Annotated in this window: 100 protein-coding genes, 3 tRNA genes and 1 riboswitch (2 of these 104 only partly in view); of the genes, 32 read left to right on the top strand and 71 right to left on the bottom strand. The window is 24.4% G+C overall.

Annotated elements, in window-relative coordinates:
• Positions 1 to 1,036: the 5' portion of a M24 family metallopeptidase gene (locus ACZ5EC_RS02425; protein ID WP_464303372.1), read on the bottom strand. It extends 122 nt beyond the left edge of the window; the window shows 1,036 of its 1,158 coding nt (coding positions 1-1,036); it begins with the start codon at positions 1,034 to 1,036; its stop codon lies off the left edge, out of view.
• Positions 1,037 to 1,118: 82 nt separating this feature from the next.
• Positions 1,119 to 2,192 carry an IS110 family RNA-guided transposase gene (locus ACZ5EC_RS02420; protein WP_464301764.1) on the bottom strand — a complete coding sequence of 358 codons (1,074 nt, stop codon included), beginning with the start codon at positions 2,190 to 2,192 and terminating at the stop codon, positions 1,119 to 1,121.
• A gap of 842 nt (positions 2,193 to 3,034) precedes the next feature.
• Here ACZ5EC_RS02420 and ACZ5EC_RS02415 point away from each other — a divergent pair.
• Complete coding sequence (locus tag ACZ5EC_RS02415; protein ID WP_464303371.1) at positions 3,035 to 5,767, top strand: helicase C-terminal domain-containing protein; 2,733 nt, start codon at positions 3,035 to 3,037, stop codon at positions 5,765 to 5,767.
• Positions 5,768 to 5,869: 102 nt separating this feature from the next.
• On the opposite strand, the gene ACZ5EC_RS02410 is transcribed toward ACZ5EC_RS02415, so the two are convergent.
• Positions 5,870 to 6,874, bottom strand: a complete 1,005-nt coding sequence (locus ACZ5EC_RS02410) for an ABC transporter substrate-binding protein (RefSeq protein ID WP_464303370.1) — start codon at positions 6,872 to 6,874, stop codon at positions 5,870 to 5,872.
• Positions 6,875 to 6,950: 76 nt separating this feature from the next.
• On the bottom strand, positions 6,951 to 8,582 hold the full coding sequence (locus tag ACZ5EC_RS02405) for an ATP-binding cassette domain-containing protein (RefSeq protein ID WP_464303369.1): 1,632 nt from the start codon (positions 8,580 to 8,582) through the stop codon (positions 6,951 to 6,953).
• A 156-nt stretch (positions 8,583 to 8,738) separates the two neighbouring features.
• A riboswitch (FMN riboswitch) is annotated at positions 8,739 to 8,859 on the bottom strand.
• A gap of 425 nt (positions 8,860 to 9,284) precedes the next feature.
• Here ACZ5EC_RS02405 and ACZ5EC_RS02400 point away from each other — a divergent pair.
• Together ACZ5EC_RS02400 and ACZ5EC_RS02395 are read left to right on the top strand one after the other, a co-directional pair.
• Positions 9,285 to 9,953, top strand: a complete 669-nt coding sequence (locus tag ACZ5EC_RS02400; protein WP_464303368.1) for a Type 1 glutamine amidotransferase-like domain-containing protein — start codon at positions 9,285 to 9,287, stop codon at positions 9,951 to 9,953.
• A gap of 37 nt (positions 9,954 to 9,990) precedes the next feature.
• Positions 9,991 to 10,761 (top strand): hypothetical protein, encoded by a 771-nt coding sequence (locus tag ACZ5EC_RS02395; RefSeq protein WP_464303367.1) that lies wholly within the window; start codon positions 9,991 to 9,993, stop codon positions 10,759 to 10,761.
• 74 nt (positions 10,762 to 10,835) lie between these two features.
• On the opposite strand, the gene ACZ5EC_RS02390 is transcribed toward ACZ5EC_RS02395, so the two are convergent.
• The 6 genes from ACZ5EC_RS02390 to ACZ5EC_RS02365 form a co-directional block, all read right to left on the bottom strand.
• Entirely contained in the window at positions 10,836 to 11,369 is a 534-nt protein-coding gene (locus tag ACZ5EC_RS02390; RefSeq protein ID WP_464303366.1) for a 2-oxoacid:acceptor oxidoreductase family protein, read from the bottom strand.
• A complete protein-coding gene (locus ACZ5EC_RS02385) occupies positions 11,369 to 12,121 on the bottom strand; it encodes a thiamine pyrophosphate-dependent enzyme (RefSeq protein WP_464303365.1) in 753 nt (250 codons plus the stop codon). Before ACZ5EC_RS02385 ends, ACZ5EC_RS02390 begins: the two co-directional genes overlap by 1 nt.
• 31 nt (positions 12,122 to 12,152) lie before the next feature.
• Positions 12,153 to 13,226 carry a 3-methyl-2-oxobutanoate dehydrogenase subunit VorB gene (locus ACZ5EC_RS02380; RefSeq protein WP_464303364.1) on the bottom strand — a complete coding sequence of 358 codons (1,074 nt, stop codon included), beginning with the start codon at positions 13,224 to 13,226 and terminating at the stop codon, positions 12,153 to 12,155.
• A gap of 10 nt (positions 13,227 to 13,236) precedes the next feature.
• A complete protein-coding gene (locus ACZ5EC_RS02375) occupies positions 13,237 to 13,476 on the bottom strand; it encodes a 4Fe-4S dicluster domain-containing protein (protein ID WP_464303363.1) in 240 nt (79 codons plus the stop codon).
• Entirely contained in the window at positions 13,476 to 14,162 is a 687-nt protein-coding gene (locus ACZ5EC_RS02370; RefSeq protein ID WP_464304148.1) for a nucleotide-binding protein, read from the bottom strand. The genes ACZ5EC_RS02375 and ACZ5EC_RS02370 overlap by 1 nt, the downstream gene beginning before the upstream one ends.
• Before the next feature lie 408 nt (positions 14,163 to 14,570).
• Positions 14,571 to 15,677, bottom strand: a complete 1,107-nt coding sequence (locus ACZ5EC_RS02365) for a DUF362 domain-containing protein (protein ID WP_464303362.1) — start codon at positions 15,675 to 15,677, stop codon at positions 14,571 to 14,573.
• A 169-nt stretch (positions 15,678 to 15,846) separates the two neighbouring features.
• Here ACZ5EC_RS02365 and ACZ5EC_RS02360 point away from each other — a divergent pair, with 169 nt between their 5' ends.
• On the top strand, positions 15,847 to 17,082 hold the full coding sequence (locus ACZ5EC_RS02360) for a dicarboxylate/amino acid:cation symporter (protein WP_464303361.1): 1,236 nt from the start codon (positions 15,847 to 15,849) through the stop codon (positions 17,080 to 17,082).
• A 396-nt stretch (positions 17,083 to 17,478) separates the two neighbouring features.
• On the opposite strand, the gene kamA is transcribed toward ACZ5EC_RS02360, so the two are convergent.
• The 3 genes from kamA to ACZ5EC_RS02345 form a co-directional block, all read right to left on the bottom strand.
• Positions 17,479 to 18,753, bottom strand: a complete 1,275-nt coding sequence (kamA, locus tag ACZ5EC_RS02355) for a lysine 2,3-aminomutase (protein ID WP_464303360.1) — start codon at positions 18,751 to 18,753, stop codon at positions 17,479 to 17,481.
• A gap of 51 nt (positions 18,754 to 18,804) precedes the next feature.
• Complete coding sequence (locus ACZ5EC_RS02350; RefSeq protein WP_464303359.1) at positions 18,805 to 20,106, bottom strand: adenylosuccinate synthase; 1,302 nt, start codon at positions 20,104 to 20,106, stop codon at positions 18,805 to 18,807.
• A gap of 71 nt (positions 20,107 to 20,177) precedes the next feature.
• Positions 20,178 to 21,767 carry a transglutaminase-like domain-containing protein gene (locus ACZ5EC_RS02345; protein ID WP_464303358.1) on the bottom strand — a complete coding sequence of 530 codons (1,590 nt, stop codon included), beginning with the start codon at positions 21,765 to 21,767 and terminating at the stop codon, positions 20,178 to 20,180.
• A 152-nt stretch (positions 21,768 to 21,919) separates the two neighbouring features.
• Here ACZ5EC_RS02345 and ACZ5EC_RS02340 point away from each other — a divergent pair, with 152 nt between their 5' ends.
• Together ACZ5EC_RS02340 and ACZ5EC_RS02335 are read left to right on the top strand one after the other, a co-directional pair.
• Positions 21,920 to 22,480, top strand: coding sequence for a hypothetical protein (locus ACZ5EC_RS02340; RefSeq protein ID WP_464303357.1), 561 nt, complete (start codon positions 21,920 to 21,922; stop codon positions 22,478 to 22,480).
• A 518-nt stretch (positions 22,481 to 22,998) separates the two neighbouring features.
• Positions 22,999 to 24,117, top strand: a complete 1,119-nt coding sequence (locus ACZ5EC_RS02335; protein WP_464303356.1) for a UDP-N-acetylglucosamine--N-acetylmuramyl-(pentapeptide) pyrophosphoryl-undecaprenol N-acetylglucosamine transferase — start codon at positions 22,999 to 23,001, stop codon at positions 24,115 to 24,117.
• Positions 24,118 to 24,132: 15 nt separating this feature from the next.
• Here ACZ5EC_RS02335 and mltG read toward each other — a convergent pair whose 3' ends face one another.
• Both mltG and thpR read right to left on the bottom strand, forming a co-directional pair.
• On the bottom strand, positions 24,133 to 25,128 hold the full coding sequence (gene mltG, locus ACZ5EC_RS02330) for an endolytic transglycosylase MltG (RefSeq protein WP_464303355.1): 996 nt from the start codon (positions 25,126 to 25,128) through the stop codon (positions 24,133 to 24,135).
• 83 nt (positions 25,129 to 25,211) lie between these two features.
• Positions 25,212 to 25,739: an RNA 2',3'-cyclic phosphodiesterase gene (gene thpR / locus ACZ5EC_RS02325; protein ID WP_464303354.1), complete on the bottom strand. Its 528-nt coding sequence runs from the start codon at positions 25,737 to 25,739 to the stop codon at positions 25,212 to 25,214.
• A gap of 374 nt (positions 25,740 to 26,113) precedes the next feature.
• On the opposite strand from thpR, the gene ACZ5EC_RS02320 reads away from it, so the two are divergent.
• Together ACZ5EC_RS02320 and ACZ5EC_RS02315 are read left to right on the top strand one after the other, a co-directional pair.
• Entirely contained in the window at positions 26,114 to 26,920 is an 807-nt protein-coding gene (locus ACZ5EC_RS02320) for an SDR family oxidoreductase (RefSeq protein ID WP_464303353.1), read from the top strand.
• 67 nt (positions 26,921 to 26,987) lie between these two features.
• Positions 26,988 to 28,415 carry an L-serine ammonia-lyase gene (locus tag ACZ5EC_RS02315; protein ID WP_464303352.1) on the top strand — a complete coding sequence of 476 codons (1,428 nt, stop codon included), beginning with the start codon at positions 26,988 to 26,990 and terminating at the stop codon, positions 28,413 to 28,415.
• Between the two features lie 64 nt (positions 28,416 to 28,479).
• On the opposite strand, the gene ACZ5EC_RS02310 is transcribed toward ACZ5EC_RS02315, so the two are convergent.
• The 4 genes from ACZ5EC_RS02310 to ACZ5EC_RS02295 form a co-directional block, all read right to left on the bottom strand.
• Positions 28,480 to 28,884, bottom strand: coding sequence for a PAS domain-containing protein (locus ACZ5EC_RS02310; RefSeq protein WP_464303351.1), 405 nt, complete (start codon positions 28,882 to 28,884; stop codon positions 28,480 to 28,482).
• A gap of 48 nt (positions 28,885 to 28,932) precedes the next feature.
• Entirely contained in the window at positions 28,933 to 29,721 is a 789-nt protein-coding gene (locus tag ACZ5EC_RS02305) for a DUF438 domain-containing protein (protein WP_464303350.1), read from the bottom strand.
• Between the two features lie 242 nt (positions 29,722 to 29,963).
• Positions 29,964 to 30,509 (bottom strand): DUF1858 domain-containing protein, encoded by a 546-nt coding sequence (locus ACZ5EC_RS02300; protein ID WP_464303349.1) that lies wholly within the window; start codon positions 30,507 to 30,509, stop codon positions 29,964 to 29,966.
• On the bottom strand, positions 30,487 to 30,975 hold the full coding sequence (locus tag ACZ5EC_RS02295; protein WP_464303348.1) for an RrF2 family transcriptional regulator: 489 nt from the start codon (positions 30,973 to 30,975) through the stop codon (positions 30,487 to 30,489). The genes ACZ5EC_RS02300 and ACZ5EC_RS02295 overlap by 23 nt, the downstream gene beginning before the upstream one ends.
• Positions 30,976 to 31,327: 352 nt before the next feature.
• Here ACZ5EC_RS02295 and ACZ5EC_RS02290 point away from each other — a divergent pair, with 352 nt between their 5' ends.
• Positions 31,328 to 31,540, top strand: coding sequence for a nitroreductase family protein (locus ACZ5EC_RS02290; RefSeq protein WP_464303347.1), 213 nt, complete (start codon positions 31,328 to 31,330; stop codon positions 31,538 to 31,540).
• A gap of 16 nt (positions 31,541 to 31,556) precedes the next feature.
• Here the strand turns inward: ACZ5EC_RS02290 and ACZ5EC_RS02285 are convergent, their stop codons facing one another.
• The gene (locus ACZ5EC_RS02285; protein ID WP_464303346.1) at positions 31,557 to 33,410 is read right to left on the bottom strand and encodes an ATP-binding protein; all 1,854 of its coding nucleotides are present in this window, start codon (positions 33,408 to 33,410) and stop codon (positions 31,557 to 31,559) included.
• Between the two features lie 4 nt (positions 33,411 to 33,414).
• Complete coding sequence (locus ACZ5EC_RS02280; protein ID WP_464303345.1) at positions 33,415 to 34,419, bottom strand: NAD(P)-dependent oxidoreductase; 1,005 nt, start codon at positions 34,417 to 34,419, stop codon at positions 33,415 to 33,417.
• Positions 34,420 to 34,976: 557 nt separating this feature from the next.
• Between ACZ5EC_RS02280 and ACZ5EC_RS02275 the strand changes: the two genes are divergently transcribed.
• The 4 genes from ACZ5EC_RS02275 (at position 34,977) to ACZ5EC_RS02260 (ending at position 41,015) form a co-directional block, all read left to right on the top strand.
• On the top strand, positions 34,977 to 35,456 hold the full coding sequence (locus ACZ5EC_RS02275) for a hypothetical protein (protein WP_464303344.1): 480 nt from the start codon (positions 34,977 to 34,979) through the stop codon (positions 35,454 to 35,456).
• 272 nt (positions 35,457 to 35,728) lie between these two features.
• Positions 35,729 to 37,378: a glutamate formimidoyltransferase gene (gene ftcD / locus ACZ5EC_RS02270; RefSeq protein ID WP_464303343.1), complete on the top strand. Its 1,650-nt coding sequence runs from the start codon at positions 35,729 to 35,731 to the stop codon at positions 37,376 to 37,378.
• A 397-nt stretch (positions 37,379 to 37,775) separates the two neighbouring features.
• A complete protein-coding gene (locus tag ACZ5EC_RS02265; RefSeq protein ID WP_464303342.1) occupies positions 37,776 to 40,022 on the top strand; it encodes a methyl-accepting chemotaxis protein in 2,247 nt (748 codons plus the stop codon).
• 216 nt (positions 40,023 to 40,238) lie between these two features.
• Positions 40,239 to 41,015, top strand: a complete 777-nt coding sequence (locus ACZ5EC_RS02260; RefSeq protein ID WP_464303341.1) for a hypothetical protein — start codon at positions 40,239 to 40,241, stop codon at positions 41,013 to 41,015.
• Between the two features lie 37 nt (positions 41,016 to 41,052).
• Here ACZ5EC_RS02260 and ACZ5EC_RS02255 read toward each other — a convergent pair whose 3' ends face one another.
• The 11 genes from ACZ5EC_RS02255 to ACZ5EC_RS02205 all read right to left on the bottom strand — a co-directional run bounded on the left by ACZ5EC_RS02255 (position 41,053) and on the right by ACZ5EC_RS02205 (position 56,434).
• On the bottom strand, positions 41,053 to 43,116 hold the full coding sequence (locus ACZ5EC_RS02255) for a methyl-accepting chemotaxis protein (protein WP_464303340.1): 2,064 nt from the start codon (positions 43,114 to 43,116) through the stop codon (positions 41,053 to 41,055).
• A 436-nt stretch (positions 43,117 to 43,552) separates the two neighbouring features.
• Positions 43,553 to 46,132 carry an ATP-dependent Clp protease ATP-binding subunit gene (locus ACZ5EC_RS02250; protein ID WP_464303339.1) on the bottom strand — a complete coding sequence of 860 codons (2,580 nt, stop codon included), beginning with the start codon at positions 46,130 to 46,132 and terminating at the stop codon, positions 43,553 to 43,555.
• Between the two features lie 340 nt (positions 46,133 to 46,472).
• Positions 46,473 to 47,120 (bottom strand): hypothetical protein, encoded by a 648-nt coding sequence (locus ACZ5EC_RS02245; protein ID WP_464303338.1) that lies wholly within the window; start codon positions 47,118 to 47,120, stop codon positions 46,473 to 46,475.
• A gap of 468 nt (positions 47,121 to 47,588) precedes the next feature.
• Positions 47,589 to 48,833 carry a lysophospholipid acyltransferase family protein gene (locus tag ACZ5EC_RS02240; RefSeq protein ID WP_464303337.1) on the bottom strand — a complete coding sequence of 415 codons (1,245 nt, stop codon included), beginning with the start codon at positions 48,831 to 48,833 and terminating at the stop codon, positions 47,589 to 47,591.
• A gap of 96 nt (positions 48,834 to 48,929) precedes the next feature.
• A complete protein-coding gene (locus ACZ5EC_RS02235) occupies positions 48,930 to 50,111 on the bottom strand; it encodes a TrmH family RNA methyltransferase (RefSeq protein WP_464303336.1) in 1,182 nt (393 codons plus the stop codon).
• Positions 50,112 to 50,113: 2 nt separating this feature from the next.
• Positions 50,114 to 50,284 carry a 4Fe-4S binding protein gene (locus ACZ5EC_RS02230; RefSeq protein WP_464303335.1) on the bottom strand — a complete coding sequence of 57 codons (171 nt, stop codon included), beginning with the start codon at positions 50,282 to 50,284 and terminating at the stop codon, positions 50,114 to 50,116.
• A gap of 157 nt (positions 50,285 to 50,441) precedes the next feature.
• A complete protein-coding gene (oraE, locus tag ACZ5EC_RS02225) occupies positions 50,442 to 52,631 on the bottom strand; it encodes a D-ornithine 4,5-aminomutase subunit OraE (protein ID WP_464303334.1) in 2,190 nt (729 codons plus the stop codon).
• Between the two features lie 170 nt (positions 52,632 to 52,801).
• Positions 52,802 to 53,158 carry an ornithine aminomutase subunit alpha gene (locus tag ACZ5EC_RS02220; RefSeq protein WP_464303333.1) on the bottom strand — a complete coding sequence of 119 codons (357 nt, stop codon included), beginning with the start codon at positions 53,156 to 53,158 and terminating at the stop codon, positions 52,802 to 52,804.
• Positions 53,158 to 54,606, bottom strand: coding sequence for a 2-amino-4-oxopentanoate thiolase subunit OrtB (gene ortB, locus ACZ5EC_RS02215; protein ID WP_464303332.1), 1,449 nt, complete (start codon positions 54,604 to 54,606; stop codon positions 53,158 to 53,160). The genes ACZ5EC_RS02220 and ortB overlap by 1 nt, the downstream gene beginning before the upstream one ends.
• Complete coding sequence (gene ortA / locus ACZ5EC_RS02210; RefSeq protein WP_464303331.1) at positions 54,599 to 54,907, bottom strand: 2-amino-4-oxopentanoate thiolase subunit OrtA; 309 nt, start codon at positions 54,905 to 54,907, stop codon at positions 54,599 to 54,601. Before ortA ends, ortB begins: the two co-directional genes overlap by 8 nt.
• Before the next feature lie 324 nt (positions 54,908 to 55,231).
• Complete coding sequence (locus ACZ5EC_RS02205) at positions 55,232 to 56,434, bottom strand: 6-phosphofructokinase (protein ID WP_464303330.1); 1,203 nt, start codon at positions 56,432 to 56,434, stop codon at positions 55,232 to 55,234.
• 540 nt (positions 56,435 to 56,974) lie between these two features.
• On the opposite strand from ACZ5EC_RS02205, the gene ACZ5EC_RS02200 reads away from it, so the two are divergent.
• On the top strand, positions 56,975 to 57,697 hold the full coding sequence (locus tag ACZ5EC_RS02200) for an Rpn family recombination-promoting nuclease/putative transposase (RefSeq protein WP_464303329.1): 723 nt from the start codon (positions 56,975 to 56,977) through the stop codon (positions 57,695 to 57,697).
• A 17-nt stretch (positions 57,698 to 57,714) separates the two neighbouring features.
• Positions 57,715 to 57,975, top strand: a complete 261-nt coding sequence (locus ACZ5EC_RS02195; protein WP_464303328.1) for a hypothetical protein — start codon at positions 57,715 to 57,717, stop codon at positions 57,973 to 57,975.
• A 333-nt stretch (positions 57,976 to 58,308) separates the two neighbouring features.
• On the opposite strand, the gene ACZ5EC_RS02190 is transcribed toward ACZ5EC_RS02195, so the two are convergent.
• The 4 genes from ACZ5EC_RS02190 to ACZ5EC_RS02175 all read right to left on the bottom strand — a co-directional run bounded on the left by ACZ5EC_RS02190 (position 58,309) and on the right by ACZ5EC_RS02175 (position 61,002).
• Positions 58,309 to 58,382 (bottom strand) — tRNA-Ile (locus ACZ5EC_RS02190).
• Positions 58,383 to 58,388: 6 nt separating this feature from the next.
• Positions 58,389 to 58,462: transfer RNA gene (locus ACZ5EC_RS02185), tRNA-Asp, on the bottom strand.
• A gap of 166 nt (positions 58,463 to 58,628) precedes the next feature.
• On the bottom strand, positions 58,629 to 59,765 hold the full coding sequence (locus ACZ5EC_RS02180; RefSeq protein ID WP_464303327.1) for a hypothetical protein: 1,137 nt from the start codon (positions 59,763 to 59,765) through the stop codon (positions 58,629 to 58,631).
• Positions 59,766 to 59,787: 22 nt separating this feature from the next.
• A complete protein-coding gene (locus tag ACZ5EC_RS02175; RefSeq protein WP_464303326.1) occupies positions 59,788 to 61,002 on the bottom strand; it encodes a pyridoxal phosphate-dependent aminotransferase in 1,215 nt (404 codons plus the stop codon).
• Positions 61,003 to 61,106: 104 nt separating this feature from the next.
• Here ACZ5EC_RS02175 and ACZ5EC_RS02170 point away from each other — a divergent pair, with 104 nt between their 5' ends.
• From ACZ5EC_RS02170 to ACZ5EC_RS02140, 7 genes are all read left to right on the top strand, one after another.
• Positions 61,107 to 61,697, top strand: coding sequence for a ComEA family DNA-binding protein (locus tag ACZ5EC_RS02170; RefSeq protein WP_464303325.1), 591 nt, complete (start codon positions 61,107 to 61,109; stop codon positions 61,695 to 61,697).
• A gap of 24 nt (positions 61,698 to 61,721) precedes the next feature.
• On the top strand, positions 61,722 to 62,504 hold the full coding sequence (locus ACZ5EC_RS02165; RefSeq protein WP_464303324.1) for a hypothetical protein: 783 nt from the start codon (positions 61,722 to 61,724) through the stop codon (positions 62,502 to 62,504).
• A gap of 82 nt (positions 62,505 to 62,586) precedes the next feature.
• Positions 62,587 to 63,708, top strand: coding sequence for a hypothetical protein (locus ACZ5EC_RS02160; RefSeq protein ID WP_464303323.1), 1,122 nt, complete (start codon positions 62,587 to 62,589; stop codon positions 63,706 to 63,708).
• A 131-nt stretch (positions 63,709 to 63,839) separates the two neighbouring features.
• Positions 63,840 to 64,325, top strand: a complete 486-nt coding sequence (locus ACZ5EC_RS02155) for an adenosine-specific kinase (RefSeq protein ID WP_464303322.1) — start codon at positions 63,840 to 63,842, stop codon at positions 64,323 to 64,325.
• A 10-nt stretch (positions 64,326 to 64,335) separates the two neighbouring features.
• Positions 64,336 to 64,848, top strand: a complete 513-nt coding sequence (locus tag ACZ5EC_RS02150; protein ID WP_464303321.1) for a GrpB family protein — start codon at positions 64,336 to 64,338, stop codon at positions 64,846 to 64,848.
• A 91-nt stretch (positions 64,849 to 64,939) separates the two neighbouring features.
• The gene (locus ACZ5EC_RS02145; protein ID WP_464303320.1) at positions 64,940 to 66,217 is read left to right on the top strand and encodes a lipid-A-disaccharide synthase; all 1,278 of its coding nucleotides are present in this window, start codon (positions 64,940 to 64,942) and stop codon (positions 66,215 to 66,217) included.
• Between the two features lie 3 nt (positions 66,218 to 66,220).
• Positions 66,221 to 66,922 (top strand): class I SAM-dependent DNA methyltransferase, encoded by a 702-nt coding sequence (locus ACZ5EC_RS02140; protein ID WP_464303319.1) that lies wholly within the window; start codon positions 66,221 to 66,223, stop codon positions 66,920 to 66,922.
• 88 nt (positions 66,923 to 67,010) lie between these two features.
• On the opposite strand, the gene ACZ5EC_RS02135 is transcribed toward ACZ5EC_RS02140, so the two are convergent.
• On the bottom strand, positions 67,011 to 67,772 hold the full coding sequence (locus tag ACZ5EC_RS02135; RefSeq protein ID WP_464303318.1) for a slipin family protein: 762 nt from the start codon (positions 67,770 to 67,772) through the stop codon (positions 67,011 to 67,013).
• A gap of 155 nt (positions 67,773 to 67,927) precedes the next feature.
• Entirely contained in the window at positions 67,928 to 69,583 is a 1,656-nt protein-coding gene (locus ACZ5EC_RS02130) for a hypothetical protein (protein ID WP_464303317.1), read from the bottom strand.
• A gap of 205 nt (positions 69,584 to 69,788) precedes the next feature.
• Here ACZ5EC_RS02130 and ACZ5EC_RS02125 point away from each other — a divergent pair, with 205 nt between their 5' ends.
• Entirely contained in the window at positions 69,789 to 71,231 is a 1,443-nt protein-coding gene (locus tag ACZ5EC_RS02125; protein WP_464303316.1) for a hypothetical protein, read from the top strand.
• Here ACZ5EC_RS02125 and ACZ5EC_RS02120 read toward each other — a convergent pair.
• The 3 genes from ACZ5EC_RS02120 to ACZ5EC_RS02110 form a co-directional block, all read right to left on the bottom strand.
• Positions 71,228 to 72,127, bottom strand: coding sequence for a tetratricopeptide repeat protein (locus tag ACZ5EC_RS02120; protein WP_464303315.1), 900 nt, complete (start codon positions 72,125 to 72,127; stop codon positions 71,228 to 71,230). The genes ACZ5EC_RS02125 and ACZ5EC_RS02120 overlap by 4 nt on opposite strands.
• A gap of 35 nt (positions 72,128 to 72,162) precedes the next feature.
• A complete protein-coding gene (locus ACZ5EC_RS02115; RefSeq protein WP_464303314.1) occupies positions 72,163 to 73,116 on the bottom strand; it encodes an MlaD family protein in 954 nt (317 codons plus the stop codon).
• An 81-nt stretch (positions 73,117 to 73,197) separates the two neighbouring features.
• Complete coding sequence (locus ACZ5EC_RS02110; RefSeq protein ID WP_464303313.1) at positions 73,198 to 73,914, bottom strand: ABC transporter ATP-binding protein; 717 nt, start codon at positions 73,912 to 73,914, stop codon at positions 73,198 to 73,200.
• Positions 73,915 to 74,420: 506 nt separating this feature from the next.
• Here ACZ5EC_RS02110 and ACZ5EC_RS02105 point away from each other — a divergent pair.
• Positions 74,421 to 75,764: an FAD-dependent oxidoreductase gene (locus ACZ5EC_RS02105; RefSeq protein WP_464303312.1), complete on the top strand. Its 1,344-nt coding sequence runs from the start codon at positions 74,421 to 74,423 to the stop codon at positions 75,762 to 75,764.
• A 102-nt stretch (positions 75,765 to 75,866) separates the two neighbouring features.
• Here the strand turns inward: ACZ5EC_RS02105 and ACZ5EC_RS02100 are convergent, their stop codons facing one another.
• From ACZ5EC_RS02100 to ACZ5EC_RS01985, 24 genes are all read right to left on the bottom strand, one after another.
• Positions 75,867 to 76,649, bottom strand: a complete 783-nt coding sequence (locus tag ACZ5EC_RS02100; RefSeq protein WP_464303311.1) for an MlaE family ABC transporter permease — start codon at positions 76,647 to 76,649, stop codon at positions 75,867 to 75,869.
• A 65-nt stretch (positions 76,650 to 76,714) separates the two neighbouring features.
• The gene (locus ACZ5EC_RS02095) at positions 76,715 to 78,352 is read right to left on the bottom strand and encodes a phosphoenolpyruvate carboxykinase (RefSeq protein ID WP_464303310.1); all 1,638 of its coding nucleotides are present in this window, start codon (positions 78,350 to 78,352) and stop codon (positions 76,715 to 76,717) included.
• Between the two features lie 83 nt (positions 78,353 to 78,435).
• Positions 78,436 to 79,509: an IS110 family RNA-guided transposase gene (locus ACZ5EC_RS02090; RefSeq protein ID WP_464301764.1), complete on the bottom strand. Its 1,074-nt coding sequence runs from the start codon at positions 79,507 to 79,509 to the stop codon at positions 78,436 to 78,438.
• 531 nt (positions 79,510 to 80,040) lie between these two features.
• Positions 80,041 to 80,124: transfer RNA gene (locus ACZ5EC_RS02085), tRNA-Leu, on the bottom strand.
• Positions 80,125 to 80,425: 301 nt separating this feature from the next.
• Complete coding sequence (locus ACZ5EC_RS02080; protein ID WP_464303309.1) at positions 80,426 to 81,232, bottom strand: phosphorylase family protein; 807 nt, start codon at positions 81,230 to 81,232, stop codon at positions 80,426 to 80,428.
• Between the two features lie 21 nt (positions 81,233 to 81,253).
• Positions 81,254 to 81,754: a hypothetical protein gene (locus tag ACZ5EC_RS02075; RefSeq protein WP_464303308.1), complete on the bottom strand. Its 501-nt coding sequence runs from the start codon at positions 81,752 to 81,754 to the stop codon at positions 81,254 to 81,256.
• Between the two features lie 230 nt (positions 81,755 to 81,984).
• A complete protein-coding gene (locus ACZ5EC_RS02070; RefSeq protein ID WP_464303307.1) occupies positions 81,985 to 82,686 on the bottom strand; it encodes a cytochrome c biogenesis CcdA family protein in 702 nt (233 codons plus the stop codon).
• A 325-nt stretch (positions 82,687 to 83,011) separates the two neighbouring features.
• A complete protein-coding gene (locus tag ACZ5EC_RS02065; RefSeq protein ID WP_464303306.1) occupies positions 83,012 to 83,509 on the bottom strand; it encodes a thioredoxin family protein in 498 nt (165 codons plus the stop codon).
• A gap of 127 nt (positions 83,510 to 83,636) precedes the next feature.
• Positions 83,637 to 85,304 carry an IS1182 family transposase gene (locus ACZ5EC_RS02060; protein WP_464303085.1) on the bottom strand — a complete coding sequence of 556 codons (1,668 nt, stop codon included), beginning with the start codon at positions 85,302 to 85,304 and terminating at the stop codon, positions 83,637 to 83,639.
• A gap of 79 nt (positions 85,305 to 85,383) precedes the next feature.
• Positions 85,384 to 86,058: an amino acid ABC transporter permease gene (locus ACZ5EC_RS02055; protein WP_464303305.1), complete on the bottom strand. Its 675-nt coding sequence runs from the start codon at positions 86,056 to 86,058 to the stop codon at positions 85,384 to 85,386.
• Between the two features lie 2 nt (positions 86,059 to 86,060).
• Positions 86,061 to 86,804, bottom strand: a complete 744-nt coding sequence (locus tag ACZ5EC_RS02050; protein ID WP_464303304.1) for an amino acid ABC transporter ATP-binding protein — start codon at positions 86,802 to 86,804, stop codon at positions 86,061 to 86,063.
• An 8-nt stretch (positions 86,805 to 86,812) separates the two neighbouring features.
• Complete coding sequence (locus tag ACZ5EC_RS02045; protein ID WP_464303303.1) at positions 86,813 to 87,484, bottom strand: amino acid ABC transporter permease; 672 nt, start codon at positions 87,482 to 87,484, stop codon at positions 86,813 to 86,815.
• A gap of 116 nt (positions 87,485 to 87,600) precedes the next feature.
• On the bottom strand, positions 87,601 to 88,365 hold the full coding sequence (locus ACZ5EC_RS02040; protein ID WP_464303302.1) for a basic amino acid ABC transporter substrate-binding protein: 765 nt from the start codon (positions 88,363 to 88,365) through the stop codon (positions 87,601 to 87,603).
• Positions 88,366 to 88,807: 442 nt separating this feature from the next.
• Positions 88,808 to 90,523 carry an alpha-glucosidase gene (locus ACZ5EC_RS02035; protein ID WP_464303301.1) on the bottom strand — a complete coding sequence of 572 codons (1,716 nt, stop codon included), beginning with the start codon at positions 90,521 to 90,523 and terminating at the stop codon, positions 88,808 to 88,810.
• 155 nt (positions 90,524 to 90,678) lie between these two features.
• Positions 90,679 to 91,998 carry an ABC transporter substrate-binding protein gene (locus ACZ5EC_RS02030; RefSeq protein WP_464303300.1) on the bottom strand — a complete coding sequence of 440 codons (1,320 nt, stop codon included), beginning with the start codon at positions 91,996 to 91,998 and terminating at the stop codon, positions 90,679 to 90,681.
• A 29-nt stretch (positions 91,999 to 92,027) separates the two neighbouring features.
• A complete protein-coding gene (locus ACZ5EC_RS02025; protein ID WP_464303299.1) occupies positions 92,028 to 92,918 on the bottom strand; it encodes a carbohydrate ABC transporter permease in 891 nt (296 codons plus the stop codon).
• Positions 92,919 to 92,954: 36 nt separating this feature from the next.
• On the bottom strand, positions 92,955 to 94,055 hold the full coding sequence (locus ACZ5EC_RS02020; RefSeq protein ID WP_464303298.1) for a carbohydrate ABC transporter permease: 1,101 nt from the start codon (positions 94,053 to 94,055) through the stop codon (positions 92,955 to 92,957).
• 24 nt (positions 94,056 to 94,079) lie between these two features.
• A complete protein-coding gene (locus tag ACZ5EC_RS02015) occupies positions 94,080 to 95,183 on the bottom strand; it encodes an ABC transporter ATP-binding protein (protein ID WP_464303297.1) in 1,104 nt (367 codons plus the stop codon).
• Between the two features lie 169 nt (positions 95,184 to 95,352).
• Complete coding sequence (locus ACZ5EC_RS02010) at positions 95,353 to 96,375, bottom strand: LacI family DNA-binding transcriptional regulator (RefSeq protein ID WP_464303296.1); 1,023 nt, start codon at positions 96,373 to 96,375, stop codon at positions 95,353 to 95,355.
• Between the two features lie 391 nt (positions 96,376 to 96,766).
• Positions 96,767 to 97,321 (bottom strand): hypothetical protein, encoded by a 555-nt coding sequence (locus ACZ5EC_RS02005; protein ID WP_464303295.1) that lies wholly within the window; start codon positions 97,319 to 97,321, stop codon positions 96,767 to 96,769.
• 193 nt (positions 97,322 to 97,514) lie between these two features.
• The gene (locus ACZ5EC_RS02000) at positions 97,515 to 98,567 is read right to left on the bottom strand and encodes a flavodoxin-dependent (E)-4-hydroxy-3-methylbut-2-enyl-diphosphate synthase (protein ID WP_464303294.1); all 1,053 of its coding nucleotides are present in this window, start codon (positions 98,565 to 98,567) and stop codon (positions 97,515 to 97,517) included.
• A gap of 131 nt (positions 98,568 to 98,698) precedes the next feature.
• Positions 98,699 to 99,694 carry a 2-phosphosulfolactate phosphatase gene (locus tag ACZ5EC_RS01995; protein ID WP_464303293.1) on the bottom strand — a complete coding sequence of 332 codons (996 nt, stop codon included), beginning with the start codon at positions 99,692 to 99,694 and terminating at the stop codon, positions 98,699 to 98,701.
• Positions 99,695 to 99,948: 254 nt separating this feature from the next.
• Entirely contained in the window at positions 99,949 to 100,446 is a 498-nt protein-coding gene (locus ACZ5EC_RS01990) for a deoxycytidylate deaminase (protein ID WP_464303292.1), read from the bottom strand.
• Between the two features lie 198 nt (positions 100,447 to 100,644).
• Positions 100,645 to 101,511, bottom strand: a complete 867-nt coding sequence (locus tag ACZ5EC_RS01985) for a VIT1/CCC1 transporter family protein (protein WP_464303291.1) — start codon at positions 101,509 to 101,511, stop codon at positions 100,645 to 100,647.
• Positions 101,512 to 101,974: 463 nt separating this feature from the next.
• Between ACZ5EC_RS01985 and ACZ5EC_RS01980 the strand changes: the two genes are divergently transcribed.
• From ACZ5EC_RS01980 to ACZ5EC_RS01955, 6 genes are all read left to right on the top strand, one after another.
• On the top strand, positions 101,975 to 102,928 hold the full coding sequence (locus ACZ5EC_RS01980) for an RnfABCDGE type electron transport complex subunit D (RefSeq protein ID WP_464303290.1): 954 nt from the start codon (positions 101,975 to 101,977) through the stop codon (positions 102,926 to 102,928).
• Entirely contained in the window at positions 102,921 to 103,571 is a 651-nt protein-coding gene (locus ACZ5EC_RS01975; protein ID WP_464303289.1) for an FMN-binding protein, read from the top strand. Before ACZ5EC_RS01980 ends, ACZ5EC_RS01975 begins: the two co-directional genes overlap by 8 nt.
• Positions 103,572 to 103,616: 45 nt before the next feature.
• Positions 103,617 to 104,219 carry an NADH:ubiquinone reductase (Na(+)-transporting) subunit D gene (locus tag ACZ5EC_RS01970; RefSeq protein WP_464303288.1) on the top strand — a complete coding sequence of 201 codons (603 nt, stop codon included), beginning with the start codon at positions 103,617 to 103,619 and terminating at the stop codon, positions 104,217 to 104,219.
• 143 nt (positions 104,220 to 104,362) lie between these two features.
• Positions 104,363 to 104,956 (top strand): Rnf-Nqr domain containing protein, encoded by a 594-nt coding sequence (locus tag ACZ5EC_RS01965; RefSeq protein WP_464303287.1) that lies wholly within the window; start codon positions 104,363 to 104,365, stop codon positions 104,954 to 104,956.
• A 34-nt stretch (positions 104,957 to 104,990) separates the two neighbouring features.
• Positions 104,991 to 106,100 (top strand): FAD-binding oxidoreductase, encoded by a 1,110-nt coding sequence (locus ACZ5EC_RS01960; RefSeq protein ID WP_464303286.1) that lies wholly within the window; start codon positions 104,991 to 104,993, stop codon positions 106,098 to 106,100.
• A 33-nt stretch (positions 106,101 to 106,133) separates the two neighbouring features.
• The gene (locus ACZ5EC_RS01955) at positions 106,134 to 106,604 is read left to right on the top strand and encodes a hypothetical protein (protein ID WP_464303285.1); all 471 of its coding nucleotides are present in this window, start codon (positions 106,134 to 106,136) and stop codon (positions 106,602 to 106,604) included.
• Between the two features lie 52 nt (positions 106,605 to 106,656).
• On the opposite strand, the gene flgB is transcribed toward ACZ5EC_RS01955, so the two are convergent.
• Entirely contained in the window at positions 106,657 to 107,073 is a 417-nt protein-coding gene (flgB, locus tag ACZ5EC_RS01950; RefSeq protein ID WP_464303284.1) for a flagellar basal body rod protein FlgB, read from the bottom strand.
• Between the two features lie 240 nt (positions 107,074 to 107,313).
• Between flgB and ACZ5EC_RS01945 the strand changes: the two genes are divergently transcribed.
• Positions 107,314 to 108,528, top strand: coding sequence for a tetratricopeptide repeat protein (locus tag ACZ5EC_RS01945; protein WP_464303283.1), 1,215 nt, complete (start codon positions 107,314 to 107,316; stop codon positions 108,526 to 108,528).
• A gap of 112 nt (positions 108,529 to 108,640) precedes the next feature.
• Here ACZ5EC_RS01945 and ACZ5EC_RS01940 read toward each other — a convergent pair whose 3' ends face one another.
• Positions 108,641 to 109,285: a class II aldolase/adducin family protein gene (locus tag ACZ5EC_RS01940; protein WP_464303282.1), complete on the bottom strand. Its 645-nt coding sequence runs from the start codon at positions 109,283 to 109,285 to the stop codon at positions 108,641 to 108,643.
• A gap of 39 nt (positions 109,286 to 109,324) precedes the next feature.
• Positions 109,325 to 110,254, bottom strand: coding sequence for a GAF domain-containing protein (locus ACZ5EC_RS01935; RefSeq protein ID WP_464303281.1), 930 nt, complete (start codon positions 110,252 to 110,254; stop codon positions 109,325 to 109,327).
• A gap of 231 nt (positions 110,255 to 110,485) precedes the next feature.
• Between ACZ5EC_RS01935 and lexA the strand changes: the two genes are divergently transcribed.
• Entirely contained in the window at positions 110,486 to 111,139 is a 654-nt protein-coding gene (gene lexA, locus ACZ5EC_RS01930; protein WP_464303280.1) for a transcriptional repressor LexA, read from the top strand.
• Between the two features lie 124 nt (positions 111,140 to 111,263).
• Here lexA and ACZ5EC_RS01925 read toward each other — a convergent pair whose 3' ends face one another.
• The 3 genes from ACZ5EC_RS01925 to ACZ5EC_RS01915 all read right to left on the bottom strand — a co-directional run.
• Positions 111,264 to 112,622 carry a tetratricopeptide repeat protein gene (locus ACZ5EC_RS01925; protein ID WP_464303279.1) on the bottom strand — a complete coding sequence of 453 codons (1,359 nt, stop codon included), beginning with the start codon at positions 112,620 to 112,622 and terminating at the stop codon, positions 111,264 to 111,266.
• A gap of 105 nt (positions 112,623 to 112,727) precedes the next feature.
• Positions 112,728 to 113,879, bottom strand: coding sequence for an NAD(P)/FAD-dependent oxidoreductase (locus ACZ5EC_RS01920; RefSeq protein WP_464303278.1), 1,152 nt, complete (start codon positions 113,877 to 113,879; stop codon positions 112,728 to 112,730).
• A gap of 107 nt (positions 113,880 to 113,986) precedes the next feature.
• Positions 113,987 to 115,343, bottom strand: the 3' portion of a protein-coding gene (locus ACZ5EC_RS01915) for an FAD-dependent oxidoreductase (RefSeq protein ID WP_464303277.1). It continues 812 nt past the right edge of the window; 1,357 of the gene's 2,169 nt are visible here — the last part of the coding sequence; its start codon lies off the right edge, out of view — the gene reads right to left on this strand; the stop codon is at positions 113,987 to 113,989.

Here is a 115,343-nt window from a genome sequence, read left to right as displayed (position 1 = left end):
CTGGCTCAATTGTAAATGTCATACCTGGTTTTAATTCAACAGGTTTCCAATTTTTTAATAATCTTTCGTCTGTAGGTTTTTCAGATATCCTTGGAAATTCATGAACATCTAATCCTATGCCATGACCAAGAGTATGAGGCATACTAAATCCAGCATTTTTTAAAATTGAAACAGCAACATGAGATACTTCATAATTATATTTACTTTTTTCAATTGCAGCAATAGCTTCATCATGTGCTTTTATAACAATATCCACAACCTTTTTCTCAATATCAGTTAAAGGTCCAAATCCCATAGGAATAGTCACATCAGAAATATATCCTTCATAAAGTATACCAAAATCAATAAGTGCAAGCCCTCTATAATTTAAAGGTTGATTTGATGTAGCAGGAAAAGCATGTATACCCCATGACCTTTTTGAATTTGCAGTTAAAAATTCAAAACTCTCTTTTTCTGCACCTAATTTTTTTGCTTCTTTTAATAAAAAGAAAGCAAGATCATATTCTTTGATATCTTTTGTACTTTCAACAAAAGGTCCAATTTTATCTATTAGAATATTTGTTAATTCTGTTACTTTTTTAATTAATTTGATCTCTTTATCATTTTTAATTACTCTGAATTCATTAATTAGATCAATTATAGAATCCTCTTTTTTAGTAATAAAATCAATATCTAAAGTTTGAGTAATTGTCTTTTGAAATGCAACTGAAACAGATTCTGGAAATTCCAGCCTTATTTTACCATTAATTTTTTCCATCTCTTTAAATTTTTCAATAAACTTAAAAGTGTTATAGTCAAGCATAGGAAATACATAATCAACCTCTGCATGTTTTTTAGCTAGAATATCATCCCATGGATTTAAATATACTTTTCCTGACTTTGAAACAATTAGATTAGCATCCATTGGATGGCCTGAAATATATTTTACAGCTTTATTTCTAAGCCCTTCATTATCCATTAAAAAAATACCATCAAGGTTATTTTTATTAATATAATCAATAAGTCTTTTAAAATTTTTATTTTCAATAATCCGCATTATTCCTCCTATAAAAATCAATATTAAATATCAAAAAATCTGCTAATTTATATAAACGAGGTAAAACCTCAAATCATTGCTTTCAGGCAACGGAATAATCTTTATTTAACAATATATCATTTGATTTTACTGGATCATATTCACAACCATTTTTTAATAATGTCCATACCAATTTACTTAACTTTCTTGAAGTTGCTATTATTGCTTTTCCACTTCCTTTTATTTTTTTCATATTTCTATAAGATTTCATATATCTATTTTCTCTTTCTCTTTTTACCCTTATCATACCCATTGTCATCTGTACAAATGCTGTTCTCAATTCTTGTGAACCTCTTTTAGTTATATTCCCATATCTTTCTTTGTCTGCTGAATTTTGTACCCATGGTACCAATCCACAATAAGAAGAAAGCTTTTTATATGAACTAAATTTATTTATGTCATCTATGTAAGCCCTTAAAGTAATTGAAGTTATCAATCCACATCCTGGTATTGTCCTTAGTATTCTTACTGCTTCATCTTTTTCTGTCATCTTTGAAAGCTCTTTCTCTATTTCTGATATTAAACTTTCTATACTATTTATTGTTTTTATTATCCCTGATACTATACTTTTTTTTATTGGGTCCGATATTTGTTCTATAATTTTTACCCTTCCTGTTTTTGTGTTAAGCTGTCCATTCTTTGTTCCTATACCCATTTCTAACATTATTCCATGTATTTGATTCTTTAAACTTACATTGGTCTTTTTTAATACTGACCTATGCTTTAATAAATCTCTTAAATTTTTACTATCTTCTTTACATAAATTTACTTCTGGTATCATATCTTTTGATAAAAATTCTGCTAATGTCCTTGCATCATGTTTATCTGTTTTGTTTATTGATTCATTTATTACTTTAAACTTTAAGGTATTTACTACATGTACTTTAAATCCATAATTTTCCATTTCTCTTTTGAAATATCTTGTATTTCCTGTAGATTCTACTGCTATTTCAATTTCTTCTGGTTGGGATAATTTCTTTAACAATCTTACAAATTCCATATATCCTTCTTTTTTTGTAGAAAATTTCCAATTAATATCTGCAATCCTTTGTTCTAAATTTTTTATACATACCGTCATTTGATGCTTGTGTAAATCAACTCCAACTGATAGTTTCATCTGCCTCCTCCAATTATTTTTTTTTAATTGAAAGCAGATTCTTTACGATATTTATTACAGAGAATAATCCATTCTCCTATTCAATCTGGATTGTTAAAATCCGATTATTATGTTGATTCGGCTGTAGGCTCTTCATTCTCCTAAACGGTCTTTTTGACCAAATTAAATGTCGAACCTAAGCCTATCTGCTTTCAGGTTTATTTTCGTTGCCTGAAAGCAGTTTCTTTATCCCCTGCTATTGATTTTTATCACATCTCCTAAAATAAAAAAATATATTTGTGATATATAGAGAATACTGTTAATTAAAAAAAAATCAAGAATTGTTAATATGAAGACATGTAATTGATTTTTTTTGTAAGGAATATATTTTTATTTAAAAATAATTTTAACAAAATAAAATTATGTTATTACATCTAAATATTGGATAAATTAATGAGAAATATATTATATTAAATATTGTTTAAATTAGATAGAGATTAAAAAATAATTTAAATTAAACTTACTAAAAAAAATTAATAAAAAGTAAAAAACTTTACAGATAATCCAGATAACTAATTTATAAAAAGAAATATATTATACAACTAATAGAAAAAATATATTTAGTAAAAAAAAATTGTATAGATAATATAAATAACAATTTTGTTAAAAAAATATTGAAAAGTTAATATATATAACAAATTTATCAAAATAAAAAAGATTATATAAGTGAAATTAGTTATAATGCTAGAATTATAACTAATTTATATATTTTTATTGACATAATCAAAAGGAAAAATTATTAATGTTTATAAACTAATATAAACTACAATAAATTAATAAAATTTATAATTTTATAAAAATTTATGAAAGAAAACAATTTAAACCAGATATTTACATTTTCTGTTACAGAATTATCTCAAATTTCAAAAAATAAATATGAGATTTCTTCAGAAGGTTCTCTTACAGGAATAGAATCTCATAAAAATTTTTTCAAAGATTATTATATAAAAGCAAATGATATAAAAATTGATGAACTTGAAATTGAAAAAAATATAAAATTAAATTTTAAAATCTCAAAACATGATTCTATTTTTAAATCATTTAATTTAAATAATAATATTAATAGTATTAATATTGATTCAAATAATATTGAAAGCTTAAATCAACAAAATAACAATAATCTATATTCAAATATCCAGATTAGTGGAAAAATAGATTGTATTGACCATAAAAATAGAAAAATTATTGAACTGAAAACCATAAATTTAAGAAAATTTTTTAATTATCTTGTTTTAAAAAATGAAATAAATTTAGTTAACAAACTTAAAACAAAAACCATCCTTGAAAAGAAACATATTGAAATAGATATTAGTAGTTATAATAAAAATAACAATAATAATAATAACAGTAATAATAATAATAATAATTACACAATTGACTATGTAAAAATACTTGAAACTTATTTATTAAAAAAAGAAAATGGTTTTAATTTAAAAAATAATGATTTTCTAATAAATTTTAAATTTCAACTTTTTCTTTATGGGTACATTTTTCATAAAATAAATAAATATAAAAAAATATACAAACTTGAATTAATACTTTTTGACCCAACAATAAATAAAATGATTTCTATAATATATAAGCCTGATTATAGAAAAATTTTACCTTATTTAAAGAAAAGAATATCATTTTTATATAAAATAAAAGAATTTGAACAAACAAAATTTTATAAAAAGTTAAAATTTGCATATTCAAAAAAAAATAAAATTCAAACTTATATTTTAAAAAATCTAATAAATAATAAAAATAAGTATCAGTTTATTGAAGCACCATTTGGAATAGGAAAAACAACAATAACTTTATACTCAATATTAAAAAAATATGGAAGCAATGTTCCAAAAATAATTTATTTAACTTCAAAAAATATTCAAAAGCAACAAATTTATAAAGAAGGTAGAAAATACAATTTAAACTGTTTAATAATTCAAAGCATAGAATCAACTTGTCTACTCCATCTACCCTACTGTATTCATTCACAATGTAAATATTTTCAAAATGATATTTCTAATATTGATATTTTTGAATTTAATAAATTAATAAATAATAATCCAAATGATGAAGGCAATTTTAATAATAACTCAAATACAATAAATAGCCATTATGGAAATAACAATAATTTTTTAAATTTGAATGCAAACTCAAATTTCTGTATTGTACCTTATACAAATTTTTATTATAAATACTATGATTTGATTATTGCTGATTATAACTTTCTCTTTTATAATAATCTAAGTTCAATAAATACAATCTCCAGCAATGGATTTATAATCGTTATAGATGAATTTCATTCTTTTTTAAAAAGAGTTAAAGATTTTTTTACAATTAAATTAAATCAAAAGGAGATTGAAAAAACAATATCATCAATTTATTCCTACTTTCCTGATTTTCCTCAAAATTTATTAAATACTCTTTTTAAAAATAATTTCTTCACTTTTGATGCTGAATACAATAGTTTTGATGAAGAAAATTTCAATATTGATTTTGAAACCCTGACAGATTCTTTAAATAAAGCATTTTATTTTTTTACAAACTTTGTGGATGATAATCTTATTAACATTTATAAAAAGAATATACTTCCATTATTAAGAAAAATTGAAACAATAACCTTATTATCAAAATTTGAATTTAAAAGTGCAACATACACAAATCTTAATAAAGTTATAACATATAAAAAATTAAAAAACCTTTTTAACTATCTAACTAAATCAGCTAAAACTATCATTGGAGTTTCCGCAACCTTGAGCCCTAAAAATCAAATCTTTGAGATTGCTGATGAAAATGAAATTGATATAATTTCCTTAAATGAAAAAAAAGAGATAAAAGTAATAATTAAAAAGGGGATTGAAACAACTCATAAAAAAAGAAAATATTATTATACAAAAATAACAGATTTTATAATTAATAATTCACAAAATAATGGTACCTATCTAATTTTTTTACCTTCATATAAATTTATTTCAGAAATAAGTATCTTTTTTTACGGTTTAGATATAAATAAAATAATTTTCAATAATAAAGAAAAAAATTACAGTGATATAAATAGTATTGAAGATAACATTGAAAATTTAGTTAAAAATAGATTTGAAATTAATAGTGATTACAAAGAAAATAACAAAGATACATTAAAACCTGAATTTATTAGAAAAAAAATTAAAAATGATAAAAGAAATTATATCTTTATTCCATATAATTCTATTTTTTCTGAAGGTATTAATTTTAACATGCCAATCACTTCTATTTTTTGTGTTGGCCTTCCATATGCTGTTCCTGAGGAAAAATACATTACTCATTATTATATTTTAAAAGAAGATGATAAAAACCCATTTGAAATATTATCTCTTTTCCCTGCTATAAATGAGATATTACAGGTATCTGGAAGAATTGGAAGAAAATACCAGAAAAATAATTTTAGTAAAAATAGTGCAAATTTAAATGATGAAGAACAAACTATTTATTTCATAGGAAATGATTTTTCAAAACAACCTGTTTATGAAAATATAGAAAATTACTATAAAAACATATATATAGAAGAATAAATTTCAAAGTGATACTTAAATTTTAACATATTTATAAAGTTAATAGTCTAAATTAGCAAAATAAGCAAATATTATCTTTTATCATAAATTAATAAAACATTATTAATAAATATCGTCTTTGATTATTTTATTTACATCGTATACTTTTTTAATCAAATTAAGATAGTATAAGGTTTCAATTGATTTTTGATATTTTCCTCTGTCAATATAACCATAACTGCCTGGAGATTTAAAAAGTTTTAATGTAGATTTCAATACTTCTTTTAAAAATACTTCTGAAGAAGGGCTTACACCACCAATATATGCCTTTGAGATTTGAAAAGCTTCTTCTTGATATCTGGATGTATAGGACATAGCTTTAGCTGTAGCTTTAATAAACGCTCTAAGAAGGTCAATTTTTTCACCAATAATATCGTCTGAAGTAATAAAAGATGCTCCAACAATATCTGAAAAATCTGCTACATTCCATTGATTTATATCAACACCTCTTAATCTCAACTGAATTGGTTCATTGTTGTAAAAACAAACAACTGCATCAACCTGTTTTGATAATAATGCAGGAATCTGATTATATCCAATCTTTTGAATTTCAACTTTGTTTAAAAGTTTATATTTATTTAAAAACAAAAGCAAACCAATATATGTTGTACCAAAATAATCAGGTACACCTATCTTTTTCCCTTTTAAATCATTTAAAGTTGGAATAACATCTTTTCTGGAAACTATTGATACAGGATATTTTTGATAATATTGAAAAATTGCTTTTAATTTCATCCCTTTATCACCAGCAACAATTAATTGATCTGAATCTGAAAGACCAATATCAATTTTTTTAGAAAGCAATAATGAAAATATATCAATGCCAAAACCATATTGAATTTTAAGATCTATTCCCTCATCCTTGTAAAAACCTTTTTCAATGCCCACATATAAAGGTGCAAACTGGATATGTGGAATATAACCAATAGCAAGTTTTAAAATTTTCAATCCATTTTTATTATTAGTTTTATCCTGACTATAAACATTTGAAACAGGAACTAAAAATAAAATTGCAATAATTAGCAGTAAAATAAACATAGTTTTGAAGTTAAATTTTACATTTTTCATAAATCTTCTCCTGATTTTTTTGTTTTATTATTTATTCTTATACTTTTGCTTATTTTTTCTTTTACCTTTAATTATTTTATGATTTTCTTCTTCTTACTAAAATTTCTATTAAACTAACAAGGCTATAATAAGTTAAGCCCAATATAATTAACCAGATTAATCCTACAAACATAAGTTCAATATCAAAATTTGCTTTTGCTATTCTAACAAGGGAACCAAGTCCTGTTGATCCAGAAATAAATTCACCAACTACTGCTCCAATTACTGAAAGAGTAATAGAAACTTTAATACCACTAACAATAATTGGAAAAGATTCTGGAAATTCTATTTTGCTGAATCTTTTTATAGCAGAAGTTTTATAAAATGATAAAAACTCTTTTAATTTTTCAGAAGTAATATTTATTGCAGATATTGTATTAATTAACATAGGGAAAAATATTACAATAACAGATACAATTATCTTAGGTGTATAACCAAATCCAAACCATAAAACAAGGAATGGTGCTAAAGCAACAGAAGGAATAGTATTTGCAGCAATTAAATACGGCATCAGCAGGTTTGAAAGTATTTTTGATTTTGCAATTAAATATCCCAACAATATAGAAAAAACAAACGCTATTACAAAACCAACAAATGACTCATATAATGTTGTAGAAACATGTATTAAAATACTACCATTTTTCAAAGTTAAAAAGAATCTGCTTAATATTGCATGGGGATAAGGGAAAAAATAATCAGGTACATTAAAATATTTTTTAATTATAGTTAATAAAAAATAAATAATTATAAGTTCAACAGGTATCAAAATAGCATTCACATTACTTTTATAAAATAATTTTTTTCTCTTTTGTTTATCTTTAAAATTTTTAACTAAAGTTTGTAGTCTTGATGTAGTTTTATCATTTTTATTTTTTATAATATTTTTTGTCACCCATAAATTTTTAACTTCTTTTCTGATTTTCCTTGAGATATTCAGCTGTTCATTATTTAAGATATAATTTTCATTATAATCTTTATTTTCATTTATTTTGACTATATCAATAACTTCAGATGGTGACCCTGAAAGAACATATATTTTATCTGATAAAAAACATGCTTCTTCTATTGAATGTGTTACAAGAACAAATGTAACATTTTTTTCTATTTTTATTTTTTTTGTTAAAAGATTTAATTTTTCCCTTGTAATTACATCAACCTGTGAAAATGGTTCATCTAAAATAACCAGTTCAGGATTTGTAATTAAAGCTCTTGCAATTTCAACTCTTTTTTTCATTCCACCAGAAAGTTCATCTGGATAATATTTTTCATAACCTTTTAAACCAACTAAATCAAGAACTTTATAAGCTCTATCAATAATTTCTTTATCAATTTTTTTATTTTTTAATTGAAGAGGAAATATTACATTGTTTAAAGTGTTTTTCCAGGATAGTAAGCTATCATGTTGAAATACAAAGGATATATTTTTTGCATTAACTTCTAATTTTCCTCTATAATCTTTATAAATTCCTGCAATTATATTTAGCAATGTTGTTTTTCCACAACCAGAGGGACCTATGAATGAAACAAATTCATTTTTTTTAACATCAAAGGATACATCTTTTAAAATTTGTTTATCAATTTCATAGCAAAAGGATAAATTGGAAGCTTTTATTACAAAATCACTAATTGTAGAATATAAATTGTTGTTTCCCAAATATTTTTCTTTCATAAAATTTCCTGTTTTTATAAAATCATAAATTATTTTAATTTATTTCTTTTTCTAAAACTTATTATAAAATAATTGATTGATTTCTTCGAGAAAAATAATTGGGAGAATAATTTTTTGAAATGTACAAAACAAAAAGACTTTTAAAAAATAAAGAAAACATTTCTTCTCCCATCCAGACTTTAACTGTCGGTACTGGAATTCCACCAGTTCCACCTGATAGTCAGGGTTGCGGACTATAACCGCCGGTAGGGATTTTCACCCATCCTCGAAGAAACTTCTTTTAAAAAAGTTAAGTTTTTTTAAAATAATTGTCAAGGAATAATTTTTTATTTAGTTTCAATTAACACTTATTCATTTATTAGCAATATATGTTCTATTCAAAAATATTTTTAATAAAGAATTATCAGAAAAAGAAGAAATTAAAAACAAATCAGTATATCAAATAATTATAATTTATTAAGCTTGAGTTTAACGAAAAATGATTAATTTGATTTTAAAACATTAGATTTACTTTCATTTTTATCTTTTGCTTTTTTACTTATACTAAGGATTATATCTTCACTATCACCCCTAACCACTTGACAGAAACAATTATAAAGTTTAATATTTAACCATAAAATAAAGAAATAATAAAATAGAAAATGTTTCATGCCTTATATTGTCTTTTACTTTACTCTTTTCAATCAAGAAGAGGAGAAAACTATGAAAAAATTAGTTTTACATAGTGACCAGATCCCTGGAAAAACTCAAGTTGATGAGGTTTTTTTAAATTTTTTTGAAAATAAAAAACCAAAAATTGCATATATTCCATCGAAATCTGATCTAACAAGAAAATATTTCAATAAAAAAGTTGAGTGGTATAAACAATTTGGTATAAATGATTTTCTCTATTTTGATATTGACCAGGAATACAATGAGGAAAAAATTCCTGAATTAATTTCCTGTGATGCAATTTTTCTTTCTGGAGGAAACACATATTACTTTCTCAATTCAATGAAAAATCGCAATTTTTTACCAGTTCTAAAAAATTATGTAAAAAAAGGTGGTATTCTGATTGGTGTCTCTGCAGGCAGTATTATAATGTCCAAAACCATTGCCATATCGTCAGTTGCAGATGATATGGCTGATGAACAGAATTTAGTTGGTTTAAAAGATTTTTCAGCTCTTGGGTTAATTAATTTTGAATTTTATCCTCATTTTGATATTAATAATGTTGAAATTACTAAAAAATTAAAAGAATATTCCAGGACAAGTAATTCAATTATCTATGCATGCAAAGATGGTGATGGAATAATTGTTAATGGTGAGGATATACAATTTTTTGGTGAAGTAATAAAAATACAAAATGGAGATATTACAACGGTTAGATAAAATTTAAGTCATTGCTGAAAAAATAAAGGATATAAGAATGATTGTTCAAAAATCAGATATTAATGCATTTGGATATCTGATAACTTTCACTTTAATATTATATTCTATAGGATTTGTTTACAGAAACATTATTCCAAAACCTGGATTAATCATGAGATTAATTATACTATTATCAGGTTTTTTGGTAATGTATTTGATTGCAAGACTTTTCTATGGAAATCCTTTTGGTAAAATCAAGCCATTAGCATCTTATTCAGAAAGTTTAATACACATACTAATCCTGATGGTACCTCTTTATACCTACTCAGTCTTTGCTATGTTTATCCTTGGTATGAGAAGATTTTATTTAATAGAAAAACCTGGATTTGTTGATACATGGAACTATTTTCTTCCCCTATACGCAATATTATTCTGGTTAATTAGTGGTGTAATGGTAGCCTATTTCTACCATGCTGTCTCATACGAGTTGTTTGGTAAAAGCAATAGACTTGTAAGTATATTATCTGCAACGATACTTTTTGCCTTAAATTACAATCAGCCATTCCTTACTGGTTTATGGAATATTGAAGACATAATATTTTTCGGACTAGTATTTGCATACTCTTACTCCATTAAAAAGAATCCATTAGCTTTATTATCAGTATATCTATTATCAGAAGTTCCATTATGGTGGTGTATCTTAATACCATTCGGTAAAAATGTATTTGCACTTTATTTCATTATAAGATTTATTCTATCTTTTATTGCACTTTTAATTTTTGCATATAAAGAATTAAAGATAAAAAAAGATAGCACACAAAAAAAATAACATATTCTGATTTTATCAAAAAAGTTTTTAAAAGCATAAAAAAACCACCCTTGAAAAAGGGTGGCTTTTAATCATTATATTGCATTATATCCTGCATCTAATGCTTTTAAGTTAATATCTACAAGTTTTGCTTTTTTCCCTGTTAATACTTCTTTTATAACATTTTTAAATGTTTCCATTGAAACACAATTTGTTGCTTTAATAATAGCTCCAGCCATTACCATATTGGCAACCTTAATGTTACCAAGCTCATTTGCAATATCATTAGCAGGAACTTTATAAACTTTTACATCTTTTTTCTTTGGTTCAATATCAATAATAGATGAATTTAAAAAGAGTTTACCATCTTTAACTAAAGTTGATTCAAATTTTTCAAGAGAAGGTCTATTCATAGCAACTACCATTGTTGATTCAACAACAATTGGTGAACCTACAGGGTCATCAGAAATTATAATATTAACATTAGCAGTACCACCTCTCATTTCAGGGCCATAAGATGGAAGCCAGGAAACATTTTTCCCTTCTTCCATACCTGCTTCAGATAATAATTTACCTAAAAGTAATACTCCCTGTCCACCGAAACCTGCAATAATTATTTCTTCATGCATTATTCGCCTCCTTTTTTATAAGGGTCTTTAAAATTTCCTAAAGGATAATATGGAATCATATTATCTTTAACCCATTGTAATGCTTGAACAGGAGTCATACCCCAGTTTGTTGGACAGGTAGATAGAATTTCAACCATAGAAAAACCTAATCCATCAATTTGAGTTTGAAAAGCTTTCTTAATGGCAGCTTTAGCTTTTCTAATATTTGGAATATCTATTAATGTAACTCTTTCAATAAAAGCAGCACCAGGAATTGTTGCTAACATTTCAGAAACTCTATATGGAGCACCACAGTGGTTAGGGTCTCTACCATAAGGAGAAGTAGTAGTTTTTTGTCCAACTAAAGTTGTAGGTGCCATTTGACCACCTGTCATACCATAAACAGCATTATTAATAAATATTACTGTAATTTTTTCACCTCTATGCGCAGCGTGAACAATATCACCAGTTCCAATTGAAGCTAAGTCACCATCACCCTGATATGTAAAAACAACAGTGTCAGGCCCATTAACTCTTTTAATACCAGTTGCTACAGCAGGAGCTCTACCATGAGCAGCTTCATGCATATCACAATTAAAAAATTCATAAGCAAATACTGAACAACCTACAGGGGCTACACCAATAGTTCTATCTAATACATTTAACTCTACAAGAGTTTCCGCTACAAGTTTGTGAGCTATACCATGGGTACAACCCGGACAATATGTTAATTCTGTATCTGTTAATCCTTTTGATTTTGTATAAACTATCATTTAAACCTCCTTAATTTAAAGGAAACATTTTTTATTTTTTCCCTAAAACTTCTTTAACTTTATCAATAATTTCATATGGAGTTGGAATAACTCCAGCTGTTCTACCATAGAAATGTACAGGTTTTAAACCATTAACTGATAATTGAACATCTTCAACCATTTGACCAAGACTCATCTCAACAGACATAAAAGCTTTTACTTTAGGATCTTTAGCTTTTTCATTAATAACTTTCTTTGGATATGGCCATAAAGTTATAGGTCTTATTAAACCTGTTTTGATTCCTTCTCTTTCCAGCATTGAGATAGCTTTTTTAACTACTCTTGACATTGTACCATAAGAAACAAATACAAGTTCAGCATCATCTAATTTGTATTCTTCCCATCTTGTTTCTTTTTCTTCAGCTTTTTTGTATTTAGCAGCTAATTCAAGATTTAATTTTTCAAGATCTTCTTCTTTAATTGCTAAAGAATTAATAATTCTTCTTTTTCCATTAGGTGAATTTCTTAAACCTGTTGTAGCCCAATCTTTAGGTGGTAAATCTTTTTTAGGTCTATCTTTGAACTCAACTGGTTCCATCATCTGACCTATCATACCATCACCAAGAACAAGTACAGGATTTCTATAAAGATCAGCTAAATCAAATGCATCATACATAAGATCAACTGCTTCCTGAATAGAAGCTGGAGCTAAAACTATAAGTTTAAAATCTCCATGAGCCATACCTTTTGTAACCTGAAAATAATCAGATTGTGCTGGAGCAATATTTCCAAGACCAGGACCTCCTCTTACCATGTCAACTATAACACATGGTAATTGAGCACCAGCAATATATGAAATACCTTCTGCTTTCAATGCAATACCTGGAGAAGAAGAGGAAGTCATTACTCTTGCACCAGATCCTGCAGCACCATAAACCATATTAATAGCAGCAAATTCAGCTTCTGCCTGTAAGAAAACACCGCCTCTTTTTGGTAATTCCCTTGACATATATTCAGGAATTTCATTCTGAGGGGTTATAGGGTATCCGAAGAAAAATTTACATCCAGCTCTAATAGCAGCTTCTGCAACTGCTTCATTTCCTTTCATTAATATCTTTTTTCCCATCATAACCTCCTTAATTAACCTTTTCTGGAATAATTTTTTCAACAGTAATTACAGAATCAGGACAAATCATTGCACAAAAACCACAGGCAATACATTTATCCATATCTGATACAGTAGCTGGATGATAACCTTTTGAGTTCAAATTCTGTTTATCCATAATAACAATATTAACAGGACAAACAGTTGTACAAAGTTCACACCCTTTACATCTTTCAACATCAAAAGTAACTTTTCCTTTTGGTTTTGCCATCATATCCTCCATTTTTGATTTTTATTGTTGGCTCGATTATCTAGCCATTCAGGCCTTAAAGTGATATCAATTGGAAAGATTTCTCCTTCCAGATTTAAAGACTTAACTTCATCTAATACTTCATTCCATACAACATTATATGCAATAGGTACTTTTTTAATTTCAGAAAGTTCTTTACATAATTTGTATCCCAACTCAATATCTTTACTAGAAGTCTGGTAAATAAGATGTGTAGCATTAACAATTTTATTAATTTTCAATTTGGAAGCAATTTCCATCTTTTCGTAATATTCTAAAATCCCTTCCATATCTAATGTATATGGTCTATTAGCATTTACAATATAAAAAAGGTCATAGCCAGATTCTTTAAGATAAGGGTTATATGTTCCTAAAATCCTGGCTCCAGGGATATCTCCCCCTAGATCTATTATTGCTTCCACTTCTGGATTATCAAATATAGTGTAAATTTTTGCAGGTAAAGCAGGAACATCATGTGCAGTATTTTTTGCAGTAGGTCCAAGAACTTCTATATCATATTTATTAAGAAATTCCTGAATACCTCTTGAAGTAAAATATGGATTAACAACATCAAGATCAACCAATTTAACTTTTTTACCTTTTTGTGAAAGTTTAATTGCATAATTTACAGCAAATTCAGTCTTTCCGACTCCATATGCACCTGTGATTATGCGAATTCTTGAATCATCTAGAATTGAAATAGCGGTCCTCCCTTAAATTATTATATTAGAGGAAAACCTAATATAAATAGGAATTTAAACTATTTATAAAAAATTACAAAAGAGCTTACTTAATATTATTAGTTTTTCCCAATTAAAATATATGAAATATAATTTTTTTGTAAAGGAAATTTTAAAAAAATTTTATATTTAAATTAAGAAAAAAGTAAAAAAAACTGTTAAAAAAATGAGCTCATTAAAATAAAATAATAAAAAACATTTATTCCCATTTTATCTTAAAAATAATAAAACCTTTAACTATGGGTTATACTAAAATTATTTTAAAACCTTAATGCATAAAAAGAAGGCTATATTAAACAAAATATTCACTTAATATTGAATTAAAATAATATAAACTTAAAATATTTGCCTTTTAATAACAATTGCTTCATAAGGGCAATTTTCCTGACAACAAAAGCATCTAATACAATTTTTATAATTAAATTCAGGGTATTCACCCTTTTTCCATGAAATTGTTTTAGGTTGTGAAGGACATGATTCAAAACAAATTCCACATTTTTTACATTTATCCTTGATAACAACTGGAACAGGTGAAAATATTTTATTAATAATATTTGTTAAAAATGTGAGATTGAACATATTCTGTTTATAAACTGTTATTTTTTGAAATTTATTATTTACCTCAATTTCATCTCCATAAATATTATATTTAGTAATATCAAGTGGCATATGCTCTCTTGCTGCATATTCTCTTATAATATGTACATTATATGAATTATATCCAACTGTTGTTACAGCAATTAAATCTACTAAAAAGGAATTCTCTGACATAATCATATATCCTAAATGTATAGGGTGTCCACCTCTAGGACCATTTCCTTCCTGGGCTAAAATCCCATCCATAATTGAAAAATAAGGTTTTATAAGTTTATTAAGGTCAATAATCATATTAGAAAACATGGAAGCATCAGGCTTTCTTGCATGCCACAATGCTTTCTCCTTACCAGGAATTAAACCGAAAATATTTTTTAAACTACCAGTAAAAACAGTTAAAGCATGATTTTTTAACTTTGGTAGATTTACAATTTTATCAATTTTATTAAGATCTTTAGCAATTAAAAATGATTTTACAAATCTTCCTTCTGGATTTTTGACTTTTATCCCTTCTTCAAATCTTAAAAATTCTATCCCTAATCTATTACATACATCTAAAATTCCTGCAACTTTAGCAGATTGTATAGATTTTGAAATTGAAGGAGAATCACCAGCATAAACTATACAACCTTTTTTTTTGAAATATTCAGCTACAGCTTCAAAAAAAACTGGATGTGTAGTTGTTGCTTTTTCTGGTGGATCTGGAGCTAATAAATTAGGTTTTAATAAAATTTTTTCCCCTTTTTTAAAAAATTTTTCAAATCCCCCAATTAATTTAAATCCTTCATTTAATTTTTTTAATAATAAATTTTTATCATACTCAAGATTTTTAAAAAAAATTGCATCCACATGCTACTCCTGAAATATTATTATAATTTTCAAATTTTTCTTAATGGCTTTCTAAATATATTTAAATATATCTAAATATATCTTGTTATTTTAAATAATCAAAAATATTTTAAATAACTTGATTTAGTAAAATTTTATTGTTTAATTTCTAAAAAAAAGGAGGGAAGTTTTGAAAATATGGATTAAATCTCTTGCTGCAATTGCTTTAGGAATATTAGTTGGATTTCTACTTCCCCGGATAGAAGTACTGCAAACAATTTTTAATTTTTTAGAATCATTTTCAATAAAAGCTTTAATTTTTATTACAAAACCATTACTGTTTTTTACAATAATTGTTGGATTTTATAAATTAAAAGATAGCCAACATGCTTTTAAAATTTTTCCTTTTTTTTCCCTTATTACATTTGGATTCGGAATATTTGCAATTATCCAATCGTTTATTTTAGGATATATTTTAAAACCTGGTATTGGATTAAAAGTTTTTAATACTACTGTAAATCTTGATACCTTAAAAAACATACCAAATATTTATGATTCTTTATTAAATTTTTTTCCTTCATCTTTTAATAATGTAATATCTGGAAATATAGCCAGGTTGTTTCCTACTTTTTTAATTGCTATGTTTATTGGCCTTACAATAGTTTATGCTGTCAAACGTGGTCAAATCTTCTATTCATTTGCTCAATCTGTTGAAGAAATTCTTGAATATATTTCTCTTTACTTTGTAGAGATTTTTACCTATTTTATGTTTTTTATTGCTGCAAAACTATTTGTTCAATTAAGATTTACTGCAAACTTTATTTATTTGATTAAATATTTAATTATTTTTGTTTTTGCACTAATAATTCAAAGTTATTTATTACCAACTTTCATAATTGGAATTATTAATAAAAAGAATCCAGCTATTTTTTTTAAATCAATATCTGGTGCTCAATTAACAGCCCTAGGAACTGGTTCCACTATTGCAAATTACCCTTCAATTTATTTCCATTCTAATAAAAATCTTGGAATACCTAAAGAATATTCATCTTCTCTTTCTTCACTTGGAGTAATATTTAATATTGATGGAATAGCAATTTTTACAACATTATCATTTTTCTTTTTATATCAGATATTTAACATTCCTTTTTCTCCTATAGAATTAATTATTATTTTATTATACTTATTACTAGCTTTCTTTATAAAAGATGGCTTTGTTAATCCCGAAATACCTATTTTATTATATCTACTTTCAAAAGCGGAAATTATTCCACTTGAAGCATATGCTCTTATCTTTTTAGGTTTTTTTATTTTTAAAAGGTTATCTGCTTTTATTACTACTACTTCAATTCTGACAATAAATTTTTTAATATCTGATAAATTTTTTAATAAAGCAGAAATTAAACCTCATCATGATCAAATATAGTTTTTTTTATTAATTATTGTTAATTAATAAATAGTATAAATACAATATTATAAAAATATAAGAAATATAAGAATGTAATAAATGAAAATATGAAGATATAAAAAAATAAAAATATGAATAAGCATAGTAAAACTTATTAAACAAAATAATTAAAATAAAAAAAGTTGTCTCAAAACTTATGAGGCAACTTTATTTTTATTGAAAAATAATATGAATTAGAAATATAAATTAAAAACATAAAAAAGAGGCTGTCCTTGAAGTTACAGGACAACTCCACATATTATTATTAATGATTAATAATTAATTATTTTTAAATAATAATATTTTTTATTATCAAATTATTATCAAACTCAATTTGTTTAAATAAATAAATTATATAAATATTCATTTTTCCATTTAGTTATCATTGTCTTTTTCAATATCTCCTTCATTATAAACTTTTCTTCTTCTATTATTTTCAGGAATTATTGAAACTCTTTTCCCTTTTAATAAAGAAACAATCCCTTCTGTTGATTTATAAATATCTTTTACATATTTATCTTTGTTTGGTAATGGCTTTTCAACATAATCAGGTTCAATATATGTGGAGAAATACCCTTCATAATTTCTCAAAACAATTTTATTATATCCTTGAGAAACAATATAAGTTGGCATGACAGGAATCTTTCCTCCACCGCCTGGAGCATCAATAACATAAGTAGGAACTGCCATTCCAGTTGTATGACCTCTTAAATTTTCAATAATTTCAATCCCTTTTGAAACTCTAGTTCTGAAATGTTCTAATCCCTGAGATAAATCGCATTGGTAGATATAATAGGGTTTAACTCTGATTGTTAACAGTAATTGCATTAATCTTTTCATAATATCCACATTATCATTAATCCCTCTTAATAAAACAGTTTGATTTCCTAAAGGTATTCCTGCATCCGCTAGCATTTCACAAGCTTTTTTTGATTCTTCTGTTATCTCTTTTGGATGATTAAAATGAGTATTAATATATAATGGGTGATATTTTTTTAACATATCTGTTAATTGTTTTGTAATTCTCATTGGTAAAACAACAGGAACCCTTGTACCAATCCTTATGATTTCAACATGTTTTATATCCCTTATTCTTTTAATAATAGATTCCAACCTATTATCAGATAATGTTAATGGATCACCTCCTGAAATAAGAACATCTCTAACCTCAGGATGATTTTTTATATAATCTATCGCTGTTTGTATTAGAGGTTCTGGTGCAGCCCTATCTGTTTGACCAGCCATTCTTCTTCTTGTACAATGCCTACAATACATAGAACATTGGTCAGTTACCAGAAATAATACTCTATCAGGGTACCTATGAGTTATTAATGGCACAGGGGAATCAACATCCTCATGTAAAGGATCTTTCATATCATATTTTGAGATCATTGTTTCATGAACAGAAGGAACAGCCTGTAAAAAAACAGGGTCATTAATATAATCAATAGGGTCAATTAAAGAAAGATAATAAGGGGTAATTGCCATTCTTAAAATTTTTAAAAACCCTTTTATCTCTTCAGATTTTTTCTTATCCCATTTAAAGATTTCACCTAATATAAAAGGATCAGTTACCCTGTTTGTTATCTGCCATTTCCAATCATACCATTTTTCATCTGGTATGTCTTTCCAGTACTCGTTTTTTATCATCTTTTTCCCTCCAGAATAAAACTATTTATAACCTTAAAACTATTTATAACCTTAATGTGAAAACATTATTCCTCTATCTAAAAATTCATTTTTTTCAGGACCTGTTGAAATTAAACTAATTTTAATTTTAGTAAATTTTTCTATGTAATCTATAAAATTTTTAAATGAATCGCTATTTAAATCTCTAAATCCTTTAAATTCTTTATAAACAGGATCAAAATATTCTAAATGTGACACAGGGAAAAAATTATTATATTCCTTATATAATCTATCAATAATCATTAGTTCATCATCACTTACATTTTGTAATTTATCTTTACTTTTTATTTTATAATCAATACAAATATAAATTTTTTCAAAATCATATAAAATATCTGCTTTTGATAGTATAAGATCAGTTACCCCATTAATTTTTGCATAATAATTAACTTGCGTTAAATCTAACCACCCACACCTCCTTGGACGCCCTGTAGTAGCACCAAACTCATTACCTTTTTCTCTTAATAATTGACCAGTGGTATCATTTAATTCAGTAGGAAATGGGCCATTACCAACTCTTGTAAGATAAGCTTTAAACAGTCCAAAGACTTTTCTTATTGATTTATAACTAACACCCGCACCTGAAATAATAGATGAAACTATTGTATTTGATGAAGTTACATAAGGGTATGTTCCAAAATCAATATCAAGACCAGACCCTTGTGCACCTTCAAATAAAATCTTCTTCCCATTTTCAAGTTGCTGATTTAAATATAATTCAGTAACTTTTATATATTGTTCTAACCTATCTCTATAACTATTAATAAATTCGATATTTTCAATATATTCTTTATCACTCTTATTAAGACCGAGTGATTGTAAATAATTATCAATTCTATTTTTAAATTCAGGAATATATAATTCAAATAATTTAAGGCCAGTCCTATTAATTTTTGATGAATATGTTGGACCTATCCCTCTTTTAGTAGTTCCAATGTTATTTTTTTTATCTTTAATTGAATCAATTTTTTTATTTATTGGAAGAACTAAAATAGCTTTATCTGAAATAAAAATTCTACTTTCTGTATTAACTCCCAAATTTTTAAGATCTTCTAATTCTTTAAAAAATACCTCAGGGTCAAATGTAACTCCATTACCAATAATCCCAATAGTTTTGGGATTTAATAATGAAGAAGGTATTAAATGGAAAACTACCTTTTTCCCTTGATAAATTACAGTATGTCCTGCATTAGCTCCACCTTGAAATCGTACAATAATATCATATTTATCAGATAATAGATTAATAATTTTTGCTTTACCTTCATCTCCCCACTGTAAACCTAACAATACATCACAATATCCATTTTGCTTCAAAGGTTTTTCCTTAATAATTATTTTTTTTATAAGTTATACTCTTTTTATAATAAAGTTTAAAAATTATAATCTTATTTATAATAAAGTTTAAAAATAGTATTAAAGTTTGTTTTTTTATAAATATTTTTGTATTTGTAAATCATTGAAGAAATATATTTACCTCCCATATAATTCATTGCATAGTATGATACATTTAAACTGGAAGAAAGAGGTACAACTCTAAAAAAATACTTCCCTGGTTTTAATTTTAATTCAGGAAAAATAAATGAAACATATAAACCTTTAAAAGAATTTTCTCCATAACTAATTGATGAAGATGTTTTAATATATGATTTACCAATTACATCACCAACTTTACCATCTACATTTTTATAAATATATACAGCTAATTTTCCACTACCACTATACTTAATGAATGGAATAGATATTTTTTCTAAAGTGATTTCTTTATCCAAAATAAGTGGTTGATAAAATCTACTAGGGACTAATGGTAGTTCAATAAAATTAGTTTTATTTCTATAATCAATAATGTTATCTTTTGATTTATCTGTTTTTTTATATTTAATATATGAAATTACTTCATTTATATCATCTAAATTAATAGGATCCAAATTATATTGTTTTAAAATTTCAGGATAGAAACAAATTGTTTTATTATTATCTTCATTTAAAGATTCCATTTTATAATCAATAGACTCTTCTGAAGGGCTAAATTCAACATTATCAATTATTTGAGGCGATTCAGCATCAGTTTCAAAAGTGAAATAGTTTGTATTTACAAAGTTTAAAGACGATCCAAGTTTTATAAAATTTACAAAAGAAGATGCAAAATATTTAAATGGATCAAAATACAACCATCCCTTCGAAGGAAAATAGATTTCTAAAAAACTATAGATCCCTTTTTCAAATTTTAAACTTAATCCCTTAAAACTGGTGATACTGGCAGGCAAACTATAACCTATAGAAGCTTTAACTGGAATGTTAGCTGCTCTTAAAAGTGCAACAATTAAATTTAAAATTCCCTCACGGCTCCCTTCTCTATTAATGAGCACTGACAAAGCATCATAATTTTTGTGATCAGGATTAAATTCAATATTTGACTTAACCCAATTAAAAATATTATGAATAACCTTTACTTCAAGATTTTCATTTTCACTTAATTTTCTTGCAAGATATTTTATCTCATATTTATCTGTTTGAGTAAATTCAGTTGGTTTTAAAAATGTTATTACATCCTGTGAAGATGAAGATAAATCTATTGGAAAAGTATCATTAAAACTATCAAAATTAGCAAAAGATGTTATTAAACCATTAAATTGAAGTTCAATTGTAATAGCTTTCATCCCTTCCCATCTAACATGCATTATCTTGTTACCAAAATCGTCTGTATAAATCTCCTGTTTCTTAGGTTTTCTAGGAGATAATCTAATATAAAAACTTGTATCTGATATTGTTTGTGAGCTATTATAATTTTCAAAATTTTGAGGTAAATACATTTTTAGATCGAGGTATGTTGCTTTGCCTAATTGAATAATCGATTTACTACTATATAAATTAAAACTTATCCTTGTTTTTGAATCTGAAGTAAGATAAACTATCGAGTTATTAAAAACTACTACAATTATTAAAATTATAAGAATAAATACAAGTTTTTTCTTCATTATGTTGCCTGCTTTTTTTTAACTTTTATCATATTGAGTTTTAAAATCAATATCAATTGGTGATGTAAAATTCTATATATTTATACTTTTGTTATAATTTGTGAAGTTAAGATTTAATAATAAAAGAAAAATGTTCCGATTAATATAAAGATATGAGTAATTTTAAAAGAAAATATTATTTTTTAATAATTTTATTAATTTTATTATTTATCACTTTTTTTAATATATCTAATATATATTCCCAAACAAAGTTAAAAATTTTAAGTAAAGAAAGAGTTAACTTTCAAAAGGCTTATAAATTTAAGAACAACTATTATATTATAGAATATTTTTTTAACGATAATCTTGAATATATTGTCTCAAAATACTACATTGAACAATTTTTACTTCCAGTTTTTATAAATAAAGGGTTTAAAGAAATAAGTATTAGTGATGTTGTTAAAATACCTCAATTACGTATGGAAAATATGATGCCACAAAATGTAAATTTTAAAATATTTAAAGAACTTTATTATGATATTATTGATATTGGTTCATTAAGTTATAATTATCAAATCCTGGTTGTTTTTTCTAAAAAATTTGGAAACAATTATCTATTAAGGTTATTTGAATTTAAATTATTTAATATTGAGCATAACCCACCAAACTTCATATCAGGTGGTGTTTACCTTGAAGTAACAAATACTGAATTTAAAATTCTAAAAGAATTTTAAATTTCTGAATAGTTTCATATAACTAATAAAATAACAAATTATCTTCTTATCTGTTTTAAATTTATTTTAAAGTTATTTTAAAGTTATTTCAAAATATATTTATTTAGTTAGTTATTTACCATTTCAATTTTCGAGTTTTATAATTTTGGCAAATTTATATTATTTTTAAAATTCATTCAATACTTAATTTTTTATTGAAATCTCTTTATAAATCCAAAGAATATATTGTTATGGAAATTTTTTAAAATTTATGTATCTTTCTTTAAAAAAGTTTATTTATTATTTTATAATAATTATAAGTTTAATTTCTTTTATATAGCAATTTAAAAAGTTTACTTTGTTATATATATTTAAACTAAAAATATTAATTTTATTTTTATAACAATTTAAATTAAAAAATTTAATTTATTTTTTATATTTAATCTGGTTTTTATACAATTTAAATTAAAAAATTTAATCTTGTTTTATAACAATTTAATACTTAAAAAACTACATCTAAAAATCAAAAGGTAGTAAATATGGTAAAATTAAGACATAAAAACAATAAAATCTGCTTTGTAGGTGGTGGTACAGGAGGGCATGTTATTCCCGCAACTGTTGTTGCAAATAAATTTATTGAAAATAATTATAATATATTCTGGATTGGTTCAAAAAAAAAGAAAGAACTTGAAAGTAACATTTTAAAATCTAATCTAACAAATTATGAAAAATGGAAAAAATATTTTATCCCTTCTGGTAAATTTAGAAGAAGTAAAAATATAATTTTAAGTCTTTTAAACTTAAAAAATATTATTGATATATTCAATATTATCATTGGATTTGTATACTCTTTTTTCATACTCCTGAAAGAAAAGCCAATAGCTATTTTTTCCAAAGGGGGATTTGTGTCTGTACCAGTTCTCTTAGCAGGATATCTTCTAAAAATTAATTGTTACACTCATGAATCAGACTACACACAAGGTTTAGCCAACAGAATAAATGCAAAATTTTCTAAAAAAGTTTTTTATTCATTTCCTGATTCAATTAAAAACAATGAAAGCTCTAAATATATCTATTCTTCAAATCCTATTAGAAAAGATTTTTATGAAATAAAAAAAGTTAATTTAAATGTTCAATATGGATTTACATTAGAAAAACCAATTTTATTTATAATGGGAGGTTCTTTAGGAGCTAATAGAATAAACAATTTTGTTTTTAATAACATAAATTTTTTAAAAAAATATTTTAATATTATTCATCAAACTGGAAAAAACAATATTAAACTTGAAAAAGATTTATCCTATTATCCAATAGAGTTTATAAACGAGGGCATTAATATAATTCTTCAAAATTCCTATCTTATTATATCAAGAGCAGGAGCTAATTCTGTTTTTGAAATCATGGCATCTAAAACACCAGCTATTTTTATCCCTTTACAAATAGCTACAAGAGGTGAACAGATTTTAAATGCAAAATATTTTGAAAAAAGAAACATGTGTATTTCAATTGATGAAAACAATCTTGAAAAAGAACTTAAAAATGCAATTGAAAAATATCTGGATAATGAATTTTATAATATGGTAAAAAACAATTTAGAAAAAATTAAATTCCCACATGCAGAGGATATAATTTTTAATATTATAAAAAATTCTATCTAATATTATGAGTTTAATTTATTTTCTGGTTTCTCTTTTTACCAAATTCTTATAATAAATATGTTGTTCAAAAGTTTCTGAAAAATAATGTGTGCCATCAAATTTTGCAACATAGTATAAGTATTTTGTATTTTCCGGGAAAAATGCTGCTTTTATAGATTGTAAAGATGGATTACAAATCGGTGTTGGTGGTAAACCTTTATGGATATAAGTATTAAAAGGGGATTTAACCTTTAAATCATCAAGATCTAATCTTTTCTTATGTTCCCCAATTGCATATTCCACTGTTGGACATAAACCTAAATACATTCTTGCTTTAAGCCTATTATAAATAACAGATGCAATTATCGGTCTTTCAAAATCAACCATAGCTTCTTTCTCAACAAGTGAAGCTATAATAATTTTATTATAAAAATCTTTTTTAGAATAGTTTTTTATATCAATTATTTCTGAAACTTTCTTGAAAAAATAGTCAACAAATATTTTTACAACATCTTCATTTGAAAGATCCGAATTAAATATATATGTTTCAGGGAAGATAAATCCTTCAAGAGTCTCTTTATATATTGGGTAATTTTTAAGAAATTGTTTATCAGTTGCAATATTTAAAAATTGCTTTTTAGTCATTATTCCTTTTTTCTCAAGTAAACTTGCTATCTCTTTTAAATTTAAACCAGGAGGGATTGTTAGCTTGTATTTAATTGAATCACCATTTTTAATCTTTGATAATATTTCTACTAAGTTGCTGTTGTTTTCAAATTTGTAAACACCATTTTTAGCAATATAATCTCTATTAGCTAAAAAATAGGGATAATATGTAAAAATAATATTATGAACTATACCAATTTTATGCAATTCATTAATTACATTTTTTAATCCCCAGCCTCTTTTTACTTCAAATTCAATATCACCTTTTATTTTATAAAAATACAAATTATAATAAATATAAGTTCCTAATACAGATACTGAAAATATAATTATAATTATAAATAAAATTAAAATCTTTTTAAACATTAAAAACTCCACTTCTTAACATAAATTAATTTTAAGATAGTAAATATATAAATATTTTGATAAGAAAATAATATATTTATATATTAAAATATATGCAAAACATTATAAATAGGTCCATCCTTTTTTAAAATCGATCTATATAATTTCAACTTAGAAAGTTTAATTGAATACTTAACATCTTCAAGTTCAAACATTTTAATTGGGAATTTTATCCTTCCCAATGTAATATGAGGTTTAAAATCCCTTATCTCCCTTTTGAAACCTAATTTTTCTAAACTTTTATCAATTTCAAAAAAATTATTAATAAGTTTTTCATTGTCATTTAATATTGCGACTAAAACCCTGGTTCTATTAATAGAAGGAAATCCGGATATTCTTTCAACATTCAAATAGTCATCAATATCAACAATCTTTTTATAAGTTTTTAAGTTTTCAATATTCTCAACAATATCTTCTGGAACATCATATTCACCTAAAAATTTTAATGTTAAATGGATATTTCCAGGTTTAACCCATCTAATATTTTTAAATTTTTTTTTGTATATTTTAGTTTTAGACAATAAATATTCTTTTGCTTCATTATCAATATCATAAGCTAAAAATAATCTCATATTGTAACCTTAAATATAAATTTGTTATCTGTAAATCAAAATTAATTTATTTTATTTTTTTTTAAAGAAAAAAAATTTACAATAATAGTTTTTTGATTAATATAAATCTTAAATTAAAACAGATTTTCTATTAACTAAACTTATCAAAAATTATTGATTAAAATTTTATAAAAAAGATTTATTAAAAATTAATTGAAACAAAAAATTATATGTATAAATTTTTTATATTATAAAATTATTAAAACAAAAAATACATATAAATTTTTATATTACAAAATAATTTAAAAAAAAAATAACTAAAATAAGAAAAACAATAAATATTGCAAAATTAACTAAAAATATATTATTTATAAAACATTAAAAGGGGTCTAAAAATGGCTAAATTTAATTTACAAAACAAAGTTGTTATTATTACAGGGGCTTCATCTGGTATTGGAAAAGCACTAGCAATTAATCTTGCTAATAAAAAAGCAAAAGTTGTTTTAGCAGCTAGAAGTCTGGAAAAACTTGAATCAATTTCTAAAATGATTGAAAATCAGGGAGGAGAATCATTACCAATAAAAACCGATGTTTCAAAAAAAGAGGATTGTAAAAATTTAATTGAAGAAACAATAAGCAAATTTGGAAAAATCGATGTTCTAATAAATAATGCGGGAATAACAATGTTTTCAAAATTTGAAAATATAAAAGATCCTGACATATTTAGAAAAATTATGGATGTTAACTATTTTGGAAGTGTTTATTGTACTTTTTATGCGCTTCCTTATTTGAAAAAATCAAAAGGGATGATCATTACTATATCAAGTTTGACTGGAAAAGGGGGAGTACCTACAAGAACTGGATATTCAGCTTCAAAACATGCTCTTGTAGGGTTTTTTGATTCATTAAGAATTGAACTAATGGAATATAATGTTTCTGTAATGCTTGTATTTCCAGGATTTGTTAAATCAAATATCAGAGAAAATGCTTTAAATCAGGATGGTAAAATTGCTGGTAAAAGTCATATTAATGAAGAAAAAGCAATGAGTGCAGAAAAATGTGCAGAAATTATAGTAAAGGGGATTGAGAAAAAGAAAAGGGAAATTGTAATGACATTAAAAGGGAAACTGGGAGTATGGTTAAAATTAATTTACCCATCACTGGTTGATAGAATAGCTAAAAAAACAATTGAAAAATCATAAATTAATATATTGCAAAATAATATCAATGTACTAAAAACTGATTGTAATAAAATTGCAAGGAAGTAATGTGTTACCATCAATTTTTGAGATATTTAAAATAGGAATTGGCCCAAGTTCTTCACATACCTTAGGTGCATTAAATTGTGCTAAATCTTTTGTAAAAGAAATTACCCCTATTATCAATGGAATTTATAATAAATATAAGCAAAATAAACAAAATGAAATTTACAAAATTAACAAATTTTTTTCTATTAAAATTACACTGTATGGAAGTTTTGCTTTAACCGGCAAAGGACATCTTACTCATTATGCAGCTGTTGCTGGTCTTACAAATTATAAAATAAATATTAAACATACTATAAAAGATATATTTTTTGAAACAAAAAATAAAAAATTTATAAAATTAAAAAATATAAAAATTTCATTTGATCCAGAAAACGATATAATCTGGAACAAAGATATTACAAAAATAACTCATCCTAATACTATTGAATTTACCCTTTATAAAAATAATACCCCAATTTTTTCTTCAACTTATATATCTATTGGTGGTGGAAATATTAGAAAAATTGAAAACAACAAACTTTTAAAATTAAATTTAGAAAAAATAGATATAAAAGGAAATCCAGCATACAACAAAATTGATAAATTTAATCAAATTATTGAATATTGTAAAAACAATAAAATTAATATTATAGATTTTTTCTATTCATTACATGAAAAAGTTTATAATTTTAAATCACATATTATTAAAAAAAGATTAAATGAAATGTGGCAAATAATGCAAAATGTTATTGAGAAAGGATTAAATACTGAAGGGATACTTCCTGGTTCACTATTACTGGAAAGAAGAGCAAAAAAATTGTATTATAATTTTATTAAATCAATCAGAAGTTCAATAATTCTTTCAAATACAATTACATTAGCAAATATTTATGCTATTGCTGTTGCAGAGGAAAATGCTTCAGGAAGTGTTATTGTTACAGCTCCAACCTGTGGTTCTGCAGGTGTTTTACCTGCTGTATTAAAAACTTTAAAAGAAAGGTATTTTCTTAATGATAAAAAAATAATTGAAGCTTTAATTGTAGCTGGAATAGTTGGATCTGTAATATTTAAAAATGGATCAATATCTGGAGCAGAAGTAGGATGTCAGGGTGAAATAGGAACAGCCAGTAGTATGACAGCTGCAGCAACAACTTATATTTTAGGAGGATCATTGCACCAAATTGAATATGCAGCTGAAATTGCACTTGAACATCATCTTGGTTTAACCTGTGATCCTGTTGATGGTCTTGTACAAATTCCATGTATTGAACGGAATGCTGTTGGTGCTGTAACTGCATTAAATGCTGCAAATATTGCTCTTTTAAGCAATGAAAAACATCATATAAGTTTCGATAATGCAATTAATGCTATGAAAGAAACTGGTCTTGATATGAACAATAAATATAAAGAAACATCTTTAGGTGGCCTTGCAAAAGTTTTTAAATGTTAAAAAAGGGAAACTAAAATAAAAATTAAAGTTTCCCTTTTATATATTTTCATCAAATTATTTTAACTTATTTTTTATCGATATCCAGTAACCTTTTTTCTCCCTCAAGTTTTTTAAGTTCAGTAATATCCTGTAAAACTTCTAAAGTTCCAAGATATTTCCCGTTATTATCATAAACTGGATAATAGTTAATATAAATAAATTTTCCATGATGTTCAAACCAGAAAGGAGCTTCATCCATTGTTTTGTTTTTAAAACCATCAAGGATAAAATTTACTTTATCCACACTTTGAGGTGGATGACATTTTTGAACTTTCCTTCCTAAATCCATTTTAGTTCTTGGAAATACTCTTCCTTTTTTAGGTGTATTAAAATACTTTACAGTATCTTGTGCATCAACAAATGAGATATCAATATTTAAACTATCAAGCATAGCTTCAACAACTTCAACTGGTAAATCTTTTAAATTCATTATAATTCCTCCGTTTAAAAATTATTTTTTATTTTAGCAAATTATTTATTACTCTCCAATTTTGTCTTCAAAATAGCCAAGATTATCACATTCTTCTTTAATATCGTTCCATTCTTCATCAGTAATTACTTCTAAAGCAATAGAATATAAAATATTTTGTTCTTTTTGAGTATGAAATCCAAATTGTTCCAATAAACTTATTGCATTTCCATATAGTAATTTCACAAATATATCCCATTTTTCATCTCTTGACTGGACAAGCTTCAACATCTTCTTTTTTAAATTTTTCATATCAGTATGTTCCATCCACATAATTGCTGGAGGTTGTTCAACTCCATGTCTTTCTAGAATTGGAAACAATGTGTTTTCCTGTCTTACATTATGGTTTTCAGCTTCAAGTAGCTTTTTAATTATAATCTCAATCTCTTTTAATTCTTCTTTTCCTTCATCATAAGAAGATTTTTTAGATACCTTTTTAACTAATTCAACAAGTTCATTCATCAATTTTAAAATAACCTTATGATCTCTTTGAAAAGAAGCAATAGGATGATCTTCAGGAACTTTAAGATCAGGATTCTCTATTTGATCTTTGAACAATTCCATATGAATGTCACATACATTAGATAGTTCTTCAATTGGGAGACCTTCATTAACTAATTCCTGTTCTACCTGAGCAATGAGCAAAGGATCAACATCTTTTATAATATCCTTAAATTCTTCTTTTAATTTATTAAGTTTTGTTTTATCAATTTCAGATTTTAAATTTTTTAATATGACTTTTAATTTTTCTTTATTTTTTGCATTATTAATAGAACTAACATCTAAATTTTTTCTCATTCAAAACTCCTGTATTTATTTTTTTATATTTATTATATATTTTTATTTATTATCTTTTATTTCTTTTATTGTCTTACCTATTTTATTTCTTTTATTATTGTTACTGTTTTTATTTTATTGTTTATCGCTTATTTTGAAATATTATATTTATCCAATTTAAAAATATATTATTTTTATCTATTTAAATTATCTTTGATATTGTTTTAAACAATCATTTAAAATTATAACTACTTAAAAAGTTTCTAATTTTTATAAAAATAAACATGAAACTCATCTTCTTTTATTTTTTCTGTATAATGTTCTATTCCAGATTTTGCTAAATAACTGATAACAGGTAATGGTTCAAATGTTTGTATTAATATAAAACCTTCTCCTGTTTTAAGTTTTTTTGCTTCATTTGTTATCTCAGGAAAAGGATCATGTCCCAGATTTCTAACATCCAGTATTTTAAAATTATCTTTTTTATCCATCCATAAAGGTTTTTCATTATTATTTTCTAAAGATTTTTTTAAAAAATTATCTTTCATATTAACAATCCTGGATTTTTCATAATTAAAATACTCCTCTTCCTTCCCTATTGTTTCATTTAATTTATATAACATTTCTTTAAGATAGACTTTTCCAATTGATGCAGCCTTTTCAACTGTTGTAAACTTTGCAACAGTATTAAAGATAAGAGGATTTTCAAGTTTTTTAAATTTTGGAGAAATTTCTATCAAAGTGTCCTTGATTTCAGGATATTTCTTTACAATATTATAAATAATATCATTTTCTTTTATAAAACTCATAATTATCACCTTCTTTTAAATTTGTATCTTTTTTATAAAATATATTATTTTCATCATTTCTTAAATTAATCTTATCAATATTGGAAGCATTTATATTTTTCAAATAATTTCTAAATTCTATATAAAATTTAGAAATAACAGGATTAAAAATACACTTTGTAAAAGGGCATTTTTTTCTTCCCATTGGGCAGTTTTTTATTACTAATTTACCATCAAAAAGTTCATAAACATCAAGCATTGTAATATTACTTAAGTTACCATTTATTGTATACCCACCCTTTGGACCTCTTATTGCATTAACCCATCCAGCTTTTTGCAATCTTTGCATTATTTTTGAGACATGATTTTCAGATGCTCCTAAAATTGAAGATATTTCTTTTACCCGTAAAGGGTTATCCCTGTTTTTATATAAAACTGTAAGACTATACATTCCTAATAATGCTGCTTCTGAAATATTTACTAACATAATTATCTTTTCTTATTATATATTCTCTTTCTTTAACTTATAATTTTTTTTATTATTTTTTCTATATTATATGATTTTATAAAATAATATTTTTATTAATTTTTAATTTTATTTTTTTAATAAAGAAAATAAAACATTTTATTTAATTATTATGGTATTTAAATACCTAAATACAATTTAATACTTTTCTTTTATATTGTCAATATTTTTTTTTAAAAAATTTATTTTAATTATTGTTTTTAATTATATAGCATAATTAATGCACATTGTTATTTGACTAAAACAACAAATTAACATTGATTAATAATAACTACATTTTAAATTTAATTAAATTAATAAAAATGGAGTTCATATGGAAGTTAGCAAAGCTATTGAAGAAAGAGTATCAGGAACCTGTTGGTTAGGTGCATTTTATCAAGATCAAGTTAAAAAACTATTAAATATTCCTGATAACATAAATGTTGTTGCAATAACCCCCCTTGGGTATCCTGATTCAGAAGCAACAAAATATCCTACATCAAGAAAATCGCTAGATGAAATTGTTTGTTATAACAAATATTGTTAATAAATACTAAATTTATTTAATCTTTATTATATAATGGAATAAATAATCTAAAAGAAGTCCATTTATTTTCATAAGATTCAACTTCAATATATCCATTATATCTTTCAATACCGGATTTAATACCGATTAAACCAAGATTATCACCTTTTCTTTCTTTTCTTATTTTTTTACCTAAAAATATTTTATAAATATCATTTTCACTAATACCATACCCATTATCTTTAACATCAATTACAACATATTCACCTTTTAAATATGATTTTATTTCTATTTTTTTAATTTCATTATTTATTAAAGCTTTTGAAGCATTATTAATTAATTCATATAAATATTGAGACAAATCTGCATAAGGAATATTTATAAAATACTTTTTTTTCTCAATATTTAATTCAAATTTAATATCTTTAAATATCTCAGAAAATTCAATATATTTAATTTCCTTTTTTAAAAATTCATTAACTTCAAGTTTTTTATCATTACTTTGATTTTTTTCTATTATTCTATGATAATTTATTTTAATTATTTTGTTAAATATATCAATTCTATCATGAATTTTTGAAATCAATTCCTCTATTTCTTCAAATTCTCTTTTTATTTTATCATTAAATAAATTTAAATCATAATCTTTATTGTTTTTAATTTCATTTTTTAATTTTGATATTTTGAATTTTGAAAGTTGATTTAAGCTATCTACACTTGTTACCATATTATTTAAATTATGAAACATCACTCTAATTTCTTTTATAGTCATATTTTTTAAATTATTAAAAGATAAAATATCATTTATTTTTTCATTATAAATATTAATAAAAGAAAAAAATAATTTTTTTTCATTTCTTAAATATTCATAAAATGTATTAATATCATTGGAACCAAATTTCATGTCTATTATTTTTTTTATAAATTGGAAATATTTCCTTTTACCCCAATTTATTTCAAATCTGGAAAAAGGGAAATTAAACAATTCATCTTTTTTTAAATAAACTATTTTATTAACAATTAAATCGTTTTCAACTTTATATATGTAGTAATTATTTTTTTCATACAATTTATTTTTTTCATAATAATCTTTGATTTCAAAATCATCTAAATAACTACTTATATGAATTTTTCTAGCAATAAGTATATCTTTAAAATATAAATCTCCTGAATTTTTAAAATGGAGATCTGGTTTTAAAAATCTATAAATCATATTAACAATGTTCTCTAGCTTCATCTGGTTATAAATCATTTTATATGATGAATATGTAAATCCATTAATAATTGGTATTAAGATAAGAATTCCAATAAAATAATGAGGCGCTACTCCTGGTGAGATTATATTACAATCATTATTATAATAAAAGTTGAAAATAGCTTTATTTTTAATTATATTTTTCATCTCTAAAAAAGTATAATCATTATTTAAATTATTATACTTCTGAATTCTCTTAAATAATTTTTTTATACTCAAAGTCGTAGCAAGAATCTTCATTAATAATACTGTTGAGTCATCCATTATAAATTTACCAACATTAACCCATTCGTAAATTGTTAATTTAGGAAAAAGATTATGAGCATTATAAATAAAATTAGCAAGATCTACAAATCTAATCCAATTTTGAGGCATTTTTATAAAATCTTTTGTATAATTTAATCCCTCTAACAATCTGTTTTCAATAAATTCATAAATTTCTTCTTCATATTTACTTTTAATTATTTCAATTTCTTTAAATCCTAATTTAGAATAGTTTTTTTGAAAATATTTAATCATATTGTTTATATGCTTACAATTAGAATTAAAATATAAAGCTTTACCAAAAGGGTTTAAATTTAATTCAGTCAAAATGTCATTAAATTTTTTTTTTGATTTAGTACTATAAAATGCCATTTTTCTAGTTTAAATTATTAATTTTTTCTAGAGCTAAATATAAACTTTGAGTCCCGAGTTTTCTGTGTCCTAAAGCTTTTAAAGATACATAAAGTTGATGAACAAGTGCAAGACCAGGTAACGCTAACTCCATTCGTCTTGCTTCATCCAGGGCAATCTCCATATCTTTAACAAAATGTTCCACAAAAAAACCAGGGTTAAAATCCCTTTTTAAAATTCTTGGAGCATAATTATCTAAAGTCCAGCAACCTGCTGCACCTTTTGAAATTGATTGTAAAACTGTTTCCATATCAAGACCTGCTTTATGACCATATATTAAGGCTTCACAAACTCCAATCATTGTTCCAGCTATTGTTATCTGGTTTGTCATTTTTGTGTGTTGACCTTTTCCTGCAGGACCCTGATAAACAATATTTTTCCCCAATATATTAAAAAGCGGTAAAATTGTATCAAAAATTTCTTTATCTCCACCAACCATAATTGATAAGGTAGCTTTTTTAGCACCAACATCTCCACCAGAAACAGGTGCATCAAGTGAATAACTATTAAACTTTCTACTTTCACTATAAATTTTTTCAGCTAAAGAAGGTTTTGTGGTGCTCATATCAATAAAAATTTTATTTATTTCTTGATTTAAGATATTTTTATTTTCATTAGTGTTTTCTTTTTTTTCTGTAATTTCATTATTAAAATTTTTTCCATTCTTTTTCAATTCAAATATTTTAAAAATACCTTTATCCCCAAAATAAACTTCTTCAACATCTTTTGGATAACTTACAATTGAAAAAATAATATCCGAATTTAATGCAACTTCCATTGAAGAAGAAAACCATTTAGCTCCTTTTGAAATTAAATTTTGAGCTTTAGATTTTGTTCTTGTAAATACATTTAAAGTATATCCATTATCAATTAAATGTTCACACATAGGATTCCCCATTACACCAGTTCCAATCCAGCCAATCTTAATTGTTTTTTCTCCTATCATTTTATCAATCTCTTTTAAATTCATAATTTCCTCCATATTTATATAAAAAAATTATAAAAAATATTTTTTCATAATTTTCAATATTTTTTTAATAATGTTTAAATTACAAATAAATTTTATACTAGTTTTACATTTTTTAATATGAACTATTTTAAGTTGTTAGTAATTTAAATATTAAATTATTTTTTATTTTTGTAAATTCTTTTTCTATTTACATAGAAAAATTATCAATTAAAATGTTAATATAAAATATTTTGTATTGGTTAATTATAGTTTTTCAAATTACATTTTAAATAAGAAAAATTATAACAATATTATTTTTAAAGACTAACAAGATATATGATTTTAAGGAAAACCAAATTAATAAAAAAACTTTAATTTATTTATTGTTATTAAAGCAAATATTAAGTTAATTTTAATAAAATTATTTTTAACCAGTACCAGTAAAATTAATAATATAATATTATACAAAAAATAATTATATAAAAAGAATAGGATATAAAAATTTAATTTATTATTTACTATGAAAATATATTATCAAAGATATATAATCAAATCATTCACATTAAATGGAGAAAAAAATGAATAAATTTAAATTATCAAAAAAAGGTAAAGAACTTCTTGAATTTACAATTGAACATATAGAATCTGTTTTAACAAAATTTAATTTTTTAAGGACACAGGTAATTTATCCTGGTAAAACTGATGAATTTTTTTCTATTGAACTTTCAAAAATTTTTGATCAAATTATTGCAGAATTTAATTTAAAAAATCCATTTAATGATAAAAATTCTGAATATTTTGCCTTTTTAAAAGAAACAGCATTGAAGATATTAAAGATGAAAGTTGAAAGTGATTCTCCTGACTCCTATGCATTTTGTTATCAAACTGAAGATAATAAAATAATTATAATAATAAGAGATCCTGGTAGTTTTGGAATAACAAAATTTGTTTTTGATATTGAAAAAAACAAAAACAATTCTAAAAAATTAATACTTAAAGAAAATATTAAAATGCCTTCAAACGCTTATACAAACCCTCTATTTAATCTTGAAATATAAACTTTTTTCCTTTTCTTCCCTGGTGCAATCTTATTTCTTTTTATACCTTTATTTATATGCAATTTCATCTTTATGTTTTTTAATAATTATAGAAATTACTAAAAATATTATTTAACTATTTACCAAACTTTTATTGAAATTATCTCTTTTTATATTATAAGTTTTCTAAACTAATTATATTAGTTTTTAATTGTTATTATAAAACAATTCAAAATTTAATATTTAATTATACTTTTAAGTTAAAAACTAAATAAAAAAATTAGGAGTTCAAAATGAAATTAGTTGAATGTGTTCCAAATTTTTCTGAAGGAAAAGATAAAAATATAATTCAAAAGATAGCTGCAACCATTGAACAAACTGATGGAGTTAATTTACTTGATGTCGACCCTGGAGAAGATACAAATAGAACTGTTTTTACTTTTGTAGGTGAACCTGATAAGATTTTAGAAGCAGCATTTAATGCAATAAAAGTTGGCACTACACTTATTGATATGAAAAAACATAAAGGTGCTCATCCAAGAATTGGAGCTTGCGATGTTTGTCCATTTATTCCAGTATCTGAAGTAACAATGGAAGAATGTGTAGAACTAGCTAAAAAACTTGGACAAAGGGTTGGAAAAGAATTAGGAATCCCTGTTTATCTTTATGAAAATGCAGCTTCTAAAGAAGAAAGAAAAAATCTTGCTAATATCAGAGTAGGAGAATATGAAGGACTGGAAAATAAACTAAAAGATCCTGAATGGAAACCTGATTTTGGACCAGACAAATTTAATGAAAAAATAGCTAAAACTGGTGCAACAGTTATAGGTGCTAGAGAATTTTTGATTGCATATAACATCAATTTAAATTCAAAAGATAAAAAATTAGCAACCAAAATTGCAAAAGAAATTAGAGAGAAAGGGAAAATTGTAAAAGATAAAGATGGAAATAAAGTACAGGTACCAGGAAAACTTAAATATTGTAAAGCTATTGGTTGGTATGTTGATGATTATAAAAGGGCTCAAATTTCTATTAACCTTACAAACTTTAAAATTACAAATATGCATCATGCTTTTGAAGCAGCAATTGAAGAAGCACAAAAATTAGGAGTTAGAATAACAGGTTCTGAAATTGTAGGACTGGTTCCATTACAGGCAATAATTGAAGCAGGTAAATTTTATCTAAAAAAACAGGGAGGATCAACTGCTGTTTCTGAAAAAGAATTAATTGACATTGCTATTTATTCACTTGGATTAAACGATGTTACAAAATTTGATCCCGATAAAAAAATTATTGAATATAGAATTAAGAATACAAACAATCTTACAAATCTTACTATTGAAGACTTTATGGATGAACTCGCTTCTAATTCTCCTGCACCAGGGGGTGGTTCAGTAGCAGCATTATCAGCTGCAATATCTTCCTCTTTAGTTTCTATGGTAGCAAATTTAACTTATAAGAAAAAAAATTATAAGGATTTCTGGGATGAAGCCGAAGAAATTGGAATTAAAGCTCAATCATTAAAGAAACAATTTTTGAATTTAATTAATAAAGATACTGAAGTATTCAATAATTATATGGCAGCTTTTAAAATGCCAAAAAAAACTGAAGAGGATAAAGAAAAGAGAAAAATTTCTATTGAAAAAGCTATAAAAAATGCTGCTTTATCACCATTAGAAATGATGGAACTTTCAGAACAACTTTTACCTCTAATAAAAAGGATTGCAGAAATTGGAAACAAAAATGCTATTTCTGATGCAGCAGTGTCTGCTTTAATGTTAATTGCTGCTCTTCAAGGTGCTTATTTAAATATTTTAATTAACTTTTCATCTATTACTGATGAAAATTTTAAAAATGAAATTAAAAATAGATATTCAAAATTTTATCCACAAATTCTTGAAGAGCTTACACAGATTGTTAAAGAAATTGAAAGAAAACTATAATTAAGCATGTCAGTAAAATAATAATTTATACTAAATTTACTTTTAATTTTAAAAATACAATAATTTTAAATAATAAATAATAATTCCAGATGGATAAGCATAGTTATCCATCTGGTTTTTTATAAAAAATTATTTATAAAAAAGTAAGTTTATCCTTTTTATTTTTTTTTAAATTTAAACCAAAATTAGTTATAATTTTATAATTATAACTAATTTATATAGTATTGCTAATATAATCCTTTAAAAATTTTTAAATTTTTAGCACATATAATTTTATTTATTCATTTATAAATTACTTTCAAAAAAATTTAGTATTTCTTTTGACAAACTTATTTCTATGAATTAAAATATAAATATAATTTAAAACTATTAATATCTTCTCTTGAAGGAGTATAAAATGAAATTAAGAAACAAATTATTAATTTTTGCTGTAGGGATACCTATGATAATATTAATTGCTTTTAACTTTTATTTAATAAAGACATTTAAAGATAATTTAACAAACCAGATAATAAATTATGAAACTCTTGATTTACAAAGAATTGATGAAAAAATTACTTCTTTTTTTAAAGAAAAAGCTCGTGCAGTTATTGATCTTTCTCAATCAGAAGAAGCAAAGCTCATTGTGACAAAAGCCAATACAAGAGATGAAAAAAAATATCTTTCAACTCCTGAATTTCAACCTTATATAAAAACAATTAAAAACATGGTTAATTTTGATAAAGATATTCAGTACATATATGTTGGGTCTCCTATTACTAAAACTGTTTATTCTTGCCTGGAATTAGGAATCCCTTCTGACTATGATGCAACAAAAAGACCATGGTATGTTGGTGCTGTTAAAAATGATGGACTTTATTTTACAGAACCATATATAAGTGCTGATAAAACAAAAGCTTTAGTAATTTCAATCAGTTACCCTATTAAAGATGATACCGGAAAAATTATAGGTGTTTCAGCTATGGATATGACAGCTGATTTTATCAAATCTTATTTTAAAAATTATAAAGTTGGAAAAACTGGATATATTTTTCTTACAAATAACAATGGGAAATTTATAATTTATCCTGATGATGAATATATTAATAAAGGTTTAAATATTAAAAATGCAAAAGATGGTATTCAAAATATAGCCAATGACTTTATATCAAAAACCACTGGATATAATAGAGTAAAAATAAATGGTAAAGATAAAATTGTGTTTTACAAAAACCTTTCAATAGCAGGATTAAAAATTGGGTTAGTTTTAGACTGGAAAGAAGCAACGACTCAATCAAACAAAATAATTATATTTAGTATTTCTCTAATTACAATTTCACTTATTCTTACAATAATTATATTAAGTATATTAATTAACAATATTGTAGTTAAACCTGTAAATCACTTAAAAAGAAGACTTGAAGAGATTTCCTCTGGAGAAGCAGATCTAACTCAACATTTAAAATTTAAAACTAAAGATGAATTTGAAGAAGTTGCAAATAATTTCAATAAATTCATTGATAAATTATCTTCTATTGTAGTTACAATAAAAAAACAAGCTGAAAATTTAAGGGTAAATGGTCAGGATTTAAATGTAAATATGACAGAAACTGCATCAGCAGTAAATGAAATAACTTCTAATTTGCAAAACACTCTTAATCAAGTTGAAGTACAAAAACAAAGTGTAAATGAATCAAAAGACGTAATAGACAAATTTACTTTAAATATTAGTAATTTAAATAAAGCTGTTGAAGAACAGGCTTCAAGTATTGCTGAATCATCATCTTCTATTGAAGAAATGGTTTCAAATATACAATCAGTAACTAAAAATGCTGAAATTGCAGGTGATTATGTTGAAAAACTTGACAAAACTTCTGTAACAGGAAAGGATAAACTAAACATTGTAGTCAAAAAAATAACAAACATATCAAATGAATCTGAAAAATTATTGGATGCTAATAAAATGATATCATCAATTTCTGAAAAAACAAATTTATTAGCCATGAATGCTGCAATTGAAGCTGCTCATGCTGGTGAGGCAGGAAGAGGATTTGCTGTTGTAGCTGATGAAATTAGAAAACTTGCTGAACTTTCTGCTGAGCAGTCTAAACAAATAGAATTTAACCTTAAAAAGATCAAAGAATCTATTGATGAAGTTGCAGTATCAGCAACAGATGCTCAAAACACATTTAATGATATGATGCAACTTGTTCAAAGTGTAAATTCTGTTGTAGAAGAAGTTAAGGAAGCTATGATTGAACAAAGCAAAGGAAGTCAACAAATTCTTGAAGCCCTAAATCATATGAATTCTACAACATCAGATGTAAAACAAACATCAATTGATTTAAAAGAAGGTAATGAAGTTGTTGATCAAGCAATACAAAAACTTACTAATATAAGTACAGAAGTTAAAAATAATATTGATGAAATAACTCTTGGGGCAAATGAAATTAATGCTTCTGTTGCAAATATATCAAAAATAAGTCTTGAAACCAAAAAATATATAGATACTGTTGCTGATGTTGTACAATCCTTTATAATAGAAGAAAGCAAAATTCAAGAAATTAAAACCACTTCTTCTCAAGAAGAATCAAAACTTATAGAAAAAACTACTGATAATTCAGTTGAAGAAAATGAAGTATTACCAGGAGAAGAAAAAGAATAGTATTTTAGTTGAAAAAGAAATTTTTAGTTGCTATTTATTATTAATTTTTTAACATTATTTAGGTATACATTTTATTTATTGTTATTTTATATTGCATTTTTATAATTATTATAAATTAAATGATATTAATTAAAATTGTATTAGTTTGTATTAATAGTTTACATTAATATTTGAACTAAAAAAGGTATAATAAAAATACTATATAATTAGAATAATATGTTTAACTTAACTTTAATAGAAATTACCGGATATATTGCTTCAATAATTGTTGCATTATCTTTAATGTCAAGGTCAGTTATTAAATTAAGAATATTAAATATTATTGGAGCAATTCTTTTTACATTTTATGGTATTATTATTAATTCTTTTCCTATAGCTTCTGTTAATGGTTTTATCGTTTTAATTGATATTTATTATATAATTGATTACTTTACAAAAAAAGAGAAATTTCAATTCTATTTTGCAGATTATAAAAATAATTTTGCTAAAAAATTTATTGATGCTTTTTTTGAATTATATGGAAAGGATATCAAATCTTTTTTCCCTGATTTTGATTTTAAAATAAAACCATATCATAAAATACTTTTATTTTTTAGAAACCTTAAACCTGCTGGGCTTTTAATACTACGACCTTCTAATTATGAAAATTATAATCACCAGGAAGATTATAAATTATCAATTAATATTTCAAAATCAGCAAAAAACATGAATTTGAATAAAGATAAATCTGATAGTGATAAAATTTTAGATAAAAATAAAAATAATAAATATGAAATTAATGAATATGAAATAAGACTTGACTATGTAACCCCAGAATATAGAGATTTTAAAATTGGAAAATACCTTTTTCTTGAAAATCGAAATATATTCTCAAAAATCAATGCAAAGAAAATTTTTATAAAAACTTATAATCCTGCTCATATTAGATATCTAAAAAAAATGAAATTTAAATCTACAAATAACAAAAAAACTGTGTGGGAAAAAATTTTCTAGATTAATTTATTTTTAAAAGCTTCATTAATAAAACATTTTATTTTTTTTCATGATATTCTACAAGGTTAGTTTTATTTTTATAACTTTTCTCTATTTTAAATTTATTCACATTTTGAATTAAATCTTCTATTTGCAAGGTATTTTTATCTCCAAACTTTTTAATATCCAGAATAATGCTATTAATAAAATCAACTTCCCTATTAATCTTTTCAATTTCATCATTAGTTTTCTTATTAGTTTCAATTAATTTGTTTAAAATTTTACCAGTTTCTTCACTTTCATTTACCATTCCATTAGATTCTATTTCAACTTTTTTTGTCATTTCCATCATATTTTTTAATGCATCTAATATCTGTTTGCTTCCTTCACTTTGCTCTTTCATTGCTAACTTAATATTTGTGATACTATTCAAAACTGCATCTATCATATTATATATTTCATCAAAAGCTTTAATAGATACTTTTGAAGAATCAACTACAATATTAATTAAATTTTTTATCTCTTTTAAATTTTTGTCAATATCTTTAGTTTGATTTGATGATGTTTCTGATAGCTTTCTTATCTCATCAGCAACAACAGAAAATCCTCTACCAGAATCACCTGCATGAGCAGCCTCAATTGCTGCATTCATTGCAAGCAGATTTGTTTTAGATGCAATAGTTGAAATTACTTTATTGGCTTCAATTAATGATTCTGAACTTCTAAAAATCTCATTAATAAGTTTATCTACATTGGATAACTTTTCTTTTCCTTCAACAGAATTATTTTTAAGATTTTCTACTACATTAACAGTTTGGTCTATATTTTCAAAAACAGAATTTATATTCTGTACCATCTGCTCAATTGCAGCAGACGATTCAGTAATATTAGCTGATTGATTTTGAATTACATTGTTTAATTTTATTATTTTTTGAATAAATTTGTTTGTATTTGAATAAGTTTGTTTTATAATCTCATTTTGATTTTCAATACTTTTCATGGTATTTTTTAAAGTATTAGTTATATCATTTGTTGATTTTTTGGAATCATCCATCTTTTGAATTAAAAACTTATTTGAATCTCTTAATTTTTCAGATATCTTAATTATTTTAAAAATTAAATTTTTTAAATTTGTTACAGTATGATTTAAAGAATTAACAAGAAGTCCAATTTCATCTCTGCTTTTTTTTATTTTTATCTCTTCTCTGAAATCACCATTAGATAATGTTTTTAAAAAATTGGAAAGAGAAATTACAGGTGAAATTATTCCATTTATACTTTTTAATAATAAAAAAGCAATTATAATTGAGAATAACAAAGCTATAATACCAAGATATATTTTCATTTCATAAGAAACTTTTTTTAAATGTTTTTTATGAGTTTCACTAATTTGTGTTAATAAAAGATTTATATCACCACTTAATTTCTCTAAAGATTTTTTATTTTTATTAATACTTTCATTAAGTTGAATAATTTTTTCAAAATCTCTTTTAAATGAATTAGCTAAATTAATTATCTTAGAATTATTCAATTTATCAATTTCAATTAAAATTTCTTTAAAATTTTGATTAAACAAATCTATATATTTTTGTTTATTATATAGTAAATACTCTTTTCCAATATCTTCTAAAACATAAAGATTTTCAATAATTTTCATTTTAATATTAGAATTGAATTTAACATTTTTCACACTCTCTATTAAGTTTTGAAAATCTTTATCAAGTATTTTAGTTCTACCTGAATTACTTTCAAACCCTATATCATAATAAGTATTATAAATAACTAAAATAACACTATAATAGTCCATTAATTTCACTGCAATTTTTTTGTAATTATCTTTTAATTCTTTTGTATTGGTATTTTTTATCAAAAGAATTAAAATATTTTTCATCTTTTGATAATTTTCATTGTTTTTGCTTATAAATGTTTTATCTGGATTTTGATAAAAATTATAAAGTTCTTTATTATTAAAATTCAATGTTGATACAAATTCAGACAAATTAAATAAGTTGTTATTAATTAGATTATATCTTTCTATAATCAATAAAATAGAATAAATAGATAAACAAATTAAAAGTAATATTATAAAAATCACTAAGAACATCTTATTTCTTAATTTCATTTTATACCTCTTTTCAAATGGATAAGATTACTTTTTATAATAATCAAACCAATATTTATTTAGTTATTATATTTAATTAAATTATTTTTTAAAAAATATAAATTAAATAACTTATAATATTGCATTATAATAAACTTTTTAATAATTAGTATTACAAAAAATACAGAGTTAATTTTAGAATTAAAAAAGATAAATAAAAATTAATTAACTTTGAAAGTAAAACTTATTAATAATAATTATAGGATAATACTTGAATCACATACTCTACAAACTGAATTTAATTTATAAATAAAAATTAAATTGTCAATTTTTTTTCTAAATATTGTTATTAGTATTAAATTACAAAACAAATTTAAAAAACTTAATTTTTTTATTTTAATTTACACAACATAATTAGGAATGCTTAAATACAATATTTAATAAAAAAAAGGGGATATTATCCCCTTTTTACTTTAAATGTAAATTCATTTTTTTCATTAACATCTACTACGATCACATCTTTTTCTACTACATCCCCTTTTAAAATCATTTTAGCAAGGTTGTTTTCAATTTTAGATTGAATATATCTTTTCAATGGTCTTGCACCATACTCTTTAACAAAACCTTCCTTAACAATTTTTTCAATTGCTTTTGTTGTTAATTCTATTTTATTTTGTTTATCTTTTAATCTATTATTTAATAAATTTATTTGAATATTTACAATATCTTTTGCAACTTTAGAATCTAATTTATTAAAAATCAATATTTCATCAATCCTATTCAAAAATTCCGGTCTAAAATACTGTAATAATAATTCATGTAATTTCCCTTCAATTTCTTTTATATTACCTTGATGGTTTAAAATAATATCACTACCAATATTTGAAGTCATTATAATAATTGTATTTTTAAAATTTATTACTCTTCCATGGGAATCTGTTAATCTCCCATCATCAAGAATTTGTAAAAGAAGGTGAAATACATCAGGATGAGCTTTTTCTATTTCATCTAATAAAATTACAGAATAAGGATTCCTTCTTACAGATTCAGTTAAACTTCCACCTTCATCATATCCAACATAACCTGGAGGTGCTCCAATAATTTTAGAAATAGAATGTTTTTCCATATATTCACTCATGTCAAGTCGAATCAAAGACTTTTCTGAATCAAACAGAAATTTTGCTAAAGTTTTTGCAGTTTCAGTTTTTCCAACACCTGTTGGTCCTAAAAATAAAAATGACCCAATTGGTTTTGTTAAATCCGATAAACCTGCTTTGTTTCTTCTTATAGCTTCAGCTAATACTGCTAAAGCATGATCCTGTCCAACTACATACTTTTTCAATTCTTTTTCTATATTTAAAAGTTTATTTCTTTCTGATTCCATAAGCTTTGTAACAGGAATTCCTGTCCAGGAAGAAACAATCAATGCAATATCATCTTCATCAACTTCTTTTTTCAAAAATTCCTGACTCTTTTTAGATTTTTCAATTAACTGCTCTAATTGTTTTTCTAATTCTGGTATTTTACCATATCTGATTTCTGCTACTTTATCAAAATTTCCATTTCTCTGAGCAATTTCTGCTTCTTTTTTTAAACTTTCTATTTGTTCTTTTAATTTTGAAATATTAGCTACAACATTTTTCTCTTGATTCCAATTTTCTTTTAAATTATTAATCTCTCCTTTTACTTTTTCTATTAATGATTCAACTTTTTGTAATCTCTGTTTTGATTGCTCATCTGTTTCCTTAACCAATGCTTGTTTTTCAATCTCAAGTCTAATTAAATCTCTTTGTTTTTTATCAATTATTTCAGGTACTGATTCAAGTTGTACTCTTAATCTTGATGCTGCTTCATCAATTAGATCAATTGCTTTATCTGGTAAAAATCTATCAGTAATGTATCTCTCAGATAGTGTTGCAGCAGCAACTACAGCCTTATCAGTTATTCTTATACCATGATGAAGTTCATATCGTTCTTTAATTCCCCTTAAAATTGCAATTGTATCCTGTACATCAGGTTCTTTTACAATTAGAGGTTGAAACCTTCTTTCAAGAGCAGCATCCTTTTCAATATATTTCCTGTATTCATCTAAAGTTGTTGCACCTATACAATGCAATTGCCCTCTAGCTAAAGCAGGTTTTAACATATTAGCAGCGTCAACTGTTCCTTCAGCTTTTCCAGCTCCAATTAAAAGGTGTATTTCATCAATAAACAAAATTATATTACCTTCCGCTTTTTCAACAGCTTTTAATAATTTCTTCATTCGCTCTTCAAATTCACCTCTAAATTTTGTACCAGCAAGCATTCCAGAAATATCCAGAGATAAAATTTTTTTCCCTTTTAAAGATTGTGGAACATCCCCATCAGCAATTCTCTGAGCAACTCCTTCAACAATAGCAGTTTTACCAACTCCTGGTTCTCCTATTAACACTGGATTGTTTTTTGTTCTTCTGGATAATATTTGTATTATTCTTCTAATCTCTTCTTCTCTACCAATTACTGGATCCAATTTTTTATCATATGCTAGTTTTGTAAGATCAATTGTAAAACTTTCCAGTACTTTTAAATTTCTATCTGAATCCATTGTATCAATTTTTTCTCCATTTCTCACTTTTCTATAATAACTACTTAATTCATTATAGGTAATTCCTGCATTATTAAGAAGCTGTTTAACTTGATATCCATCTTTAGCAATACCATATAACAAATGTTCAATTGCAACATAAGAATCACCTAATTTTTTTGCTTCATTATCAGCTATAGCAAATACTTTTTGTAAACTTGCTGATGGAACAACTTGATTTGAACCACTTACCTTTGGAAAAGTATCCAATATTTTTAAAACTTGATCTTTAAAAAAATTTAGATCAATACCTTTTTGTTTTAAGTAATCTTTAAAAAGATTGTCCTCACTTTCCAGAATTCCAAAAAGGATATGAGCTTCGTTAACTTCTGGGTTTCCCCTCAAGACTGCTTCATTAAATCCATTATTAATTGCATCAATTGCAAGTTGTGTCATTCTATCAAAATTTAACATTTATACCTCCATTTTGATATTTTTTTTAATTTCTCCTTAATAGTATAGCAAATATTATGCCAATTAAATTATATGATACTACTCCCATATATTAAAATTTTAACATAAGAATAAATTATTTATAAGTGGTAAATCACATTTTTAAATAACTTTATCCTTTATTAACTGAATAATTTTAGAGTGAAGATTTAATTTCAAAAAAATATTAAAAAATAGATATTTTTAACACATTAATAAATATTATTAAGAAGATTTTCTATTCAATTATTGGTTAACTAAACTGAAAGAAAACAATCCTTACATAAAGGATATATTGTATGTTTAAAGATAATATCACCTATTATATATTATTGAAATAAAAATATAAACCTGCTTGTGGAAAGTAATATATTTGTCCTTTATAAATGCCTTGTGCAATTACATTGAATTGATACCCTATGTTAATCCCAATCCCACCACCTTTTAATAATGGGAATTTAAGGATTATTTTCGGGATTACAAAAAATGTATTGCTATTATCATAATTCATTAAGTCACATATAAAAATTCCATATCCTATTTTACAAATAAAGTCCAATTCCAGATTATTAATATTTGTAATTTTGGTATTAAAAAAAATTCCAAAATGATAATCTAAAACAGTTTCCTGAAATTCAGGAAATGTCCATATTCCAGCTTTATCTAAAGGAAAAGATATTGGAAATAATAAAATCCAAAACAATGCTTCAAAAGAACTTAATATTGTAGTTATTCCAGACATTAAATCTGCATATAAGCCAAGTCGTAAAAAAGAATTTAATTGATACAGGAATACAAAATCCATATTAAATAAAATACTTTTAAGTGATTCTTGAGATAAATTTGAAAGAATGGGGATTACTAAATTTACAGAAATAGGATAATCTATTTCATTTGCTTTCATTTCATTAGACAAAAATACTGTTGAAAATAAAATCAGGAAAAAAATGATAATATATTTTGTTAACATTTTTATTCTCCTTTTACCAAATATTTAGATAAAAAGAAAATATTCATACAAATCTATTATAATTTATAATTCAAATAAGTCAATAACTATTATTAATATATGATTGCTTTTAGACTTATTTAATAATATATATTGATGTTTATATCTATAATTATTTGTTTTTTCAATAATTTATTATAATTTATTTTAGTTTTTGATTTAGATTATTGTTATATTTTTGATTTAAATTTAAATAGTAAAAATATACCATTAAATAAATTGAATATTATAAAAAAGTGTATGAGATTTATTAATTGTTATTAAATATAAATGAGAAATATTATTTACTATAATGTAATGGTAAAAAGCAAGAAAATATAAACGAGTATTATATTTACACTTGTATATTTTTTATACACTCATAAAGGGGTTTCTTTTAAAACAAATTTATTATTAAAACTATATTCAAATTGTATAAGTATAAAATTTTTAGTACATATCTGGAGTTTTAATATTATTAAGTTCTTTTAATATCTTTATAGATTTTACCCATTTGTAAGCAGAAATCCTTTTATTTAAAAAATGAAATCTATGTAATTTATTATTATAATAAAATTCAAATTTAGTACTTCTTTGAACATTTTCACCATAAATCCTATCTAAATTAAAATGAAAATTTTTCATCCTCATTGTACTAAAAATAATTCCTTCTTCATTTAAAATCAAGTTTCCAACATTTACTTTTTGCAAAGGTTTAGCTTTTTTACTGGTAAACATAATTACATTTTTATCTATTAATAATATTTTGTTTTTATGCTTATTTTTTAGTTTAGACTTAAAATACTCTTTTAAATATTTTATTTGCCATTCATTCCAATATTGAGGATTTTCAAATTTTTTAGTATTAAAGTCATTATGTTTTGAGATAAATTTCAAATATCCTTCTTCTGTATATTTTGTTTTTAAATTACAATTTTTACAATAAAAAATATTTTTTTCACTCTCTAAAGTACTGATATTTTTACAGGATGGACAAACAAATAAAAGTAGTTCTAAATATTCAGCAAGGTCTTTTCCTTTATATTTTATCTTATTCTCTTTTTGAAAATCATAATCATTAGAATTAAGATCTTTTGATATAATTTTGTGTATTTTTTCTACAGAATATGATTTACTTTCATCCTTTGTAAGAGAAATTTTATAACTAATAATCATTTTCCCTTTTCTTGTTTTTTTTGCCCATCGAGGAAAAGATAAATACCCACCTTTAACAATAACAGTTACTACAGGTATTTTTAAAAGTTTTATCAATTTTGAAGTAGATTTAATAATAGGCAAAGGTTTTCCATCCCAAGTCCTTGCTCCTTCAGGAAATATCCCTATAACTTCCCCTCTTTCCTTAAGTCTAACCAAAGTTTTCACTGTTTCTAAATCTGATACAAATTTAGTTTTCGGAATTGCACCTAATATTTTCATTACAATATTGAGCCAGAATCTTCTAAAATTTTCATCAGAAGCAACAAAATAAATAGGAGGTTTAATAAATATAGAAACTAAAAATGGGTCCCAATAATTTGTATGATTACCTAAAACAATAAAAGGAGGTTTTAAATTTTTAATAGCTTCATAATCCCCTTCTATATTAAACATTTTAAAAAGAATTGGTTGTAATGTATATCTTAATAATTTATGAAACCATTTCCATACTTTTATTTTAGTTTTATTTTTTTTCATAAATCCTTTACTCTTGTATTTATTTGTGTTTATTTAGAAACATTTTTAATTAAAAACAAAAAAATCAAATTAAGAAAAAATTAATTATTCATAATATTATAATTGATTAAAAAGTATATAATAAAAATACTCAATAATTGATACAGATATAGATAAGTTAAGTGATTCTACTTCATTTTCAATAGGTATTTTAACAAAAATATCAATATAATTTTTGAATTTTTCAGTAATTCCTTTTCCCTCATTACCAAAACAAAATATAACTTTTCTTAATAAACTTTTAGCATTAAAATTTTCTTTTTCTTTTAAATCAAAAACATGATTATTATTTCCCTTTGGATTTATTTTGTAATTATTATTAAAATCACCCTGTCTCAATAACTCATTAATAGAAATATTAGAATGTGAAGACAATCCTATAAGCGTATATCCCATAGTTTTAAAAAGTTCTAAATTATTATAGTTTATAGAATTTATGGAGTTAAGAGAAAATATATTTCCTGCTGATCCTCTAATAACTTTTGGGGAAAATTGAAAAACTGTATCACCAATTAATAAAATATTTTTAAATCCAAAAGCAACAGATGTTCTAATGATTGTCCCTAAATTTCCTGGATCCTGTATATTTTCTAGCAATATAAATTTTTGATCAGATTCCAGATTTAATAAATAATCATTTTTATTTTTAATCAGTAAAGAATTAATAGAATAAAAATTACTAAACTTTTCTGGTAAAACTCCAACACCAATAAATGGATAAGGTGTTTTTGTGGAAGAAATTTTGGAAAGTATCTCCTGATCAACTGAAATAATTCTATTTTTTTGATAATTCAATTTTTTTAATATTTTTAAAAAATTTATACAACTAATATTATAATTCTCATTATTCTTTCTATTAATTAAAATATTATCCAATGCTTTATCAATGATATTACTTAGATCAAATTTAGTTTCCTGATGTAAAAAAGAGTTCTTTAAGTTAATAAAACTTTCTGTATTATACTTACTTTTATCTACAAAAAGGATAAGGATCAATACATTATTTTTTAAAGCTTCTTCAATAACATTTTTTCCTTCTAACAAAACAAAAAAAGAGTTATTTAAACTATTGCTAATTCTTTCTATATTATTATATTTATAAGTTTTATCTTGATTATAAATTGTATTAATATTATTATTGATTAATTTAGATTTTAATGAACTATATTCTTTTCTTTGTTCTTTAAAACATAAATTTATAAATTTGATTAACTTTTGAATGTTTGAATATTCTAACAAATTTACTCCATCTTTATAGCATTAAAGGGACATGCCATGATGCATATCCCACAATTCTTACATTTATTTTGATCTATATCAACAAATCCGTCTTTTAAAATAATTGCTTTTAAACTACAAGCCCTAATACACATTTTACAATTTCTACATAGATCTTTATCAATATAAACCATCTCAAATAATTCCTATTTTTATTTATTTTAAGAAAAGTAAAATTAATAACTTATAATTCAAATAATATAAAGTTTAATTTAAAAAATATAAAAATTAAATTAAATAATATAAAGTTTTATTTAAATAACATAAAATTAAAATAAATGATTCAAATATCTATTTTAAACCTTTAAGTTTTTTTACAATAAAATTAGCTACATCAATACCATGTGTTCCTCTACCAAAACCTGCATCCATACCATTTTCGACTGCCATCTGATTGTTTACCTGAGTCCCGCCAGCAATTAATATAATTTTATCTCTTACCCCTTTTTCTCTACAAACTTGATCCAATTTTCTCATATTTATTTTATGTATCTCTCCATGTGTAATAATAGTAGAAGCTAATATTGCACATGCACCTGTTTCAATTGCTGCATCAACAAGCTTTTCAACTGGTACAGAAGTTCCAAGGTAATAACACTTAAAACCCCATTTTTCAATACCACCATGTTTAATATCAAGAATTTCCTGTAATCCAACTGAATGTTCATCTTCTCCAACTGTTGCACCAACAACTTTTAACTCATTTTTCTTTACAAATTCTTCAATCTCATCATCAGATAAATACTTTTCTTTTTCAGGAATTTTTATATCTTGAAGTTTAACATAATGAGGGATTCTTCCTTTAACCAGGAATAATGTACCTTCAGCTGGATGTAATACTCTTTTATGAATTATTTCTGGATTTTCTAAAGTCATTTTTTTTGCAATTTCTAAAGCTGCAATTTCAGCTGCTTCTTCAAAAGTAGGGATAACCATTTCAACAGTAACAATACCATCCCCATGCCATTCTACTTCTGGTCTGATAATCCCTTTTTCCTCATCCTCAAAATATTTTTTCATTCTCTTTTCAACATTATCTTCTGGATCAAGTTCATCGATATATGAAATTTTCTCAGGTTTACATAAAGTACACCCATCAATAGCATCACATGGTTTGTTTAAATCTTCAGGTATATTGTTAATCCCAAAATGAGAACAAACTGGTGCAAAATAATCACTTTCTCTTTCAACAATTGTACCAGCTGCTACTCCACCATCTTTGTCTCTAACTATACCATCACCATTTCTTTCTGGATAATTACCAGAATCAACAAAATAACCTCTTGAAACAGCTTCAAAATATCCACCAATTTCAACTATCTCTTCTAAAAATAGAACAGCTCTTTCTTTTAATTCTCTAACAATATCACCTAATGGTCCATCCATATCAAGTTTTACAAGTTTTTTTATTCCATCAAGTGCATTAAAAACCTGTTTTGTACCGTCTACAGCCCTGATATTGTTTTGATGCCATGGAACATTTCTACCTTCATCAGGTGTAATGGTAGATTGTAAATCCGAAGAAGTTAACGCTGAAATAAGAGTATCTATAACATGGGTTATTTGAGCTTCATCTGTATCTGATTCAACATATCTGGTATTTTGTTGTGCTCTAAATTTATAATCAGAGAAAATATCTCTTAATGCTACTGCATATGGTAAATCATACCATAATTTTGGAGCAGGTGGTGCTGTAGGTGGAACTGTAGACAATCCAATATTTTCTGGTTCCATTCCTGCTTTTACAGAAAATAAACTATTAATTGCATGCTGTACCATAAGTTCTGGTCTAACTTTCCATGCTTTTTTAGCAGTTGCATTAGCATTATGTGCTCCATCTATTTGAAAAATTTTAGCATCAGCCATTATTTTTTTAGCTTCAGCAGCATCTACAAAAGACCTATACATATTAATATTTCTATAAAGAACATTATATTGAGGATCTTGATGAGCACCAGCAATTCCTTCTTCAGCAAACATTACAGCAATTTCAGGACCAGCTACCCCTGAAACATAAGAATGAAAATTTATAGGTCTTCCAACCTCTTCTTCTATCCAATCTAAAGCTTTTCTAGTAGCTCTAACCTGTTTTCTTGTTATAGGAACACCACCAACTCCTTCAGGTGTCCCTTCAATTAATCCATCAATATGAGATTGCCCTGTAGTTCTAATTACCATAATGTGGTCTGCACCATGCCATGCAGCCATTCTCATTCTTCTAATATCATCTTCAAATCTTCCTGAAGCTATTTCTGTTGTAATTACAGGTTTAGGTTGAGGATCTATATTATCAAAATATTTAGCTGCAGGTAAAGGAACTGATTGTTTTAAGGGAGAGGAATGATCAAAATATGTATGTTCTCTATATTTTATTGAATCAGGGTTATCTCTCCATACCCAACCCCTTTTATTTGCTCTATAATCTTTTAAATCTTTTAAAATCTCTTTAAAATCAAGCTTTTTTTTAGGATCCAATTTCATATAATTTCTCCTATTAATAAAATTAGTTATTTAATTTATATTTATTTTTTTCAAAGGTTAGTTTATTTTTTATCTTACACATAAAAACTATTTTTATTGCAATATAACAATAATTTTAATTAAAACATAAGTCTATCTATAAACAAAATATAGATAAACTACATAATACGCTAACTATATAAACTTTGAATATCATAACCTTCTATTATTTTTAATCCTGCTTCTTTATAATTAATATTTTCTTTTTTTGCTACTTTTAAAACAATATTTCCTGCTCCATGTCCTAATAATTCATTTTTCGTAATTATTTCTACAATTTTTTTTGCTTCAATAGAATTAAACCCCATTCTTAATAAAACAGACCTTTCTATTGAAGGTGAAGTATATTTTTTTGCCATTTCAATCATTGGTTGTACAATTTTATCAGTTAATTCCCAGAATCTTTTTTTCAACTGTTCATCTGTTAAATTTTTTAAATGTTCCCTTCTTTTTTCAAAATCATCTTGTCTTTCTAGTCTTGAATTCATTATTTTGACTCCTTTGATTTTTTTAATTCAGAAAGTATCTTAAACAAATTATCCTTTATCCATTTACCATCAGCATAAATATCATTTTCAAGAAATTCAAAATCCTCTTCACCTAATCTAACATTAGGATAATGATTAATAAGATTTCTCAAATAAGAAATTTTCAACTTTTCCATTGATAATTCATTATAATAAAAATCAGATAAATTTTCTGGTAAAATAATATTTTTACCATTTATGGATTTTCTAGGGTCTCCCCTTAATATTTCTATCCCATTCTCTTTAGCAAATGTAAGCTGTGGTTGAGGATGTTTTCCAGCACCGGTATATTCTGTTTCTTGAACAACAATTATTTGATCCTGGTCCATTTGCATAGCTAAATTAATTGCACCTGCTAATGATGTATTACCTGCAGGTCCCCTTTCCAATCCTTCCAATGCTGCTAACATCTCTGTTGCATAAAAAACTTCACCCTGAGTAACAGTAATGTATTTATCCATATATCTTAAAGGTCTTGCTGCATTTCGAGGTGTATCAGTTCTATCAGGCCATGTTGCAAAAGGCACACCAAAACCGGTATGCCCTGTTGTAAAAGATTTTCTATTAAAATCAATATCTGATGCCATATGTAAACCTGTTAAATCAACAGAGCAACCTACAATTTCTGTAAAATTTTTTTCATTTGTTTCAGCTTTTGCCTTCAATATACCTCTGGCTGTTCCTGTTAAATTGCCTCCACCTGCATGAGTGATAACAACAGCATCAGGATCTCTATCTTCAACTTTTCTTATTTGTTGAATTAATTCATATCCTAAAGTTTCAACCCCTGCGATACCAAATGGTGTGTATAAAGAAGCATTAAAATACCCAGTTTCTTCTAAAGTTAGAAGAAGAGTATAAAATAATTCAGGTCCTACAGAACACATTATAACTTCAGCACCATAAGCATCACATTTTCTAGCTTTTTCTACAATTTCAGGTTGTTCTTTATATTTTGAGTCAAAAACTTCTTGAATAATAATACATTTTAATCCTCTCATAGCAGCTTGAGAAGCAACAGCAGCTCCATAATTTCCTGAAGTTGCTGCAATAACACCTTCATACCCTAATTGTTTTGCTTTAAAAACAGATAATGCTGCTCTTCTAGCTTTAAAGGAACCTGATGCATTTGCTGCTTCATCTTTTAAATAAATTTTTGCACCTTTTCCTTTTGGTGCATATTTTCTTACAAGTTTTGTAATATTAGAAAGATAATATAAAGGGGTATTTCCAACTTTTACATTATTTTGTATTGAAGCAACTTCATGAATTGAAAATCCAACATCATTCATCATCTGCTCATAATCAAATGCTATACTACCATATTCATACTTTGAATAATCCAAACCTAAAGCTTTTTTCATTATATCATTTTTTCTTTTCATTACACTATCATAACTTTTATCCATTTTTTTCTCCTAACTCTTGCAGTTCTTTTCTCAAAGATATATTTATGTCTATAAGTTCTGGTATAGTAGTTCCAAAATTATGTTTAAATGAAGGGTTTACTTCAATAAGTTTTCCTTTGTGTGTTCTACAAATCTTTGTTTTTATAGTAACCTCTTCACCTAGATTTGCATCTTCAACAAGATATCCACATATATGCATAATATATGGTACTTTTTTTGTTTCTTCTGGTAGATGAGAAGCTCTCTGTTGGGGTTTAAGTAGAACCTTTTCTATTTTAACCCATGTCCCTTTTTTTATCATAAACATCTCCAAAATAAAAATAATTTTTTTTTAATATTTAATATTTTATATTTAATATTTTATATTTTATATTTTTTATTATTTTTTCTATTTATTTTTTTGTTTATTATTTATAGAAATAATTTTTTATATTTTCCATCATTTTTTTACTTATTTATTTTAAATATTTTTTTATTTAATTCACATTTATTTAATTTAATTTAATTTTATTTAGTTATTATCAATTTCTTATCATTATAATATCTATTTTTTATTATTAGTATTAATTTTACATTATTTATTTGATTTTAATTTTTCCATCTATTAATTTATAAAAAACAATAATTAAAAAATTCGTCTTAATTCTTTTGGAGAAATTTTTCTAATTTCTGGTTTATATTCTACAGCTTTTCGTCCAAATGAATATCCCATTTTTTCATATAAAGCAACTGTTTCCATATTTACAGCTCTTTGTTTTCTTAATTCACCTATTGGAATTATATCAATTTTGTCTGCTTCTACATCTGCCACTCCATATCCAAAAAGTTCTCTTTTTACAAGTTCAACTGCTGCTGTACCCAATTTTTGACCTTGGGTTGCATCATATGCATCTGAAATTCCAGATCTTATGGTATGCCCAAGATTAACGGATCTAACATTAGGAACTTCTCTAACACCTTCAATAAATAAACCATATTTTTTAAGAAATTGCTTTATACTGTCATCCTGTTTTAATTTTGTTTTAATAATATGAGTTATATATTCTCCTGCTCCACCTAATTGTACATGTCCAAAATGATCCATCTCCTTTGAAGCTGTAATATAATCACCAGTTCTTAAATCTTTTATCCCTTCAGAAACTACAATCATATACCAACCTTTTCTAAATCTAGAATTTTCGATTCTTTCTTTATATTTTTTCAATATTTCATTATACATAAAATCAATATCAACAGGAATTTCAGGAATTAAAATCATATCAGCTTGACCTGCAACACCACCATACAAAGCAGTATGACCAACATATCGACCAAATACTTCTACAACCATAATTCTATCATGAGATCTTGCAGTTGTCCTAAGTTCATAAACACTATCTGCAATTTTATTTATTGCAGAAGAACCCCCAACAGAATAAGGTAAAATATCAAGATCCATAGTTTTTGGAACCCAAACAACTTTAAATCCATGATTGGACAATTCTTCTAAAACTAGTGAAGTATCATCACCTCCTGAACCTATAAGTATTTCAATACCAGCTTTTTTTAAATTTTCTTTAACTTTATCAAATCCATCGGGAATAGTATTAAGTTTAACTCTGGAAGTTCCAATAATTGTTCCACATTTTTTTGCTCTATTATCTACTAATTGGGGTTTTATAACAACACCAGGGTTTTTATCAAGATTATATAGTCCAAGATAACCATTAGGTATTCCAACAATTTCCCAACCTTCTTTATAAGCAGCAAAAACTACCCCTCTAATAACAGCCTCAAGTCCTCCGCAATCCCCACCTCCAGTGAATAACCCTATTCTTTTTTTCCCCATTATATCCCCCTTATTCTTATAATTATTTTTAATTTTTATATTTTAAATTTTTTTATATTATGATTGAAAACAGAATTAACAAAATTAGTTGTTTAGCTTATTTAATAAATATACTTTTAAAAATAAATTTCAATAACAAAACATTCAATAAATAATAAAATTGAAATTATTGAGATATTTAAAAAATAAGAAATTAATTCTATCATTATTAAAATTTTTTCTCACTAGGTTAGTTGTGCAGATTTAGAATTTAATACTTTTAAAACATTTAAAAAAATCAAATAATATCTTCTGTTTAGCCTTTGGCAACTAACAATCGTTCGAAAAATTATAATAAGGATAGACATATATATTTAACTTATTAAATCAACAATAATAATTTCAAATTTTATTATTAATTTCACCTATCACGAAGTCATTATATTACTTTAATCTTAGGTAATTAACAATCTCTAAAAAAAATTTTTTTATTTCTGCAACTTTTTTAAATATTTTATTGTCTATAAATAATAAAAGACAAATAAAAAAGGATTATGCTTTATGAAAGAACTATATTATAATTTTATTAAACATCCCCATGATACTTTCTTTAAAATAGTTTTTAAAAATATTAATAATGCTAAGGACTTTATTAATATCATATTACCAGATAATATTAAAAAATATATCAATATCAATAATCTAAAAATTGTTGAATCTTCTTACATTACAAAAGAATTTAAAAATAGATTCGCTGACCTTGTCTTTGAAACTAATTTAATTAACTCTAAACATAATATTAACATATACTTCCTCTTTGAACATAAATCCTATAAAGATAATGCAATCTTTATTCAACTTTTAAGATATATGTTAGTTAAATGGGAAAAAGATTTTCAAAATAATAAAGATTTATCTTTAATATTACCTGTTGTATTTTATCATGGTAAAAGCAAATGGGATATTGATACAGAATTTATAAATAATTTTAAAATAGACAAAAATATTAAGAATAATTTTAAAAACTATTTACTAAATTTTAAATATCTATTTTTTAATGATAGTAAGAATAAATTAAGTTATAAAGCAATGAATTATAATAGATACTTGAAATTAGCCCTTGATGTATTAAAATATAAAGCAGAAGAGGATAAGGAAATAATATACCGTATACTTGATATAATAGATGAAGAGATTAAAAATAGCGAGATAAAAGGTATATTTTATGTATATATATTTGCAATATTGAAAAGTGGAGATAGAGAAATGGTGATAAAAAAATAGAAGAGAAGGAGAGCAAGATGCCATCTATATTAGAATCATTGATAAAAGAAAGTAAAATAGAAGGATTAAAAGAAGGTGAAATTAAAGGAAAACTTGAAGGACAAATACTTGATAAGCAACAGGTTTTAATAAAACAGATAGATTTAAAATTTGGAATAAGTGATGAAGAAAAACAGATTATATTAAATTGTTTTGATAGAGATAAGCTTGAGAGAGGGATAGAAAAAATCCTATTTGTTAATAATAAAATTGAAATTATTGAGATATTTAAAAAATAAAAAGTTCATATCATAATTGAAATTATTCTCCTTAGTATAGTTATGAAATTTTATTATTTAATTATTTTTAAACATTAACTATAATCTAATATTTAATCTTTTTAGCCCTTGGCAACTATAATCCAGTCGAATAATTTCAATTATGATATATATATTTGTTTATATTTATTTAATGAAAATTCAACAATTTTCAATTTTATCATTAACTGTAACAAATACAGTAATTTTTATACATTAATAAGAATACTATAATTTTACATTGGTTACTAGTTTATTAGAAAAATTATAATGAAATTTTATTATTGATTTTATTTAGGAAATTAAAAAGTGATGTGGGCCCTCCAGGACTTGAACCTGGAACCTACTGATTATGAGTCAGCCGCTCTAACCGATTGAGCTAAGGGCCCAAGAAACGGGAGTGACGGGGATCGAACCCGCGATCTCCGGCTTGACAGGCCGGCGCGATAACCAACTTCGCCACACCCCCATGTGTGCTATGTATTTACCAAATACAATTTTTTTGTCAACTAAATTTTAAAACTTTTTAAAAATTATTTAAAAATCTTACTTTTACACCTACAATTAATATTTTTAACTCTATTTAAAATATCATAATATTTAAATATTTAACTTATACAAAATATTTATTAAAACTATTTATTATAAATAATTTTACCATCCTGTATAATTGTTGAAGGGTAAGGTCTTTCTAGATAATAAAGTAAAATAAAATCAATAAATTGGTCAAAATCCTCAACAGGAAAACCCAAAAGATCAATAATTGAAAAATCAGCAGTATAGTTATTATCAATTTTACCTATTTTATCCTTAAATAGAAATTCTGGAATTTTTTGAAGATTTATAATTTGGTTCTTTAATACTTTTATTATATTTATATCTTTGGTTAATTTAAAAATATGAAAAAAAGCATTAAAAACATTATAAACATTATACCCACAAACAATAAAAAAATTTAATTCAGGATTTTTTTCAATCTTTTTCATAAAAGCTTTTGAAAATTCTTGATTATTAAATCTGTCTTCATTAATGAGAAGATAGGTGTTAAAAGAAGGTTCAAAATCCAATGTTAATTTATCATCTTCAAATTGGATAAAGCCAAGTGAATCATCAGGAATCATTCTAACATATTTTTCATAATAATCCTTTTCTGTACCTATACCAAAATAAAAATGATTAATTTTATCTAATTCAATTTCTTCAAAATTATTTGGAAAATAATATGAAGTATGATGAGATTTAAAATTTGAATCAATATTACTTGAATAAGTTTTAAAATCTTGATTTTCTTTTTTTGATAAAATAATCTGTTCAGGTAATTTATCATTATTGAAATATGATAAAGAAGTTCTAATAAAATACTCTTTTTCCAATTTTTTAGATATGGTTAAAAGAGAATTTTTTACCATTTGATAGGATAGATGGGAATAAAAAAGTATGGAATGACCATTTAGAGCAATTCTTTTAGAAATTACATTAAGAGTTTTTTCAACAATATCAAATGGTAAATTTTTAAAAACATCTTTATCCAGTTCAAATTCAGATTTGAATTCATTTAAATATTTGTATGGAAGAACATCAAAAATTGTATTTTTAAAAAGTAAAAAAGAAGGTAAAACTAGTTTACCTTCCCCATTTATTACCAATAAATTATCTTCCTTTTCACTAAAATTTTGAATTTTTAGTTTATTATTTTCAACTAAAATGTTTTTATTATTTAAAATTTTATCATTTAAAAGTACAGAAGTGTTAGTTACTAAAATTTTTTTCATGTTAATACCTTATCTTTTAGTTTTAAACCATTTTTTCTAAAATAGAATCTTCAATTGTTATGTACTTTTTTAAACCTTCTTGCAAGATATATAAAGCTTTTTTAAGATTTTCTTCTTTTAAAACATAAGCTATTCTAATTTCATCAATACCCAGGTGAGGAGTTTGATAAAACCCTGCAGCTGGAGCGACCATTGTAGTTTCATTATCAATATTAAAATCAGTTAACATCCATTTAGCAAAAATTTCAGCATTTTTAACTGGAAGTTTTGCTACCATATAAAAAGCACCTTCAGGTTTATTAATAATAACATTATCAATCTTTGATAAAACATCATAACATATATCTCTTCTTTTTTTATATTCTTCTCTTACCGGGTCAAAATAATCTGCAGGTAATTTATAAGCTGCTGCTGCACCAACCTGTTCAAGAGTAGGTGGACATAATCTTGCCATTGCAAATTTAAGAATGTTTTCCATTACCAATTTATTTTTAGTAATAATTGAACCAATTCTAGCTCCACATGCAGAAAATCTTTTTGAAATCGAGTCAATTACAATTACTCTTTCAGGATTTGGTAATTCTAATACTGAAAAATGTTTTTCACCCGTATAAATAAATTCTTTATAAACTTCATCAGATAAAATAAAAAGATCATATTTTTCAGCTATTTCAAATATTTTTGTTATCTCTTCTTTTGAAAGGATAGTACCTGTAGGATTATTTGGTGAACCTATTAATATTGCTTTTGTTGATGGTGAAATAAGTTGAACAATTTTATCAAAATCTTTTATATGAAAAGCATCTTCTGCTTTTAAAGTAACAGGAACAAGTTTAACTCCAGAAGCTGCTGCATAACCTGCATAATTAGCATAAAATGGTTCAAAAACAATAACTTCATCCCCTTTATCACAAACAACATCTAAAGCAAATGAAATTGCTTCAGAACCACCATTAGTTATACAAATGTCATCAGTTTCTAACTCTATGTTATACCTTTTAAAATAATCTTTCATTGCTTCCTTTAAAAAATCATATCCTGAAGAAGGACCATATGCTAAAACAGGTTCATTAAAATTTTTTACTGCATTAAAAAATACTTCAGGTGTTTCTATATCTGGTTGTCCAATATTTAAATGATAAACCTTTATACCTTTACTCTTTGCTTGATTAGCATAAGGAACAAGTTTTCTAATAGGTGAAGATGGCATAAACTTAGACCTTCTTGATAATTTCATAGCAGTTTCCTTAATTTTTTTATAGTTTAAAAAAATAGCTTTTATTGTCAAGAATAAAGAATATTTTAAGTTGAATTTTTTACAATAAACTTTTAAATATTGATATGAAAAAGAAAAACTTAAAATTTATTATTTTTCTTCTTGCTATTACTTTTGTTTTCATCTATTTTTCAAATCAAATCAAACCAAGATTAAATCAATTTATAATAAATAACAGCTCGGAAGAAATTCTAAGTTCAAATGAAATTAATTCCAATAATTTTAGAGAAATAAATGAAAAATTATTAAATGATATAATTGATAAATACAAAATTAACTTAAATAGCAAAGAAAACCAAATAGTTAATAAAGATACAAATTTAAAAGACATTGGAGTAACAAATAATTCTTCTAATAATTCAAATCCTTTAGATAATAACCAGAACATACAAAATAATGATTTTAATAAAAATATTAAAAATAATACCAATGAATCTAACTATACTACAAACTTTCCTTTAAATAAAATTGATATAAATAAAGCGAATTTAAAAAAATTGGAATCAATACCAGGAATTGGCCCTGTGTTAGCAAATAGAATAATTGAATACAGGAATATAAATGGAAAGTTTAAATCTTTATCCGATCTGCTCAAAATAAAAGGGATTGGACCTAAAACACTTGAAAAAATAAAACCATATATTAAAATTCAATAAGAGATATAAAAGGAACAATAATCTATGGAAAAATCAAATAATAATTCCTTCTTCGATTTTGATGAAAAAGATAAACATATAATAGTATCTGAAAATGAACTATTTGATATTATAGATAAAGCTGAAAATTTCAATAATAAAAACATTGAACAAGAATCTAATAATACCTTTATTGATGATAATAGTGATTTTAAAGAAAATACTAAAGATAAATATAAAAATATTATTGAAGAAGAGATAAATACAATTCCTAACAAAGATAATAGCAATCTTAATAGTGAAAAAATAATAATAGATGATGTAGATAGTGATGAAGTTGTTGAAATTAATATTAATGAACTTTATGAATATTATGAAAAACAAAAAAAAATACAATATTTTATTAAAGAGGGTAACTCTGAAACAAATCAAAACAAATCACAAATTGAAGATTCCCAGAGAAACTTATTACTAGACAAATTAACAGAAGTTAAAACAAAAGATATAATAGAAGATGAAGAAAAAGACATAATTTCTGATGATATGCAGATACTTGAAAATGAAGAAATTGATGATAATAAAAATCTTATAGATGAATCGTTATATAATGTAAAAGATTTAGAAGAGATAAAAAATTCTGAATTAAAAGATAAAGATAAAAATATTTCTATAAACGATAAATATCTAAAAACAGAAATTAAAGATATATTAAATTATATTGATAACTTATTAGATGCACTACCTGAAGAAAAAATAGAAGAATTTGCAAATTCCAAATATTTTTCTCTTTATAAAAAGATATTAAAAGAACTTCAAAATGAAAAATAAATTAAAACATAAAGGTAATATATTTAAAATATTATATGTAAAATAATTTGTTATATCCAAAATAATTTAAAAAAATAGTATTATGAGTTTATTAGAGAAAGCAGAAAAAATTTTACAAAAACCTGACAACATTTTACTTTCTGAAGAGGAATTAAAAAATGTAAAAAGAGTTAAAGCTGAAAAAAAGAAATTGTTAACAAAAGAAAAAATAAAGGAAAACATTAAAAACAAAATTAAAAAAAATAAAACAAATATGGATTTTGATTATGAGTTAACCCCAATTAAAATCCAGGAAAATGAAGTTGAGAAGTTATTTAAAAAGAAAAAAATAAAATATGGAAATAAAATAGAAGTTCTTGATATATTACTTTCAAATTTTAAAATTTTTAAATCAAGATATAGAAACTTTTTAACATTCAATAATTTAATAGATTTTGTAATTAAAAATGTAAAAAATTACATTTTTATTGATAATATTTATGTTTTTTCTAAAAAATATAAAATAATGAATAATGTTAATAAAAAATATAAGGAACTGGAAGAATTAATTTTAGAAAATGAACAAATTTTGTACATAGATGAAAGTATTATAAATTTGAAAACTAAATTTGATATTAATAAAGATATTTTCTTTTTTAAAACAAATATTCAAGGAAACTTGAACATTTTTGTGTTTTTTGAAGTTACACTTGAAGAATTAAAAATTAACGAATATTTTTTTGATATACTCTCTATATTTTTAGATAATCTTATTAATTATGTTTATAACCTGTTTAAAATAAGAAATATAAATATTGAACCTTCAGTTGATTTAATAAAAAATACCATTTCCAAAATCAATAATAAAAAAATTTATAAAATAGTTATTCTAAAAATACTAAATTTTCCATCAATTATAAATAAAATTGCTCTTGATGATCTACAAAACTTTTTCAAATTTTTAGATATTTTTTATAAATCTCATGATCTTATTAATATAAATTACAAAACAATCATATTTGAAATACCTATAATTGATAAATTTCATTCAGATGAAGAATATTCTAGATTAGAAAAAAATAAGATTGAATCTTTTAAAAATAATTTTAAATCTATTCTTAAAGATTATGAAATTCAAACTGAAATTGAACCTGTTTTTAAAATAAAAGAAATTTATATAACAAGTTTTGACGAAGCTATTACTTCTTTATTTTTATCTTTTTAAATATGTTTTATCCTTATTAATATCTACAACATATACTTTAAATATTAATTTTTATAAATTCTTTTTTTGATATTTTAAATAAAAATTAAATTAAAAACAAAAAATATTTTATTATCAAAACGGAGGAGATAATGGAATTAAAAAAAATTGAGATTGAAAAACCTGATGAAATTAATTTTATACTTGGGCAATCACATTTCATTAAAACAATCGAAGATTTATATGAAGCGATAGTACAAACTGTACCAGATGCTAAATTTGGTATTGCATTTTGTGAAGCATCAGGTAAAAGACTTATTAGATATACTGGTACATCAGAAAAAATGATAGACCTGGCTATTAAAAATGCTAAAAAAATTGGAGCTGGCCATAGCTTTATAATTTTTTTAGAAAATTTGTTTCCAGTAAACATATTAAATTCAATTAAAAATGTTACTGAAGTTTGTAGAATATTTTGTGCTACAGCAAACCCAACGGACATAATAATTTATGATGACGGAGAAAAAAGAGGAATATTAGGGGTACTGGATGGATTTACACCATTAGGTGTTGAAAATGATGAAGACAAAAAATGGAGAAAAGATATAATAAGACAATTTGGTTATAAAGAAAAATAAAAGGTGAATTTTGGAAAAAAGAATTTTACAATTATCAAAATACAATAAAATTTGGATAAAAAACTTTATAAAAGAAAAACAAATAATTACAAAAATTCTTAAAAATGAATTGACAGGGATTTATCATATAGGAAGCACCTCAATTAATTCTATTGTTGCTAAACCTATAATTGATATTCTTGTTTCAGTTAGAAATATTAACAAAATTGACAAATATTATAAATTATTTTATAAAAATGGTTATATTGCTGAAGGAGAAAAAGGGATAAAAGGGAGAAGATATTTTGTAAAAAAGGATGGTATAAAACATCTTGTTCACATTCACATATTTGAAGAAAATACAAAAAATATAAAAAGACATTTAGCTTTTAAAAATTATCTAATTAAAAATCCATATTGGGCTTTAAAATATTCTAATTTAAAAAAACGTTTAAATAAACAATATAAAAGTGATTTAGAAAAATACATTGAAGGGAAAATTAGATTTATAAAAAGGATAGAAAATAAAGCTTTAAAATTTTAAATTTTTCTTATTACAAAAATAAATAAAAATAAAAACAAATAAATAGAAATATAAATTATAAAAATAGAAATCAATTTAAAGGATAAATAAATTGAAAAAGTCTTTAACTATAGGTTTTTGTGCTGGAGAAGTTTCAGGTGATTTGCATGGTGGTTATCTTTTCAAAAGAATAAAAAAAGAATTCCCCAATATTGATATTAAAGGTTTTGGGATTGGTGGACCCATTATGGAATCTTCAGGGATAGAAATTCTTCATGATCTAACTCATAGATCTTCAGTTGGTATTATAGAATCATTACCTTATGTTTTCGACAGATATAAATTAGGAAAAAAACTTTTAAAAGAGATAGAAATAAGAAAACCTGATATTTTTATCTTTATTGATAATCAGGGATTTAATATTCCCCTCTCATTTGAAATAAAAAAAGCTAATGTTAAAACAATTTATTATTTCCCACCACCAATAGCAATATGGGGAAAATGGAATGGGAAAAAATTGCAAAAATCAATAGATTATTTTTTTATTCCCTTTAAAGAAGATTATATTGAATACAAAAAAATTAATTCAATAAATAGCTTCTTTTTTGGCCACCCTTTTTTTGATTTAGAGTACTTAAAAGAACAATTTGAAACTCCATTAATTGATAATGATATAAAAACTATTATTAACATTTTAGAAAAAAGGGAAATCGAATTTCAAAGATATAAAAGTTTTAATAATTTTGAATATAGTGAATACATTAAATCAGTTTTTGTTAAAAATACCAAAAAGCTTAAGTATATTTATCTAATGCCAGGTTCAAGAAAACAAGAAATTAAAACATTACTTCCACTATTTGTAAGAGTTGCAAGAACTCTTTTTAAAGAGTACAATATTATTACTATCCTCCCCATATCAAATAAAAATTTTGAAAATGATATTCTAAATATTATCAATAGAGAAAATGGTAATGAAATAAAAGAAAAATTCATTTTCACAATTTCTAAAAATTACTACTGGATTTACAAAAATGCATTATTTTCACTTATGGCATCTGGTACAGCAACATTAGAAGGATTAATCCTAAATGTACCTATGCTTATATGTTATAAGATTTCTGGATTAACATTTTTCCTTGGAAAGCTTTTTGTTAATACTAAATGGGTAGGAATGGCTAATATTATTGGAAAAACAGAAGTTGCTAAAGAATTCTTGCAAAAGAAAATGAATTATAAAGAACTTATTGAAGAGAGTAAAAAACTGATAGAAGATACTTCATATTATAACAACAAGAAATTAAAAATGAAAGAAATTTTAAATATACTTGAAAAAGATTATTCTAAAGATGCGATTTCAAAATATGCAAAAAAAATTATAGAGTTAGTATAAGTTATGAAATATATATCACCTCAAAAAGGTTATGATTTATATTATAAAGAATATAAAAATGATTATAAACATTTAGATTCTTTTGATTGGGAAATTTCCAGAGTTTTTATTACTCAAGCACTTAAAATCCTTATAAAATCAATTAATCCACCCCTTTCTATAAACATTCTTGATGCAGGTTGTGGAGATGGTAGAGTATTAAAAAGAGTATATAATCTCTGTAAAGAAAAAATTAATAAAATTAATGTAAATAATAAAATATATCAAATAACTTACAACTATACTGGTATTGATATCTCAGAAAATATGCTTAAATTAGCTAAAAAAAAGGTAAAAGAAGGTCATTTTTTTAAATTAAATCTTGATTCTGAACATTTTATTGAAGAATTTACGAAAAATTATTCTATTTTCTATCATCTTATTTTTTCTTTTTTTTTACTTGTTCATATAAAAAATCCAGATATTTTCTTTCATAATATTTATAAACTCTTAAACAAAGATGGTTATTTCATTTTTAATAATATACCACAAAAGTCAGCACCAATTTTATCAGCTATGAATAAAAAATTTATTATTGAACATTATAATCACACAAATTGCAAAATTGAAAAATTTTTATCCCTAACCCATTTTAAGATAATTGAAAAAAAAGAAATATATGAAAAAGAAAAATTAATATCAACTTTATATTTGGTTAAAAAATAAAAAAGAGGAACTTCCAGTTCCCCTTTTTTAAATTTCTTTTTTTATTGAATAAATTTTATTTTACAAAATAATTAAAATATAAATGAATTTATTTTTCTTTGTCATCTTTTATTAAATTTACAAAACCTTTAAAAAATTCAATTGGTAAAGGAAAAATAATTGTACTATTCTTATCAGCAGAAATTTCAGTAAGTGTATGTAAATATCTCAATTGTAATGCAGCAGGCTCTTTTTGTATAATCTGTGCAGCCTCAGAGATTTTTTGTGCTGCTTGAAATTCACCTTCAGCATTGATGATTTTCGCTCTTCTATCCCTTTCTGCTTCGGCTTGATGAGCAATTGCCCTTTGCATTTGTTCAGGGATTTGTACATCTTTAATCTCTACAATTGATACTTTAATACCCCAGGGGTCAGTTTGCTGGTCAATTATCTTTTGTAAAGAGATATTAATTTTATCTCTTTCACCCAAAAGTTCATCTAAAGTAACCTGCCCTACAACAGATCTTAATGTTGTTTGAGAAATTTGAGATGTAGCTAAAGCATAATTTTCAACTTCTGCTACAGCTTTAACAGGGTCCATTACTCTAAAATATGCAACAGCATTAACCTTTACAGGAATATTGTCTTTTGTAATAACTTCCTGTACTGGAACATCCATTGTTACAGTTCTTAAAGAGATTTTAAACATCTTATCAATAAATGGGATAACAAAAAACAAACCTGGTCCTTTTGCTCCAATAATTCTACCAAGTCTAAAAATTACTCCCCTTTCATACTCTTTTACAATTCTAATAGAGTTGATAATAAAGAAAATAACTATAAGTATTAAAGTATAAATAGCATAAAGCATAAAATCCTCCTTTACTTTTATAAAATTAATAAAACTTATAAAACAATTTTAGAAAATATTCCTAATAAGAAAATTATATATATGTTTTTTCTAATGTCAATTTTATTTTTTATTTAATCATATCTTTATATCAATCATTTTTTTTATTGTTTTTTTTAAAAAAATAAAATTCTAAAAATATTTTCCCACCATTCTATACCCGTTAAAAATTTTAAAATATCTTGATCACTTTTATTATAATTTAAGATTGATGTTATTCCAACTATCATTTCATAAAAAGATTTATTAAAATTTTCCAAGAGCATATCAATTTTAGCAATTTCAGCTTGAATTATAGCTAGTAGTGATTTGTCATTTAACTGTTCTACATTTTTAAATGTATTTCTAATATTTAATAATAATTTTTGAGTTTCATTATCAATATTATTTATTTCAAAATCCAGACTGTCTATATCCATAAAAATATCATTTAATTTATTAATATACTTTGCAGGTAATACATAATATTTAAAGGCAATAATGTTTTGTAGCATATTTCTGAATTCTTTATTCCATTTAGTATAATAAAAAGATGATAAAATATAAAAATTTTCAAAATTATTTAAAGTTGGTAATGAATACTTTTTTAGTAATTTCATAAAATCTTTATTTATATATTTTAAATTAAAATATTCAAAATTTTCACTTTCCAGTTGTGAAAGAACAGATTGTTTTTTTTCTATCCTAATTTCATTTTCAAGATCAAAAATCAAATCTTTAAAATACTTATCAAAATATGAGTAAAAAGTTTTTTTTATCTCTATGTTATATCTAATAGAAGGGAAACTTGCAACAGGGTTTGAAAGTGCAATTTTAAAAAGTAATTCTAAACTTTTTGATGATTGAAGTTTTGATATATTCTTTAAAAACTGCTCTAAATCATCTATATCAAATTCTACATAATCATTATTATTTTTTTTAATATAATTTAAACTTGAATTAATAGTCCTAATCATGTCAGCTTTTTCAATCTGAATTGCATTAACTGCTTTATAAAATTCTATAAGAAAAAATGATATACTTTTAACATCAACATTTTCAGGACTTTTTTTATTTTTAACTTGATTAAAAAACAAATTAAAATCTAATTCAAAAAATTTAAAAAAAGAATAGATAAAATTATAAATTGGTTCTATTTTATCTTTTAAAGCAAATGAAATTTCTTTTTCAAAAACTTTTTTATGCTCAAACAATTTACTTTTATAATCTTTATTATTTAAAATAAAGTTTTTTACATTTTCTCTCTCAAAAAACTCAAATTTTTTTGCTAATGATTTATCTAAATTAGTTTTAACTAAATAAAAAATAAACTTTCTGTTTTCATCTTCATTATTAAAAATATTATGGAACCTATTGATAATATCAGTGTATTTATAATAAATACTATAAATTTCAGAAACAATGTTATAAAAAGTCAGTGTAATAGTATCAGTATTCTTTTTATAAAAATGAGGTTTTGATTTTGCAAGTTTAATTTTTAAATCCTGTTCAATTTTTGAAATTAAATAATCTTGATAAGAAATACTTTTAAAAAGTGATAAAATATAAAAGAATAATTTTTGATACCATGGAACTTTATATTCTTTTAAATAATTTTCTAATCTTTTTTCATTTTGTTTTTCTATTAATTCTAATTGTGATTGATTTGTAATATTTAATACATTTTCAAGTTTTGATTTTAAAATTAACCTTTCTTCATAATTTAATTCAGATACTAATTTTTCAAAAATATTTTCATTATTGTTAGTATTTTCCATATTTATTTTTTCCATATTTTATCTATAATATGTTTATATAATTTTTCAATCTACTTTTATAGTAAAAATTTAACATTTTTTTCAATATTTTAATATCTAAAATTAATAAATATTATTCAAAAAAAACAAAATATATGTTTTGCATTTAAAAAATATTTTTTAGATAAAATAAAAAAATATGCTTTGTATTTAGTAATATTTTGTTATATATATAAATATAATGAGAAAAAGAATAAATATATTAAAAATATTTTTTCTATTTTTTATTAATATCATAATTATTACCTCTACTGGTTGTAATTTTTATCCTAAAGACAATTTAACATTTCTACAATTATATAAAAACATGGAATATATGAGACCCATTTCTAAAATACAAAATATAAATAAACATACTTTAAATGAATATAATATCACAACTTATAATAAAGAAATTTATCCAATGAATGAAAAAACTTTTAAACTTTATGAAAATCTTATTTTCAATTATGTTGATAATGGTTGGGTTACAGTATGGTCATGGATTAAAGATGGAAAATTTAAAACTTATGATGTTGTTACAGATAAATTATGGGCACAGGGATTTTATGGCATTTTCCTTGGATTAGAATACAAAAAAACTCATTCTAAAAAGATTAAATTACTAATGCAAAATTTTGTTGACTCAATTTACCTGATGCTTGAAAAAACCAATGGTATATTTTTAAGAGATAATACAAAAGATACATATATAAAATATTTTGATAAACATATAACATCTCTGGAAGCATCAAAAGATCAAATGATAGGGCTTGTAACAGCATTATTTATGATTTATTATTATCTGGATAATGATAAAGACTACCAATTAAAACAAAAGATAAAAAAACTTTTTTCTTATCTAAACAACTATTTTAATAAATACTTTTATATTTTATACAATCCCAATGAAAAAAGATTATATAATTCTGCATGGTATCTTCAATTACATTATTATGGATTTAAATATGCATTTGATTATGTATTAGGAAAAAATAGAAGTATAAACATTAATGCAGAAAGATTAAATCTGGAATTGTCCGGTTTTTCAAAATTTAAAATATTATTAATCAAAAAAGATATTATAACAAAAAAATTTAAAATATTTGGGTTTATATCGCCATGGAAAACCCCAATATTGAAAAAATTACAAATGTTTACTCCAAATGAATATGATATAAACTTAAAATTTTTTGAATATATAATTGTTTCAACAGTTTCAAAAGAAGAAGCATTAAAAATTTTAAAAGTTTTAGAAAACAAAGAAGTTAGAGGTTTGAAGCACCTTAATCTTGCGGCATTATATTTATATATAATTAGAAAATGGGGTATAAAGGGCAATTATGAAAATTATTATAAAAAGGTTTTAAAAAGGGATATTTATTATTTCCCTCAAAATATACCTCCAAATTCATTAAAAATAGGTTCATACTGGATAAATACAAAATCCGAATATCTTTTTGATCCTATGAATCACCAATGTGTTGATAGAACTTTTAGTTTAGAATTTGCACAAGAGTGGGATATTAGTCCACCACCTACTAATAAAAATTTAGAATTTTTATTACAGGAAAGTTATAAAAGAAAAATAAATATATTTAATGGATTATTTTTATTGACAAGATATAATCTTTATTCTTACTAATATTCTTTTTCTAATTCTTTTAATTTATTTTCAACTATTTCAATTAAGGTTTTATTTTCAGTTGATTTTGCTAACTTATAACTTTCATTTAAATAAAATTTTGCTTTATCATAATCACCAGTTGTAATATAAATTTTAGCTATTAAATTTAAATCTGAAAAAATACCATAAATATTTTCATTAATTTTATCATTTTCTAAAGCCTGATTTAAATATGAAATAGCATTCTCATAATTTTTTTTATAATATTCAACTAACCCTAAATTATAATAGTTATCTCCCAACCCATCATAATATTTTTTAGCTTTGTTAATTTTAATTGCATTATTTAGATAAGTTTCTGCACTAACATAATTTTGTAATTTTATGTATACTTTTGCAATTTTATTATAAATATTTGCAATAAGCTTTTTATTTTTAGTATATTCCAGACTTTTTTTATAATCTTTTAATGCTTCATCATAATTTTTAAGAAATACAAGATATTGAGCATTAACCTGATAATAATTAAAATAAACTTTATCATTTTGAAAGTATTGAATTAGTGAAGCTACAAGATCAATTTGTATTTTTGCATTTTCAGAATCATTTTTTAGAATATAAATTTGAGCAATTTTTAAATTAACAATAATCTCATTCTCAAGGTCATTAACAAGATAAATAATTTTTAAAGCTTCATTATATGAATTTAAAGCTTTTTCAAGTTGATATGAATTAAAGTATGAATCCCCCTGTGCAATTGTAAATTGAATCTTTTTTTTAAGGTTATTTTTTATAGTATAATTTTTTGAAGCACAGCCAATTAAGAAAAAGACAAAGGTAAGTAAAATTAAAAAAAATATAAACTTTTTAAAATTAATTGAAACCTTGTATTTATTATTAAACTCTTTTTTCATAAAAATATCCTATACTAAATTATCTATTTTCTAATTTATCTATTTTCCGATGTAATAGTAATATTTTGAACTTCCGATTTTTTAGGGATCAAAGGAACATTTTCAAGTACATATTTCAATTGCACTAAATTTTCTTTTGTCATATCTAAAATGTCCTTTATTTCGTCTGGAAGATCTTGAAAATTGTTAAGTAAATAATTTAAATTATCAAGAATCTTATCAATTTTATTATATAATTCTTGTTTATCAGATAAAAATTTTCCAATAGAATTGTCAGGTGAGCTAAATTTAGAGATTAAAGAATTAGCTTTTTGTGTTGTAGTATTTAAATTATCAAGTATTAAGAAAATTTTATTAGCTAACTCTGTTTCCCCTTCCCCTTTTAAACTTGAACTAACTTCTTTCAGATCTAAAGCTGTCCCATTAAATGTATCCAGGGTTTTATTTAGTTTATCCAGTATACTATAAATTTTAGGTTTCATATCAGCTATCATATCTAAAACCTGACTGGCTTTAGCAGTAATATCTTCCCCTTTTTCCACTTTTTTAATATTTCTATTTAATATTTTAATTCCAGCTTCCATATCAGAAGAAAAAATCAAACTATTTTCTGGTCTAATTGAATGAGTCTTATCTAAATCAGGTTGAACTGCTAAAGTAGCAGAACCAATTAAACCAGAAGAAACTTTTAAAACAGTTTCTTCTCTAAAAAGTGATCTATATTCTTCATAAACATTAAAATCAAGTAAAATTTTATTCTGCTTTGTAAGTTTAATACCTGTAACCTTTCCTATTTCAAGCCCCTTATATTTCAATGGACTTCCTGAAGATAGACCATATGTTTGATTAAAAAAGGTGTGATATTTTATTTTTTTAACAAATAGTTTATTTCCCTTAAGTATAAATATAGAAATTGCTAATAAAAGGAAAAAACTAAAAATTACAAATATTGATACCAATTTTTGTACTTTTGAAAAAGTAAATGGCATTTATCTCTCCATTTCTTATTAACAAATTATTTATTAATCATTATAATAAACTTAATAATAAACTTAATAATTTGATGTTCATCATAATTTACTTAACAGTTCAGGTATAGTTATTTTCTTTTCTTTAAAATTAATAATCTCTTTTATTTTATTCTCGTTTAAAATTGCTAATTTGTCTGCAAAACTTAAAGCAAAATTAAGATTATGTGTTGATAAAATTATAGTTTTCTCCTGTTCCTTTAATTCTAACATAACATTTTTTATGTTTTCAGTAACTATTTCATCTAAATTAGCAGAAGGTTCATCAAAAAAAATTAAATCAGGATCATGTATTAAAGCTCTAGCTATTGTTGCTAACCTTCTTTCACTAATACTTAACTCATTTGGCCTTTTGTTTAATTTTTCAGATAAATGAAATTTTTCTGAAATTTTTTCTACCAAATCTTTTACTTTTTTTTGTGTATAATTTTTATGATAATAAAAAAATAAAGCTAAATTATCAAAAATTGTCATATTACTAATTAAAGCAGAATTTTGAAATACAAATCCACAAGTTTTATGATATTCTAATATTTGTTTTTTTGTAAATTTAAGCAAATTTTCTCCATCAATTAAAACTTCTCCTGTTTGAGGGAATAAAAGTCCTGAAATAATTTTTAATAATGAGGTAGCTCCACATCCTGCTCTACCTATAATTACTATAATTTCTTTTGAAAATATTTTAAAATTAAGATTCTTAAAAATTATTGTTTTTCCAAAATTTAAATTAATATCATTTAATATTATATGTTTTTTCATTTAACTTCCTGAATTAGCATTTAAATTAATCCTCTAAAATTAATATAGACTTTCTTTGTTTTATATTTGCAAGCTTTTTATTTTCAAATTCATTATAATTATAATATAAAAAACTTTTTTTTCATTATTAAAATATTAAAAAAACAATTAGTTGGACTATTATTCATTTTAAATATTTATTATATTATTTCTAGTTTATTACATTATTTCTAGAATTTATATTTTTGTAAAGTTTCAACATAAATATTTTATAATGTAAATGTTTTAATGATAATTTTTTCTCGGTTTTTAAAATTACCATAATTACAAATTTTAATATAAACATAATTAAATATTTTTTAAGTTTTCAATATTAAAAATAACTATTGATAAAAATAATTCTATAAATTTATTTCTAACTATATTATTTATTTTAGTCAAGCAACTTATTTTGTTAATTTTATCACATATTTTTATTGACAAAATTAAGAAAGTTATATACTTAAGAAAAAACAAGGGGGAATGTTATGTTAAATACAGATATTTTAATTATAGGTGGAGGACCTGCAGGTATAATTACTGCTACAACTGCTAAAGGTCATTATCCTGATAAAAAAATTATACTTGTAAAAAGTGTGGCTGATGGTGCTATTCCTTGTGGAATTCCCTATATGTTTGGAACTTTATCTGACCCGGAAAAAAATAGATTATCAACTAAAGGATTGGAAGATAAAGGGATAACTGTTAAAATTGATACTGCTAAATGTGTTGATAAAGAAAAAAGGGTTGTTTCTTTTCAATCTGGTGAACAAATTCAATATGAAAAACTAGTATTGGCAGTTGGTTCAAAACCAATTGTTCCTCCAATTAAAGGAATTGAAAAGAAAAATGTTTACCCTATTTTAAAAGATATGCAATACCTTCTAAAAATGGTTAAAGCTACAAAAGAAGCTAAAGATATCGTTATAATAGGCGGTGGTTTTATTGGCATCGAAATGGCTGATGAAATAGCTTCAAATGAAGGAAAAAATGTTTATTTAGTTGAAATGTTAGATAATGTTTTAACTAATGCATTTGACAAAGAATTTTGTGATGCTGCTGCAGAAAAACTTAGAACAAAAGGGGTTAAATTGCTTTTAAAATCTACTGTAACAGAAATCTTAGGTGAAGATAAAGTTACTGGTATTAAACTTTCAACAGGAGAAACTATAAATGCTGATCTTGTTGTTTTAGGTATAGGTGCAAAACCTAATTCAGAATGTGTTCATAATTGTGGTTTAGAAATTGGTAGAGGCGGTGGAATCTGGGTTAATGATTACATGAGAACCTCTGATAAGAACATTTTTGCTGTTGGAGATTGTGCTGAAAAAAGAGATTTTTTTACAAGAGAACACACACCTGTGATGTTAGCATCAACTGCAACTGCTGAAGCAAGAATTGCTGGAGCAAATCTGTTTAATATCCAGGCAGTAAGAATTAATCATGGTACAATTGCTGTTTTTTCAACATATGTTAATGGTTTAACTTTAGGCTCTGCAGGATTAACTGAAAAATCAGCACTTAAAGCTGGATTTGACATTTTAATTGGAGAAGCAGCTTCTCCTGATAGACATCCTGGAGCAATGCCTGATGCTTCGAAAGTAAAAGTTAGATTAATATTTTCTAAAAAATCTAAAATTATTCTTGGTGGACAGGTAATGGGAGGAAAATCTGCAGGAGAAATTATAAATGTAATTGCAACTTCAATTCAAAAACGAATGACTGCTAATGAAATATCAACTTTACAAATAGCTACTCATCCACAATTAACAGCTGCACCTACAGTTTACCCACTTGTTATTGCAGCACAAAATGTAGAAAAGATGAAATAAATTATTTTGAAAGAGCTACCTCAAATTTATGGGGTAGCCCTTTTTTTATTAGTTTTATTTTTTAGTTTTTCATAAATTATTTCTAATTATAATATTAATGCACTAAATATAAAAAAGAGCTGTTATTAAAAGATCTATAAAAAAGATTGTTGTTATTGAATTAACAACAGCTTTTGTAGTTACTTGAGGAATTTGAGTTGAGAACTTTGCTTGAAACCCATGATATATAGCAATTGATGCTATAAAAAACCCAAATACAAAACTCTTTAAAAAACCTGATAATAAATCAATTGGAGTAATAGAAGTCATTACATACCTGATAAACATATCAAAAGTAATCCCTGAATATATATAACCTATAGCAAATCCACCTAAAACACCAATAGCATCAAAATAAATATTTAAAACTAAAAGAGAAATTACAACTCCCATTAATCTTGGGTAAACAATAAATTTTAACGGATCTATACCAATCATCTCCAGAGCATTAACCTCTTCATTAACCTGCATAGTACTAATTTCTGCTGCTATTGCTGTACCAGATCTTGCAATAACTATAAATGCTGTTATAACTGGACCTAATTCTCTAATTAAAACAATATTAAGAATTGTTCCAACATAATCCAGAGCACCAAATTTAGACAATTGTGTAAAAAGCTGCAAAACAGTAACTGCTCCTAAAGTTATAGCAACAATGCTTATCAATCTTAATGCTTGATTTCCAGTAAAATATATTTGCATATAGAGAATACGCCTGGTAATTTTTGAACCTTTTTTCTCTTTAATATTAGCAATAATACTATAAAAAATTAGACCAGCTACTCCACCATAGAAATGAAAAGTTTTTGAAAAAGAATTAAAAATAGGTTTAAATATATTCCTCATCAAATTTATTTTAATACATAAATATAATTTTTCTAATTTAATTTAAATGTTTTATAATCAATTAGCTATTTTCCAGGACAATTTTTTTCAATTTCCTTATTTTTTACTTTGTTTTTAAAATTGGTATCATAATATTTTGAAAAATCGGAAGCTAATCTTTTAGCTCTTTTTAAATATTCATTTTTATCGTTCCACATTTTTTCAGGAAATAATATTTCATTATTTTCTATACCTGGGCATGAAACTGGAACATTTAAGTGAAAAATAGTATCATATTTATATTTAACATTTTCAAGTTTTCCGTCCAGAGCAGCTTTAACCATTGCTCTTGTTAAATTAAGATCAATTCTTTTACCAATACCAAAAGGACCTCCTATCCATCCTGTATTAATTAAAAAAACTTTTGTATTATATTTTTCAAGATAATTACCCAAAAGATTAGAATAAAAATCTGGATTTGCAGGCATAAATGGAGCTCCAAAAAACCTTGAAAAAGTTGATACAGGTTCTACAATACCTGTTTCTGTACCTGCTAATTTTGAAGTATATCCCATTAAAAACCATAACATAGCTTGATTTTTATCTAATTTTGATATTGGGGGTAAAACACCATTAGCATCAGCTGTTAAAAATATTATAGTTCTGGGATGTCCACCAGTTGATGATTTTTTAATATTTTTTAAAAAAGTCAAAGGGTATGAACCTCTACTATTATCAGTGAATCTATTGTCAAATAAATCAAAAGTTCCATCAGGATAAACCATAACATTTTCAACTATAGCTCCATGATTTAGTGGATCAGCTTGGTGGAAACAAGCATTATAAATTTCTGGCTCTTTATCTTTATTTAAATTTATCAATTTAGCATAACATCCATTTTCAAAATTAGCAACTCCATTGCCTGACCATCCATGCTCATCATCACCAAGTAATTTTCTATCAGCAGTTGCTGATAATGTAGTTTTTCCAGTTCCAGATAATCCCAAAAATAAAGCTATATCTCCATCTTCACCTTCATTAGCTGAACAATGAAGTGGTAAAATATTTTCAAAAACAAGATAATAGTTCATAACTGTAAACATCAATTTTTTAACACTACCCATATATTGAGAACCAATCACAATCCCCATTCTATCATCATAGTTAATTGCAATTACCATATCAGAAGTTTTCCCTGTTTCTTTTATTTTCCTTAATCTACCTTCATACCTATCACTATTAAGTTTGTCTTTTGGTAATACTATTAGAGTGAAAGGTTTGTCTTTAAAAATTGAATCGTTAATATTATCAAGTGGTCTAAACATATTATCTGTAAATAATGCTGTAAGAGAGCTTGGAGTTATTGTATTAACCTTTAAAGCATAATTACTATCTGAACCAATCTGTCTTTCTGTAATATACAATTCATCATAATTGTTTAATAATTTTATAGCATCTTCTTTTATCATGGAAAATGTTTCTTCAGAAATTGGAATATTATATGGTGAATTCCAATCAATAAAATTTTCATTTTTTTTAGTTTTGACTGTAACAGTATCTTTAGGGCTTCTACCAGTTGATTCAACAGGAGTCCAGGTAGCAAGTGTACCTGTATTTAAAACAATTGCTTCCTTTTTCTCAATAGCATGCTTGATTAATAATTTCCTTTCAATATTTTTATAAATTTTAGAATTTAAAAGAGACTCAATTTTATTATTATCCATTATCTGCTCCTATAAAAATCAATATTAAATATCAAAAAATCTGCTAATTTATATAAACGAGGTAAAACCTCAAATCATTGCTTTCAGGCAACGGAATAATCTTTATTTAACAATATATCATTTGATTTTACTGGATCATATTCACAACCATTTTTTAATAATGTCCATACCAATTTACTTAACTTTCTTGAAGTTGCTATTATTGCTTTTCCACTTCCTTTTATTTTTTTCATATTTCTATAAGATTTCATATATCTATTTTCTCTTTCTCTTTTTACCCTTATCATACCCATTGTCATCTGTACAAATGCTGTTCTCAATTCTTGTGAACCTCTTTTAGTTATATTCCCATATCTTTCTTTGTCTGCTGAATTTTGTACCCATGGTACCAATCCACAATAAGAAGAAAGCTTTTTATATGAACTAAATTTATTTATGTCATCTATGTAAGCCCTTAAAGTAATTGAAGTTATCAATCCACATCCTGGTATTGTCCTTAGTATTCTTACTGCTTCATCTTTTTCTGTCATCTTTGAAAGCTCTTTCTCTATTTCTGATATTAAACTTTCTATACTATTTATTGTTTTTATTATCCCTGATACTATACTTTTTTTTATTGGGTCCGATATTTGTTCTATAATTTTTACCCTTCCTGTTTTTGTGTTAAGCTGTCCATTCTTTGTTCCTATACCCATTTCTAACATTATTCCATGTATTTGATTCTTTAAACTTACATTGGTCTTTTTTAATACTGACCTATGCTTTAATAAATCTCTTAAATTTTTACTATCTTCTTTACATAAATTTACTTCTGGTATCATATCTTTTGATAAAAATTCTGCTAATGTCCTTGCATCATGTTTATCTGTTTTGTTTATTGATTCATTTATTACTTTAAACTTTAAGGTATTTACTACATGTACTTTAAATCCATAATTTTCCATTTCTCTTTTGAAATATCTTGTATTTCCTGTAGATTCTACTGCTATTTCAATTTCTTCTGGTTGGGATAATTTCTTTAACAATCTTACAAATTCCATATATCCTTCTTTTTTTGTAGAAAATTTCCAATTAATATCTGCAATCCTTTGTTCTAAATTTTTTATACATACCGTCATTTGATGCTTGTGTAAATCAACTCCAACTGATAGTTTCATCTGCCTCCTCCAATTATTTTTTTTTAATTGAAAGCAGATTCTTTACGATATTTATTACAGAGAATAATCCATTCTCCTATTCAATCTGGATTGTTAAAATCCGATTATTATGTTGATTCGGCTGTAGGCTCTTCATTCTCCTAAACGGTCTTTTTGACCAAATTAAATGTCGAACCTAAGCCTATCTGCTTTCAGGTTTATTTTCGTTGCCTGAAAGCAGTTTCTTTATCCCCTGCTATTGATTTTTATCACATCTCCTAATAAATTTAAAATGATTTCCCCCTTATTAAATTGCTAAATTTACTAATGTCAAATAAAATTTTAAAATTAAGATTTTAAAATGGTAAGATTTTGTTTTGTTAATTTAGTAAAATTCAATTCATTAGAATTATTTATATTTCAACTTATGTTCCATAGATCTTTATAAAATTAAATAGAATTCTTAAGTCTTGAAGAATCTAACTTATTGATTAAATTAAACAGATCATTTAAATTTTGAAGAATTTAGACTATTGATTAAAAATAAAAAAATGCAGCAGGGGGGATTTGAACCCCCACAGGCGTAAGCCCGCTAGCCCCTCAAGCTAGTGTGTCTGCCGATTCCACCACTGCTGCATTTTTTAATACTATCACAATAAATATATGCACAAATAAATTAACAAAATTGTAATTTTAGTCAATATATAAATTTATAAAAATTAACAAACTTTTTTGTTTTTCTTTAATTAATGGTTTATATAAATATCATAATTTAAATTCCTCCTATTAATATTAATTAAATAAAACATCTACAAATAAAATTAAATTTTGATTATGACTATTATCTAGTATTATTAATATAATAAACTTATCTACCTATTATCAATTAATTATTTAAAATAACTTTTAAATTAAACATTTATATAAACAGTTATAGTCAAAATTGAAAATTAAGTATAATTTTTTTTATGGTATTATAACTTTTACTCAAATCGTTAAATACTACTTTTTGCCATTTTTTATCTACTAATGTATCAGAAATTATATATAAACCAGCAACCTTTTTATTATAATTATTTGAAATTGAATATATTGAAGCCCCTTCCATTTCAACAATTTTAGCATTGTGTTCTAATAGATTTTCAAATTTATTATAGGTTTCTTTATAAAAAAGATCTGTTGTAAATATATTTGAAATTTTATATTTAATTTTGTGCTTACAAAAGTTATCCATTACTACTTTAGTCAAACCATCAGAAGTTGAAAAAAAATGTTGTAAAAACCAATTGTTATTATCATATTTCTTATTATTAGGGTTATAAACAAAACTTTTGTTCATATAAAGGTAAGGAACAATTGTTTCAGCATATGCTCCTGTAGAAATTACAAAATCAAAAACAGAAATATCTTTTGAAAATGATCCTGCTAATCCAATATGAATAATATTATCAAAACCCATATATATTAAATTTTCAATTTGCATAGAAACTGCAGGTGAACCCATTTTTGATATACAAATGAATATATTATCATTGAGATTTGATTTATATAAATTAGTAATAGGATCAATTAAAGTAAGGTTTAAGTCATTAACAAATATTTTTTTATAGCTGTTTTTAATAAAATAGACTATAAATACACTCTTTTTATTGTAAAGTGATTTTAAACTTATTATTTTATCTTTTGAATAAAAATTAGAATAAAAAATTGAAGGATTTATAATATTTTTTTTATTATTATCCATTATATTTTTTTCTATAGGCTTTTAAAATGCAAAATATAATCCGACTCCTCCTCCAAAAATAAATTCAGTTGTATTAATTAAACCAAATCCAATATGAATCTGTAAATCTAGATTTTTCAAAATCATCCACTGTATTCCAAAACCTAAACCTGTAGTAAAATTTATACTATTATAATAACCATCATAATTAATTAATCCTCCTAAATAAAGATAGGGAGAAACTCTTTTATATATTTTAATTCTATAATTTAATTCTATACCTATATTCATCTCAAAATCATTATATGTTAAATCTGCATAAGGAAATAAACTAAAACCAAATGCAAATTTTTCATTAAACCAATTTTTAAATAGAAATCCACTACCACAAAAAGAATAAAAGCCAGCACCTATTTCTAAACCTAAATCATCAAAATATGTTTGTTCATTTTCATCATTGGTTTGAGAAAAAACAGAAATAGAAACAAAACTTATCAAAATAAAAACAAACATAATAATAGCTAAATTTTTTTTAAATCTCATTTTTAGTCCCTTTAAAGTAATAAATTAATTAAATTATAAATTAAAATCAATCAAATTAGTTTACATTACATTTGTACTAATAAAAATTTTAAATATTTGAATAATTAAATATCCTGTTTTTATAATAAATAATTACCTGATATTTAGGTTTTGTCAAATTTAAAGTACAAACTTTAAAATGTAATTTAAAAATATAAAAAATATTAAAAATGTTAAAAATAGAAAAAATATTAAAATTGAAACTTACCGAATATCATTAAAATTCCAAGTATTATCAATAATATTCCAGAAATTTTTTCAATTAATCCTGTATATTTTGAAATTTTAGGAATTTTTGTAAGTAAGAATGTAAATAGAATCCCAGATATTAAAAACATTATTGATAAGGCTAAAGAATAAATAGACAAAAAGACTACACCTCTTAATACAGTTTCTGCTGAAGATGCGTAAATTAAAATTGAAGCTAATATTGGACCAATACATGGTGACCATCCTAATGAAAAAGTTAAACCAAATAAAAAAGGGAAAAAGAAATTTTTAGAGGTTTTAATATTTAACCTTTTTTCATAATTTAAAAAATTTAATTTAATTATACCTGTTATTGCAACTCCAAAAATTATTACAATAACACCTCCAATTTTAAAAATAAGATTTTGATATTGGTGTAATAATTTCCCGATAGATGTAGCTGTTGCACCTAAAAGAATAAAGATAAGAGAAAAACCTAAACTAAAAAACAATGTTTTCCAAATTACCCTTAAAAGAATAACTTTTTTATTTAAAGTTTTTAAATCATCAATAGACAATCCTGTAATTATAGATAAATAAGATGGAATCAAAGGTAAAATACAAGGACTAAAAAAAGACAAAATCCCTGCTGAGAATGCTATCCAGAAATTAAGATCTGGATTTACTGATATAGTAATATTCATTCAAAACTCCAAATTATTGTTTTTTTATCTATTTAGATTTAAATGATGTGTTTTTTACATATTAAGATATAAAAGATTAAATTTTTTCTTAGATTTTGTAAAGCTAATACAATAAAATTTAATTAATATGGTTTTTTATTAAATATTTTACATAACATTAACTTTAAAGATTATTTACTTATTTATTTGCTTTTAACACTTATTCTGTCTTTTGCATCTTTTATTATATCATAACTCAAATTATTATGTTTAAAGTATTCATGTGCATAGTTTATATATTACTAAATTATATCTTATTTAAATTTAAATTTCTTTTAAATTTAGCTTATTTTTTGTTTTTCTTATAAAAATCTTCCCATTTTTCAGTTTTATAAGCATTAGTATGAATATATTTCAAAATAATATAAAATACATCAGCAGGAGCATATCCAGGAAGATTTGTTATTGGTGTACCATCAGGTTCTAAAAACCAGAGTGTTGGAGTTCCTCTAACATTATAATAATATGCAAACTCAGCCATTGTTTTCACATCACCCTTAGGATTAATAACTTTATCAGATTCTGCATTTATTTTAACATTATAAAAGTATTTATTCATAGTTTCAATAACTTTTTGATCTTTAAAAGTTGTATCACTCATCTTTTTGCAATATGTACACCAATCAGTATAAAAATACAAGATCATATGTTTATTATTTTCTAATGCCAATTTTTTTGCTTTTGTATAATCTATCCAATTTATAGTATCAGCAAAAATTGGTATAATAAAATACAAAATTAAAAATATTAAGACAATAATAGTAAATTTTAATTTTCTACCCATTTTCTCTCCCATTAAATTTGCTACTAGCAAAAATATAATTAAAAAATAGATATTTTGCAATAAAAAAAGGGGCTGTCTTAGATCTTAAGGCAGTCCTTTTTTTTAAAAAAAATAAAAATATAAAAATTTATAAATTAAAGGAAAAAATAAAAGAATTTTCAAATGAATTATTTAATAAATATAAAAAATAAGGTAAAATTTTTCCTTTATTTAGTTTAAACAACTTTCTAATATTATGTGCTATACTTATTAATCCCCATTCTATTTTTACATTATTTATTCCTCTTAACATAAATCTCCTGAATCCCATATTGTGTTTAATATCTCCAAATACGGTCTCAACTTCTATCTTCCTTCTAAATGATAACTCCTGTCCCATTAATGTTGATAAATTCGATTTAACTTCTGATTTTAATTTTAAAAATACTGGATTTACCCATATATTCTTGTAAGGTTTTCCTTTACTACACCTATCCTGATAAATACAACCTTTACATCCATTTGTTGAATATACTTTGTATAATTCTAATTTCTTCCTTTTTGTAGATCTTGCAGTATAAACATATTTTAATTCTTTCCCATTTGCACATATAAAACAATCTTTTGACTCATCATATTTCCAATTCTGTCTGTTTAATTTATCCTTTTTAAAACTTCTTTTACTTTCTTTAAAATATCCTGAATATTTAACATAATTATTTATTCCTCTCCTTTTTAAATATAAATAATTATAAGTAGAACCATATCCTGCATCAGTTATTAAATTTGTTGGTTTTCTCCCTGTCTTTGATATTAAACTTTCTAAATGAGGGATTAAGGTGTTTGTATCTGATCTATCTTGATGGATACTATACCACAATATAAATTGATTTTGTGTGCCTATCTGTACATTATAGCCTGCTTTTAATTGACCATTTAACATTGCATCTTCTTTCATCCTCATAAATGTAGCTTCTTCATCTGTCTTAGAATAACTATTACGTCCTTTAAATTTCTTTTCCTGCTCTTCATATCTTTCTAATCTTGGTATGTAATCCTGTTTTAACTTCTTAATACTTTTTTTTAATTGTTTGCTCTTTTTATCTTTTTTATCTTCTCCTCCTTCTTTCAATACCTCTTCTAATTCTTTTGCTATCTTTTTTAGTTTCTTTGAATCTAATACTTCCTTTTTACCTTTAGATTCTTCAGACTCTTTTTCTTCATAATATCTATCTTCTTCTTCATTTAAATAATCTATCTCTTTTAATAATTTCTTTACATTCTCTTTAAGCTTCTTTTTGTAATTTTTTATGCTCTTTGACCATACAAAACTATATTTATTCGCATTAGCTTCTATTTTTGTCCCATCTAAAAAATAATTGTTTAAATCTACATAACCTGTTTCATATAAATAGGATAATAATATACTGAATATTTCTTCCAAATGTCTTCCTAACTTCTCTTTCCTGAATTTGTTTATTGTCCTGAAATCTGGATAATTCTTCCCACTTAACCACATGAAATATATATTCTCTCTTAATGCCTTGGCTATCTTCCTTGATGAATATATTTTCTGGGTATAAGCATAAACTATTACCTTTAAAAGCATCTTCGGATGATAACTACTTCTACCACCTCCTTTATAGCTTCTGTAAAGAAAATTTAAATCCATATTTTCTATTAAATCATTTACTATTCTTACTATATCATTTTCTGGTATATATTCTTCTAATCTTTCTGGAAATAATAGTGGTTCATCCTGTATATATCTTTTAAATACTACCTTATTATGTACTTTTGTTCTTCTCTTTTTCATAATTCAATTATAGCAAATAAATTATAAAAAAAAAGAGGTTGTCCCCAAGTTTTGAGACAACCCCTTGATTTTTTAATACTTATTTCAAATGAGATAGATCAAATCCAGGAACATATAATTTCTTTTCTACATAATCTGAAAATTTAGTTACAATAAAAACTAAAAATAAATAAACTAAACCTATTAAAAAATAAATTTGCAAAAAATAAAATGTATCTGATGCAAAAAATTTTGCTTGAGCAAACAATTCTGGTACCTGAATTATATAAGCAATTGAAGTATATTTTATTAAATATATCATCTCGTTAGATAAAGCAGGTATAGCAAATCTAAAAGCTTGTGGGAAAATTACATATCTAATTGTTTCCCATTTAGTTAAACCGATTGAGTAAGCTGCTTCCATTTGTTCTGTAGTTATTGCTAAAAATCCACCTTTTAGATACTCAGCTTGATATGCAGAAGAATTTAAAAAGAAACCTATCATCGCTGCTGTTAATGGTTTAATATGAATGCCAATTGGTGGAAGACCGTAATAAATAAAAAATAATTGTACAAGTAAAGGAGTTCCCCTTACAAGTGTAATATACCCTTTTGCTAAATTTTTAAAAAATTTATTACCATATAAAACACCAAGAACAAGGGGAATAGCAAGAAAAAATCCAAGTACTGCAGAAACTATCGTTAATTCAATTGTTAACCATAAACCATGAGAAAGGTCTGGAAGATATTGTATAATTTTACTCCAGAATTCCATATTTATTCTCCATACAATTCAGAAATTTTATTTAAAAATGATTTTGTTCTCTCATTTTGTGGATTATTAAAAACAATGTTTGGAGGTCCCTGCTCTATAATATGGCCTTTTTCCATAAAAATAATTTCATTAGCAACAGATTTTGCAAACCCCATTTCATGAGTAACAACAATCATGGTCATCCCTTCTTTAGCTAATGTCTGCATTACACCCAATACTTCCCCTATTAATTCTGGATCTAAAGCTGATGTTGGTTCATCAAACAGAATCAATAAAGGATCCATTGCTAAAGCTCTTGCAATTCCAACCCTTTGTTTTTGTCCACCTGAAAGTTGTGCTGGATATTTATCTTTATGATCAGCTAAACCTACTTTAGCTAACTCTTCTAAAGCTTTTTTATAAGCTTTTTCCTTAGGCATTTTTTTCACTTTAACTAATCCAAGTGCAACATTATCTATTGCTTTAAGATGATTAAAAAGAGCAAAATGCTGAAATACCATTCCAATCTTTTGTCTTATTTCATATAAATTTGTTTTTGGAGAAGTAACTTCAATATCATTTAAAAATATTTTCCCCTCTTCAGGAGGAGCTAACATATTAATACATCTTAATAAGGTCGATTTTCCAGTTCCTGATGGCCCAATTATAACTTTTACTTCACCCTTATTTATAGTTAATGAAACTCCATCTAGAACAACATTTTTACCATAGCGCTTTTTTATATTTTCAACTCTCAGTAAAGCCATAAAAACTCCTAACCCTTAATAATAAAACCTGGAACCTGATATTTACTAGCAATATATTTAAAAAGATAATAAAATAAATGAAATAAAATAAAATATAGAATAGCACATGCAAGATATATTTCAAAAGGTCTAAACGATTGAACAATTATGTTTCTACCATATTTTAAAATCTCAGCTATACCAACAACATATGCCAATGAAGAATCTTTTAATACAATTGTAAACTCATTAGTAAATCCAGGTAATGATAATCTAACTGCCTGGGGTAAAATAATGTAATACAATGATTTAGCTTTAGACAAACCTAATGAAAGTCCAGCTTCCATTTGTTCATTTCCTATAGACATAATCGCACCTCTATAAATTTGTGCTTGATAAGCCGAACTCCTTAACCCCAAAGCTAAAACAACTGATAAAAATGGTCCAAAATTTAATTTAATAGTAGGTAATCCAAAAAAAATTATAAAAATTAAAACTAAAATTGGAGTACCCCTTAATACCCATTCATAAAGGTAAACAAGTTTTTTCACTGTTTTTGAACCATATATCCTCAATGCAGCTACAATAATTCCCAAGACTAATCCAATAAGAATAGATACCAAAGTAACTTCAATAGCAACTACCGCTCCCTTTAAAAGGAGCGGTAAGCTACTAAAAACAAATTTAATTGATTCTAGCATTTCATTTCCCTATTCTGTATTTGCAACTTTTACATAGATTCTACATTTTTTATAAATTTAGTTTTGTATAATAATTTTTTACTATTTTTTAATATTAACTATTCTATAATATTAAATTAGAAATATTTTTTAATTAATTGTACCCAATCATCAGAATTTAAAATGTCTTTCAAAATAGAATTGACTTTATCTGTATAAGGTGAATCTTTTTGAAATGCAATACCATAATTTTCGCCTGTATCAATAATGTATAAAATCTTAATTGGTTTTAATTTTATATAACCCTGAGCAGCACCATCATCAATAATAACTAAATCAACATTTCCATTTAACATATCTGTAATTGCTTCAATATTTGTTGCATATTTTTTGAAATTTTCTTTTGGCATTTTGCCAGTTTTAATAAAATTATCATCAATATAGATCTGACCTGTAGTACCATTTTGACTACCAATAGTATATTTAGCAAGATCCTCAACTGACTTAATTTCAATATTAGAATCCTTTTTTGCAATAATTGATTGGTTAGCAGTATAATATGGCATAGAAAAGTCAACTACTTTTTTCCTATCCTCTGTAATTGTTATTGCAGCAATAGCCATATCAATCTTTTTTGAAACTAATGATGGGATTAAAGAATCAAAATCCATATCAATAATTTCGTATTTCGCTCCCATTCTTTGAGCAATCATTCTAGCTAAATCCATATCTATCCCTTTAAATTCACCATTTTCTTTAAATTCAAAAGGTGGATACTCAGCATTTGTACCAATCTTTAATGTAATTTGTTTTTGCTCTTCTCCACCCTGTTTTCCAGCAAAAAAAGCAAAAATTAAAACAGATATTAAAAGAAGAGCCACTAAAATTTTAATTTTTTTCATAACATCCCCCACTTTAATTTTAAAAAATTGTAATTTTTGTTTAAAATTTGTCAAGACATATTTATTGATAAACACAAGTATAACTTTAAATTTAATTATACAATTTTATTCTTATATCACATTAAATTAACAATTTATTTTTAATTGTGATTTTTATTAGATTACTTAAAGTATATAATAGATTTTGTTATTTATTAAAAATAGTTAAATTTTGTTGAAATATTTTTATATATTTGGTGTTTAGTAATAAATTAAAGTTAAATACTAAAATCATTAAAATTTATTGTTATAAAATCTTTAATTAAAGGTTATGTCAATAAAAATGTGTAAATTAGTTATAATTCTAGAATGATAATATTCTAATTCTGTTAGAAATTATAAATATTATTTTCTATTTAATGCAATTAAATTTTATAATAATTATTGAGTTTAGCTTTTCTAATTATTTTTTAGTAAATAAAATTGCTGAATAAAAAGGTGGTAACTTTTTTATCTTTTTTTCAAATAATAATTTTTTCAGCGAAATTTTGTAATTTGCAATAATAATTTCGCAATTGTTATAACAATAGTTATTTAATAAATCATGTAGATTTATTTCTTTATAATTGCTGCTAAAATTATTAATTACAATCATACTACTATTATTAATTTCTCTTTTATATATTAATAGATCTTTAATATTTTCTCCCATCAATTCAAAACTACCAAAATTAATAATATTAGAATATTTTTTTCTAATACCTATCATTTTAATATAATAGTTTAATATAGAATTGTTATCATCAATTTGAGATTTTAAATTTATTTTTAGATAATTTGGATTTACCATAATCCATGGTTTAACTTTTGAAAATCCTGCATAATCAGAATTATCCCATTGAAAAGGTGTTCGTGAATTATCCCTTGAACATGATTTTATTTTATCCAATAAAACATCTTTATTTTCCTTTTCTATATTTAATTTATAATAGTTAATACTCTCTTTATCTCTGATTTCATCAATTGATGGAAAGGCGCAATTTGTCATACCAATTTCATCACCCTGGTAAATAATTGGAGTCCCTTTAAGAGTAAGTAAAATTGTTGCAAGCATTTTACCAGATTCTAAATAGTATTCTTCAACATTCCCAAATCTTGAAATTGCCCTATCCCAATCGTGATTTCCCCAATACCATGTTGTCCAGGCATCTTCATTAAGATTGGTATTCCAATTTTTTATAATTTTTTTAAATTTTTCGACATCAACTGAACGTTTTTCAAATCTTTCCATGTTTTCGTTTCTATCAATCTTCATATGTTCAAAATGTATAACTGCATCCATACACTTTTTTTTAGAAGAAGTAATTTTATTAGCCAAATCCACAGTTGTTTCAGCAACTTCTCCCATTACAAAAACATTGTATTTTTTAAAAGTTTTTTCATATATTTCAGAAAGGTAATCAAATGTAATTGGATAATTATGATAATTTTGTATATCATCCGGATTTTTAAAATCTTCTAATTTATCAGGTTTACCAATAACATTTACTGCATCAAGTCTAAATCCATCAACTCCTTTATCCAACCAGAATTTAATTATTTTAATAAATTCATCTCTGACTTCTTGATTCTTCCAGTTCAAATCAGGCTGTTCTTTTAAAAAATAATGGAGATAATATTCTTCACTAACAGGATCAAATTCCCATGCTGAACCACCAAAAATAGACTTCCAGTTTGTTGGTTCTTTTCCATTTTTAGGTTTTGCCCAGACATAATAGTTTCTATAGGGATTATCTTTACCTTTTAAAGCTTGCTGAAACCAATAATGTTGATAAGATGTATGGTTCATAACAAGATCCATTAAAATTTTTATGTTATTTTTATGAAAAATATCTAATAATCTAAACAAATCTTCATTATTACCAAACATCTCATCAATATTGTAATAATCACTAATATCATATCCATTATCATCTTGAGGAGATTTATAAATTGGATTAAACCAAATAGCATCTACACCTAAATATTTTAGATAATCAACTTTTTCTTCAATTCCTTTTAAATCTCCTATTCCATCATTATTAAAATCATAAAAACTTTTTGGATAGATTTGATAAACTACAATATCTTTAAACCAATTATTATTTAGTTTATTGTTGTTCTCATTTACCTTTTTCATTAAATCTCCCTGTTTAAATTCAGTTCAAAAAATTTAATCTAATAAAATTATTTTTCAAATTAAATTAATATAATATTAACAAAGCCCGGATTTCACCGGACTTTGTTAAGGAGGAACAGTTTTTATAATTTAGTTAAAAATAAAATTAAAAAACATTACTCTCCAATAATCGGAAATCCAAGTAAATCATGATAATCGTTTGCTAAATTTTTCAATGCAGTATCTGCATCTACCTCACCTTTTAAAACACTATAAACAGCTTGATAAAACATAGTAGTTACTTTATTATAATTTGGAGCTGTAGCTGTTGAAGGTCTTGCAACTGCACTTGTAAAGACATTATATAAGCTTCCAAAAAATGGATTTGCAGCTAAAACATCTTTATCTTTATATAATGCTTTGATTGTAGGATTTAATGAACCTTTAACAGCTCTTAATTTTTGTACTTTATATGATGCTAAATATAATGCTAATTTTGCAGCTAGCTCTTTATTATCACTATATTTACTAACAGCTAATTGCCATCCACCTAAAGTTGCAGCATGTTGTCCACCTTCACCCATTGGTAATGGTTCAACATCAAATTTTCCAGCTATTGGCTTTCCTTCCTGATTACCTAAAGAATAAGCATAAGGCCAATTTCTCATAAATGCAGCGTTTCCAGCTTCCCAAACTTTTCTAGCATCTTCTTCAGCATAACTTAAAACACCTTGAGGCGAAATTGTACCAACCCATGATGCAGCCATATTTAATGCTTTAACAGCATTTTTATTATAAATAGTTATCTTTTTATCAGGAGATATAATAGTACCACCATTATTAGAGTAAATCCATTCCAATGCATCACATGTTAACCCTTCATATGCATTCCCTTGCCATACAAATCCCCAAAAATCTTTATTTCCAGCTGCTCTTTCACCATCTTGAATTATTTTTGCATCTTCCTGTAGTTCTTTCCATGTTACAGGTGGTTTTAATCCATATTTATCAAGTAGATCTTTTCTATAATAAAGTAACCCTGCATCAGTAAACCATGGAATACCAACAAGTTTTCCATCAACAGTGTTATTTTTAATAATTGCATCAAAGTGATCTTTTGCAACATCTTTTGCACCATATTGATAAAGATCAACAAGATGTTCAGCTAGATCTCCAGGCCATATAACATCAATTTGCATTACATCAAGTTCAGGACTTTTAGCTTCAAGATATTGTAAATATAATCCCAGTCTATCATCAGTTAGGTCAGGTGTATCAAGAATTTTTATCATCCCTTCATATTGAGGATAATCCTTTAAAAACATTGCTACACCCTCTTTAGTCAACTCCAATTCCTGACCTACAGCACCACAAGCAACTGTGACAATCCCCCCTTTCTTAGTTTCATTTCCCTGTTTTCCAGCAAATAGTGCAAAGATTAAAACTAATGCCAGAACAATTGCAAATGCAATTTTAAAATACTTTGTAGTTTTCATAAAGAAACCTCCTAAAAAATTGTTTTTATTTATCCTTTAACAGCTCCAGCAGTTAATCCAGAAACTATCTTTTTTTGAAAGATCAGAACAAGAATAACTAATGGTATTGTAACTAATACTGCTGCAGCCATAATTTCCCCAAATGGAATTTGTCTTTGAACCTGTCCTGTAAATAAGGCAATTGCTACAGGTATTGTCCTTGCATAAGGTGCAATTGAAGTAAATGTTAATGCAAATAGATATTCATTCCAGCTAGCAATAAATGCAAGAAGCCCCGTTGTAACCAATGCTGGAGCAGTTAATGGTAACAATATTTTTTTAAAAGTTTGAAATTGAGTTGCTCCATCAACCTGGGCAGATTTAAGAATCTCATCAGGCAATTCCCTGAAAAAAGAAGTTAAAACCCATGTTGTAAATGGTAATGTAAACAATAAATAAGAAAAAATCATTGAAGTATAAGGATCTAGCTTTAGTGTTCTTATAACTGCATATAAACCAGATAAAACTGTGATTTGAGGAAACATTGTCATTGATAATATTGTATACATAGTTATTGTTTTACCTTTAAATCTTAACTTTCCAAGAGCGAAAGCTGCAAATGATCCTGCAATTAATGCAAGTAAAGTTGTTGTTAATCCAACTATAGTTGAATTTAAAATTGCCCTTAAAAAGGTTCCATTTGATAAAACTGATTTATAATTCGAAAAAGTTGGTTGAAATTTATGAGTTTTTGGATTTACAGGAATTGAAGTTGTAGGTGTCATTGCAAGTTGAGCTTCATTTTTTAATGAAGAATTAATTGCCCAATAAAATGGAAAAAGTAAATAAACTGAAATTAAAAAAAGTAGTAAAAAAAATACAATTCTACCAATAACTTTTCTTAAAACCTTTTTCTTTTTAAAATTTTTATTTTTATCCATTTTTATTCCTATCTTTATATTTTTAACAAAAAAATTTTACCATTCTTTTTTAGAGTTAATACCTACCATTTTAGTATATGTTATAGCAAAAATAGCTATCAAAAAAAAGATAATTACTCCAATAGCTGACGCTAATCCCATATCTCTATATTTTATTAACACCTGATAATTGTAACTTGCCATAGAATATCGTCTTGTTGATAATAATACCTGAAAAACATCAAATACTCTTAAAGCATCAAGAGTTCTAAATACCAATGCTACAGCTAAAGATGGCCTTAATAATGGTAAAGTAATTGAAAAAAACTTTCTAACCTCATTTGCCCCATCTACTGATGCTGCTTTATACAAATCTTCAGGAATTAATTGAAGACCAGCTAAAAGTATTAAAGCCATAAATGGGGAAGTTTTCCATACATCAACAACAACAATTGTAGGTATTTGCAACAAACTTTCAGTTAAAAATGAAATATCTCCATTTCCAATACCAATTGATGATAAAAGAGCATTGAACATCCCTGTTCTATCAGGAACAAGCATCACTTCCCAGATTCTTGCAGATACTACTGTAATAACTGCCCATGGGATTAACATAACCGCCCTCATAACACCCTGACCTTTAAATTTTTTATTAACAATTAATGCAATTGCCAGACCAATTATTGTTTCTAGAAAAACAGATAAAATTGTAAAAGTAATTGTATTTCCAATAGCTTTAATAAAATCTGAATCTGTTGCACCCACTACATATGCTTTGTTAAAAATTTTAAACTTAAATAATTTTTTGAATCTAATTGGTTTTCTTGGTAAAACATTTACTGTTTTTTCATAAATAGGTTTACCAGTAGAATGATCTCTAATAATATTTCCTTTTTCATCTTTTTTATAAGGAATTTTAAAAACTTTCATTGTAAGCAAAACTTTATAATTTTTAATACCAATAAATTTTGTTTTCTGATTTGATGCAAATTTTTTGTTTGTAAAACTTGTAACAAAAACCTGCCCCAATGGATAAAAAGCTATAACAAAAAGAATTATAATTGTTGGTAATAGGAGCTTATAAGCTAAAATTTGCTCCCTCTCAAGCAGTTTTGATCTATAAATTTTGTTTTTTCTTTTTTTGTTTTGCATTTTCATAACTTCCCCAACTAAAAAGTTTTATTAAATTATCAGATTTTTACCTGTTTGCTTTTCAAAAATATGAATTTTAGAATTATCAAGTTTCAAATTGATATTTTCATTAAATTTTAATTTAATTTTTGGATCAATTCTTGCGATCATCTGAGTATTATTAAATTGAAAATAAACATACATTTCATTTCCAAGATTCTCAATAACATCAACAGTTGCTTTAATTACATTTTCAGATTTCCCTTTATCTCCAATAATTTCAATATTTTCTGGTCTAATACCTAAGATTACTCTTTTCCCTGAATGATTTCTAAGTTTATTAATTTTATTTTTATCAAGATAAATTTTAATACCACTATCTGTTTTAAAAACCAATATATTATCTTCTTCAACCAATGTACCTTCCAATGTATTCATTGAAGGAGAACCAATGAAAGTTGCAACGAATAGATTCGCAGGCTTTTCATAAAGATTTAAAGGTGTATCTATTTGTTGAATTCTACCTTTATCAAGAACACAAATTCTATCCCCCATTGTCATAGCTTCTACCTGATCATGAGTTACATAAATCATAGTTGTTTTCAATTTGTTATGTAATTTACTTAATTCAACTCTCATCTGAACTCTTAACTTTGCATCAAGATTGGAAAGTGGTTCATCAAATAAAAAAACTTTTGGTTTTCTAACTATTGCTCTCCCAAGAGCGACTCTCTGTCTTTGACCTCCAGATAATTGTTTTGGTTTTCTATCCAGTAGATTCTCTATATTTAAAATTTTAGCTGCTTCATTAACCCTCATTATTATCTCTTTTTTAGGAAATTTTCTTAACCTTAAACCAAAAGCCATGTTTTCAAAAACATTCATATGGGGATAAAGTGCATAACTCTGAAATACCATTGCAATATCTCTATCTTTAGGTGGAATATCATTTACAATTTGATCATCAATGTAAATTTCTCCTTCAGTAATCTCTTCCAGACCAGCTATCATATTCAAAGTTGTTGATTTTGCACATCCTGATGGTCCAACAAAAACCATAAACTCACCATCCTTAATATGCATATTAAGATTATATGTTGCTTGAAAACCATTAGGATAAATTTTATTTACATTTTTTAAAACAACATGAGCCATAACATCTCCTGTTAATTAATATTATCAATTTTTTTTATTGTTTTTTTTCTTTTTAGTTTTAATATATTTTTTGCTTAATTTATTTTTTACTTATTTTTTTTAATATTTTTAAAAATTTAATCTTTTTCAAATTTATTCTCACGCTTTTAAATATTTAATCCACCCTGATTTAAAAAGTATCCCCCTTAATTAAAACAGGATCAAAATAATAAGTTTTTTCTTTTTCAACTTCTTTTACTATTAAATCTACAGCTTTTTCAGCCATTTTCTCAAAAGGATGTTTTAAGGTTGTAATCTTATATGGCCTTGAAATTTGAGAAATATAAATTCCATCAACGCCTATAATAAAATAATCTTTACCTATACTTAAATTATTATCATATAAACAATTCATAGCAGATATTGCTAAAAGGTCAGAAAAGCAGAAAAATACAATAGGGGTTTTATGAGAAGAATTTATTATTTCATTAATTTTTTCATATCCAATTTTATAATCAAAATTAACATCAAAATAAATTTCTTTTTCTTTTTTAGCTAAAATTTCATCATCAGAAATATTGTAAAATTCTTTACAAAAGCCTTTATATCTTAAGAAGCTTTCACTTATTCCCTTATCAATATCACCACCCAAAAGAATGACATTTTCTAAGTTTTTTTTCTTTATCATTCTAGCAGCAATTTGTCCTATTTTGTAATTATTTATAGAAACAATTTTGTATTCATTATTTTCAGAAAATGAATTATATAAAATAAAATTTTTATTATATTTATTAAGCATTGTTTTAATATTTTCACTCAAATACGGAATTTGAATTATAAAGTCATTAACATTAAAACTTTCTAAAATATTTAAAAAATATTGAACTTGATTTAAATCCCCTTTTATATCCATTAAAATAATACTTTTATTATAACTTTTTAATTTAGATTCAAGCATTGATACAAGTAAGGCTGTATATGGGTTTTCAATTTGATTTACAATTAATGCAACAACATCAGATTTTTTTGTTCTTAAAAACTTTGCAATTTTATTTGGTTGAAAATCATATTCCTTAATAACTTTAAGAACTTTTTCTCTTGTTTCAGGTAATACATTAGGAGAATTATTTAAAACTCTGGATATTGTTGCTGAGGATAGATTACATATTCTTGCAATATCTTTTATTGTAATCTTTTTATCACTTGATGACAATTATAAACCCCTTCAAAAAAACTTTAAAATTGTTAATTATTTTTAATTTTTGTATCCATAAGATTAATAACTATATCTATGTAATCGATTACATCAATATAATAAATTGTTGTTTTTTTTTATTTTTTTTAATAAAATTAGGATTTAAAAAATATTATGGATTATAATATTGATGTAATCGTTTACATAATTAAAAAACATAATTTTTAATTTGTCAAGTATTTTTTTTAAAATTTGTGAATTTTTATTTTTAAATATAAAAATATTTAATATTATAATTTAAACAAGAATTGTGTTTTACGTCTAATAAATAAAAAAAGTCCAGTTAAATAAAGCAGAATTTATTTAACTGGACCATTATTGCTAACTAAAATTTATCAAGATATAATATTTACATTTTCATAGTAATTCCAACTCCATATGTAGAAACATATCCAACATAACTATATTCTAATATTAAACCCATATTTTTTGAAAAATACCATGTAACACCAGAAACTGCTGCAAAACCTAAACCAAAAGGACTCCAGCCATAAGGATCTGATGATAAATTGGTAGTATATCCATAAAATCCAAGACCAATACCTTCATAAAAATCAAGATTCATATTGTTCCAACCCCAATGTACAATAAACATTGGAGCTAAACCCCAATATGTTGATCCATATCCTAAATAACTCCATGATTCAAACAAAAATCTTGCACCAACTGCATAATCCAGAGGAAATATATTTGCAATTTTCCATTCTCCTAATATCAAATCTGCACCAGCATTTAAAGTAATACCCCACCAATATCCGATTGAAGCATAAATACTCAAATCACCAGTTTTCATATAGGAAGTAAAAAACTCTTCAAATTCAGAATTTTTACTTTTTGAACCTTTAGCATAAATACTTACAGACAGCAACAAAATCAAAAGTACAATGATTAATACTTTTTTCATACTTTACTCCTCAAATTTTAAAATTACTCTATTTTTGTTAATTCATTATAAAATAAAATATTAAGATGTCAATAAATATTAAAATAAAATAAATAGATGTGAATAAATAAAAAAAATAAACTTCTTTTTTTAATATCATAAATTAAAATATGGTAAAATATTATAAAATAATTAAATATATAAAATTTACACTTTAAAAATAATAATTTTCTAATTCATTAATTAGAGTTTTTACAATATCTTTTTTTTCTATTATTCTTTTTCTTTTCCCTTTCTCAAAAAAAAGAGCATTTGTTTTTGTTAAAGATACTCCAAAATCTGCATGTTTTGCTTCATCAGGACCATTAACTTCACACCCCATTATTGCAACATGAACTTTTTTACTAAAAATATGTTGATTTTCTATTTTTGTCAGTTCTTTTCTGAATGAATTAACGTATTTTTCAAGATCTCCCCATGTTCTTCCACAGGTAGGGCATGAAATAATTTCAACCCCTTTATTTACTTCTATCAATTTTAAAATCTCTCTTGCAACTTCTATCTCTTTTAATGGATCTCCTGTAATTGAAACTCTTATCGTACTTCCTATACCTTTTCTTAAAAGATGATCAAAAAATATTGAATGCTTTATAACTGATGATAAATAATCCCCAGCTTCAGTAACTCCTAAATGTAGGGGATAATCAATTTTTTTAGAAAGTTCTATATTTGTTTTAATATTGAAATATAGATCTGAAAATTTAGCTGAAATAACAATATTATAAAAATTTTGTGATTCAAAAAAATCAATGAAATCTAAAATAACATTTATAACATCATTTACATTATAATTATCCCCAACCCTCTCAGATATAGAACCCCCATTCAAGCCAATCCTTATAACTCTTTCATTATCAGATGCAAATTTTAAAATCTCTTTTAATTTGATTTTTTTCATATTACCTGGATTAATTCTAATCTTTCTAAATCCTAATTCTAAAGCTTTAAACGAAATCTCTTCATTAAAATGGGTATCAGCAACAAACACAAAATTTTCATCTTCATATTCTTTTCTCAAACTATTTGCAATTTCAATTTCATCAAGGTTTCTTGCAGATAACCTGATTATTTTAATTCCAGTTTTTTTTATATTCCTTATTTGTTCTCTTAATTGGTTAAGATCTTTATAAGGGATAGAAGCCATAGTTTGAATATATATTTTCCCATCCCCAAATATTATATCATCTGAAAGTTTAACTTTTTTCAATCATCTCCCCTTAGTATATATTATTTATTCTTAAGTAATGATTCATAGCATAGTCTTTTTTCGTTTTAGACTCATTTATAAAAGATTTTTAAATTTATAAATTTTTTTAAAAATTATTTTTTCTAAACTACTTATTCATTATTTTTTAAATTATCAACTCTATAGAGTTTACCCTCTTTATATTTAATTATAAAATCAAATTTATTGATGTCTAAAGAACAATAAAAATCTTCTTTCGGAGAAAAATTCTGATTCTCTTTAACAAAAAATCTTTTACCTGCTTTTTTCAACTTTTTAATTAATTTTGTAATCAACTCTATATCTTTTAATGTTTTATTGTAATATTTAAAATCCTCTATTTTATAAACTTTTACCTTTTCACTATCAATCTGATTTATATTTAAATTTTCTTTGTTTATATTTTTATTTGTATTTAGTTTTTTGATTTTATTATTGTTATTAATTTGGTAGTTTTTAACATTTAATTTAATTAGTTTCACTATATATTTTGCACATAAAAAATCTTCTTTTGCATATTTTATCCCTTTGTTTCCCATACATACAAGAGATACTTTTATCTTTTTAAAATTATTTATGTCATCTTTTCCTTTATAACTTTTTTTTCTATTTTTAAAATTATTTCCTTTTTTAATTTTTATTTTTTTTGTATTTTTTTCATTTAATGCATTATAAGATTTATATTTATATTTATTTAATATTTTGTTAGAAATATATTCAGCAATTGCTTTAGCATTAACAAAACTTCCTGTAATAATCTCATCTGCTTTATTTGCTTCTATAATACCCTTTGTTCCAGCACTGGTTGTTTGAATTACAATTCTATCTTTAAAATCAATGTCTTTTATTAAATAAGGGGAATTTCCATAATTAAAATTTTCAGGAGGTTTTCCATTTCGTTCTCCAATTAAAATGTAGTCTGAATTTCTTTTTTTTAAATTGTAAGCTTTTTCCAGAGTATCAACAGGAATTATATTTTTAGCACCATTATTAAAAACATAACATGCAGTTGTAAAAGCACGAAAAACATCAATTATAACAGTAATACCATCAACTTTTTTTGCACCTTTAATTAGATGTAAGATATTAATTTTATATATTTTTTTCATATTATTATACAAATTTTCTTTTAACTCTAACAATACTAACTTTACGTTTTTTATTTTTTTTATTTATTTGCTTTAAGCAACATTTTCTGTCTTTTACACACTTTAGTCTATAGCATATTAATCAATATATCCTATCTTTCATCACAATTTTATTTGTATTATATATGAATCTATTTTTATTACAATTACATTTCTATAAACAACTATATTTCATATAAATTTTAAATTTTAAAATTAATAATAAATTTAAGGATTTACTGTTGATCAATTGGATGGATTGTCCAATCTTTTGCAGGAAAATATTCTTCAACTTTTCCATCAGGATTTAAAAGAACAACTCTTTCAATTCCAGCATTTGCAATTATTGCTTTACATTGGTTACAAATGAAATAATGCCCATAAACATAAATTGTTGCATGATTAGTAGAATGTCCATTTTTTGCTGCTAAAACAACAGCATTACTTTCTGCATGAGAACCTACTGCTCTACATAATTCTAATTGAGTTCCTGATTTTATATTATGTTTTTCTCGATAACAAAAACCTATTTCAAAACAATTTTTCTGGTGAGTTGGAGCACCATTATAACCGGTAGATATAATATCTTTATCTTTAACTATAACAGCTCCAACCTGTCTTCTAAAACATGCTGCTCTTGTAGAAACCATTTTAGCGATATTTAAAAAATATTCATCCCATGAAGGTCTTTCTGGAATTTGTTTTTTTAACTCAGCATTTTTAAAATTTTCCATTTTTTATCCCTTTTATTGTCTTTTATTATTTTATATCATTAGTTTTTATTAGTATTTCATATCATTCATTACTTTTTACATTTATTTTCTAATAAATCATTTTTTTAATATTTAATTTCAAATAAATCATTTCTTAAATAATACATTAATATTATTAAATTTATATCAATACAACTAAATAAACTTTATTAGTAAAAACTAGATTTCTATATTAAAGAATATCTTTAAAATCAGACCAACACCAAAAGATAAAAAAGCCACCCCCATACTGATAATAGCCATTTCAAAAAATCTTTTCTTAAAGTTTAAATCTTTTGCTACAGAAATATAAAAATTAAAGATAAGTATTATTAACAGGGCAACAATTAAAGAAGTTAATAAAGCATATAAAGAATTTTTTAAAATAAGAAAAGGAAGTACCAACAACATAACTGTTCCAATATATGCAGCTCCAGTATAAAATGAGGACTTTAATGCATCTTTTGAAATACCTTCAGCTCTATTAGAAAGATACTCTGATGCTGCCATGGAGAAACTTGCAGCTATCCCTGTAATAAGCCCTGTTAATGCAACAAGATTAGTCTTTTGTAATGCAAATGTAAAACCAGCTAATGCTCCTGTAAGTTCAACAAGGGCATCATTCAATCCCAGAACTATTGAACCAACATAATTTAATATCTCCTCTTTAATAACTTGAATCAATTTATTTTCATGATCCTCTTCATCTTTTATAACTTCTTTAATATTTGGAATAACCTTTTCTAATTCTTTATAGTTTTTTTGAGCATCACCTTCTCCTTTTTCCATCAGCTTTATACTAAAAGTTAATCCAAATAAAATTGAAATAACATAATAAAAATAAATCTTAAATCTATTGGGATTAATATTAATTTTTGTAAATGATTTAAAAAAATCTGCATGAATTTTTTCTTCTTTAGAAATTTTTAACAAAATTTCTTTATTATGGTTATTTTTTTCTCTTTTTGCAAGTTTTTTATAAATTATTGATTCTGTTAGCTCATTTTTTTGATATTTTAATATTTTTTTCTTTATATTATTTTCCATAAAAACACCTATCTATTTTATTTTTTATAATGTATAGAACACTTTTTCTATTACATTACTTTTTTTAAAACATTTTTTTATTTATTAACAGCTATTCAATTTATTTATATTTATTTTAATTATTTACTTTAACCAACTTTTTCTATCTTTTACACACTTTCATTGATATTACTATCTAAAATTTATTTATTCATATTTACATCATTTATTTATATCGATATTATTTCTTATAAATTTCTATACTATTTTTCAATTCCATATGCTTTTAATATATCAGATTTTTTATATAAAAAAAGAGCTTCATTAAATTTTAGACAAATCTAAATACTTAGTTGAAAATATTGATAAAGATTCTATTTAATAAAAACTATGCTTAATATTGACAACCGACAAGTTTGTATTAAAATCAAAATAGAATATTTTGTTAAAAAATAATTTATTCAAATGGTATCAAGGATGGAAAATGGAAAATAAAAAAACCAAACTTATTAAATGGCAATTACCAATGAAAAGAGTTTTATATGCGCTTATACCCATTATAATTTTTTCTATTTATTTATATGGATTAAAAATTTTAATCTTGCTCATTGTAGTTGGTATTTCTGGTTTTGTTTCAGAATTTCTATTTACAAAACCCAAAAATAAACCTGTTACTTCTGCTGTATTTGTTTCTATAATTTTATATACATTGACTTTACCTCCAACTATACCTTATTGGATTGCTGCAATTGGTATTATTTTTGGTATAATTTTTGGAAAAATGGTATTTGGAGGATTTGGTAAAAATGTATTTAACCCTGCAATTGTTGGTAGAGCTTTCATTTACATTAATTTTGGTACTTTTATGACAAAATATTGGGTAGACCCATTTACAAGATTTCCTGGAGGATTTACAAAATATTTTACAGATGCAATAACTTCAGCAACACCAATACATGAAATCGCTGAAGGGATGATCTCACTAAAAACAGTTTTCTTAGGATTAACTTCCGGTTCAACAGGAGAAACTTCAGCTCTTTTAATCCTTATAGGTGGAATATATATCATTTACAAAAAAGCTGCTAACTGGAAGATTGTTGTTTCTGGAATTTTAAGTTTTACTATCCTTCAATCTATATTCTGGTATTTTAAAATACCGGAAGCTGTTGATCCACTTTCAGCAATGATGACTGGTGGATTTATGTTAGGAATGTTTTTTATGGCTACTGACCCAGTTTCTGCATCACAAACTGATACAGGAAGATGGATTTATGGTTCTTTGATTGGAGTACTTACTGTTCTGATAAGACTTTTTGCAATATGGCATGAAGGAATGATGTTTGCTATTTTACTTGGTAATATGTTTGCTCCTATAATTGATTATTACATTAAAGAAAGAAAAAAAGTAAAAAAAATACAGGGAGTTCAAAATGCCTAAAGTAAAATCTTCAAAAGTTAAAAACTCTCTATATACTATATTTTTTATGTTAATCATAACAATTATTTTTATTTCAATTTTATCCTTTATTTATATTTATACAAAACCAATGATTGAATTAAATGAAAAAATTGTTTTACAAAAAGCTATACTATATAGTGCTGGAATTAAATTACCTGAAAACAAAAAAGAAATTGAAAAAATTTATAATACACAGGTAAAAGAAATTAGCAAAAATGGTAATGTTATTTTTTATAAAGTTTATAATAAAGATATTACAACTTATTCTACCAAAGAAGCAGAAAATTACCTTATTTGTTATGTTGTTCCCATTAATGGACCTGGATTATGGGGAGAAATTAAAGCAGTTATCGCTATTTCTAAAGATTTAAAACAAATTTCAGGAATTGAATTTATTAAACAAAATGAAACCCCTGGTTTGGGAGCAAGGATATCTGAAACATGGTTCAAAGAACAATTTAGGAATAAAACTCCTCCTTTAGTTTTAGTCCCAGAAAAAACTTCTAAAGGGGATAAAGAGATTGATGCTATTACTGGGGCAACAAGAACTTCCACTTTTGTTTTAAAGCTGGTTAATTCAAACTTTGAAAATCTTATACAGTTAATTAAAAATAACAGTTAATATAAAATAAATAAAATTTAAATAATCAAATTCAAAGGAAAAATTATGGCCAAAGATATAAAATCAATTTTCAAAGATGATCTTTTTAAAAATAATCCAGTTTTTATACAGGTACTGGGAATATGTTCAACTTTAGCTGTTACAAATTCTTTTACTAACACGCTGGTAATGACAGCTGGTTTACTTTTTACAACATCTTTATCAAACCTTACTGTATCAATATTAAGAAAATCTATCCCATCAAGAATAAGGATGATGGTTGAAACTTTAATTATAGCATCATATGTTATTATTGTAGACTTGATATTAAAAGCATATTTACCAGAAATTTCAAAACAACTTGGACCATATGTAGGATTGATAATTACAAACTGTATAATAATGGGTAGAGCCGAAGCATTTGCATTATCAAATCCACCAATTCCTGCTTTTTTTGATGGAATTGCATCAGGGCTAGGATATGCTTATGTTCTTTTAATTATTGCTTTTTTTAGAGAACTTTTAGGTTCTGGTTCTATTTTAGGATATCACATTCTTGGAGCTGGATGGGTTAACTGGACTATTATGATAATGGCACCTGGGGGGTTTTTTATGTTAGCTTTATTCATATGGTTGGTAAAAGGGATTTTCCTAAAAGAAACTAAATAAAATAAAAAGATGTAATAAAAAAATAGGATCAAATTAAAAAAAAATTATAAAAATATAAGTATAAGTAGCATAAATATATAAAAAAATATAAACAAGAAATAAGAATAAAGATAAAATTATTTTGAAATAATGGAGATGAAAAAATGAAAGAATTTATATATCCATTTGCCATTTTTTTTGCAGCAATTTTTACAAATAATATTCTTTTAACTAACTATCTTGGGATGTGTTCCTTTTTAGCAGTTTCAAAAGAAGTAAAGACATCTGCTGGTTTGGGACTTGCAGTAACTTTTGTCATGACTTTTACAACTGTATTAAATTGGTTTGTATATTATTACATTTTAGTACCACTGGATCTTGTATATTTAAGATATATTGTATTTATTGTTGTAATTGCAGCATTTGTACAGATAATTGAGATGATAATTGAAAGGGTTTCTGATGTGCTTTATGCATCTCTTGGTATTTTTTTACCTTTGATAACTGTAAATTGCGCTATTTTAGGTGCAAGTTTATTTATGGTTATAAGAAAATATTCTCTTATTTCTTCTTTTGCATATGGATTGGGAAGTGGACTTGGCTGGATGATTGCAATTCTTGCAATGGCTGGCATAAGACAAAAAATGAAAAAAGCTCAAATTCCTCAAGGATTAGAAGGAGCTGGTATTGCCTTAATAATTGCTGGAATAATGGCTATTGCATTTATGGGTTTTTCTGGAATGATTAGTATTGGTTAAATGTTTTTAATGATTTTTTTATCAAGGGGTTTTTATGTTTTCATTACATTCACTAATTATTAGTGTAGTTGCTGTAAGTGGAGTTACTGTATTCTTATCTATAATTATGGTTATAGCTGATTTAACTATTGGAAATTATGGGGAAGTTAAAATTAAAATAAATGATAATAAAGAACTTGATGTTGAGGGAGGAAAATCGTTATTATCAACATTAATGCAAGAAGGTATTTTTATCCCATCTGCATGTGGTGGTAGAGGTTCCTGTGGGTTTTGTAAAGTAAAGGTCAAAAGTGATATTGGTGAATATCTTCCAACAGAATTACCCTGGATTGATGAAAAGGAAAAAAATCAGAATATCCGACTGGCATGTCAGATAAAAGTTAAAAAAGATATTAGCATTGAGATTCCTGAAGAACTTTTTAATATTAAAGAATATCAAACTGAGGTTATCTCTTTAAAAGATCTAACTCATGATATAAAAGAGGTAAAACTCAAATTAATAGAACCAGATACAATCAAATTTAAAGCGGGTCAATTTATCCAATTTCAGGTACCAGAATATGAACTTACATATATTCCTGTTTATAGAGCTTATTCAATGTCCTCTGCTCCTTCAGATAATCACATAGTTGAACTTGAAATCAGGTATGTACCAAATGGTATATGTACAACTTATGTTCATCAACATTTAAAAGAAAGTGATAAAATAAAAATTAATGGTCCTTATGGAGAATTTTATTTGAGAGGTTCAGATAGGGATATAATTTTTATTGCAGGTGGTTCAGGAATGGCTCCTATTAAAGCTATTTTATTAGATATGGTAGAAAAAAAGATTAATAGAAAAGCAACTTATGTTTTTGGAGCAAGAACTAAAAAGGATCTTTTTAATCTTGATCTTATGGAAGAAATAGAAAATAAGTTACCAAACTTTAAATTTGTTCCAGCATTATCAAACCCTGAGCCTGAAGATAATTGGGATGGAGAAGTGGGTCTTGTTACTGAAATAGCAAAAAAATATGTAAAAGATCCTTCAAATCTTGAAATATATCTTTGTGGAAGTCCTGGGATGGTAAAAGCTTGTGAAAATATGTTTATAGATTTAGGGGTCCCTGCTAATCTAATCTTCTATGACAAATTTGCATAAAATAAAGCAAAATATTCTATTCGGAGGAAATTAATGAAACAAACTTTAGAAATGGATTTGATACAGGAGAATATGAAACCAGGAAAAATTACAAAAGATGGATTTCTTGGCACTGATAATAGAAAATTAATTGATATTTTAATAGATGATGATGCTAAAGTTAAAAGATTGGGATTAGATCATAAAATGATAGCTGAAAAAATGCAATATTTTAAAGATAAAGGTTTAGAAGGACTTGGTGAATTTATAAATGTTAATGATCATTTTGAAGTAAGAGTTGATACTGTTAGGGGAAAATTACCATGCCCCTTTAAACATAAAGGATTATATAGAAAAACTTACATTATTGTTAAAAATAAAAAATTAAACAAAGAAATTACATATACTGACCTTTTAATACATCTTATATCCGAACATGGATTTTATGAAGGAAAAGGATCTTTGTTTAGACTTGAACCTGAAGATATTGCAGAAATTTTAGAAATTCAACCAGAAAATGAATAAAAAATAAAATTTTTAATTTATTTTAATTTAAGTTAATTTATTTAAATATAAATTATTTTAATACTAAATTTATTAAATTATAATCATGTTTTAATAGGTCCATTACTGCTTGATAAGTTAAAGTTGTTTTTGAAAGATAAGTCATTTCTTTATCAATATCAACATTATTTCCATCATTTCTCATTGTTGTAGAATAATCTAAAACCCTTTTAGGTTGTACTTCTTTCCAATCTATAGGCACTTTAAATGGGATATGTTTTTTATTTGTAGTTATAGCTTTAATTCCTGTATCTTGCTCAGACATAATAGCTCTTTTTAACTGGGATTCAAAAGTTACATCAGACCTTTTAAATCCTGGAGTATCAACATTTGCTATATTATTAGCAATTACATCAAGCCTCTTGTCTAAAGCTGTAATATATTTTTTCAATATTTCTCTATTTTTTATACTAAAAGAAATTGAATCCATTTTTTAATTACCCCACCCTGGATTTTTTTTATTTTTCGGAAAAAAAACAAATTACTAAAAAAGTTTTTGAAAAATTACCGAAAATAAAATTAGTTATAATTTAAATAAGAAAAAAAATTATTATTATAAAAATTATTATAAAAAAAAATTTACTAAAAGAAATTTACTATTAAAAAAAATTTATTTTAATATAAAAAATAAATATAAATTAAAAAATAAAAATAATTCAGGATTTAATCTTTGACAAAAAATAATAATCTAAATTTAATAATTCTAATTTTAATAATATTAGTTATTAATCTTTTTGTAATCTCTCCAAAAATTTATGCATATGACATAAATGATTTTTTTAAAGACTTACAGGTTTTAAATGATCCAAGAATGAATATTGCTCAAATAAATGCTGCAAGAATGAGGATAAAACTTTTTCTAAATAGAACTTCTTATGATGATTTATTCTACCAAATTTATATTTTAACATTAGAACTTAATGAAGATGAGATCTATAAGCTTTTAGAAAACTTAAAATCAACTTTACCTGAAGAACAATATAACAAATTATTAAAAATTATTGAAAACAATTCTTCAAATAATAATCAAAAAAATAATACTGATAGTGATAAAGAAAATAGCAATTCATCTATAAATAATAATAATAATAATAATTCTGATACAAATTCTTCAAATAATATAAATAATGATACTGATACTAACAATGGTGTTAATAACGATAATGAAACAACTGTTAATAATGATAATACAGTAGATGCTAATAAAAATAGCACAAACACAGATAATGAAGATAACAATATCTCAAATTCAAAAAATGATGAATCTTCATCAAACAATGTTGAAAATAACCTAAAAGATTATTCAAATATAAACACTAACAATGAAGTAAAAGAAGAAAAAGAAGATAGTACAAATGAGAAATTGGCTAAGAAAAAAAAATACAGTGAACAGGAATTAAAAAAAATATTTAAAGATGGATATGAACAATTTTATAAAAAAGATTATGCTAAAGCAATGCAAAATTTTACAATTTCATATGAAAATAATTATAATATTGTTTCTTCAGCATATTATATCGCTTTAATCTATGAAAAGCAAAACAATTTTTCAAAAGCTGCTGAATATTTTGAAAAAACTTATTCTTTATCTATAAAACTTTATTCTTTAAACTTTAACTTTGTTTCCTTTTTATTAAAAAAAACAGGAATAAGTTATTATAAATTAAATCAATTTAATAAAGGGTTAACCTATCTTTTGAAATCTCTTGAATATAATCCATCCGATGGTGATACTTATTATTGGGTTGGACTTGTATATTATAATATTAAAGATTATGAACATTCCAAAGCATACTGGAAAAAAGGTAGTTTGCTTGGTAATAATATGTGTATCAAAAGTTATAATTGGATAATTGAAGAATTAAAGAAACAAAAAACAGACTAGTTATAATTTTATCAATGGTGATTTTTAATTCAATAATATAAAAAGTAAATAATTTTTCTTCTTCTGATTTTTTTTTATTAATTTTATAATATTTTTTAATTAAATAATGTGATTATTTTTGCCCATATTTATTTAAATAAAAATCTCTCATTATTTCTACATCCTCATTAGATAATGCTACTGGCCCACCAATTAAATATGACAAAATTATTGATTTGGCATTCTTTTCAACAACAAGAGCAACTTTTAAAGCTTCATCAATATCTCTACCAACACAAACAAGTCCATGATTAGCAAGTAACACAGCCATTTTATCTTTTAGAGCATTAACAGCTTCTTTAGCAAGATCTTCTGTTCCAGGTAACACATAATTAGAAATATTAACTCCACCACCAACAATTTGAACTAAATCTTCAGCAACAGGTGGAATCGGTTTTCTTGCAATGCTAAATATTTTTGCATAATCTGAATGAGTATGTGCTATTGAATTGATATCATTTCTAATCTTATATATATAGGAATGCAAATGATATTCTATTGAAGGTTTTTTATCTCCATCCAATATCTTATTATTGGTATCCATTAAAACAAAATCAGAAATCTGTAAATTACTGTATTTCATTCCAGATGGTGTTAATAAAAATTTATCTTTCTCAACTCTTATTGAAAAATTCCCCCATGTTCCAACAACAAGACTATTTTTATCAATTTCCCTTACAAAATTTAAAAGTTTTTTTCTCTGCAAATAATATTTCATAAAATTCCTTTTTCTTATTTTTTTATATATTTTTATGATTTATTTTTTAATATTTTTGTAATATAAAAATCTACCAATTTGATTTGCAAAAATAGTTAATAAAATTTCATCTGCTTTTGAAAATTGTATTTTATCCTTTTTATGCAAAATTTCAATCCCACCAATAACATTTTTATCAGGAGCAATAATAGGAGTTGCAATAATTGCTTTTGGAATGTAATCAACTTCTTTTGCAATATCTTTTGCCCATATTTTTGATTTTTCCACATCATTTACAATAATTGTTTTTTTCTCATTTATTGCTTTTCCAATTATTCCTGTATTCTTATTAATTTTTTTATTAATAAGTAACTCAGGAGACTTTTCTGAAATTATATAAAATTTTAAGCTATCTCCTTCAAGTATAGAAATAGAACCGTTATCTGAATTTAAAGTATTTATTGTAACTTCTAATATTTTTTTTATTGAATCTTCTATATCATTTTCTTCTAAAAATAATTTTTCAAGCTTATAAATAGTATTTATTTCCATCTCTCTAAGATATAGTGATTCCTTCAAATTTTTTATATCAATATTAAGTTTATTAACTTTATATTCATAGATATATTTTATTAAAATACTTGATACAATTTTATTAATAAATTTCACATCATTATCACTTATAAAATTTTTAAATATAATTATAAGATATGTATTTTCAAGATAAGAAGTAATTAATAATTTGTTTTTTTCTATTTTAAAATAATTTACAATTTTTTCTTTTAAAAGTTCTAAATCAATTTCACCTTTATTATTAAAATCAAAATTAACAATTTCTTTTATGTTAATTTTATCAATCTCAAAAATCTTATTTTCCATAAAGAAATAAAAATCAATATTTGAATGCATTTTTTCAGAAAAAAAATTACTTATATATCTTAACTCTTCATTTAAACTTTCTAAGATAAATGGATCTAAAATTTTTTTCATTAACTTACCCCTATTTTAAAATATCCATTTGTAAATTAATATTAATCAATTTTATTAAAATTTAAAGTAAAATTATAATTTATAAAAAAGATCATTTTTATACTTGCTTTTATATAAAAAAATACTATATTTTTAATACCCCAATATATTTTGGGTAATAAAAATATAAATACGATCTATATAAAGAAATTAATTTATATAAAAAAAATAATTTATAAAGGAATGTTTATTATGGGAAACAATAACATTCAATTTTTTAAATCATTTGATAAAGTGGATTTAACTGAAAAACAAAAAGAAATACTTAAATTTATCTATTTTTTTCAAAGATCAAATTCTTACTCTCCTACTGTTCAAGAAATAGCTACATATTTTAAAATTAATATTAAAACTGCTTATGAACATATTAGTCGACTTGAAAAAAAGGGATTTATCACAAAGGATAAAAACATATCTAGATCCATTCAACTAACTAAAGAAGCATTATATATTGTTAGATTAAAAAAAATCCCAATTATAGGATCAGTAGCAGCTGGATCACCAATTTTTTCCGAAATTGATATAAAGGGGGATTTAGCTATTGATATTGAAAAATTTCCTAAAGGGGAATATTTTTCATTAAAAGTGGTTGGATTTTCAATGAAAGATGCAGGAATTTTAGAAGGGGACTATGTTATTGTTAAAATTGGTTCAGAATTTAAAAATAATGATATTATTGTTGCAATGATTGATGGAGAGGTTACAATTAAAAGAATAATTATAGATAAAGAATATAATCAAATCATTCTCCATCCTGAAAATGAATCAATGGAAGATATAATAGTTAATCCAGATGAATTAAGAATTATTGGAAAGGTTGTTGGTATTCAAAGGTTTTACAATTAAAATTTTTTCAGGTATTATCTAATTTTTTTAAACTGTAATATATCTAAATTATATAAAAAATATTTTGCCATTTTAAATATAAAAAAAGTTTTAGTAAATAACAAATATTATTATAAAGAAATTATCAAAAATGGATGGAATTTAATATTTTTAGAAGTGTATCTTTATCAATTAAATTTATATTTCTAGTTTGAGCATATTCAATAACATCTGATGTATATTTGTTTGGTAAAATAATATGTAATCGAGAACAATTGTATTTTTTCATTTTATCTTTTAAAATAACTAAATCATCAACAAATAATGTCATATCAATATTTCTGTAAAATATAAATAAATTGTTATCCCTTCTTGAAGTTGAAGATTCAGCAATAGATTTTGGTATTGCAATAACATAAATAATATTTTTGAAATCATAATATTCTAAAATTTTATATTCAAGATGATTTATAATTTTATTAATTAAACCTTTTAAATCTTCCCCTTTATCAATTATATATTCTTTAAACTTATCATCTAATGAAAGTTCTGCATATAAGGCAAGTTTTTTATCTACATCTTTATAACTTTTATTTTCTAATGCAATCTCTTCCCAGAATTTTACTGCTTCATCAATTTTTCCTAATTTTTCATAACAACTTGCAATATTATATTTCGCTTGCAAAATTAAATCTTTATCTTTGAGGTTATTTAGTGCTTTTGTATAAAAACCAATTGCTTGCTCACAATTTCTAGAAGCTTCTAAAATTACCCCTATTTGAAAATATGCCTGACCTTTAAATTTAATTGAATATACTGCTTTTTTCAAATATTGAATTGCCATTTTAGGGTGGTTTTGTTGTAAATAAATTATTCCCAAATAATAATATGCATCATAAAATTTTGGACTAAATTTAATAGTTTGTAAAAGATGTCTTTCTGCATCTTTGTAGTTTTTAGCAAAATAATAAATTCTTCCAATATTATAATGTGCTTTTGGATTTTTAGCTTCCAATTCTAAAGATTTTTTAAAATAGTTAGTAGCATTTGAAAATTTCTTTTTAGCAAAAAAAATTTCACCAATCTGCATAAGATAATAAGGATCATTGGGATATCTTTTAGATAAAACAAGATATTCACCAAGGGCTTCATCAAACCTTTTAACTTTAAAATAAAGCTCAGCTAAAAGGGAATGAATATGGATTTGCTCAGATTCTGAAATAGTTCCTGCTTTTTTTAATGCTGATATATATTCACTAATAGCCTGTTGAAGCTTTTCCTGTTTTTCAAATATTTGCCCCATTAAATAATGGATACGACCATTATTTTTATCTTTATTGTAAAGTTTAATAAGTCGGTCCATTGCATCATCAAGTTTATTATTTTCGATAAGAGTTTTAATACTATCAAGTTGCAGAATAGCTGATTTAAATATAAAATAATAAATGACAGCTCCTACCAAAGAAATAACCAAACCAATAACAATAATTGAAACTATATCCATATTAGTTAAATATTACCACAAAAATTTATTTTTTCAAAATTAAAAATATTGTAACAAAAATTCTATATACTTTAATTTCAAATAATCTTTATTTATAAAAAATCTTTATTTATAAAATTCAACATTATTAAAATTTCTGTAAAGACTCAATTCTTTTAATATTTTCATATCCTGTTCTGTTATATTATCAGATAAAATTCTTGTTATTAATTTACCAAACCCTGGTCCTAACATAAAACCCTGACCACACATACCACCAACAATCAAATAACTTTTGTTTATTAACTCAACTATTGGAAGTCCATCAGGAGTCATTGGATAGTATCCTCTCCATATTCTCCTTATTCTTAATTTAGAAAACTCAGGAAAAATCTTAACAAGTCTAGCACTAATATTTAATAAAAAATCTGTTGTTGAATTAAGATTGTTACAATAAATAGCTGGATTTGGAGTAAGACAAAAACAGATCTGCCCTTCTGGAGTTTGATAAAAATAGATATTTTTTGATGTTTCCATCCCCCTTATATCAACTACTAATGGGTCAAACATTCTTGAAACTGGTTCAGTAATACCTGCTTCATGACAATCTGGATTTAATGGTATTTCTATTTTTATGTTTTTATTTAAATCCCTTAAATTTACACCAGTTGAATTAATAACATATTTTGAAAAGAATTCCCCTTTATCTGTTTTAACTCCAATTATTTGTTCATTATTATCCATTAAAAATTCTATAGCTGTATGTTCAAAATAAAATTTAACATTATTTCTAACAGCTTGGTTATAAAAAGAAAATATTGATTTTAATGGAGAAGCATTTCCATCATAGGGAGAATAAATTCCTCCAAGTAATCCATTTGAATCAATATCATTTAATATTTCAATAACCTCTTCTTTTGAAATCCAATCTATTTCTAAACCAAAAGATTTTTGCCTTTTTAATAATTCCATTACATTTTTTTTATCTTCTTCAGTATATATTGGATATATGTATCCTCCTTGATACCAATCAATCTCTTCACCTGTTTTCTCTTTCCAATTGGAAAAAACATTAATAGAATCCTGGGCAATTTTAATTTTAGAAAAAACAGAATGGGTAGCCCTAATACCACCAATTGCTGCTCTATTTTGCCCTCTTCCTGGGGAATGTTCTTTTTCTATAACTGCAACTTTAAAGCCTTTTTCAGATAAAAAATATGCTGTTGGTGTTCCAACAGAACCTGCTCCAATAATTATTACATCAAAATTATTTTTCATATAATATCCTTAAACAACCCTTTTATAATATAGTTCAAAACAGCTATACAAATTTCAAAAGTTTTTATATATTTTCAAATAAAATTTTAATATTACTAATTTTAATCTTAAATATCTTTAAATTTTATTATAGTTTTTTTCCCTGCAAAAGCCTTTATAGGGACTTCTACTGTTAAAGGGCGAGGTCTATTATAAATGATGTCTTTTTTGTTAATTTTTTCTTCTCTAAAAATATTAACAATTGTTGTGGAACATGTTTTCCCTCCACAAGCTCCCATAGATAACCTTGTAGCAGCTTTAATAAAATTAATATCAGAAATCCCCATTCTTATAATATTCCTTACTTCGTCTACAGTTACCCTTTCACATGTACAAACATAATTTTGAAGATTTTTAGTATTGTGCTTTAGTAATTGAAAATCCTTTTCATTAATTTGTGATTCATCTTTTTCTATTTTATTCTCAACATATTTTTCAATATCTTCTAAAAGAGGCAATCTAAATGATGCAACTTTTGTAGCAATACTTTTATCTACAAGCAAGGTTACAAGATACCTTTTATCTTTCTTGAAATATTTAATATTATCCAGATTCCCTATTCCTAAAAAGTTACCCTCATAATCAACAAGTTTAAACTCTTTCTCAGGTAAAAATGATTTATCAAACTCAAAAGAGATAGTAACCTTAACTTTACCATCAACCTCATCTTTTTTATTAACAAGAGTAATAGCAAGACCTGGACATATTGCTACACATTGCATACACCCTATACACCCCCCTTTATATTGAGGAAGATCCAGAATTGGGTCCCCATCCATTTTAATTGCATTAACTGGACAGGAAGTCACACATGGATTACATGGTATTTCCTGAAAGCAGATAAGGTTAGGGAAAATATTATCACTTTTAATTTTATCAAAACTATTATTTTTAGAATCTTTTTCTTCTGGAGTATAGATTTTACCACCAGGTGACTTTAAAATCTTTTCTTTTTCATATAAAGAATCATCTATAGAAATATTTTCCCCAATATCTTTTAGTAAATTTAAAGCAGCAAGTTTTCCTGAAAACATGGCAGAAGATGCTTCAGCAATTTCATTTGCATCTCCAGCTTTATATAATTTAATATTTGATTCTTTAAAATTAAATTCAATTTCATTGTTTTCTTTTAAGCCTACAGCAACTAAAACATTATCAACATCAAAAGTTTTGATATTTTTGTATGTAGGATTGAAATTGCTATCACAAGGAGATATAGTTATTTTTTCTACTTTTTCATTACCAATTGCTTCAACAACAACATGATTTAAATAGATTGGAATTCCATATCGTTTAATCTTATCAAGATGTACTTTATATCCAGAAACTTTAGCTGCTGCATCACAAATACCAACTACTTTTATACCAGCCTGTATTGCATGATAAGCAGCAATTAATCCAACATTTCCACCACCAATAATGAAT

It is taken from the genome of Exilispira thermophila, from assembly GCF_055389015.1.
Note: the sequence above shows the minus strand (reverse complement) of the source record. Positions and strands in the feature narration are given on the sequence as shown.

Coding starts and splice junctions, on each gene's coding strand:
- ACZ5EC_RS02165 (WP_464303324.1), top strand. CDS start 61,722: ATGGAAAAATCAAATAATAATTCCTTCTTCGATTTTGATGAAAAAGAT.
- ACZ5EC_RS02155 (WP_464303322.1), top strand. CDS start 63,840: ATGGAATTAAAAAAAATTGAGATTGAAAAACCTGATGAAATTAATTTT.
- ACZ5EC_RS02035 (WP_464303301.1), bottom strand. CDS start 90,523: ATGAAAAAGGTAAATGAGAACAACAATAAACTAAATAATAATTGGTTT.
- ACZ5EC_RS02130 (WP_464303317.1), bottom strand. CDS start 69,583: ATGGAAAAAATAAATATGGAAAATACTAACAATAATGAAAATATTTTT.
- ACZ5EC_RS02160 (WP_464303323.1), top strand. CDS start 62,587: ATGAGTTTATTAGAGAAAGCAGAAAAAATTTTACAAAAACCTGACAAC.
- ACZ5EC_RS02060 (WP_464303085.1), bottom strand. CDS start 85,304: ATGAAAAAGAGAAGAACAAAAGTACATAATAAGGTAGTATTTAAAAGA.
- ACZ5EC_RS01925 (WP_464303279.1), bottom strand. CDS start 112,622: ATGGATATAGTTTCAATTATTGTTATTGGTTTGGTTATTTCTTTGGTA.
- ACZ5EC_RS02205 (WP_464303330.1), bottom strand. CDS start 56,434: ATGGGGAAAAAAAGAATAGGGTTATTCACTGGAGGTGGGGATTGCGGA.
- flgB (WP_464303284.1), bottom strand. CDS start 107,073: ATGGATTCAATTTCTTTTAGTATAAAAAATAGAGAAATATTGAAAAAA.
- ACZ5EC_RS02040 (WP_464303302.1), bottom strand. CDS start 88,365: ATGAAAAAAATTAAAATTTTAGTGGCTCTTCTTTTAATATCTGTTTTA.
- ACZ5EC_RS02275 (WP_464303344.1), top strand. CDS start 34,977: ATGAATAAATTTAAATTATCAAAAAAAGGTAAAGAACTTCTTGAATTT.
- ACZ5EC_RS02265 (WP_464303342.1), top strand. CDS start 37,776: ATGAAATTAAGAAACAAATTATTAATTTTTGCTGTAGGGATACCTATG.
- ACZ5EC_RS02015 (WP_464303297.1), bottom strand. CDS start 95,183: ATGGCTCATGTTGTTTTAAAAAATGTAAATAAAATTTATCCTAATGGT.
- ACZ5EC_RS02380 (WP_464303364.1), bottom strand. CDS start 13,226: ATGGGAAAAAAGATATTAATGAAAGGAAATGAAGCAGTTGCAGAAGCT.
- ACZ5EC_RS02220 (WP_464303333.1), bottom strand. CDS start 53,158: ATGAATTCAAGACTAGAAAGACAAGATGATTTTGAAAAAAGAAGGGAA.
- ACZ5EC_RS02290 (WP_464303347.1), top strand. CDS start 31,328: ATGGAAGTTAGCAAAGCTATTGAAGAAAGAGTATCAGGAACCTGTTGG.
- ACZ5EC_RS02405 (WP_464303369.1), bottom strand. CDS start 8,582: ATGAAAGAAAAATATTTGGGAAACAACAATTTATATTCTACAATTAGT.
- ACZ5EC_RS02070 (WP_464303307.1), bottom strand. CDS start 82,686: ATGAATATTACTATATCAGTAAATCCAGATCTTAATTTCTGGATAGCA.
- ACZ5EC_RS02055 (WP_464303305.1), bottom strand. CDS start 86,058: ATGGAATTCTGGAGTAAAATTATACAATATCTTCCAGACCTTTCTCAT.
- ACZ5EC_RS02375 (WP_464303363.1), bottom strand. CDS start 13,476: ATGGCAAAACCAAAAGGAAAAGTTACTTTTGATGTTGAAAGATGTAAA.
- oraE (WP_464303334.1), bottom strand. CDS start 52,631: ATGAAATTGGATCCTAAAAAAAAGCTTGATTTTAAAGAGATTTTAAAA.
- ACZ5EC_RS01970 (WP_464303288.1), top strand. CDS start 103,617: ATGGCCAAAGATATAAAATCAATTTTCAAAGATGATCTTTTTAAAAAT.
- ACZ5EC_RS02110 (WP_464303313.1), bottom strand. CDS start 73,914: ATGAAAAAACATATAATATTAAATGATATTAATTTAAATTTTGGAAAA.
- ACZ5EC_RS02260 (WP_464303341.1), top strand. CDS start 40,239: ATGTTTAACTTAACTTTAATAGAAATTACCGGATATATTGCTTCAATA.
- ACZ5EC_RS01935 (WP_464303281.1), bottom strand. CDS start 110,254: ATGAAAAAAATTTTAGATCCATTTATCTTAGAAAGTTTAAATGAAGAG.
- ACZ5EC_RS02075 (WP_464303308.1), bottom strand. CDS start 81,754: ATGAGATTTAAAAAAAATTTAGCTATTATTATGTTTGTTTTTATTTTG.
- ACZ5EC_RS02025 (WP_464303299.1), bottom strand. CDS start 92,918: ATGGATAAAAATAAAAATTTTAAAAAGAAAAAGGTTTTAAGAAAAGTT.
- ACZ5EC_RS02030 (WP_464303300.1), bottom strand. CDS start 91,998: ATGAAAACTACAAAGTATTTTAAAATTGCATTTGCAATTGTTCTGGCA.
- ACZ5EC_RS02065 (WP_464303306.1), bottom strand. CDS start 83,509: ATGGGTAGAAAATTAAAATTTACTATTATTGTCTTAATATTTTTAATT.
- ACZ5EC_RS02400 (WP_464303368.1), top strand. CDS start 9,285: ATGAAAAAATTAGTTTTACATAGTGACCAGATCCCTGGAAAAACTCAA.
- ACZ5EC_RS02390 (WP_464303366.1), bottom strand. CDS start 11,369: ATGCATGAAGAAATAATTATTGCAGGTTTCGGTGGACAGGGAGTATTA.
- ACZ5EC_RS01990 (WP_464303292.1), bottom strand. CDS start 100,446: ATGGAAAATTTTAAAAATGCTGAGTTAAAAAAACAAATTCCAGAAAGA.
- ACZ5EC_RS02195 (WP_464303328.1), top strand. CDS start 57,715: ATGCCATCTATATTAGAATCATTGATAAAAGAAAGTAAAATAGAAGGA.
- ACZ5EC_RS02410 (WP_464303370.1), bottom strand. CDS start 6,874: ATGAAAAATGTAAAATTTAACTTCAAAACTATGTTTATTTTACTGCTA.
- ACZ5EC_RS02395 (WP_464303367.1), top strand. CDS start 9,991: ATGATTGTTCAAAAATCAGATATTAATGCATTTGGATATCTGATAACT.
- ACZ5EC_RS02345 (WP_464303358.1), bottom strand. CDS start 21,767: ATGAAGAAAAAACTTGTATTTATTCTTATAATTTTAATAATTGTAGTA.
- ACZ5EC_RS02175 (WP_464303326.1), bottom strand. CDS start 61,002: ATGAAATTATCAAGAAGGTCTAAGTTTATGCCATCTTCACCTATTAGA.
- ACZ5EC_RS02300 (WP_464303349.1), bottom strand. CDS start 30,509: ATGAGTTTTATAAAAGAAAATGATATTATTTATAATATTGTAAAGAAA.
- ACZ5EC_RS02120 (WP_464303315.1), bottom strand. CDS start 72,127: ATGAAAAAAGAGTTTAATAATAAATACAAGGTTTCAATTAATTTTAAA.
- ACZ5EC_RS02005 (WP_464303295.1), bottom strand. CDS start 97,321: ATGAAAAAAGTATTAATCATTGTACTTTTGATTTTGTTGCTGTCTGTA.
- ACZ5EC_RS02420 (WP_464301764.1), bottom strand. CDS start 2,192: ATGAAACTATCAGTTGGAGTTGATTTACACAAGCATCAAATGACGGTA.
- ACZ5EC_RS02295 (WP_464303348.1), bottom strand. CDS start 30,975: ATGTTAGTAAATATTTCAGAAGCAGCATTATTAGGAATGTATAGTCTT.
- ortB (WP_464303332.1), bottom strand. CDS start 54,606: ATGGATAAAAGTTATGATAGTGTAATGAAAAGAAAAAATGATATAATG.
- ACZ5EC_RS02135 (WP_464303318.1), bottom strand. CDS start 67,772: ATGCTTTATGCTATTTATACTTTAATACTTATAGTTATTTTCTTTATT.
- ACZ5EC_RS02100 (WP_464303311.1), bottom strand. CDS start 76,649: ATGAGGAATATATTTAAACCTATTTTTAATTCTTTTTCAAAAACTTTT.
- ACZ5EC_RS01960 (WP_464303286.1), top strand. CDS start 104,991: ATGTTTTCATTACATTCACTAATTATTAGTGTAGTTGCTGTAAGTGGA.
- ACZ5EC_RS02415 (WP_464303371.1), top strand. CDS start 3,035: ATGAAAGAAAACAATTTAAACCAGATATTTACATTTTCTGTTACAGAA.
- ACZ5EC_RS02050 (WP_464303304.1), bottom strand. CDS start 86,804: ATGGCTTTACTGAGAGTTGAAAATATAAAAAAGCGCTATGGTAAAAAT.
- ACZ5EC_RS02080 (WP_464303309.1), bottom strand. CDS start 81,232: ATGGATAATAATAAAAAAAATATTATAAATCCTTCAATTTTTTATTCT.
- ACZ5EC_RS01980 (WP_464303290.1), top strand. CDS start 101,975: ATGGAAAATAAAAAAACCAAACTTATTAAATGGCAATTACCAATGAAA.
- ACZ5EC_RS02255 (WP_464303340.1), bottom strand. CDS start 43,116: ATGAAATTAAGAAATAAGATGTTCTTAGTGATTTTTATAATATTACTT.
- ACZ5EC_RS02285 (WP_464303346.1), bottom strand. CDS start 33,410: ATGGCATTTTATAGTACTAAATCAAAAAAAAAATTTAATGACATTTTG.
- ACZ5EC_RS02200 (WP_464303329.1), top strand. CDS start 56,975: ATGAAAGAACTATATTATAATTTTATTAAACATCCCCATGATACTTTC.
- ACZ5EC_RS02170 (WP_464303325.1), top strand. CDS start 61,107: ATGAAAAAGAAAAACTTAAAATTTATTATTTTTCTTCTTGCTATTACT.
- ACZ5EC_RS02045 (WP_464303303.1), bottom strand. CDS start 87,484: ATGCTAGAATCAATTAAATTTGTTTTTAGTAGCTTACCGCTCCTTTTA.
- ACZ5EC_RS02385 (WP_464303365.1), bottom strand. CDS start 12,121: ATGATAGTTTATACAAAATCAAAAGGATTAACAGATACAGAATTAACA.
- ACZ5EC_RS02125 (WP_464303316.1), top strand. CDS start 69,789: ATGAGAAAAAGAATAAATATATTAAAAATATTTTTTCTATTTTTTATT.
- ACZ5EC_RS01920 (WP_464303278.1), bottom strand. CDS start 113,879: ATGAAAAATAATTTTGATGTAATAATTATTGGAGCAGGTTCTGTTGGA.
- mltG (WP_464303355.1), bottom strand. CDS start 25,128: ATGTTTAAAAAGATTTTAATTTTATTTATAATTATAATTATATTTTCA.
- ACZ5EC_RS01965 (WP_464303287.1), top strand. CDS start 104,363: ATGAAAGAATTTATATATCCATTTGCCATTTTTTTTGCAGCAATTTTT.
- ACZ5EC_RS02240 (WP_464303337.1), bottom strand. CDS start 48,833: ATGAAAAAAAATAAAACTAAAATAAAAGTATGGAAATGGTTTCATAAA.
- ACZ5EC_RS02230 (WP_464303335.1), bottom strand. CDS start 50,284: ATGGTTTATATTGATAAAGATCTATGTAGAAATTGTAAAATGTGTATT.
- ACZ5EC_RS02250 (WP_464303339.1), bottom strand. CDS start 46,132: ATGTTAAATTTTGATAGAATGACACAACTTGCAATTGATGCAATTAAT.
- ACZ5EC_RS02245 (WP_464303338.1), bottom strand. CDS start 47,120: ATGTTAACAAAATATATTATCATTTTTTTCCTGATTTTATTTTCAACA.
- kamA (WP_464303360.1), bottom strand. CDS start 18,753: ATGATAAAAAACGAGTACTGGAAAGACATACCAGATGAAAAATGGTAT.
- ACZ5EC_RS01985 (WP_464303291.1), bottom strand. CDS start 101,511: ATGGAAAATAATATAAAGAAAAAAATATTAAAATATCAAAAAAATGAG.
- ACZ5EC_RS02095 (WP_464303310.1), bottom strand. CDS start 78,352: ATGGATAATAATAAAATTGAGTCTCTTTTAAATTCTAAAATTTATAAA.
- ACZ5EC_RS01975 (WP_464303289.1), top strand. CDS start 102,921: ATGCCTAAAGTAAAATCTTCAAAAGTTAAAAACTCTCTATATACTATA.
- ACZ5EC_RS02115 (WP_464303314.1), bottom strand. CDS start 73,116: ATGCCATTTACTTTTTCAAAAGTACAAAAATTGGTATCAATATTTGTA.
- ACZ5EC_RS02020 (WP_464303298.1), bottom strand. CDS start 94,055: ATGAAAATGCAAAACAAAAAAAGAAAAAACAAAATTTATAGATCAAAA.
- ACZ5EC_RS02090 (WP_464301764.1), bottom strand. CDS start 79,509: ATGAAACTATCAGTTGGAGTTGATTTACACAAGCATCAAATGACGGTA.
- ACZ5EC_RS02140 (WP_464303319.1), top strand. CDS start 66,221: ATGAAATATATATCACCTCAAAAAGGTTATGATTTATATTATAAAGAA.
- ftcD (WP_464303343.1), top strand. CDS start 35,729: ATGAAATTAGTTGAATGTGTTCCAAATTTTTCTGAAGGAAAAGATAAA.
- ACZ5EC_RS02335 (WP_464303356.1), top strand. CDS start 22,999: ATGGTAAAATTAAGACATAAAAACAATAAAATCTGCTTTGTAGGTGGT.
- ortA (WP_464303331.1), bottom strand. CDS start 54,907: ATGATAAAAAAAGGGACATGGGTTAAAATAGAAAAGGTTCTACTTAAA.
- ACZ5EC_RS01995 (WP_464303293.1), bottom strand. CDS start 99,694: ATGAAAAAAATATATAAAATTAATATCTTACATCTAATTAAAGGTGCA.
- ACZ5EC_RS01940 (WP_464303282.1), bottom strand. CDS start 109,285: ATGAAATATTATTTGCAGAGAAAAAAACTTTTAAATTTTGTAAGGGAA.
- ACZ5EC_RS02105 (WP_464303312.1), top strand. CDS start 74,421: ATGTTAAATACAGATATTTTAATTATAGGTGGAGGACCTGCAGGTATA.
- ACZ5EC_RS02280 (WP_464303345.1), bottom strand. CDS start 34,419: ATGAATTTAAAAGAGATTGATAAAATGATAGGAGAAAAAACAATTAAG.
- thpR (WP_464303354.1), bottom strand. CDS start 25,739: ATGAGATTATTTTTAGCTTATGATATTGATAATGAAGCAAAAGAATAT.
- ACZ5EC_RS02180 (WP_464303327.1), bottom strand. CDS start 59,765: ATGAAAAAAATTTTAGTAACTAACACTTCTGTACTTTTAAATGATAAA.
- ACZ5EC_RS02340 (WP_464303357.1), top strand. CDS start 21,920: ATGAGTAATTTTAAAAGAAAATATTATTTTTTAATAATTTTATTAATT.
- ACZ5EC_RS02310 (WP_464303351.1), bottom strand. CDS start 28,884: ATGAATTTAAAAGATTTACCAGTTGAAGTTGTTGAAGCTATGCTTGAT.
- ACZ5EC_RS01955 (WP_464303285.1), top strand. CDS start 106,134: ATGAAACAAACTTTAGAAATGGATTTGATACAGGAGAATATGAAACCA.
- ACZ5EC_RS02305 (WP_464303350.1), bottom strand. CDS start 29,721: ATGAGAAAAAATTTAGATGTTAGTTCTATTAATAATGCAAAAAATAAA.
- ACZ5EC_RS02320 (WP_464303353.1), top strand. CDS start 26,114: ATGGCTAAATTTAATTTACAAAACAAAGTTGTTATTATTACAGGGGCT.
- lexA (WP_464303280.1), top strand. CDS start 110,486: ATGGGAAACAATAACATTCAATTTTTTAAATCATTTGATAAAGTGGAT.